General features: G+C 63.3%; 119 protein-coding genes (1 of these 119 cut by a window edge). 44 read left to right on the top strand and 75 right to left on the bottom strand.

The features are described 5' to 3' along the window. The 5 genes from NKI73_RS15105 to NKI73_RS15085 all read left to right on the top strand — a co-directional run. Positions 1-22, top strand: partial view of a glycosyltransferase gene (locus tag NKI73_RS15105; protein ID WP_352630951.1) — the 3' portion only. It extends 1,253 nt beyond the left edge of the window; only the last 22 of its 1,275 coding nucleotides appear in the window; its start codon lies off the left edge, out of view; the stop codon is at positions 20-22. A gap of 223 nt (positions 23-245) precedes the next feature. Further along, entirely contained in the window at positions 246-596 is a 351-nt protein-coding gene (locus NKI73_RS15100) for a cupin domain-containing protein (protein WP_352630949.1), read from the top strand. Positions 597-613: 17 nt separating this feature from the next. Then, entirely contained in the window at positions 614-955 is a 342-nt protein-coding gene (locus NKI73_RS15095; RefSeq protein WP_352630946.1) for a cupin domain-containing protein, read from the top strand. A 17-nt stretch (positions 956-972) separates the two neighbouring features. Beyond that, positions 973-1,317 (top strand): cupin domain-containing protein, encoded by a 345-nt coding sequence (locus NKI73_RS15090; protein ID WP_352630944.1) that lies wholly within the window; start codon positions 973-975, stop codon positions 1,315-1,317. A gap of 21 nt (positions 1,318-1,338) precedes the next feature. Then, the gene (locus NKI73_RS15085) at positions 1,339-2,847 is read left to right on the top strand and encodes an aldehyde dehydrogenase family protein (RefSeq protein ID WP_352630942.1); all 1,509 of its coding nucleotides are present in this window, start codon (positions 1,339-1,341) and stop codon (positions 2,845-2,847) included. Between the two features lie 117 nt (positions 2,848-2,964). On the opposite strand, the gene NKI73_RS15080 is transcribed toward NKI73_RS15085, so the two are convergent. From NKI73_RS15080 to NKI73_RS15055, 6 genes are all read right to left on the bottom strand, one after another. Then, entirely contained in the window at positions 2,965-3,717 is a 753-nt protein-coding gene (locus NKI73_RS15080) for a hypothetical protein (protein WP_352630940.1), read from the bottom strand. Between the two features lie 312 nt (positions 3,718-4,029). After that, entirely contained in the window at positions 4,030-4,791 is a 762-nt protein-coding gene (locus NKI73_RS15075; protein WP_352630937.1) for an SDR family NAD(P)-dependent oxidoreductase, read from the bottom strand. A gap of 10 nt (positions 4,792-4,801) precedes the next feature. After that, the gene (locus NKI73_RS15070) at positions 4,802-5,614 is read right to left on the bottom strand and encodes an ABC transporter permease (RefSeq protein WP_352630934.1); all 813 of its coding nucleotides are present in this window, start codon (positions 5,612-5,614) and stop codon (positions 4,802-4,804) included. Beyond that, on the bottom strand, positions 5,614-6,477 hold the full coding sequence (locus tag NKI73_RS15065) for an ABC transporter permease (RefSeq protein ID WP_352630931.1): 864 nt from the start codon (positions 6,475-6,477) through the stop codon (positions 5,614-5,616). The genes NKI73_RS15070 and NKI73_RS15065 overlap by 1 nt, the downstream gene beginning before the upstream one ends. Before the next feature lie 75 nt (positions 6,478-6,552). Continuing rightward, the gene (locus tag NKI73_RS15060; protein ID WP_352630928.1) at positions 6,553-7,716 is read right to left on the bottom strand and encodes an ABC transporter substrate-binding protein; all 1,164 of its coding nucleotides are present in this window, start codon (positions 7,714-7,716) and stop codon (positions 6,553-6,555) included. Next, positions 7,697-8,833, bottom strand: a complete 1,137-nt coding sequence (locus NKI73_RS15055) for an ABC transporter ATP-binding protein (RefSeq protein ID WP_352630926.1) — start codon at positions 8,831-8,833, stop codon at positions 7,697-7,699. Before NKI73_RS15055 ends, NKI73_RS15060 begins: the two co-directional genes overlap by 20 nt. A 110-nt stretch (positions 8,834-8,943) precedes the next feature. Between NKI73_RS15055 and NKI73_RS15050 the strand changes: the two genes are divergently transcribed. After that, the gene (locus NKI73_RS15050; protein ID WP_352630923.1) at positions 8,944-9,750 is read left to right on the top strand and encodes a helix-turn-helix transcriptional regulator; all 807 of its coding nucleotides are present in this window, start codon (positions 8,944-8,946) and stop codon (positions 9,748-9,750) included. Positions 9,751-9,777: 27 nt separating this feature from the next. Here NKI73_RS15050 and NKI73_RS15045 read toward each other — a convergent pair whose 3' ends face one another. From NKI73_RS15045 to NKI73_RS15010, 8 genes are all read right to left on the bottom strand, one after another. Continuing rightward, the gene (locus NKI73_RS15045; RefSeq protein ID WP_352630920.1) at positions 9,778-11,850 is read right to left on the bottom strand and encodes a 3-hydroxyacyl-CoA dehydrogenase NAD-binding domain-containing protein; all 2,073 of its coding nucleotides are present in this window, start codon (positions 11,848-11,850) and stop codon (positions 9,778-9,780) included. Positions 11,851-12,165: 315 nt separating this feature from the next. Then, entirely contained in the window at positions 12,166-13,113 is a 948-nt protein-coding gene (locus NKI73_RS15040) for an ABC transporter permease (RefSeq protein WP_352630917.1), read from the bottom strand. A 3-nt stretch (positions 13,114-13,116) separates the two neighbouring features. Then, positions 13,117-14,097 (bottom strand): ABC transporter permease, encoded by a 981-nt coding sequence (locus tag NKI73_RS15035; RefSeq protein WP_352630915.1) that lies wholly within the window; start codon positions 14,095-14,097, stop codon positions 13,117-13,119. Between the two features lies 1 nt (position 14,098). Then, a complete protein-coding gene (locus NKI73_RS15030) occupies positions 14,099-15,568 on the bottom strand; it encodes a sugar ABC transporter ATP-binding protein (protein WP_352630914.1) in 1,470 nt (489 codons plus the stop codon). 49 nt (positions 15,569-15,617) lie between these two features. Continuing rightward, positions 15,618-16,631 (bottom strand): ABC transporter substrate-binding protein, encoded by a 1,014-nt coding sequence (locus NKI73_RS15025; protein ID WP_352630912.1) that lies wholly within the window; start codon positions 16,629-16,631, stop codon positions 15,618-15,620. A gap of 97 nt (positions 16,632-16,728) precedes the next feature. Continuing rightward, positions 16,729-17,619 (bottom strand): SMP-30/gluconolactonase/LRE family protein, encoded by an 891-nt coding sequence (locus NKI73_RS15020; protein ID WP_352630910.1) that lies wholly within the window; start codon positions 17,617-17,619, stop codon positions 16,729-16,731. Between the two features lie 175 nt (positions 17,620-17,794). After that, positions 17,795-18,529, bottom strand: a complete 735-nt coding sequence (locus NKI73_RS15015; RefSeq protein ID WP_352630909.1) for a response regulator — start codon at positions 18,527-18,529, stop codon at positions 17,795-17,797. Continuing rightward, positions 18,529-19,830, bottom strand: a complete 1,302-nt coding sequence (locus tag NKI73_RS15010) for a sensor histidine kinase (RefSeq protein ID WP_352630907.1) — start codon at positions 19,828-19,830, stop codon at positions 18,529-18,531. Before NKI73_RS15010 ends, NKI73_RS15015 begins: the two co-directional genes overlap by 1 nt. Positions 19,831-20,231: 401 nt before the next feature. Here NKI73_RS15010 and NKI73_RS15005 point away from each other — a divergent pair, with 401 nt between their 5' ends. The 8 genes from NKI73_RS15005 (at position 20,232) to NKI73_RS14970 (ending at position 29,495) form a co-directional block, all read left to right on the top strand. Then, positions 20,232-22,664 carry a glucan 1,4-alpha-glucosidase gene (locus NKI73_RS15005; RefSeq protein WP_352630905.1) on the top strand — a complete coding sequence of 811 codons (2,433 nt, stop codon included), beginning with the start codon at positions 20,232-20,234 and terminating at the stop codon, positions 22,662-22,664. 35 nt (positions 22,665-22,699) lie between these two features. After that, complete coding sequence (gene gnd / locus NKI73_RS15000; protein ID WP_352630903.1) at positions 22,700-23,707, top strand: phosphogluconate dehydrogenase (NAD(+)-dependent, decarboxylating); 1,008 nt, start codon at positions 22,700-22,702, stop codon at positions 23,705-23,707. A 20-nt stretch (positions 23,708-23,727) separates the two neighbouring features. After that, on the top strand, positions 23,728-25,104 hold the full coding sequence (zwf, locus tag NKI73_RS14995) for a glucose-6-phosphate dehydrogenase (protein ID WP_352630902.1): 1,377 nt from the start codon (positions 23,728-23,730) through the stop codon (positions 25,102-25,104). Between the two features lie 12 nt (positions 25,105-25,116). Further along, positions 25,117-25,833, top strand: coding sequence for an ROK family protein (locus tag NKI73_RS14990; RefSeq protein WP_352630900.1), 717 nt, complete (start codon positions 25,117-25,119; stop codon positions 25,831-25,833). 215 nt (positions 25,834-26,048) lie between these two features. Then, positions 26,049-26,510, top strand: a complete 462-nt coding sequence (locus NKI73_RS14985) for a Ros/MucR family transcriptional regulator (protein WP_352630898.1) — start codon at positions 26,049-26,051, stop codon at positions 26,508-26,510. A gap of 121 nt (positions 26,511-26,631) precedes the next feature. Next, positions 26,632-27,732 carry an aminotransferase class I/II-fold pyridoxal phosphate-dependent enzyme gene (locus NKI73_RS14980; RefSeq protein WP_352630897.1) on the top strand — a complete coding sequence of 367 codons (1,101 nt, stop codon included), beginning with the start codon at positions 26,632-26,634 and terminating at the stop codon, positions 27,730-27,732. A gap of 164 nt (positions 27,733-27,896) precedes the next feature. Further along, on the top strand, positions 27,897-29,135 hold the full coding sequence (locus NKI73_RS14975) for an MFS transporter (RefSeq protein ID WP_352630895.1): 1,239 nt from the start codon (positions 27,897-27,899) through the stop codon (positions 29,133-29,135). Between the two features lie 51 nt (positions 29,136-29,186). Beyond that, entirely contained in the window at positions 29,187-29,495 is a 309-nt protein-coding gene (locus tag NKI73_RS14970) for an NIPSNAP family protein (protein ID WP_352630890.1), read from the top strand. On the opposite strand, the gene NKI73_RS14965 is transcribed toward NKI73_RS14970, so the two are convergent. From NKI73_RS14965 to hemC, 6 genes are all read right to left on the bottom strand, one after another. Then, a complete protein-coding gene (locus tag NKI73_RS14965) occupies positions 29,492-30,208 on the bottom strand; it encodes a glutamine amidotransferase (protein ID WP_352630876.1) in 717 nt (238 codons plus the stop codon). The genes NKI73_RS14970 and NKI73_RS14965 overlap by 4 nt on opposite strands. Positions 30,209-30,223: 15 nt before the next feature. Continuing rightward, positions 30,224-30,703: a tellurite resistance TerB family protein gene (locus NKI73_RS14960; RefSeq protein ID WP_352630874.1), complete on the bottom strand. Its 480-nt coding sequence runs from the start codon at positions 30,701-30,703 to the stop codon at positions 30,224-30,226. A gap of 35 nt (positions 30,704-30,738) precedes the next feature. Continuing rightward, on the bottom strand, positions 30,739-32,340 hold the full coding sequence (locus NKI73_RS14955; RefSeq protein WP_352630872.1) for a heme biosynthesis protein HemY: 1,602 nt from the start codon (positions 32,338-32,340) through the stop codon (positions 30,739-30,741). A 10-nt stretch (positions 32,341-32,350) separates the two neighbouring features. Further along, a complete protein-coding gene (locus NKI73_RS14950; RefSeq protein WP_352630871.1) occupies positions 32,351-33,841 on the bottom strand; it encodes a COG4223 family protein in 1,491 nt (496 codons plus the stop codon). Between the two features lie 109 nt (positions 33,842-33,950). Beyond that, positions 33,951-34,667 (bottom strand): uroporphyrinogen-III synthase, encoded by a 717-nt coding sequence (locus tag NKI73_RS14945; RefSeq protein WP_352630870.1) that lies wholly within the window; start codon positions 34,665-34,667, stop codon positions 33,951-33,953. 1 nt (position 34,668) lies between these two features. Further along, entirely contained in the window at positions 34,669-35,595 is a 927-nt protein-coding gene (gene hemC, locus NKI73_RS14940) for a hydroxymethylbilane synthase (RefSeq protein WP_352630867.1), read from the bottom strand. Positions 35,596-35,752: 157 nt separating this feature from the next. Between hemC and tsaD the strand changes: the two genes are divergently transcribed. Genes tsaD through NKI73_RS14910 form a run of 6 tightly spaced genes read left to right on the top strand, consistent with a single transcriptional unit; the run spans position 35,753 to position 39,768 of the window. Then, positions 35,753-36,838: a tRNA (adenosine(37)-N6)-threonylcarbamoyltransferase complex transferase subunit TsaD gene (tsaD, locus tag NKI73_RS14935; RefSeq protein WP_352630988.1), complete on the top strand. Its 1,086-nt coding sequence runs from the start codon at positions 35,753-35,755 to the stop codon at positions 36,836-36,838. Beyond that, a complete protein-coding gene (locus tag NKI73_RS14930; RefSeq protein WP_352630865.1) occupies positions 36,835-37,857 on the top strand; it encodes an NAD(P)H-dependent glycerol-3-phosphate dehydrogenase in 1,023 nt (340 codons plus the stop codon). The genes tsaD and NKI73_RS14930 overlap by 4 nt, the downstream gene beginning before the upstream one ends. 25 nt (positions 37,858-37,882) lie before the next feature. Then, positions 37,883-38,179, top strand: a complete 297-nt coding sequence (locus NKI73_RS14925; protein WP_352630862.1) for a YciI-like protein — start codon at positions 37,883-37,885, stop codon at positions 38,177-38,179. A 41-nt stretch (positions 38,180-38,220) separates the two neighbouring features. Beyond that, entirely contained in the window at positions 38,221-38,646 is a 426-nt protein-coding gene (locus tag NKI73_RS14920) for an EVE domain-containing protein (RefSeq protein ID WP_352630861.1), read from the top strand. A 53-nt stretch (positions 38,647-38,699) separates the two neighbouring features. After that, the gene (locus NKI73_RS14915) at positions 38,700-39,299 is read left to right on the top strand and encodes a class I SAM-dependent methyltransferase (protein ID WP_352630986.1); all 600 of its coding nucleotides are present in this window, start codon (positions 38,700-38,702) and stop codon (positions 39,297-39,299) included. Positions 39,300-39,351: 52 nt separating this feature from the next. Further along, complete coding sequence (locus NKI73_RS14910; protein ID WP_352630859.1) at positions 39,352-39,768, top strand: DUF1761 domain-containing protein; 417 nt, start codon at positions 39,352-39,354, stop codon at positions 39,766-39,768. A 130-nt stretch (positions 39,769-39,898) separates the two neighbouring features. On the opposite strand, the gene NKI73_RS14905 is transcribed toward NKI73_RS14910, so the two are convergent. Beyond that, the gene (locus tag NKI73_RS14905; protein WP_352630858.1) at positions 39,899-40,822 is read right to left on the bottom strand and encodes a hypothetical protein; all 924 of its coding nucleotides are present in this window, start codon (positions 40,820-40,822) and stop codon (positions 39,899-39,901) included. 131 nt (positions 40,823-40,953) lie between these two features. Here NKI73_RS14905 and NKI73_RS14900 point away from each other — a divergent pair, with 131 nt between their 5' ends. Continuing rightward, positions 40,954-41,691, top strand: a complete 738-nt coding sequence (locus NKI73_RS14900; RefSeq protein ID WP_352630856.1) for a hypothetical protein — start codon at positions 40,954-40,956, stop codon at positions 41,689-41,691. Here NKI73_RS14900 and NKI73_RS14895 read toward each other — a convergent pair. Next, the gene (locus NKI73_RS14895) at positions 41,624-41,887 is read right to left on the bottom strand and encodes a DUF6471 domain-containing protein (protein WP_352630983.1); all 264 of its coding nucleotides are present in this window, start codon (positions 41,885-41,887) and stop codon (positions 41,624-41,626) included. The genes NKI73_RS14900 and NKI73_RS14895 overlap by 68 nt on opposite strands. On the opposite strand from NKI73_RS14895, the gene NKI73_RS14890 reads away from it, so the two are divergent. Further along, the gene (locus tag NKI73_RS14890; protein WP_352630997.1) at positions 41,832-41,984 is read left to right on the top strand and encodes a hypothetical protein; all 153 of its coding nucleotides are present in this window, start codon (positions 41,832-41,834) and stop codon (positions 41,982-41,984) included. The genes NKI73_RS14895 and NKI73_RS14890 overlap by 56 nt on opposite strands. Positions 41,985-42,175: 191 nt before the next feature. On the opposite strand, the gene gcvA is transcribed toward NKI73_RS14890, so the two are convergent. Beyond that, entirely contained in the window at positions 42,176-43,111 is a 936-nt protein-coding gene (gcvA, locus tag NKI73_RS14885; RefSeq protein ID WP_352630855.1) for a transcriptional regulator GcvA, read from the bottom strand. 130 nt (positions 43,112-43,241) lie between these two features. Here gcvA and NKI73_RS14880 point away from each other — a divergent pair, with 130 nt between their 5' ends. Then, on the top strand, positions 43,242-43,493 hold the full coding sequence (locus NKI73_RS14880) for a hypothetical protein (RefSeq protein WP_352630853.1): 252 nt from the start codon (positions 43,242-43,244) through the stop codon (positions 43,491-43,493). Positions 43,494-43,614: 121 nt separating this feature from the next. Here NKI73_RS14880 and NKI73_RS14875 read toward each other — a convergent pair whose 3' ends face one another. Next, the gene (locus tag NKI73_RS14875; protein ID WP_352630851.1) at positions 43,615-44,130 is read right to left on the bottom strand and encodes a L,D-transpeptidase family protein; all 516 of its coding nucleotides are present in this window, start codon (positions 44,128-44,130) and stop codon (positions 43,615-43,617) included. A 165-nt stretch (positions 44,131-44,295) separates the two neighbouring features. On the opposite strand from NKI73_RS14875, the gene NKI73_RS14870 reads away from it, so the two are divergent. The 4 genes from NKI73_RS14870 (at position 44,296) to NKI73_RS14855 (ending at position 47,254) form a co-directional block, all read left to right on the top strand. Continuing rightward, a complete protein-coding gene (locus NKI73_RS14870) occupies positions 44,296-44,979 on the top strand; it encodes a response regulator transcription factor (RefSeq protein WP_352630848.1) in 684 nt (227 codons plus the stop codon). A gap of 121 nt (positions 44,980-45,100) precedes the next feature. Further along, positions 45,101-45,556 carry a Crp/Fnr family transcriptional regulator gene (locus NKI73_RS14865; protein ID WP_352630846.1) on the top strand — a complete coding sequence of 152 codons (456 nt, stop codon included), beginning with the start codon at positions 45,101-45,103 and terminating at the stop codon, positions 45,554-45,556. 1 nt (position 45,557) lies between these two features. Next, entirely contained in the window at positions 45,558-46,058 is a 501-nt protein-coding gene (locus NKI73_RS14860; RefSeq protein WP_352630844.1) for a GNAT family N-acetyltransferase, read from the top strand. A 185-nt stretch (positions 46,059-46,243) separates the two neighbouring features. After that, on the top strand, positions 46,244-47,254 hold the full coding sequence (locus NKI73_RS14855) for a glycosyltransferase family 9 protein (protein ID WP_352630841.1): 1,011 nt from the start codon (positions 46,244-46,246) through the stop codon (positions 47,252-47,254). A 167-nt stretch (positions 47,255-47,421) separates the two neighbouring features. Here the strand turns inward: NKI73_RS14855 and NKI73_RS14850 are convergent, their stop codons facing one another. The 3 genes from NKI73_RS14850 to NKI73_RS14840 all read right to left on the bottom strand — a co-directional run bounded on the left by NKI73_RS14850 (position 47,422) and on the right by NKI73_RS14840 (position 51,990). Further along, entirely contained in the window at positions 47,422-48,228 is an 807-nt protein-coding gene (locus tag NKI73_RS14850) for an exodeoxyribonuclease III (RefSeq protein ID WP_352630839.1), read from the bottom strand. A gap of 272 nt (positions 48,229-48,500) precedes the next feature. Continuing rightward, on the bottom strand, positions 48,501-49,184 hold the full coding sequence (locus NKI73_RS14845) for an outer-membrane lipoprotein carrier protein LolA (protein ID WP_352630981.1): 684 nt from the start codon (positions 49,182-49,184) through the stop codon (positions 48,501-48,503). A gap of 151 nt (positions 49,185-49,335) precedes the next feature. Next, positions 49,336-51,990, bottom strand: a complete 2,655-nt coding sequence (locus NKI73_RS14840) for a DNA translocase FtsK (protein ID WP_352630837.1) — start codon at positions 51,988-51,990, stop codon at positions 49,336-49,338. Between the two features lie 212 nt (positions 51,991-52,202). On the opposite strand from NKI73_RS14840, the gene NKI73_RS14835 reads away from it, so the two are divergent. Next, positions 52,203-52,574 (top strand): hypothetical protein, encoded by a 372-nt coding sequence (locus tag NKI73_RS14835; protein WP_352630835.1) that lies wholly within the window; start codon positions 52,203-52,205, stop codon positions 52,572-52,574. A 93-nt stretch (positions 52,575-52,667) separates the two neighbouring features. Here the strand turns inward: NKI73_RS14835 and NKI73_RS14830 are convergent, their stop codons facing one another. From NKI73_RS14830 to tesB, 4 genes are all read right to left on the bottom strand, one after another. After that, positions 52,668-52,943: a hypothetical protein gene (locus NKI73_RS14830; protein ID WP_352630832.1), complete on the bottom strand. Its 276-nt coding sequence runs from the start codon at positions 52,941-52,943 to the stop codon at positions 52,668-52,670. Between the two features lie 254 nt (positions 52,944-53,197). After that, positions 53,198-54,628 (bottom strand): ammonium transporter, encoded by a 1,431-nt coding sequence (locus tag NKI73_RS14825; RefSeq protein WP_352630830.1) that lies wholly within the window; start codon positions 54,626-54,628, stop codon positions 53,198-53,200. Positions 54,629-54,659: 31 nt separating this feature from the next. After that, the gene (locus NKI73_RS14820; RefSeq protein ID WP_013528889.1) at positions 54,660-54,998 is read right to left on the bottom strand and encodes a P-II family nitrogen regulator; all 339 of its coding nucleotides are present in this window, start codon (positions 54,996-54,998) and stop codon (positions 54,660-54,662) included. A 217-nt stretch (positions 54,999-55,215) separates the two neighbouring features. Next, positions 55,216-56,091: an acyl-CoA thioesterase II gene (gene tesB, locus NKI73_RS14815; RefSeq protein WP_352630828.1), complete on the bottom strand. Its 876-nt coding sequence runs from the start codon at positions 56,089-56,091 to the stop codon at positions 55,216-55,218. 99 nt (positions 56,092-56,190) lie between these two features. Between tesB and NKI73_RS14810 the strand changes: the two genes are divergently transcribed. Beyond that, a complete protein-coding gene (locus tag NKI73_RS14810) occupies positions 56,191-57,468 on the top strand; it encodes a ubiquinone biosynthesis hydroxylase (RefSeq protein WP_352630826.1) in 1,278 nt (425 codons plus the stop codon). A 10-nt stretch (positions 57,469-57,478) separates the two neighbouring features. Here the strand turns inward: NKI73_RS14810 and NKI73_RS14805 are convergent, their stop codons facing one another. The 3 genes from NKI73_RS14805 to NKI73_RS14795 all read right to left on the bottom strand — a co-directional run bounded on the left by NKI73_RS14805 (position 57,479) and on the right by NKI73_RS14795 (position 58,735). Then, complete coding sequence (locus tag NKI73_RS14805) at positions 57,479-58,006, bottom strand: hypothetical protein (protein WP_352630824.1); 528 nt, start codon at positions 58,004-58,006, stop codon at positions 57,479-57,481. Positions 58,007-58,154: 148 nt separating this feature from the next. Beyond that, positions 58,155-58,511, bottom strand: a complete 357-nt coding sequence (locus NKI73_RS14800; RefSeq protein WP_023760948.1) for a YciI family protein — start codon at positions 58,509-58,511, stop codon at positions 58,155-58,157. Then, on the bottom strand, positions 58,508-58,735 hold the full coding sequence (locus NKI73_RS14795) for a hypothetical protein (RefSeq protein WP_352630822.1): 228 nt from the start codon (positions 58,733-58,735) through the stop codon (positions 58,508-58,510). The genes NKI73_RS14800 and NKI73_RS14795 overlap by 4 nt, the downstream gene beginning before the upstream one ends. A 227-nt stretch (positions 58,736-58,962) precedes the next feature. On the opposite strand from NKI73_RS14795, the gene NKI73_RS14790 reads away from it, so the two are divergent. After that, entirely contained in the window at positions 58,963-59,388 is a 426-nt protein-coding gene (locus NKI73_RS14790) for an OsmC family protein (protein WP_023760950.1), read from the top strand. A gap of 55 nt (positions 59,389-59,443) precedes the next feature. Here NKI73_RS14790 and NKI73_RS14785 read toward each other — a convergent pair whose 3' ends face one another. The 7 genes from NKI73_RS14785 to NKI73_RS14755 form a co-directional block, all read right to left on the bottom strand. Beyond that, complete coding sequence (locus tag NKI73_RS14785) at positions 59,444-60,073, bottom strand: YceH family protein (protein WP_352630820.1); 630 nt, start codon at positions 60,071-60,073, stop codon at positions 59,444-59,446. 33 nt (positions 60,074-60,106) lie between these two features. Beyond that, positions 60,107-60,886, bottom strand: a complete 780-nt coding sequence (locus tag NKI73_RS14780) for a succinate dehydrogenase iron-sulfur subunit (protein ID WP_352630818.1) — start codon at positions 60,884-60,886, stop codon at positions 60,107-60,109. Continuing rightward, positions 60,886-61,323 carry a DUF3052 family protein gene (locus tag NKI73_RS14775; RefSeq protein ID WP_352630817.1) on the bottom strand — a complete coding sequence of 146 codons (438 nt, stop codon included), beginning with the start codon at positions 61,321-61,323 and terminating at the stop codon, positions 60,886-60,888. Before NKI73_RS14775 ends, NKI73_RS14780 begins: the two co-directional genes overlap by 1 nt. 2 nt (positions 61,324-61,325) lie before the next feature. Beyond that, entirely contained in the window at positions 61,326-63,161 is a 1,836-nt protein-coding gene (gene sdhA / locus NKI73_RS14770; protein WP_352630815.1) for a succinate dehydrogenase flavoprotein subunit, read from the bottom strand. Position 63,162: 1 nt separating this feature from the next. Beyond that, positions 63,163-63,558: a succinate dehydrogenase, hydrophobic membrane anchor protein gene (gene sdhD, locus NKI73_RS14765; RefSeq protein ID WP_352630813.1), complete on the bottom strand. Its 396-nt coding sequence runs from the start codon at positions 63,556-63,558 to the stop codon at positions 63,163-63,165. Positions 63,559-63,560: 2 nt separating this feature from the next. Next, positions 63,561-63,965: a succinate dehydrogenase, cytochrome b556 subunit gene (gene sdhC / locus NKI73_RS14760; RefSeq protein ID WP_352630811.1), complete on the bottom strand. Its 405-nt coding sequence runs from the start codon at positions 63,963-63,965 to the stop codon at positions 63,561-63,563. Positions 63,966-64,220: 255 nt separating this feature from the next. Then, complete coding sequence (locus tag NKI73_RS14755) at positions 64,221-64,643, bottom strand: hypothetical protein (RefSeq protein ID WP_352630810.1); 423 nt, start codon at positions 64,641-64,643, stop codon at positions 64,221-64,223. Positions 64,644-64,906: 263 nt separating this feature from the next. On the opposite strand from NKI73_RS14755, the gene NKI73_RS14750 reads away from it, so the two are divergent. Continuing rightward, positions 64,907-65,269 (top strand): hypothetical protein, encoded by a 363-nt coding sequence (locus tag NKI73_RS14750; protein WP_352630808.1) that lies wholly within the window; start codon positions 64,907-64,909, stop codon positions 65,267-65,269. Here NKI73_RS14750 and NKI73_RS14745 read toward each other — a convergent pair. The 10 genes from NKI73_RS14745 to rplS all read right to left on the bottom strand — a co-directional run bounded on the left by NKI73_RS14745 (position 65,253) and on the right by rplS (position 74,498). Continuing rightward, complete coding sequence (locus NKI73_RS14745; RefSeq protein WP_352630807.1) at positions 65,253-66,461, bottom strand: GGDEF domain-containing protein; 1,209 nt, start codon at positions 66,459-66,461, stop codon at positions 65,253-65,255. The genes NKI73_RS14750 and NKI73_RS14745 overlap by 17 nt on opposite strands. A gap of 77 nt (positions 66,462-66,538) precedes the next feature. Further along, positions 66,539-67,735 carry a GGDEF domain-containing protein gene (locus NKI73_RS14740; protein WP_352630806.1) on the bottom strand — a complete coding sequence of 399 codons (1,197 nt, stop codon included), beginning with the start codon at positions 67,733-67,735 and terminating at the stop codon, positions 66,539-66,541. 160 nt (positions 67,736-67,895) lie between these two features. Further along, complete coding sequence (gene leuC / locus NKI73_RS14735) at positions 67,896-69,305, bottom strand: 3-isopropylmalate dehydratase large subunit (RefSeq protein WP_352630805.1); 1,410 nt, start codon at positions 69,303-69,305, stop codon at positions 67,896-67,898. Between the two features lie 284 nt (positions 69,306-69,589). After that, positions 69,590-69,961, bottom strand: a complete 372-nt coding sequence (locus NKI73_RS14730; protein ID WP_352630803.1) for a VOC family protein — start codon at positions 69,959-69,961, stop codon at positions 69,590-69,592. A 149-nt stretch (positions 69,962-70,110) separates the two neighbouring features. Next, the gene (locus tag NKI73_RS14725; RefSeq protein WP_352630801.1) at positions 70,111-70,746 is read right to left on the bottom strand and encodes a class I SAM-dependent DNA methyltransferase; all 636 of its coding nucleotides are present in this window, start codon (positions 70,744-70,746) and stop codon (positions 70,111-70,113) included. A 53-nt stretch (positions 70,747-70,799) separates the two neighbouring features. Beyond that, positions 70,800-71,609 (bottom strand): amino acid ABC transporter permease, encoded by an 810-nt coding sequence (locus tag NKI73_RS14720; RefSeq protein WP_352630799.1) that lies wholly within the window; start codon positions 71,607-71,609, stop codon positions 70,800-70,802. Between the two features lie 290 nt (positions 71,610-71,899). Then, entirely contained in the window at positions 71,900-72,697 is a 798-nt protein-coding gene (locus tag NKI73_RS14715; RefSeq protein WP_352630796.1) for a transporter substrate-binding domain-containing protein, read from the bottom strand. A 175-nt stretch (positions 72,698-72,872) separates the two neighbouring features. Continuing rightward, positions 72,873-73,373, bottom strand: coding sequence for a MarR family winged helix-turn-helix transcriptional regulator (locus tag NKI73_RS14710; protein ID WP_502905656.1), 501 nt, complete (start codon positions 73,371-73,373; stop codon positions 72,873-72,875). Further along, complete coding sequence (locus tag NKI73_RS14705) at positions 73,370-73,804, bottom strand: organic hydroperoxide resistance protein (RefSeq protein WP_352630792.1); 435 nt, start codon at positions 73,802-73,804, stop codon at positions 73,370-73,372. The genes NKI73_RS14710 and NKI73_RS14705 overlap by 4 nt, the downstream gene beginning before the upstream one ends. Before the next feature lie 145 nt (positions 73,805-73,949). Continuing rightward, positions 73,950-74,498, bottom strand: a complete 549-nt coding sequence (gene rplS, locus NKI73_RS14700) for a 50S ribosomal protein L19 (protein WP_023760967.1) — start codon at positions 74,496-74,498, stop codon at positions 73,950-73,952. A 327-nt stretch (positions 74,499-74,825) separates the two neighbouring features. Between rplS and NKI73_RS14695 the strand changes: the two genes are divergently transcribed. Further along, on the top strand, positions 74,826-75,578 hold the full coding sequence (locus NKI73_RS14695; RefSeq protein ID WP_352630790.1) for a sulfite exporter TauE/SafE family protein: 753 nt from the start codon (positions 74,826-74,828) through the stop codon (positions 75,576-75,578). 88 nt (positions 75,579-75,666) lie between these two features. Here the strand turns inward: NKI73_RS14695 and NKI73_RS14690 are convergent, their stop codons facing one another. The 4 genes from NKI73_RS14690 to rimM all read right to left on the bottom strand — a co-directional run bounded on the left by NKI73_RS14690 (position 75,667) and on the right by rimM (position 77,767). Further along, entirely contained in the window at positions 75,667-76,119 is a 453-nt protein-coding gene (locus NKI73_RS14690; RefSeq protein WP_352630788.1) for a DUF2442 domain-containing protein, read from the bottom strand. Further along, positions 76,112-76,336, bottom strand: a complete 225-nt coding sequence (locus tag NKI73_RS14685) for a DUF4160 domain-containing protein (protein ID WP_352630787.1) — start codon at positions 76,334-76,336, stop codon at positions 76,112-76,114. Before NKI73_RS14685 ends, NKI73_RS14690 begins: the two co-directional genes overlap by 8 nt. A gap of 133 nt (positions 76,337-76,469) precedes the next feature. Next, positions 76,470-77,171 (bottom strand): tRNA (guanosine(37)-N1)-methyltransferase TrmD, encoded by a 702-nt coding sequence (gene trmD, locus NKI73_RS14680; RefSeq protein WP_352630785.1) that lies wholly within the window; start codon positions 77,169-77,171, stop codon positions 76,470-76,472. After that, positions 77,168-77,767 (bottom strand): ribosome maturation factor RimM, encoded by a 600-nt coding sequence (gene rimM, locus NKI73_RS14675; protein ID WP_352630783.1) that lies wholly within the window; start codon positions 77,765-77,767, stop codon positions 77,168-77,170. The genes trmD and rimM overlap by 4 nt, the downstream gene beginning before the upstream one ends. Positions 77,768-78,172: 405 nt before the next feature. Here rimM and NKI73_RS14670 point away from each other — a divergent pair, with 405 nt between their 5' ends. Both NKI73_RS14670 and NKI73_RS14665 read left to right on the top strand, forming a co-directional pair. After that, complete coding sequence (locus tag NKI73_RS14670) at positions 78,173-79,111, top strand: tyrosine recombinase XerC (RefSeq protein ID WP_352630780.1); 939 nt, start codon at positions 78,173-78,175, stop codon at positions 79,109-79,111. Between the two features lie 61 nt (positions 79,112-79,172). Beyond that, positions 79,173-80,243 carry a TraB/GumN family protein gene (locus tag NKI73_RS14665; protein WP_352630778.1) on the top strand — a complete coding sequence of 357 codons (1,071 nt, stop codon included), beginning with the start codon at positions 79,173-79,175 and terminating at the stop codon, positions 80,241-80,243. Positions 80,244-80,245: 2 nt separating this feature from the next. On the opposite strand, the gene NKI73_RS14660 is transcribed toward NKI73_RS14665, so the two are convergent. The 14 genes from NKI73_RS14660 to NKI73_RS14595 form a co-directional block, all read right to left on the bottom strand. Next, complete coding sequence (locus NKI73_RS14660) at positions 80,246-80,722, bottom strand: DUF2867 domain-containing protein (protein ID WP_352630777.1); 477 nt, start codon at positions 80,720-80,722, stop codon at positions 80,246-80,248. 737 nt (positions 80,723-81,459) lie between these two features. Then, positions 81,460-82,866 (bottom strand): dihydrolipoyl dehydrogenase, encoded by a 1,407-nt coding sequence (lpdA, locus tag NKI73_RS14655; protein WP_352630775.1) that lies wholly within the window; start codon positions 82,864-82,866, stop codon positions 81,460-81,462. Positions 82,867-82,890: 24 nt separating this feature from the next. Further along, positions 82,891-83,646, bottom strand: coding sequence for an SDR family oxidoreductase (locus NKI73_RS14650; RefSeq protein WP_352630773.1), 756 nt, complete (start codon positions 83,644-83,646; stop codon positions 82,891-82,893). Further along, positions 83,643-84,161, bottom strand: coding sequence for a hypothetical protein (locus tag NKI73_RS14645; RefSeq protein ID WP_352630771.1), 519 nt, complete (start codon positions 84,159-84,161; stop codon positions 83,643-83,645). The genes NKI73_RS14650 and NKI73_RS14645 overlap by 4 nt, the downstream gene beginning before the upstream one ends. 58 nt (positions 84,162-84,219) lie before the next feature. Further along, on the bottom strand, positions 84,220-85,500 hold the full coding sequence (gene odhB / locus NKI73_RS14640; protein ID WP_352630770.1) for a 2-oxoglutarate dehydrogenase complex dihydrolipoyllysine-residue succinyltransferase: 1,281 nt from the start codon (positions 85,498-85,500) through the stop codon (positions 84,220-84,222). 63 nt (positions 85,501-85,563) lie between these two features. Further along, the gene (locus NKI73_RS14635) at positions 85,564-88,551 is read right to left on the bottom strand and encodes a 2-oxoglutarate dehydrogenase E1 component (protein WP_352630768.1); all 2,988 of its coding nucleotides are present in this window, start codon (positions 88,549-88,551) and stop codon (positions 85,564-85,566) included. Between the two features lie 128 nt (positions 88,552-88,679). After that, entirely contained in the window at positions 88,680-89,582 is a 903-nt protein-coding gene (gene sucD, locus NKI73_RS14630) for a succinate--CoA ligase subunit alpha (protein ID WP_352630767.1), read from the bottom strand. A 14-nt stretch (positions 89,583-89,596) separates the two neighbouring features. Continuing rightward, complete coding sequence (locus tag NKI73_RS14625) at positions 89,597-89,788, bottom strand: hypothetical protein (protein ID WP_352630766.1); 192 nt, start codon at positions 89,786-89,788, stop codon at positions 89,597-89,599. After that, a complete protein-coding gene (locus tag NKI73_RS14620) occupies positions 89,778-90,005 on the bottom strand; it encodes a hypothetical protein (protein ID WP_352630764.1) in 228 nt (75 codons plus the stop codon). Before NKI73_RS14620 ends, NKI73_RS14625 begins: the two co-directional genes overlap by 11 nt. 53 nt (positions 90,006-90,058) lie before the next feature. After that, positions 90,059-90,430: a cupin domain-containing protein gene (locus tag NKI73_RS14615; protein ID WP_352630762.1), complete on the bottom strand. Its 372-nt coding sequence runs from the start codon at positions 90,428-90,430 to the stop codon at positions 90,059-90,061. A 4-nt stretch (positions 90,431-90,434) separates the two neighbouring features. Next, positions 90,435-91,628: an ADP-forming succinate--CoA ligase subunit beta gene (sucC, locus tag NKI73_RS14610; RefSeq protein WP_352630759.1), complete on the bottom strand. Its 1,194-nt coding sequence runs from the start codon at positions 91,626-91,628 to the stop codon at positions 90,435-90,437. A gap of 16 nt (positions 91,629-91,644) precedes the next feature. After that, positions 91,645-92,613: a malate dehydrogenase gene (mdh, locus tag NKI73_RS14605; RefSeq protein ID WP_352630757.1), complete on the bottom strand. Its 969-nt coding sequence runs from the start codon at positions 92,611-92,613 to the stop codon at positions 91,645-91,647. Positions 92,614-93,115: 502 nt separating this feature from the next. After that, positions 93,116-94,315 carry a cell division protein ZapE gene (zapE, locus tag NKI73_RS14600; RefSeq protein WP_352630756.1) on the bottom strand — a complete coding sequence of 400 codons (1,200 nt, stop codon included), beginning with the start codon at positions 94,313-94,315 and terminating at the stop codon, positions 93,116-93,118. Positions 94,316-94,406: 91 nt separating this feature from the next. Continuing rightward, positions 94,407-94,946: a protease inhibitor Inh/omp19 family protein gene (locus NKI73_RS14595; RefSeq protein WP_352630754.1), complete on the bottom strand. Its 540-nt coding sequence runs from the start codon at positions 94,944-94,946 to the stop codon at positions 94,407-94,409. Positions 94,947-95,227: 281 nt separating this feature from the next. On the opposite strand from NKI73_RS14595, the gene NKI73_RS14590 reads away from it, so the two are divergent. The 8 genes from NKI73_RS14590 (at position 95,228) to NKI73_RS14555 (ending at position 102,704) form a co-directional block, all read left to right on the top strand. After that, entirely contained in the window at positions 95,228-96,232 is a 1,005-nt protein-coding gene (locus NKI73_RS14590) for an MBL fold metallo-hydrolase (RefSeq protein ID WP_352630752.1), read from the top strand. A gap of 201 nt (positions 96,233-96,433) precedes the next feature. Then, positions 96,434-96,595: a DUF1328 domain-containing protein gene (locus tag NKI73_RS14585; protein ID WP_352630749.1), complete on the top strand. Its 162-nt coding sequence runs from the start codon at positions 96,434-96,436 to the stop codon at positions 96,593-96,595. Between the two features lie 72 nt (positions 96,596-96,667). Continuing rightward, complete coding sequence (dapF, locus tag NKI73_RS14580; RefSeq protein ID WP_352630747.1) at positions 96,668-97,552, top strand: diaminopimelate epimerase; 885 nt, start codon at positions 96,668-96,670, stop codon at positions 97,550-97,552. After that, positions 97,552-98,865: a tRNA (N(6)-L-threonylcarbamoyladenosine(37)-C(2))-methylthiotransferase MtaB gene (mtaB, locus tag NKI73_RS14575; protein WP_352630745.1), complete on the top strand. Its 1,314-nt coding sequence runs from the start codon at positions 97,552-97,554 to the stop codon at positions 98,863-98,865. The genes dapF and mtaB overlap by 1 nt, the downstream gene beginning before the upstream one ends. A gap of 12 nt (positions 98,866-98,877) precedes the next feature. Then, positions 98,878-100,788, top strand: coding sequence for a signal recognition particle-docking protein FtsY (gene ftsY / locus NKI73_RS14570; protein WP_352630743.1), 1,911 nt, complete (start codon positions 98,878-98,880; stop codon positions 100,786-100,788). A gap of 61 nt (positions 100,789-100,849) precedes the next feature. After that, complete coding sequence (locus NKI73_RS14565) at positions 100,850-101,506, top strand: septation protein A (RefSeq protein WP_352630741.1); 657 nt, start codon at positions 100,850-100,852, stop codon at positions 101,504-101,506. A 10-nt stretch (positions 101,507-101,516) separates the two neighbouring features. After that, entirely contained in the window at positions 101,517-102,137 is a 621-nt protein-coding gene (locus NKI73_RS14560) for a pyridoxamine 5'-phosphate oxidase family protein (protein WP_352630739.1), read from the top strand. A gap of 36 nt (positions 102,138-102,173) precedes the next feature. Beyond that, a complete protein-coding gene (locus tag NKI73_RS14555) occupies positions 102,174-102,704 on the top strand; it encodes an NADPH-dependent FMN reductase (RefSeq protein WP_352630737.1) in 531 nt (176 codons plus the stop codon). A gap of 242 nt (positions 102,705-102,946) precedes the next feature. Here NKI73_RS14555 and NKI73_RS14550 read toward each other — a convergent pair whose 3' ends face one another. Next, on the bottom strand, positions 102,947-103,153 hold the full coding sequence (locus NKI73_RS14550; RefSeq protein ID WP_010912352.1) for a tautomerase family protein: 207 nt from the start codon (positions 103,151-103,153) through the stop codon (positions 102,947-102,949). 73 nt (positions 103,154-103,226) lie between these two features. Beyond that, positions 103,227-104,147, bottom strand: coding sequence for an SMP-30/gluconolactonase/LRE family protein (locus NKI73_RS14545; RefSeq protein WP_352630734.1), 921 nt, complete (start codon positions 104,145-104,147; stop codon positions 103,227-103,229). A 274-nt stretch (positions 104,148-104,421) separates the two neighbouring features. Here NKI73_RS14545 and NKI73_RS14540 point away from each other — a divergent pair, with 274 nt between their 5' ends. Further along, positions 104,422-104,589 carry a hypothetical protein gene (locus NKI73_RS14540; protein WP_081738754.1) on the top strand — a complete coding sequence of 56 codons (168 nt, stop codon included), beginning with the start codon at positions 104,422-104,424 and terminating at the stop codon, positions 104,587-104,589. A gap of 258 nt (positions 104,590-104,847) precedes the next feature. Here NKI73_RS14540 and NKI73_RS14535 read toward each other — a convergent pair whose 3' ends face one another. The 4 genes from NKI73_RS14535 to ccmA all read right to left on the bottom strand — a co-directional run bounded on the left by NKI73_RS14535 (position 104,848) and on the right by ccmA (position 107,206). After that, entirely contained in the window at positions 104,848-105,426 is a 579-nt protein-coding gene (locus NKI73_RS14535; protein WP_352630732.1) for a DsbE family thiol:disulfide interchange protein, read from the bottom strand. After that, positions 105,423-105,590, bottom strand: a complete 168-nt coding sequence (gene ccmD / locus NKI73_RS14530) for a heme exporter protein CcmD (RefSeq protein ID WP_352630729.1) — start codon at positions 105,588-105,590, stop codon at positions 105,423-105,425. The genes NKI73_RS14535 and ccmD overlap by 4 nt, the downstream gene beginning before the upstream one ends. Positions 105,591-105,723: 133 nt before the next feature. Next, positions 105,724-106,389, bottom strand: a complete 666-nt coding sequence (gene ccmB, locus NKI73_RS14525) for a heme exporter protein CcmB (protein ID WP_352630726.1) — start codon at positions 106,387-106,389, stop codon at positions 105,724-105,726. A 193-nt stretch (positions 106,390-106,582) separates the two neighbouring features. Continuing rightward, the gene (gene ccmA / locus NKI73_RS14520) at positions 106,583-107,206 is read right to left on the bottom strand and encodes a heme ABC exporter ATP-binding protein CcmA (RefSeq protein WP_352630723.1); all 624 of its coding nucleotides are present in this window, start codon (positions 107,204-107,206) and stop codon (positions 106,583-106,585) included. Between the two features lie 281 nt (positions 107,207-107,487). Here ccmA and acnA point away from each other — a divergent pair, with 281 nt between their 5' ends. Next, positions 107,488-110,178 carry an aconitate hydratase AcnA gene (acnA, locus tag NKI73_RS14515; protein ID WP_352630720.1) on the top strand — a complete coding sequence of 897 codons (2,691 nt, stop codon included), beginning with the start codon at positions 107,488-107,490 and terminating at the stop codon, positions 110,176-110,178. Positions 110,179-110,269 lie beyond the last annotated feature (91 nt).

The following is a 110,269-nucleotide window of genomic DNA, read 5'->3' as shown; positions in this document are numbered from 1 at the left end:
GTCGTTGGAGGGATTGCTGTGAGCGATATGTCGAGCCTGAGCACCCCCCTCTGGCCTGCCGGCCATCTCCCCCGCAAGGAGGGAGATTGGCAGCTTCGCCACAGGGTCTCACTCTGCAATCCTGGTGATTGGCGAAAGCCGAAACGACATCTGATCTCCCCCCTTGCGGGGGAGATGGCCGGCAGGCCAGAGGGGGGTGTCCTGGCGCAACATGTTATTAGGCATCGCGCCACCGGAGCATCCACATGACCTCCTCCGCCCCACACCTCCATCAGGCCACCACCCGCACCGACCTCGTCGACTGGGGCGCCCAGCCGGATGCGCTGGACGGCGCTTCGCACTCCACCGGCAAGTTGCTTCACAAAGGGCCGAACAACCAGCCGGAATCCGGCATATGGGTCTGCACGCCGGGCCGCTGGCGGCTCTCGATCCCGCGCGACGAGTTGTGCCATTTCGTTGCCGGCCGTGCGACCTACCGATCGGATGTCGGCGAAGTGGTAGAGGTCACCACCGGGACCGTGGTCATGTTCCCTGCTGGCTGGACAGGCGAATGCACCGTGCATGAGACCATGCGCAACGTCTATATGCTGGCCTGATCCACGGAGTTGAAGACATGCCGACACCGCACTGGCCGAAGGCCTCGAGCGTGGAACTGGAGGATTGGGGCGCGGGCAGCAATACGCTTGCCGGCGCGCCGCGCGCCTCGGGCAGGATCCTGTCGCAAAACCCGGACGGATCGAGTGAATGCGGCCTGTGGTCGTGCACGCCGGGCACGCGCAAGGTCACCTTTGGCGCTGACGAATTCTGCCACTTCCTCTCAGGGCACGGCAGCTACGTCCATGACGACGGCGAACGGATTGCTGTCGAGGCCGGCACGCTGGTGTTCTTTCCCGCCGGGTGGACCGGCATCTCCATCATCACGCAAACGCTGACCAAGGCCTTCATGTGCCGGTGAGCTTCAAGGAAATCGATATGACAACGCCGATCATGAAATCCCCCCTCGCCATGTCAGACCTCGTCGACTGGGGTGTCATCCCGACGATGATCGAGGGCGAATCCCGCACCTCGGGCAAGTTGCTGCACAAGGGGCCGGAAGGCCGCTCCGAATGCGGGCTTTGGGTCTGCACGCCAGGCAAATGGCACTGCCACGTCACCCGCGATGAGTTCTGCCACTTCCTCGAAGGCCGCTGCACCTATGTCCATGAATCCGGCGAAGTCATCGAGATCGAGCCGGACACGGCGGCCTTCTTCCCGCAGGACTGGAAAGGCGTCTGCACCGTCCATGAGACCATCAAGAAGGTCTATATGATCCGCTGAGCGGATCTGAGAGGGATGCCCATGGATTTCTCCCCTGACCGGCCGGTTTTCTTCGTCAATCCGGACTACCGGCCGATGACCGGCGTGAACAAACCGGTGATCGATCCGGCGACGCTCGAAACCGTCGGCACTATCTCGGCCGCCACAGACGGTGAGATCGATGCCGTGCTCACCGCCGCAACCAATGCGCAGGCCGCATGGAAAAAGCTCGACGCCAAGAGCCGCGCCAAGCGCCTGCATGCCGTCGCCAACGCCATCGAAGCGGCGGACTTCACGCGCTGCGCCGAGCTGATGGTGCGCGAGATGGGCAAGCCCTATCCCGAAGCGATCGGCGAAATCGCCAATTGCGCGCCGATCTTCCGCTACTATGCCGAGATGGCGCGTGACGATGCCGGCAAGATCGCCGGCACGACGCAGGCCGGGTCGTTCCAGTATGCGCGCTACGAGCCCTATGGCGTGTCGGTCCACATCATGCCCTACAACTTCCCGATCCTCTTGATGTGCTGGACCGTCGCGGCATCGCTTGCATCAGGCAATGCCTGCATCATCAAGCCGGCCGAGGCGACGACGCTATCGACGCTGGACTACATGACCGTGTTCCGCTCGCTGCCGGAAGGGCTGGTCTCCTGCCTGCCTGGCGGAGCGGCCACGGCGCAGGCGCTGATCGCTTCCGACCGCACCCACGCGGTTGCCTTCACCGGTTCGGTCGCCGCCGGCAAGGCGGTTGCCGTGGCCTGTGCCGAACGCATGAAACCATGCGTCATCGAGGCCGGCGGCAGCGATCCGCTGATTATCAGCCAGCACGCCCCGCTCGACGTGGCGGCGGCCGGCAGCGTCACCGCCGCCTTCCATCTCACCGGCCAGGTCTGCACCTCGGCCGAGCGCTTCTTCGTGGTCGATTCGGTTCATGATCGTTTCGTCGAGCTGTTCGCCGAAAAGACGCGTGCCCTGCGTATCGGCAATGGCTTGGACAAGACCGAGATCGGCCCGATGGTCAGCGAAGCCGCGCGGGCCAAGGTTATGCGCCTCGTTGACGATGCCATCCACAGCGGCGCCAAGGTGGTGACCGGCGGGCGCATCCCGCCGGCGCACAACACCGGCTGGTTCTACGAACCGACGATCCTGACGGGCGTCACCCCAGACATGGCCATCGTGCGCGAGGAGTGCTTCGGCCCGGTCGCCGCCATCTGCCGGGTGAAAAATTTCGACGAGGCGATCCGGCTTGCCAATGACAGCCCGTTTGGGCTCGGCGCCTCCGTCTTCACCACCGATCTGGCGGAGGCGCATGAGGCAGCCGAGCGGCTGGAGGCCGGCATGGTCTGGGTCAACAACCCGCTGATCGACAATGACGCCCTGCCCTTCGGCGGTTGGAAGGCCTCGGGCCTCGGCCGCGAGCTTGGCCGCCAGGGGCTGGATGCCTTCCGCCGCTCCAAAATGGTGATCATCGACCACAAACCGGCGATCCAGGAATGGTGGTATCCCTATCCCGACAGCTGGTTCCGCGCGACCGGCGGCCGCAAGCACGTATGAGTGTCTCGAAACTCGCTATCTTGGGATAGATAGCCCGATCATGACCGGGAAAAGCAATGCCGCCGGGCGAGACCGGCGGCATCTTTGACTGCCTACTGCTGTTTCGGCTGCAAGTCGCTACGGTGTCGTTTCCGCTTCAATCTGGGCCGCCGTCTGGTCGATCTTGCCGGCAAGGACGCCCTGGGCCCAGGCGGTGACCTCGGCATCGACGGGCTTGTTGGCCATGTCCGTCAGCGCCGCGTCGAGCGAGGCGTCATCGGTGCCCTCCGTTGCCGCGGCAGCCGCCTCATTGGCGGCGGTCACCTCTGCCTCCTGGGCGGTGATTTCGGCCTGCAGATCCGCTATCTTCCCCGGCAAGGCCGCCTGATCTTCGGGCGTCATGGCCGCAATCTGATCGGCCGTCAGCGACGTCAAGGCGTTCAACTGCGAATTCAGCGCATCCAGCTTATCCTGGGCCGCCTCGGCGGCGGCCTCGGCTACCTTGGCTTTCGCGGACTGCGTCACGAAAGCCTGAATGGCAGCGAACTTCTTGCTCTTGGAGTTCATGTAGGCGTTGATGTTGCGCTGCAGCGAGTTCAGCCGGCCAAGCTTGGCGTGGATGTTCTTCTCCTTCGGCACGGCCGAGACCTTTGTGGTCGTGTCGACCGTGGTGTCGTCCGCCTTGGCCACCTGCCCCCGAGCCGACGCGGACTTGCCGTGCGAAGTGCTGCTCTTGCCGCCACCGTTGCCATTGCCGCCACCGTTCCCGCCGGCATTGCCACCGCCGCTACCGTGCCCGTTGCCACCGCCGTGCCCGTTGCCGGCCATTGCCGGAGACGCCAGAAGCGCCAATGCGGCAAGCGCCGCGAACAGAGTTTTTCGGTTTGTCATGGTAACCTCCTCGGGGAATCGCCACCCTTCGCCCAACCGCTAGGCGACCGTCGTATGAGGAATTCCTAATTGTACAGAGTAAACTTTAGACAAATGCGGTCTCAATACGCGATCTGACAACCGTCAAGACTCGTAACCGTTTGATATTATAGGAAAATCGACGCTCGCGGACCGCCGTGGCACTGAAGTCCCATGCCGGTCAGACCATAGTCCTAGCTGCTGACCGGCGGCACGGAGAAAGTCGTGGAGCAGTGTATCGGAAAGGCGTTGAAATAGAGGAAAACAAAGGACGTTGATGACCGAAACATAGTCTCAGCCGATGCTCTCGCCGCCATCGATCACCAGCGCCTGACCGGTCATGAAGGAGGAGCGGTCGGAGACGAGGAACAGGATCGCCTCGGCGATCTCTTCAGCGCTGGCCCAGCGCCCCATCGGGATCTTGCTGCGGACATAGGTTTCGATCGCCTCGCGCCCGCCCATCTGGGCGATGAACGGTTCGTTGAACGGCGTATCGACCCAGCCCGGGCAGAGCGCGTTGACGCGGACATTGTGCCGGGCATAGTCGAGCGACATCTGCCTGGTCATCGCCACCACCGCATGTTTGGAGGTGGCGTAGGCGATCATCTCGCGGTCGTAGAACACGCCCGAATTGGAGGCTGTGTTGAGGATAACGCCGCCGCCTCGTGCGACCATCGATGGCATGACCATCCTGGCCGCCAGGAACTGCGCCCGCACATTGACCCGCCACGAGGCATCCATGCCTTCGGTCTCGACTTCGGTCAGCGTGCCGCCGACCTGTATACCGGCATGATTGTGCAGGATGTCGATGCGCCCATGCCTGTCGAGCGTGCTGGCAATGAGTTGCTCGACCGCCGCGTCCTCCGCGACATCGGTCGCGATCGCCTCGGCCTGCCCGCCCACTGCCCGGATGTCCGAAGCCGTTGCTTCGCCAGCGACCTGGTCCCTGTCGGCGATGACGACCACCGCGCCCTCCCTGGCCATGATCATGGCGCCGGCGCGCCCGATGCCGGAGCCGGCGCCTGTCACCACCGCGATGCGGTCTTTGAGGATCATGATGCGGCTTTCAGTTCGATGGTTTGCGCTGGCGCAGCTGCCATTGGGCAAGCACCACAATCAGCACGGAGGCGACGAGCACGATCGTCGCGATGGCATTGATTTCAGGCGTCACCCCACGCCGGATCGACGCAAAGACATAGATCGGCAGCGTCGTCTGCGCACCGGCGACGAAGAAGGCGACGATGAAATCGTCGAAGGAGAACGTGAAGGCGAGCAGGAAGCCGGCGACCACCGCCGGCATGATCTGCGGAAACACGATGCTGCGGAACGTCGTCAGCGGCGTGGCGTAGAGATCGCTCGACGCCTCGACCAGATTGCGGTCGAGGCTGCCGAGACGCGTGCCGACGATCATCGTCACCAGCGCCATCGAGAACAGCCCGTGCGCCGCGATGATCGAACCGTAGCCGAGCGCCAGGCGCGGCGGTTGGTCGTCGGGCCAGATCGAGGCGAGGAACGGGTTGACGACCGTGAACAGCTGGACGAGCGCGACCAGCGTCGAAATGCCGATGACGACCCCCGGAACGACGATCGCGGCACCCAGCAGGGCATCGAAGATAGCGCGGGTTCGGACGCTGACGCGCGCCAGGCCGAGTGCGGCCGCAGTGCCGCACAACGCCGCCAGCGAAGCGCTGGTGGTCGCGATGAACAGGCTGTTCTTCAGCGCTTCGACCAGGAACGGGTTGTCCAGCGCCTTGCCGTACCATTGCACCGAAAAGCCGGTGAACTCGCTGGCATGATGGCCAGCATTGAAGGAAAACAACACAACCAGCGCGATCGGCAAATAGAGGAAGGCGAAGACGGCAATGACGAAGGCGCGCATCAGATCAGATCCACCCGACGCGCGCCCGAAACGCGGGTCGAGATGCGGTTGGCGGCAATCAGCACCACCACCGAGACCAGCACCAGCGTGATGGCGATGGCCGATCCGAACGGCCAGTGGCGCGACTGCAGGAACAGATCGACCAGCGCGTTGCCGATGAAGAACACCTTGCCGCCGCCGAGCAGCGTCGGGATCAGATATTCGCCGAGCAGCAGGATCATCACCAGCGAGAAGCCGGTCATCACGCCCGGCAGCGACAGTTTCAATGTCACGCCGAGGAAGGTCGAGAGCGGCGTTGCGCCGAGGTCTGCGGAAGCTTCCAACAGCCTGCGGTCGAGCCGCTCGAGGCTGACATAGATCGGCAAGATCATCAGCGGCAGATAGCCATAGACGATGCCGAGCAGCACCGCGCCCGGCGTATTGATCAGCCTGACATCCTCGAACCCGATATAAGCAAGCAATGCCGGGATGCCGCGCCCGCCCAGCACATACATCCAGGCATAGGTCCGCATCAGAAGGCTGGTCCAGAACGGGATAACGACCAGTGCTAGCAGGATCAGTCGCCAGCGCTGCGGCGCCTGCAAGGCAAGGTAATAGGCGACCGGATAGGCGACGAACAGACAGGCAAGCGCCCCCACCGGCGCCAGCAGCATCGTGTTCCAGAACGCGGTCGCCCGCGCCGGAAGATTGGCATATTGTGCCAGCGTAAAGGCGGCCTGATAGCCGCCTTCCGGTGCCCGCTCGCCAACGCTGAACACGGCGATGGCGATGAACGGCAGCACCAGGAACACCACCAGCCACGCGGTCGCCGGACCGAGCAGCATGGCGGTCAGAAGATTCTTGCGAAGACGGCTGCCGTGCATGGAAGGATTGCCCCGGTGCCGGCGGGCATGAACCCGCCGGTCAAGTTATCTGAGTCGAATTTGAGGCGGCTTGGCTTAGGCCGACTTGAAGCGCGCCATCAGTTCGGCGCGGCCGGGATCGGTCAGCGTCGCCGCCGCGCCGAATTCCAGCGGCGTCAACAAGTCCGCCGCCGGATAGAGGATCGGATTGTCGAGCACCTCCTTCGGCAGCAGCTTGTTGACCCGCGCATCGGTCGACGGCGCGCCATTGGCCAGGTGCTCCTTCACCGCGACCTGCGGGTTCATCAGATAGTTGAGCAGGGCATAGCCGGCCGGCTTGTTCGGCGCATCCTTTGGAATGGCGTAGAAATCGGTCCAGATCTCGCCGCCTTCCTTGCCCAGAACATAGGCGATCTCGGGAATGTCGCGATGCAGCTGCGCGCCGTCGTTCGTCCAGCACATGGTCATCCAGGCATCGCCCGCGCGCATTCCCGGCTGATAGTCTGACGAAACCGCGAACAGATGCGGCTTGACCTTCAGCAGCAGTTCCTCCGCCTTGGCGAGTTCGTCTGATTTGAGCGAGTTGAACGAATAGCCGTAATATTTCAGCGCATTGCCGATCGTGGTCAACTGGTAGTCATGCACCATGGTGCGGCTGTCGCCCTCCGCCATGGCGGTGTCCCAGAACTCCTTCCAGCTCGTCATCGGCTTGGTCAGCTTCTTGGTGTTGACGGCAAAGCCGGTGGTGCCCCAGTTCTTCGGCACGGCGTAGGCCACCCCGTCGATCGTGCCTTCCCCAGTGAAGCGCGGATCCTCCTGCGAGCCGTCGAAATTCGGCAGCTTCGCCATCTCCAGCGGCTCGATGATGCCGAGCTTCTTGTAGGTGGAAATCGTGTAGTTGGTCGGCACGAAAAGGCTCCAGCCCGAGGCGCCGGCCTGCAGCTTGGCCAGCATCTCCTCATTGGAGCCGAACACGTTGACCTCGACGGCAACGCCGGTGTCCTTCTTGAAATTTTCGAATGTCGCCGGGTCATGATAATTCGGCCAGGTGGCGATCGACATGCGATCGCCAAGACTTTCCGCGGCAAAGGCTGGCGTCGGCATGATGCCGATCTCGCGCGCCATCACCGCCGTCGCAATGCCAAGGCCGGTGAGGCCAAGGAAGTCGCGGCGGCCGATCGAGCCGCGCTTCAGGCGCATGAGCTGGTCGACAAAATTCTCAGGGCTTATCGGCAGTCCATCACGATATGATTTCGACATGTTTATCTACCCTCTGGTTGGTCCCGTTGTTTTTGGTTTCCGGAAACGCCAGCGGCGTTCCGGAGGCAAAGCCGATGGCGACGGGTTCACCCGGCTTGAAGAGATTGCCGTGGCCGATCAGATGATCGGCCTTGGCCAGCAGCGTTCCGATGCCCTGGACCTCGATCGCGTATTCCGCCGTCGAGCCCAGGAAGATCCGGTTGCGGACGATGCCTTTGAAGCGGCTGCTTTCGGAAGTGCCGAGACTGAGCGATTCAGGACGCAGGCTGACCGACACGGCCTCGCCTTGCTGTAAGGCGGTGCGCTTGCGCGCCGCAATCACGGTGCCGTCGGCAAGCGCCACCTCCACCAGATCGCCCATATGCCCGGCGACGGTGCCGCTCAAGAGATTGGTCTTGCCGACGAAATCGGCGACGAACAGGTCGGCCGGTTCGTCATAGATCTCGCTCGGCTGTCCGAGCTGGACGATGCGGCCGCCATTCATCACGCAGACGAAATCGCTCATCGACAGCGCTTCCTCCTGGTCGTGGGTGACCAGCACAAAGGTGATGCCGATCTCGCGCTGCAGGTTCTGCAACTCGATCTGCATGTCGGTGCGCAGCTTCTTGTCGAGCGCCGCCAGCGGCTCGTCGAGCAGCAGCACCGCCGGCTTGTTGACCAGCGCGCGCGCCAGCGCGACACGCTGCTGCTGGCCACCGGACAGTTCGTGGATCTTGCGGCGGCCGTAGCCGGCGAGCCGCACCATTTCGAGCGCTTCGCCTGCTCTTGAGGTGACCTCGCGCGACGACAGCCGCGGCCTGGACTGGCGCAGCCCGTAGGCGACATTGTCCTCGACATCGAGATGCGGAAACAGCGCGTATTGCTGGAACACCATGTTGACTGGGCGCCGGTAGGGCGGCGTGCCGGCCATGTCCTGGCCGCGAATGAACACCTTGCCTTCGCTCGGCTGTTCGAAACCGCCGATCATGCGCAGGCAGGTCGTCTTGCCACAGCCGGACGGCCCGAGCAGGGCGACGAAAGCGGATGGCGGGACAGCGAGATCGATGCCGCTCACGGCCGTCACGCTGCCATAGCGCTTGGTGACGCCGCGAAACTCGATGTCGGGCACTGCGGTCAAGGCTGCGGACTCCCCAGGGCGATATCAGAACGCTACCAGAGCCAATGGCGGCTGGTATATACCTCGCTGGTGGTATATCTGATCTATTTTCTTGTTTAAGGGGGTATGGATTGTCCCGCAGCGACGAATACAGCCAGCTCGCCACGCTTATCGCGGCGACGCGGGAGACGAGCGGCGACCTGTTCGGCAAGGCGCTGGTCGATTGGCTGCGGCAGCATGTCAGCTTCGACCACTGCGTGATCTTCGGCTATCGCGGCGCCTCGCGCCCGCCGCTGCTGTTCGAGACGTTCTCGCCCACCGAAAGCCACGTCTTCGTCGCGCTCTACCAGGAAGGGCCGTATCTGCTCGACCCGTTCCATCACGCAGCGGTCGAGCGCAAGGAAGGTTTCTGGCGCATGCGTGAGCTGGCGCCGGACCGCTTCTACGCCAGCGAATATTTTCGCTCCTACTACAGCCAGACCAGGCTGGCCGAAGAGGTCGGCTTCTTCGTGCCGCTGCCGGGCAAGGATGCGCTGGTGCTGTCGCTGATGCGGCTGCGCGCTTCGGGTCCTTTCGGCACCGCCGATGCCAGGTTGTTGCGCGACATGGCACCGGCGGTGATCAGCTTCATCAGGTTGCGTTGGCCAGCTCTTCCGGCCGACGAGCCGGCAGCAGTGAAGCAGGACGAGACGATAGCGCCGGTCAACGAATTCGACCGTGCTCATATCTGGCAGAGCCTGTCGCTGACGCCGCGCGAAAAGCATGTCGTCGACCTGGTGCTGCAGGGGCACTCCACCGAGTCGATCGCCCGGGCCATGCGCATCGTGCCGGGAACCGTGAAAGTCCATCGCCGTAACATCTATCGCAAGCTCAAGATCAAGTCGCAGGCCGGCCTCTTCGCCCGCTTCGTCGAGATCATCGACGCGCGGATCCGGTAATTCCTCCGGCCTTGAACCACCGCTCGATCAGGCTGTTGCGCCGGCTTCCCAGGAACCCGTCTCGGCCATTGTCTTGAGCAGTGGCGCCGGCTTGAAAATGTCCTTGCCGGTGCGCTGATGCCAGTACTCGAGCCGCTTGATAATCTTGCCCGCCCCTTCGAGACCGGCCCAGAACATCGGGCCGCCCTTGCCGATGGGAAAGCCGTAGCCATTGACCCAGACGACATCGATGTCGGACGCGCGGGCCGCGATCCCTTCTTCCAGGATCTTCGCGCCCTCATTGATCAGGGGATAGAGCGTGCGCTCGATGATTTCTTCTGCACTGATCGCGCGCGGAGCGATGCCCTTTTCGTCCGCCTTGGCGCGGATCAGCGCCTCGACTTGCGGGTCCGGAACCGGTGTGCGCGAACCGTTCTCATAGAGATAAAACCCCTTGCCGGTCTTCTGGCCGAACCGTCCCTGCTCGCACAGTGTGTCGGCGATGACGGCCGTCTGCCCGTGCGCCTTGCGGTTGCGCCAGCCGATGTCGAGGCCGGCCAGATCGCCCATCTGGAACGGCCCCATCGACCAGCCGAAATCGGTGAACACCTGGTCGATCTGACGTGGCGTAGCGCCTTCCAAAAGAAGCGCTTCGGATTCCGAACCACGCGCCGCCAGCATGCGATTGCCGACGAAGCCATGGCACACACCGACGACGACGGCCACCTTGCCGATCCGCCGCGCCAAGTCGACGACGGTTGCCAGCGCGTCGGGCGCGGTCCTCTGCGCCCGCACGATCTCCAGCAGCTTCATGACATTGGCCGGCGAGAAGAAGTGCAGGCCGACCACATCCTGCGGGCGCGAGGTCGAGGCGGCGATTTCGTTAACGTCGAGATAGGATGTGTTGGTAGCGAGGATCGCACCGGGCTTCGCCACCGCTTCGAGCTTGCCGAAGACTTCCTTCTTGACCGCCATGTCCTCGAACACCGCCTCGACAATCAGGTCGCAATCGGCGAGATCGGCATAGTCGGTGGAGCCCTTGAACTGGGCGAGCCGCTGGCGCGTGGCATCTTCGCTCAACGAACCGCGCGTGACGGAAACGGCATAGTTCTTCTCGATCGTGCCGAAACCGCGCTGCAACGCTTCCTGGCTTGTTTCCATCAAGGTCACGGGATAGCCGCCATTGGCGAAGGCCATGGCGATGCCGCCGCCCATCGTGCCGGCGCCGATGACGCCGACGCGGGCAATCCTGCGCTTGACGATGTCCTTGGCCGAAATCTTTGCCGCCTCGCGTTCGGCGAAGAAAAGATGGCGCTGCGCCCGCGACTGATCGCTGCCGACCAGTTTCACGAACAGCGCACGCTCCGCCGCCAGCGCCGCGTCGAAGGGCAGCGTGACGGCATTGCGCACCGACAGCGCGCAGGCGACCGACGCCTCGAGGCCGCGCGCCTTCCTGGCAAGATCCGCGGCCTCGGCGTCGAGAGCCGCGAGGTCGGTCTCCTTGAGCCCGTCATCGCGATCGCGCACCGGGGTGAAGGGACCACCCTTGCGGGCTATTTCCCTGGCGAAATTCACGGCATGCGTGGTCAGATCGCCTTTGAAGACGGCATCGACGAGGCCCGCTCCATGCGCCTCGGCCGCGCCGATCGGCGCGCCTGAAACGATCATCTTCAACGCCTTCATCGCGCCTACCAGGCGCGGCAGCCGCGCCGTGCCGCCGCCGCCCGGCAAGAGGCCAAGCTTCACCTCGGGCAAGCCGAGCTTGGCGCCCGCATCGGCGACGCGGAAGTGACAGCCGAGTGCCAGCTCCAGCCCGCCGCCAAGCGCGGTGCCATGAATGGCCGCGATCGTCGGCTTGGCGATGGCTTCCAGCACAGCCACGATGGCGCGCAGTTCGGGTTGCTGCATCGGCTTGCCGAATTCAGTGATGTCGGCCCCGGCAACAAAGGTCCGGCCGGCGCAAGCAATGACGATGGCGGCAACCGAAGCGTCATCCCGCAAGCCAACCAGCGCCTGCATCAGCGGCTCGCGGACATGAAAGCTCAGCGCGTTGACCGGCGGATTGTCGATGGTGACGATGGCGACATCGCCATCACGACTGACCTTGAGGAAATCGGACACACAAACCTCCCAGCAATGGTCGTGATTTACAGCGTCACGACGCGGATGGGAACCGGTTGCCTGGCTGGCATAATGATTGCCGGTCGAGATGCCTGGCCGTCATGATCTCCGAAGTAGCGATCCTTCACACCCCCCTCTGCCCTGCCGGGCATCTCCCCCGCAAGGGGGGAGATTGACAGCTTCTGCGCCTCGCTCACTTTGCAACGTTGCAGATTGGCGAAGGCCACGACAACTGCCGATCTCCCTCCTTGCGGGGGAGATGGCCGGCAGGCCAGAGGGGGGTGCTGTCCCGCCAGCGTCGGCGTCTTGCTCCCGCTACCGCAGCGCCTTCTGCCCGCCCGCGGCCGTAATCACCCCAACGATGATCAGCCCCGTCAGCAGCAATCGCACACCAGCACTGACGCCAAAGGTGTTGAGCATGGTCAGCAAAAGCACCAGGAACAGCGCCGCGCCCCACACCCCGGGCACGTTGGCCTTGCCGCCGGCGACCGACGTGCCGCCGATGACGACGACGGCGATCGATGCCAGCAGATACTCATTGCCGATATCGACATTGGCGCCGCGGAAATAGCCGGCGAGCAGCGCGCCATCGATGCCGCCGAGCGCTCCCGACAGCGTATAGGTGAGGAAGCGGATGCGGCCGACATTGACGCCGGCCAGCCACGCGGCGCGGATGTTCTGGCCGATCGCCAGCACCGAGCGGCCATAGATCATACGTTGCAGCGCGATGGCAGCCCCGACGGTGAACAGCACGGTGAGGATCGCCAGCACCGGAATGCCCAGCACCTGCCAGTTGGCGAAATCGGCGAAGCCCGGCGGCGGCTTGATCTGCAAGCCGCGCCCATAGCTGATGTCGATCGACTGGATGATGAAACTGGCCGACAGCGTGGCGATGATCGGCGGGATGCGCAGCGCCCAGATCAGCAAATAGTTGGCGACGCCGATCGCAGCCCCGCAGGCCAGCGCCGCCAGAAGGCCGACTGCGATCATGGCGTCGTTGCCGTCCATCACCTTCATGGCGACGGCGCTGGCAAGGCCGATATTGGCCGGCAGCGACAGATCGACATTGCCAGGGCCAAGCGTGATGACGAACATCTGGCCGACACCGACGATGACCGTGAACACCGCCAGCGACAGCGCGGCGGTCACCATTCCGCCGGCGCCATAACCGCCGGTGAAGACGATCGTCGCCAGCCACACCAAAAGCGCGCCGAGAAATGACCAGATCCAGGGTTTGGTCAGCAGCGATTTCACCGAGGTCATCGCTCACCTCTCCTTGCGGCTGATCAGCACCCGCGCCGCCAGCACGATAATGAGGATCGCGCCGTTGGCGGCCACCTGCCAGTCGGGCGGAATGTGCATGAAGGTGAGCAGCGGCGAGGCGGCCAGCGCCAGCGTCAGCGCACCGATCACCGCGCCGATCGGCGACACCCGGCCGCCGACGAATTCACCGCCGCCGAGGATGACACCAGCGATCGCCAGCAGCGTATAGCCATTGCCGATATTGGCATCGGCCGAAGTGGTGATGCCGATCAGCGCCATGCCCGACAGCACGCCGAACAGGCCGGCCAGCGAAAACAGCACGATCTTGGTCTTGAGCAGCGACCAGCCTGCGCGCCCGAGCGCCGCCGGATTGCCGCCCGAGCCGCGCAGGATCACGCCATAGGAGGTGCGCATCAGGCCGAAATGGACGATGAAACCGATCAGCAGCGCGGCAATGATCGGGAACGGCACGAAAGGCGGCTTGAATGCCATCAGCCCAAGCAGCCAGTCCGGTGCCTTGCCGCCGGGTTTGGGCAGCACGAGAATGGCGAGCCCCTGCCATACGAAACTCATGCCGAGCGTCACCACGATCGACGGCAAATTGCGCAGATGAATCAGCGCGCCGAGCAGCGCGTAGACGCCGATCGATCCGAGCAGGATCACGACGCCGATGAGCGGCGCATCCTTCAGCCAGGTCGCGGTGACACATCCGACAAAGCCGACGAAGGTGCCGATCGACAGGTCGAGCTCGTTGCCTGATATGACGAACATCTGCGCGATCGTCGCCAGCGCGATCGGGATGGCCAAATTGAGCATCAGGCTGAAGCCGAAATAGCTGATGGCGCGCGGGTTGAGCCAGGCGATGGCAAGCAGCACCAGCACCAGCGACAGTGCCGGCAGCAGCCCGCGCAGCAGGCGTGCGCGGGCCAGCGCACCACGCTCGGCGGAAGTCTTGGCAGCGGTTTCGAGGCTGGCGGCGGTCATCTCAGGCCGCATCGCCGAACGAGGATTGGATGATCTTCTCTTCGGTCAACTCGTCGCGGCGCAGATTGGCGACGATGCGGCCGTTCTTGAAGACATAGACGTGGTCGCAATTGTCGAGTTCTTCGGTTTCCGTGGTGTACCAGAGGAAGGTGCGGCCGCGGCCTGCTTCCTCGCGCACGAGGTCGTAGACCTCCAGCTTGGTGCCGATGTCGACGCCGCGCATCGGATCGTCCATCAGCACGATCTGTGCATCGGAGCCGAAGGCGCGGGCAAACAGCGCTTTCTGCTGGTTGCCGCCCGACAGCGAAAAGATGTTGTTGTTCATATCAGGCGTACGGATGCCGATTTTCTTCTGCCAAAATGCTGCAAGCTCGGCCTCGCGCTGCGGCGAGATCAGCAGCCCTTTGCGCAGGCGCGTAAGCGAGCGGATGCCGATGTTCTCAGTGATCGACCATTGCGGAAAAATGCCGTCCGCCTGGCGGTCGCCGGCCACCAGCGCCACCGGCGCGGTCACCTCGATGCCGGCCCGGGCGCGCGATGCCGCGGCGAAGATCGCCAGCAGCAGGTCGGTCTGGCCGTGGCCTGCCAGCCCGGCAAGGCCGATGATCTCGCCGGCGCAAGCGACAAGGTCGGTGCCGTCCTTCTGCGCGGCCGGCCGCGCCCGGACCCGCAGCGGACTGGCCCCGGGCTTGGCGGCAGCGATTTCGGCGGCGATCTTCTGGCGCGCTTCCGCACCGCCCATCGCCGTCACCAGCCGGTCGCGGTCGAAGACACTCGCGGCGTCTGCGACAACCACCTTGCCGTCACGCATCACCACGATGCGGTCGGCGTTGCGCAGCACCTCGCCCAGGACATGCGAGATCAGGATGCAGCTTTTGCCGCCGGCGACGAAGCGGCGCACGAAGGCCAGCAACTGTCCGGCCGTATGCGCGTCTAGCGACGATGTCGGCTCGTCGAGGATGACAAGGTCGAGACGATCCTGGGTCACCGTGAACGCGCGCGCCACCTCCACCATCTGGCGCCGGCCGATCGACAGGTCGCCGACAATATCCGAGGGCGAGATGCTGTGGCCCGGAAAGATCTCGTCGAGCTTGGCGGCGATCAGCTCGGCCGCCTTGCGCCGCCAGCCGAGCCCGCGCAGCGACGCGTGGTTGATACGCGTGTTCTCGGCAACGCTGAGATTGGGACACAGCGATAATTCCTGAAACACGCAGCGTATGCCGAGCTGCTGCGCCCGCGACACCGAGTAGTTGTCCTCAGTGCCGCCATGCACGCCGATCTGCCCGCTGTCGGGCACCAGCGTGCCCGCCACCATGTGCATCAGCGTCGATTTGCCGGCGCCATTGTGGCCGACGAGACCGACGCATTCGCCGGGCCCGACGTGAAAATCGACGCCGCCCAGTGCGCGAACGGCGCCGAAATGCTTTTCGGCGCCGTTCAGTCTGATGATGTCAGCGTTCCCTTCAGGCATGCTCAACGATATCCGTTCGGCGATACGGACGGCAACGCTGCCGTGATGCTCACTTGATGTTGGCTTTGATGGCCGCGATTGCATCTTCCTGCGTGTATTCGTGGCTGGCAACGCCACCCTTGGGGATCTTCGGCAACTCGGCCTCGAAATCGTCTTGGGTGAAGGCCAGATACGGCACCAGCAGATCGTGCGGAATGTCCGTGCGGCCGTCGAGCACCTGCTGCGCCACCCAGAAGGCGAGCGACGACACGCCGGGCGCGATCGATGCCGACCAGGTCTGGTAGCCGTCCTTGTCCTTCTGTTCCTTCCACCACTGCAACTCGTCCTGGCGGTTGCCCATGATGATGGTCGGGCGCGGCTTGCCGGCGGCGGCGAAGGCCTGTGCCGCGCCATAGCCGTCACCGCCCTGGTCGACGATGCCGACGACCTCGGGCAGCGACGGCAGGATGGTCGCCACCGCCTTCTGCGCCGTCGTCTGGTCCCAGTCGCCGGTCACCGAACCGACGATCTTGAACTCGGGATGGGCGGCAACGCCTTCGAGGATGCCGGCATGAATGGCATCGTCGATCGAGGTACCGGCAAGGCCACGGATTTCCAGCAGGTTCCCACCCTTGGGCTGGAACTTGGCCATCTGCTCGACTTCCTGCTTGCCCATGTCCTTGAAGTCCACGACGACGCGATAGGCGCAAGGTTCGGTTACGGTGCCGTCGAAAGAGACAACGACAATACCGGCATCGCAGGCCTGCTTGATGGCGCCGTTGAGCGCATCCGGCGAGGCGGCGTTGATGACGATCGCGTCATAGCCCTGCAGGATCAGGTTCTGCACCTGCGCCGCCTGCGTCGGCACTTCCTTGTCGGCGGTGGTGAAGATATCGGCCGCGCCGACGATCTTGTCGGCGACCGCCTTCTTGGTGACGATGCCATAGCTGTCGAGCATCGCCTGCCGCCACGAATTGCCGGCATAGTTGTTGGAAAAGGCGATCTTCTTGCCACTGGTATCGGCCAGCGCCGTGCCCGAGGCGAGCATTGCGGCCAGAGCGCCCAGAACGAACAGTTTCTTCATGTCGTAATCCTCCCAGATGTGTTGACTGCTGCAATTCCCGCCGGCTTTGACCCCGGCCTCACTCCCAACTCTGATTTGAGCACGGATTGTCGCGCACTCAAAACAGTCTCAATCCCGGCACCCGTACCCGGAGCCGGTACAATGACGTCGACGCGGTTATGTAGAGGCTTTGTAGGTCGTCGTCGCCGAACGTGAAATTCGCGCAATCTTCGGGCGTCCGGATGACGCCAAGAATGGCGCCCGACGCATCAAAGACATGGATGCCGCCGGGGCCGGTGCAGTAAAGATTTCCGCGGCTGTCGATCTTCATGCCGTCCGGCGCGCCCGGCCCCTCGCCCTCGGTCACGGCCCAGACGGCTCCGCCGTTCAGGTCGCCATTCGCCTCGACACCAAACACCCTGATGTGTCCTTGTTCGGTGTCGTTGATGAACAGCCGCGACTCGTCCAGCGAAAAGCAAAGTCCGTTCGGCTGCACGAAATCGTCGGCCAGCAACGTCAGTTGTGCGCCGTCGCCATCGATGCGGTAGACACCCTGGAACGGCAGCTCCTGAGGACGTGGCACGCCATAGAATTCCACCCTGCCATAGCCCGGATCGGTGAAGTAAACCGACCCGCCGGTGGCGATAACGATGTCGTTCGGGCTATTGAGCTGTTTGCCCTGATGGTGCGTGGCAAGCACGGTCACGCTGCCGTTGGGCTCGGCGCGGGTCACACGGCTCATCGCGTGCTCGCAGGTGACCAGCCGCCCCTGGCGGTCCAGCGTGTTGCCATTGGCCTTGTGGCTCGGTTCGCGGAACAGCACGATCTCGCCCGCGCTGCCGCGGCGGTACATACGGCTTTCCGGAATGTCGGAGAAGACCAGCCACTTTTCGTAGGGGTGCCAGACCGGCCCTTCGAGGAAGCCGAAGCCGCTCGCCAGCGTTTCGATCGTCGCATCGCCGACGACGTCGTCCAGGCCGGAATGGCGGGCGCGCGCCGACACCGACATCACCGGCTCCCGGCGGCGCGACCAGCCGTGCGTATCCGCATGGTGACGAATGGCATGAGCGCTTCCCCGATATGATCTTCTCGTTGGGGATCGAGCGTAGTTGCGGCGCCGACGTGGCGATACCGGTCAAAGCGCACGGCCGACTGTGCGTTTGCACAGTCGCAAAGAACTGCAATCAGTGGCCCGGCGGCGCCTGTGTCAGCCAGGCATCGAGCCGGTCCTGCTCGCGGCGTAGCGCGTCGATGTTGATCAGGCCGCGCGCCATGGCGAGATAGATCGCCCGCGTCCGCGAGTTGAACACGGAAGCATCGCCGGCGCCGTCTTCCGCCGGCACGATGCCGAGCTTGTCGTAGACATGCTTGATGCGGCTTTGTGCGCCACGGATCGACAGGCCCCGGCGTGCGGCGATGGCGCGGTCGGTCAGGCCGAGCGCGATGTCGATCAGGCTTTCATATTCGCCGTCGGTGATGCCCTCGAACTTGTCCTGCACGCGGTGCTGGATGCCGCGGATCTCGCGGTCGATAATGCAATGGCCATCGCGGAAAACGCCGCGCAAGGCGGACCGCATGCCCTCCTCCGTCGCTGACTTCAGCACATAGCCGTAGACCGAGCCGGGCGGCACGATGCGCGCCACGCCGCGCACATAGGCCTCGTCGGCGAAATTGGACCAGAACAGGATGTGCGTGCCGGCGCGGCGGTTCCAGATCGCCTTAGCGACCTCGATCCCTGTCGCCTTCGGCATCTGCAGGTCGAGCACGACATGCGGCGGCTCGCGCTCGGCCGCCAGGCTGATGGCGTCCTCGCCATCGCTTGCTTCGATCACCTCGACGTCGCCGGGCCACAATTGCTCGACGGTGCGCCGCGCGAAGGTGCGGTGCAGCCCGTCATTCTCGGCGATCATCACAAGCATCACATGGCCTCCGACACGGCGAGCTCGCCGGATGCTGTTGCAGCCGCCGCAGTCGGCAATTCCCGCGACGGCTGGCGGTCGATCTCGACGACGACACGCGTGCCGCCGCTTTTCGTGCCACCGCTCTTGCGTCCGGCCTGGCCGATGCGCAGCCGTGCCCCGATAAGGGCGGCCCGCGTGTGCATATGGCCGATGCCGCCATGAGCCGCCGGATCGACAACGCCGCATCCCTGGCCGTCATCGGTGACGATCACCCGCAGCACGCTCGCGGTCGACGCCAGCAGCACATCGATGCGGTGCGGTGCGGCGTGGCGAACGGCATTGTTGATGGCTTCCTGCACGATCCGGTAGAGCGCGGTGCGGACAGGCTCGGGCAGGCTGTCGGCGGCGCCGTCGCTGGTGTCGGCGATGCGCACGGCGATCGGTGGCTTGGCCCTGGCGACGCTGCGATTGAGATGCGCCTCGACGGCGTCGCGCAGGCCGAACAGTTCGAGCACGCTCGGCCGCATGTCATCGACGATGTGGCGCAGTTCCGTCAGGCAGCCGGCGACCTCCTGCTCGAGATCGGCAAGCTGCGCCGCCCGCGCCACGCCCTGGCCACGAAGGGCCGAAAGCTGGCGCGCAATGCGGGCGAGGTCGGCGAGCGTCTGGTCGTGCAGGTCCATGGCCATGCGCCGGCGTTCGCGCTCCATGCCTTCGGTCAGCTGCGAGGCACCGACCCGCAGCAGTTCGACGCGGTTGCGCGCCTCGCTCTCGGCCAGCATGGCGCGGCGCGCCTCCTCGGTCTGGATCAGCGCGAAGATATAGGGCGCGATCAGGTCCGCGCATTGCTGGGCGACCGCGACATCGGCAAGCGTGTAGCAATCGACCTCGTGCCGGCTGATGTTGAGCGCGCCGATAATGCCGCCACGTGCCCTGAGCGGCACGACGATGCGGCTGCGCAGTCGGGCGGCGAAGATCGGCCCATCGATGGCGGTGGCGAAATGGAAGCGCTCGTCGCTCAACGCGTCATCGGCGAGCAGATAGGGTACCTCGCCCCACAGCACCGAGCGGATCGGGCTGACTTCGGTCGGCAGCGGGTGTTGGGCAAGTTCGCTCCAGCTGGTGTGGAAGCCGGCTTCATAACAGGCGTGCCGGCGGCCGTCATGCGACAGCACCGCCAGATCCATATGGTCGTGCGGAATGAGCGAGCCGATCTCGATGGCTGTCGCGCGGAACGCCGTGCCGGGATCGATATGGCCGGCAAGCGCCCGCGATATCGCCAGCAGCCGGTCGATCAGGACCAGGGACACTTCCGCCATTGCTTTCACGATCCTCCCGTGCCGGGAAATAGTGGACGCATGCCGCCGCCGCTGTCAACGACGGCTCGGTTGGCCATAGGGCTCCGCACTCAGGTTGACAAAAGACCTGACGACAGTTCGGCGGTGTCGGCTTTTGTGCCGGTAATAGGAATTTTTTCTTGACTCCGTGCCCTCAGCTATGGTACATATTCGTCCATGGTGCTGATTTGCGCCAATGACCCGCCGCACAGGCGGGTTTTTCGTTTGATGCTCCGTCAGCCAATGCGCAGGCGAAGGCTCCGAAGGAACCCGCTAACCCGAGTTCGTTGCCCTGCCGTTGGCCCGCCCGATCAACTTGCGGTGCAGTGATTGTAAAGGGTTCGCGTCCTGGTCTAGGGAAGAAGCCAGGAGACCGAAACAGAATGCCAGTGACGCATAACGTTGCTCCGGGCGCCCCGGGAATTCCGGCCCGTTGGACGTCTAGCGCCAAGAGTGGCGTCGGAACTTCGCTTTCGCCGGCCGGCCGGATCTGGTTCACGATCAGCCACGGCATCCTCAACGAGATCTACTATCCGCGCCTCGACAGCGCCTGCACGCGCGACCTTGGCCTGATCGTCACCGGCCCCGGCTGCTATTTCTCGGAAGAGAAGCGCGATGCCGCGCACATCATCGAACCGTTCGAGGACGGCGTGCCCGCCTACAGGCTGGTCAACACCGCGAGCGACGGCGCCTACCGGATCGAAAAGCGCATCCTTGCCGATCCGGCGCGGCCCGCTTTGCTGCAAGAAATCACCTTCACGCCGCTCACAGGTGCCGCCGGCGACTACCGTGTCTACGCCCTGCTGGCGCCGCATCTGGTCAATGCCGGCATGGGCAACACCGCCTGGGTCGGCGAGCACAAAGGCAAGCCCGTGCTGTTTGCCTCGGGGCGTGGCACCTGCCTGGCGCTGGCCTCCTCGTTGCCCTGGCGGAGCGGCTCGGCCGGCTATGTCGGTGTCTCCGACGGCTGGCAGCAACTGCACAACACCGGCGTGCTCGATCCGGCATGCCAGCGGGCCGAGGACGGCAATGTCGCGCTGACCGGCGAGATCGGCTTTTCCGAGACCAAGACCAAGGCCGTGCTGGCTCTGGGGTTTGGAGCGACACCCGACGAAGCGGCGGAGACTGCTCTTGCCAGCTTGAAGCAAGGCTTTGAACCAGCGGCGAAGTCATATGTCGAAGAATGGCGTAAATGGCAAAAGAGCCTGCTGCCGCTGGACCGTCATGGCGAATCGGGGATCAACAGCTACCGCATCAGCACCGCGGTTCTGGCGACGCACCGGTCGATCGCCATGCCGGGCGGCGCGGTCGCCAGCCTGTCTATCCCGTGGGGCTTCAACAAGGGCGACGACGATCTCGGCGGCTACCATCTGGTCTGGCCGCGCGATCTGGTCGAGACGGCTGGCGGCTTCCTCGCTGCCGGCGACGCCGCCTCGGCGCTGCAAATCCTCGACTATCTCAGCTCCATCCAGCAGCCCGACGGCCACTGGCCGCAGAACGCCTGGCTCGACGGATCGGCCTATTGGCCCGGTATCCAGATGGACGAATGCGCCTTCCCGCTGCTGCTGGCCGACGCCTTGCATCGCGCGGGCCATTTGCCGCGCGCCAGGCTCGCAGCCTTGCTGCCGATGATCGAGCGCGCCGCCGGCTATGTCGTGCGCAACGGACCGGTCACCGGCGAGGACCGCTGGGAAGAGGATGCAGGCTACAGCCCGTTCACGCTCGCCGTCGAGATCGCCGCACTGCTGGCCGCGGCCGACCTGGTCGACGCCTGCGGCAAGCCTGAGCCGGCGGCCTATCTGCGCGAGACCGCCGATGTCTGGAACGACCAGGTCGAACGCTGGACCTATGTCACCGGCACGGCGACCTGCAAGGCGGTAGGCGTCGAAGGCTACTACGTCCGCATCGCGCCGCCCGACGGCGCCGAGGCCGGCTCGCCGAAGGATGGCTACGTTCCGATCAAGAACCGGCCGCCCGGCGATAGCGACCGGCCCGACGAGGAAATCGTCAGCCCGGACGCGCTGGCGCTGGTGCGTTTCGGCCTGCGGGCGGCCGATGATCCGCGCATCGTCGATACAGCTAGGGTTATCGATGCGCAATTGCGCTGCGACCTGCCGCAAGGCCCGCTCTGGTATCGCTACACCAGCGACGGCTATGGCGAGCACGAAGATGGCGCGCCATTCGACGGTACCGGCCAGGGCCGTCCGTGGCCGTTGCTGGCCGGCGAGCGCGCCCACTACGAGCTGGCGGCAGGGCGCAAGGACAAGGCGGCCAGCCTGCTGGCAGCACTGGAAGGCTCGGCCGGACCGGGCGGTCTGTTGCCGGAGCAAGTCTGGGACGGCGCTGATATGCCAGAGCGCGAACTGCTGCATGGCCGCCCCTCGGGCAGCGCCATGCCCCTGGTCTGGGCGCATTCGGAGCATATCAAGCTGTTGCGCTCGCTGCGCGACGGCGCGGTCTTCGACATGCCACCGCAAGGCGTCAAGCGCTACATCGAGGACAAGACGGTATCGCCGTTCAGGACATGGCGGTTCAACAACAAGATCCGCACCATGCCCGCCGGCAAGATGCTGCGCGTCGAGCTGCTGGCCCCAGCCACGATTCACTGGAGCACCGACAACTGGACGACCGCCCATGACAGCCAAACGGCGGAGAACGCGTTCGGCATCCATCTTGCCGATCTGTCCGTCGCCGGCCTCCCCGAGGGAAGCACGCTGATCTTCACTTTTTTCTGGCCCGGGACCGGCGATTGGGAGAATGTCGACTTCTCCGTCACATCAGGCGCCTGGGATAACCAGGTGATCCTTCCTCGATAAACCCCGTAAATCTTTCAGCAAACAGGGACGAAACCATGCAGATCGGAATGATGGGACTGGGCCGGATGGGCGCCAACATGGTCCGGCGCCTGATGCGCGACGGCCACGAATGCGTCGTCTACGACATCAACCCCGCCAGCGTCGCGGCCCTGGTGACCGACGGCGCGCTAGGGGCGGCATCAATGGAAGAATTCGTCGGCAAGCTCGCCAAGCCGCGTTGTGTGTGGCTGATGCTGCCGGCAGCCATCACCGGCAGGATCATCGATCAGGTCGCGACCCTGATGGAGCCGGGCGACATCGTCATCGACGGCGGTAATTCCTACTATCACGACGCCGTCGACCAGGCCGCGAAACTGGCCACCAAGGGTATCCATCTTGTCGATGTCGGCACCAGCGGCGGTGTCTGGGGTCTGGAGCGTGGCTATTGCCTGATGATCGGCGGTCCCGATGTGGCGGTGCAACACCTCGATTCGGTCTTTGCCACGCTGGCGCCGGGCGCCGACGCCGGCTCCAATCCGCCCGGGGATGCCGGGACCGCCCCCTTTGGCTATCTGCATTGCGGACCGAGCGGCGCCGGCCACTTCGTCAAGATGGTGCACAATGGCATCGAATATGGCGTCATGGCCGCCTATGCCGAGGGCATGAACATCCTGAAGTCGGCCAATGCCGGCAAGCGGCAACGAACGGCGGACGCCGAGACCAGCCCGCTGGAAAACCCGCAATACTACCAGTTCGACATCGATCTTCCCCAGGTGGCCGAGGTCTGGCGGCATGGCAGCGTCATCGGCTCCTGGCTGCTCGACCTGACGGCCGGCGCGCTGAAGAGCGATCCGGGCCTGGCGAATTTCGGCGGCCGCGTCTCGGATTCCGGCGAAGGCCGCTGGACGCTGAAGGCGGCGATCGACACCGGCGTGCCGGCGCCGGTGCTGTCCTCGGCGCTGTTCGACCGCTTCTCCTCACAAGGCGAATCCGAATTCGCCGACAAGCTGTTGTCCGCCATGCGCTATGCCTTTGGCGGCCATGTCGAAAAGGCCGGCAAGTGACGGCGGCAGGGGAGACGCTCATGAGGCAGGAACGGTCCGATACGCTGGTGCTCTTCGGGGCGACCGGCGACCTCGCCCACAAGAAGATATTTCCAGCGCTTTACCAGATGGTCGCCAAGGGCACGCTCACCGAACCGGTGATCGGTGTCGCCTTCGACGCCTGGGACCTCAAGCAATTGCAGGCGCGCGCCCGCGACGGCATCGTCAATGCGCTCGGCAAGATCGACGAAGAGGCGTTTGCCAAATTCGCCTCCCTGCTGCGCTATGTCAGCGGCGACTACCGCGATGGGGCGACGTTCGAGAAACTGAAAAGCGCGCTCGGCACCGCGCAGCGGCCGCTGCATTACATGGCAGTGCCGCCGACCATGTTCGAAACCGTCGTCCAGGGCTTGGAGCAATCGGGCACGGCCCAGGGCGCGCGGCTGATGGTGGAAAAGCCTTTCGGCCACGATCTGCAATCGGCACGCTGGCTGAACCGGGTTCTGCACCTGGTATTCGACGAACAGTCGATCTTCCGCATCGACCACTATCTCGGCAAGGAAGCGATCCAGAACCTGCTCTATTTCCGCTTCGCCAATTCCCTCCTCGAGCCGATCTGGAACCGCAATTTCGTCGAGAGCGTGCAGATCACCATGGCCGAGGATTTCGGCGTCGAGGGTCGTGGCCGCTTCTATGACGATGTCGGCTGCATCAGGGACGTCATCGAGAACCATCTGCTCAACATCCTGTTGCTGCTTGCCATGGAGCCGCCCGTCGGCCGTTCCGCCGACGACCTGATCGACGAGAAGGTGCAGGTGCTGCGCGCCATCCGCACGCTGACCAGGGACGATGTCGTGCGCGGCCAGTTCACCGGCTATCTCACTGAACCGGGCGTGGCGCCGAACTCGCCCGTCGAGACCTTCGCGGCGGTGCGCTTCTTCGTCGACACCTGGCGCTGGCAGGACGTGCCGTTCTTCATCCGCGCCGGCAAGAACATGCCGGTGCATGTCACCGAAGTGGTGGTGCGGCTGAAGCGGCCGCCGCTCGACGTCTTCGACCCGATCAAGCCCGCCGACCAGAACTACGTCCGCTTCCGCATCGATCCACAGGTGGTGATCGCCATCGGCGCCCAGCGCAAGGCGCCGGGCGACGACATGATCGGCGAGCAGGTCGAACTGACGGCGCTCGACGACAGCAAGGGCGACATGCCGCCCTATGAGCGGTTGATCGGCGATGCCATGAACGGTAACGGTCAGCTGTTCACCCGCCAGGATGCAAGCGAACTGGCCTGGCGCATCGTCGGCCCGGTGCTTGGCGACACGACGCCGCCGCATCTCTACGAGCCGGGAACATGGGGGCCCGTGGACGTCATGGCCGGTTTCGGGCCGCCCAACGGCTGGATTGATCCGGTGAAATGAGAGGCTGACACGATGGCCAAGGCGGTGAAACAACAGGCATCGGGCCCTGAGAAGTCAGCTGAAAAGATCGTGCTTTCGATCGATATTGGCGGCTCGCACGTCAAGATCCTGACCAGCGCCGGCGGCGAGGAGCGCCGCGTCGACTCCGGGCCGGACCTGACGCCGCAGCAGATGATCGACGCGGTCAAGAAGCTCGCCGAGGGCCTGCCCTATGACGTCATCTCGATGGGCTATCCCGGCCCGGTCAACCACAACAGGCCGCTCACCGACCCTGCCAATCTTGGCAAGGGTTGGGCTGGATTCGACTTCGCGGGTGCGTTCGGCAAACCGGTGAAAGTGGTCAACGATGCGCTGATGCAGGCCATCGGCAGCTACGAGGGCGGGCGCATGCTGTTCCTCGGGCTCGGCACCGGCCTGGGTGCGGCGATGATTGCCGACAACGTCGCCCAGCCGATGGAACTCGCCCACCTTCCCTACAAGAACGGCAAGAGCTTCGAGGATTATGTCGGCGAACGCGGCCTGGTAAAGCGCGGCAAGAAGAAATGGCGCAGATATGTCTTCGACGTCGTCGACCGGCTGCGTGCCGCCATGCAGCCGGACTATGTCGTCATTGGCGGCGGCAATGTCGACAAGCTCGATGAATTGCCCGCGGACTCCAGGCGTGGCGACAACACACGCGCCTTCGAAGGCGGATTTCGTTTGTGGCGCGACAAGGCATTGATAGTCTGATATTGTTATTGTTTAATATAGTTGTTCAAAATAACGTGTGCCGCGGCATCAAGTCATTGCGCTACGCAGATTTGCCGACTAGGAATTCCGCGCCACAACAACGCCACCCGTCCCGTGGATGCACAGAGGACGCCGTAGCATTTTGATTTTGCGCATGATCCTTTCCGGGAATCGAATCCGATTTTCAGGTCATTCGCTTTAGACGGAGAAATAGAGTGACCGACGATAGCAACAGCGCCCGTAAAGACATCGACCTGCTCGAGCTGACCGCCCACATCGTGTCCGCTTACGTCGAGAAGAACCGCTTGCCCGCCTCCGGCTTGCCCGACCTCATCGCCAGCGTCAGCGCGTCGATAAGCGGGCTCGGCAAGCCGGTGGCCCCGGTGGCTGCCCCCCTGGTCCCCGCCGTCAACCCCAAGAAGTCGGTGACACCGGATTTCATCATCTGCCTCGAAGACGGCAAGAAGTTCAAATCGCTGAAGCGTCATCTCGGCGTGCATTTCGGCCTGACGCCGGACGCCTACCGCGCCAAATGGGGCTTGCCGTCGGACTATCCGATGGTCGCCCCCAACTATGCCGCCTCGCGTTCGCTGCTGGCGAAGTCGATCGGCCTCGGCCGCAAGGCCGCTCCCGTGAAGGCACCTGCCAAGGGCAGGAAGGCCAAGATTTCAGCCTGAGGCAAAGACTCAAATTTGGCTCTGAGCCAATAGATCGATTGGAGCCTGCCGGCGAATCTGCCTTGGCAGGCTTCATGTTTTCATGGCTTGGATAGATCGGACAAGGTCTCTGGGGGAAGCCATGAACTACACCAGGATGGTGATCGAGAAAGAGGCGCCGGAGGAGTACGGCTACGACCGCATCCGTTACAATCTCTCCGAAAGTTCGATCGCCGACCAGAAACTCTCCGACATCGGCCTGTCACTGCCTGATCTGACGCTGTTCTATGGCGAGCATCGCGGCGACAAGGCGTTGCGCGCGCTGATTGCAGCGCACGACGCCGGCATTTCATCAGATGATGTCCTGGTCACCGCCGGTGCCGCCGGCGCGCTGTTCATCATCTCAACCTCGCTTTTGTCGGCGAACGACCATCTCGTCGTCATCAGGCCCAACTACGCCACCAACATCGAAACCCCAAGGGCGATCGGCTGCGCCATCAGCTTTGTCGACCTGGCCTTCGAGGAGGGCTTCGCCATCGATGTCGAACGCGTCAAGGCGGCGATGCAGCCGAACACCAGGCTGATCAGCGTCACCTGCCCGCACAACCCGACCGGCACGATGATGAGCCGAACCGAACTCGATGCGCTGGTGGCGCTCGCCGAAAGCACGAACTGTCATCTGCTGGTCGACGAGACCTACCGCGACCTTTCCTACGGCCGTCGCCTGCCGTCGGCGGCATCGCTGAGCCCGAAGGCGATCAGCGTCTCGTCGCTGTCCAAGGCCTTCGGCATTCCCGGCATCCGCATCGGCTGGCTGATCACCAGGGATGCGGAGCTTCAGGAAAAGTTCCTGGCCGCCAAGGAACAGATCGGCATTTGCGGCAGCGTCATCGACGAAGGCATTGCGCGCGGCATGCTTGAGCGCCGGGACGCCTTCCTGGCGACGCTGCTGCCCGAAATGGCGAAGCGACGCGACATCGTCCAGGCCTGGATCGACCGCGAGCCGCTGGTCGACTGGGTGCGGCCGGAAGGTGGCGTCGTCGGCTTCCCACGCCTGAATGTCGATCCCGGTTTCGACCTCGACCGGTTCTATGTGAACCTGCTGGAGAACCACGGCACCTATGTCGGACCCGGCCACTGGTTCGAGATGGAGAAGCGCTTCTTCCGCATCGGCTTCGGCTGGCCGACGGAAGCCGAATTGAAGGGTGGCCTCGACGCTATCTCCGTCGCGCTGCGGCAGTAAATTTCCTATGCGGCCGATCGACTAGGCCGAAATTTTCTTGATCCGGAACCGTTTTTGGCGCACATGCCGCTGCGAACTGAGCTAAAAGTTCCGCCAGCCGGACCAGCGCCCAACGTGGAAGTGCCCCGCCAGCTGATGCCATTCGAACGGGGCCTCTTAAATCCATGACAGCCGAACAGATATCATCTGACCAGCGCTACGCCGCGTTCCGCCATCGCTCCTTCCTGAGCTATTGGGCGGCGCGTTTCCTCACCACATTCGCCACCATGATCGTGTCCGTGGCGGTCGGCTGGCAGATGTACGATTTGACCCGCGACCCGCTCGATCTGGGCCTGGTCGGCATCGTCCAGTTCCTGCCGTCGTTGTTGCTGGTGCTGGTCACCGGCGTCGTCGCCGACCGCTTTGGCCGCCGCCTGATCATGGCGCTGGCGGTGGTGGTGGAGGCGGGCTGCGCGCTGACGCTGCTGCTTCTGACGTTGCGCGGCATCAGCGGGCCACTGCCGATCTTCGTCGTGCTCGCCATGTTCGGCGTCGCCCGCGCCTTCTTCGGCCCGGCCTCGGCCTCGCTGTTCGCCAATCTGGTGCCGCCTGAGGATTTCGCCAACGCCATCGCCTGGAATTCGTCGGCTTGGCAGACGGCGACCATCGTCGGTCCGGTCGCCGGCGGCCTGCTCTACGGCGTGTCGCCGGAAGTGGCCTACGGCACCGCCGCTGTCCTGATGCTTGTGTCCGGGCTGCTGATCTTCACCATCCCGAAGCCGTCGCAGCGCACCGAGACGGAAAAGCCGACGATGGAGCACCTGTTCGGCGGGTTTAGCTATATCTGGAGCGAGAAGATCGTGCTGGGCGCCATCTCGCTCGATCTGTTCGCCGTGCTCCTGTCCGGCGCCTCGGCGCTGCTGCCGGTCTACGCGCGCGACATCCTCCAGCTCGGTCCTTGGGGGCTCGGCCTGCTGCGCTCGGCGCCAAGCGTCGGCGCCATCTGCGTCGCTATCTGGCTGGCCGGGCATCCGCTCCGCAACCACGCCGGAATGATCATGCTGGCTTCCGCCGCGTCATTCGGCGCCTTCACCGTGCTGTTCGGCCTGTCGACCATCACCTGGCTGTCGATCGTCGCCCTTGCCTTCCTTGGCGCCACCGACATGTTCAGCGTCTACATCAGGGAAACCCTGATCCAGCTGTGGACGCCCGACCACGTGCGCGGCCGTGTCAACGCTGTCAACCAGGTCTTCGTCGGAGCTTCCAACGAGGTCGGCGAATTCCGCGCCGGTACGATGGCGGCGTTGATCGGCACGGTGCCGGCCGTCGTGGTCGGCGGCGTCGGCGCGATCGCGGTCGCCGGATTGTGGATGGTGCTGTTTCCGCAACTGCGCAAGGTCCGCCACCTCAACGGACGAAACTGATCCTCTTCCGGTTGACAGCCGACATGCCTCGCCCATGCCACAGGAGTTCTCATGGTCACTTGCTACTTGAAATATATCATTGACCCCTACAAGCTTGCCGAGTTTGAAGATTATGGCCGTCGCTGGATAGGTCTGGTCAACCACCTCGGCGGAAACCATCACGGCTATTTCCTTCCAAGCGAGGGGGCCAACAATATCGCTTATGCGATGTTCAGTTTCCCGAGCCTTGCCGACTACGAGGACTATCGCAAACGGATGGCTGCCGACCCGGAATGCCAGGAAGTGTTTGAAATGGAAAAACGCAATCGCAGCATTCTCAGCTATGAGCGCAGCTTCCTGCGGCCGGTGCTCGAACCTTAGCTATTGCTCGGCTTGCCGAAAATCCCCCGCAGGAACTCGTCCAGCCAGCGCTTGAGATGCATGTCCCAGATCAGCCGGCCGCCGAGATGATCACGGCCGGGCTGCGCGCCCGGCAGTTCGAAGCGATGCGCGCCGCGCACCACCCAGCGCTGCATCATCGCCCTGGTCAACTCGCCATGGAACTGGATGCCCCAGGCATTGTCGCCATAGCGGAAGGCTTGGTTGGGATAGGTCTCGGCCGTGGCCAGCAGCGTCGCGTCCCTGGGCAGCGAAAAGCCCTCGCGGTGGAACTGATAGACCATCTCCGGCCAGTGCATCAGTTGCTTGCCGGCCTCGGTCGCCTTCAGCGGATACCAGCCGATCTCGACCAGCCCGTCGCCGTGGCCCTCGACCTTGCCGCCGAGATGGTTGACCAGCATCTGCGCGCCAAGGCAGATGCCGAGACATGGCCGGTTCTCCCTCAGCGGGATTTCCAGCCAGTTGGTCTCGCGGCGGACGAACTCGTCCTCGTCATTGGCGCTCATCGGCCCGCCGAACACCACCGTGCCGGCGTGGCCGTCCAGCGTGTCCGGCAAGGCATCACCCAGCGGTGGACGGCGGATGTCGAGATCGAAACCTTCTTCCAGCAGCATGTGGCCGACGCGTCCGGGGCTCGAATTCTCCTGATGCAGCACGATCAGGATCTTTGGCTTCGAACTCGTCTGGCGCGGCATGGGAAGGCGAAAATCCTATTCGTCGCTCGATGTTCCGGTGGCGCCAGGTGCAAGTGCGGCCGCCTTGCGGCGCGCCTCGACGCGGTCGCGGCGTTCCACGCCGATCAGCTCGGCGACGCGCCAGACCGTATTGTCTTCCAGCTCGTGCAGCTCGCCATCGGCATAGACGATCTCCCACATCAGGCCGATAAAAGCCTTGCGCGCATCGGCATCGAGGTGACGCTTCAAGACACTGGTGAAGGCATAGAGATCGATCGCCTCATTGTCGGCCCGCTCGCCGGCGGCGGCAAGCGCTTCGAGTTCTGCGCCGCCAATCGAGTAGCTCTGCGCCAGCACCGCCTTGAACCGCTCCCACTCGACATCCTGACGCACGCCATCGGCGTTCATCACATGGTAGAGGAGCGCCGAAGCCGCAACGCGCGGATCGTCGATGCTGGACTGCGTGCCGGCGCCGGCCGGCAAATCCCTGAGAAATGACAGAACGCGTTCAAACATAGCTCATTCCCCAACGGCCTGACGGCCGGCCCAACTCAAAACAACCGAAACCGGCGCGGCGATTTTTCCGCTTCCTCGTCCGGATCGACGCCGGGATCGTCCGGCAGCCGTGCAAGCTCCTCGGCCGGCTCGACGCCCTCGGCATCGGTCGGCACCGCAGCGAAGGCCGCCGCCGTGATCGGCCTGACATGATCCTCGTGGTTCCCGGCGTCCTTGCTCGCCGTCTCGGCCGGGCGGGTTTCGTCGATCACCTCGACCGGCCTTTTTTCGCTCGTCGGCTTTGCCAGCGCTTCGATGACCGGCGCCGCGCTGGCTGGTGCATCGTCATGGCTGTCGATCAACTGGCCGAGACGCTCCATTGGCGCGCGCCACTCGAAGGCGTCGAGCCGGCCGGTGATCGGCGATGCCGGCGCCCAGCGCTCGGACACCACGCCGTCGGCGACCCAGGCCGGATCGCGCGGCGCCCGTACCGCCCTGGACAAAAGTTGCCGCACCTTGCCCTGATCGCCGGTCTCGGCCTCCTCGATGTCGGCGAGCAGCAGATAGGCGCCCTCGCGACGATCCATCCGGATCGCGGCCTCGGCCTCGCGGCGGGCGGTCGAGAAATCCTGCGCGTCGAGCGCCGCGCGTGCCACCGTCATCGACGACTCGGCGTGGTTCTTCTTCATCTCCTGCAGCTTCTTCGCCCGGTTGAGGCGGTCGAGCACCGCATCGCCAGGCCTTGCATGGGTGTAGAGTTCGGCGACCTCCGGGTGCGGCTCGGCCTTCCACGCTGCCTCGAGGATCTTTGAGCCCTTGCGCACGTCGTTCTGCTTGAACAGCGCGGCGGCGGCGGCAACGGCGGCGGGCGCGAAGTTGGGGGCGAGCCGGTTGGCCTCGATCGCCGCGGTTCTGGCGGCGGCGGGATCGCTGTCGGCAAGCGCCTGCGCCTTGGCAGTCAACAGCACGGCGCGGCGGCGGTTGGCGGCGTCGCGTTCGATCTGCCGTGTCGATTTCTGCGCGTCAACCAGTTTCAAGGCGCCGTCCCAGTCACCGCGCGCGGTCAACTCTTCCAGCGTCGATTCGGCGGCCCAGGCCAATTGCGGCGCCATCACCGCGGCGCGGCCGGCATAGTGCCTGGCTGCGTTGCGGTCGCCGAGCCGTTCGGCTTCGAGATAGAGCCCGCGCAGGCCCAGCAGCCGCATTTCGGGATCGTCGAGCATGCTCTCGAATTTCTGCCGCGCCCCTTCATGATCGCCTTCGAGCAGCGACGCCTGCGCCTCTAGCAGATGGATCAGCGGCTCCTGGTCGGAACGGATCAGCTTGGCCGCTTCCTTGGTTTTCTTGCGGGCCAGCGCGCCGTCACCAGCGCCGGCGGCGATCATGCCGGTCGACAGCGCCTGATAGCCACGGTCGCGGCGGCGGACGCGGAAATAGCGCGAGATTGTGTAGGGGCTGTTCCACAACGACTTAAGCAGCCACCACAGGATCATCACCGCGGCCACAACAGCGACGACGGCCACCGCCGCCACCATCAGACTGACCTGGTATTGATAGCCGCTGAAGGTGACGACCATGTCGCCCGGACGGTCGGCCAGCCAAGCAAAGCCCAGTCCGAGCGCGAAAACGACGATGAGGAACGCCAGCAGGCGGATCATTGTGTTGCCCTCATGCCTTCATCGCGCCGGAGATCAGGGCGTCGACCTGGGTTTCGACCTCGATGCGTGCCTTCAGTTTGCCGGCAAAGTCGGCGCCGGCAGCCTTGGCGGCTTGCGGCAGCGTGTCGTATTCACTGAGCGCCTTGGCGTAGTCGCCCTGGTTGACCGCCGCCTCCATGCGCGCGACGATTTCGGGCGCACCGGCACCTTCGACGGCGCCGATCGGCCTGACCTTGACCAGCGATTCGGCGCTCGACAAAAGGTTCTGCAGGAAGCCGGCATTCTCATCGACCGGCGCCGCGGCAGCGACCATGGCACTGGCGGCGGCATCCGCTTGCGATGCGATCTCGGCGCGGGTCGGAACGCCCTTTTCGGCATAGGGGCGCAGTGCCGCAAGCTGCGGCGCGTCCGGCGAAATCGCGGCAAAGGTTTCAAGTTCGGCCGAGAACGGCGCGCCACGATCGAGCGCTGCCTTGAGCGCCGACGCGGCGATGGCGAGCGCAATCTTCGGCTGTCCGGCCGCCGCCTCGACCTTGCCGGAAAGCTGCGACACCGACTGCTCCAGTGCGGTCAGCCGACCATCCTGCGCCGTCGTCGCCTCGCCGGCCGACTTCACCTGCGCGTCGAGACCAGCCAGTTTTTCGTTGAGCGGGCCGAGATCGACCGGTGCCGTGCCGCCGGCCTTGCCGAGGGCTGCGACCGCCGTTTCGATCTGCTTGATCTTATCGCCCAGTGCGGCAAGCCCGGCAGTGTCGCCTGCTCCACCGGATTCGACCGCCGATTTCAGCGCCGCGACATCGGCCTTGACCTGCTCCAGGCCCGAAGACAGCCCGACCACCTTGGCTGCTGCATCGCTGTTGCCGCCAGCTTCCTTCAAACCGGCGATTTCGCTCTTCAACGAAGCAATCTCGCCGTTGACGCCGTCGAGCGAGACAGCGGCGCCGGAGCCCGGCGCGCCGAGCAGGCCGGCAACTTGCAGCCCGCCGGCGCCGACCAGCGCGATGACACCACCGATGATGCCGGCAGCGATGCCGTTGAGGCCGCCACGCTTTGCTGGGGGCGAAATTTTCTCGTCCCGTGTCTCGGTTTTGGCTTCGTTGCCGTCGGTTTGCGTGGGCTTCGCCGATGCGTCCTCGAAATTGTAGTCGTAGGCTTTGGTTTTGCCGGCCGGCGCGTCGGGCGATCCGGGATCATCGGACGATCCGGGATAGGGGAACTCAGCCTCACCGCCGCCCTTGCCCGCCGCCGCCGGCTGCTCCGATTCGGCCTGGGCGTCGGCATGCTCCCAGGGCTCGAGGTCGGTCTGGTCGGCATGAACCGGCTCTTCGGGAACCTCGGGCTGCGAAGCATCCGCTGCTTCCTCGGCCCGCGCCTCGTCTGTCTGGGTTTGCGTCTCGGCGGCATCCTCGTCGGCAACGCGTGAAACGGCGCCCGGCTCCAGATCGATGGTCACCGGCTCGCGGCGGCTTTTCGAGTGTCGCATCTTCGGCGTCTTGACCATTCCTGGCTCCGCACAATTCGCTTCGTCTCAACGCCTGGCGGCGCATGATGGTTCAGAAAGGGTCTAGCACATCACCAAGCGGTGAAAAGGGGCGGTGTGATGACGCGGGTCAGAGCCGCGCCTGCAAAAGCGCCAGCAGTGCTTCCTCGTCAGGCTGCGCGGCGATGCGGGTTCTTTCGCCGGCGACATCGTCGAGCGCTGCGGCGATGCGGGCGGAAAGAGCGAAAAACCATGTTTTTTCAAAGAGCCCTTGCAGAGCTGGCCGCCTGGCCAGCACTTGCATCGCGGCGGCCGCCTTGGCTGAATAAAGCAGCACCGCATCGACAGGTTGGCCAGACAGACGCTCGAGGATCGTTTCGTCCGAATAACCCACCGCTGACGTGTTATATGTCTCGACAGCGTGCACCTGAACGCCCGCCGTCTCCAGCCTCTGTTCGAATGCCGGAAACCGCACGCACCCACAGAGATAGACGATGGTCTTGCCCGAGAGATCACCAGCAAGTCTGTCGGCGAGACCTTCGGCATTGCCCGGGCCCTCGCTGACCGACAAAAACCCTGCTTCGCGCGCCGCTTGCGCCGTCCTTTCGCCGACGGCATGGCAAGGCAAGGCGGCGAGCGCCGCGATGATTTCCTTCGGCGCATGGCGCAGGGCATTGGCGCTGGTGACGGCCACGGCGACGGCATCGTCTGGAACCGCTCCGCCATCGACCGCCAAAGCCACCGTTTCGGTCAAGGGCAAAAGGATCGGCTGGAAGCCTGTCGCCTCAAGTTGCCGCGCGGTGCGCGAGGCGCCCGGTTCCGGTCTCGTCACCAGGACGCGACGCATTTCAGAGCCAGCCGTCGAAGAACTTTTCGCCGGCCTTGGCCCGCACCGTCCGCGCGGCTTCATCGCCGATGCGGGCGGCATCCTGCGCCGGTCCCTGCAGCTCGACCGTGTGCGACTGCGTGCCGTCGGGCGAGATGATCAGTCCGGCGAACGACAGTTTTCCGGCCTCGATCGTCGCATAACCAGCGATCGGCGTGCGGCAGGAACCGTCGAGCGCCGCCAGGAAAGCGCGCTCGCAGGCCAGCGCCTGACCGGTCGGCACATCATGGATAGCCGCCAGCATCTTTTCGACGTCGCGGTCGCCGATACGCGTTTCGATGCAGATCGCGCCTTGCCCCGGCGCCGGCGGGAAGATGTCGAGCGGCATCAAGTCGGTGACGACATGCTCGAGCCCGAGCCGCTTCAGTCCGGCATAGGCGAGGATGGTGCCCGCAGCGACGCCTTCGTCAAGCTTGCGCAGCCGCGTTTGCACATTGCCGCGGAACATCACCACGTCGAGATCCGGCCGCATGCGGCGGATCAGCGCCTGCCGCCGCAGCGACGACGAGCCGACTTTCGCCCCGCGCGGCAGGTCGGCGATGGTCTTCGCCGCCTTGCCGACAAAGGCATCGCGCGCGTCCTCGCGCGGCAGGAAAGCCGAGAGTTCGAGACCGTCGGGCAGTTGCGTCGGCATGTCCTTCGACGAATGCACCGCGATGTCGATCCTGCCCGCCAGCAGCGCCTCCTCGATCTCCTTGGTGAACAGGCCCTTGCCGCCTGCTTCCGACAGCGGCCGGTCCTGGATGCGGTCGCCGCTGGTCGAAATGACGACCACCTCGAACGCCTCCGCCGGCATGCCGTGCGCGGCCATCAGCCGCGCCTGCGTTTCATGCGCCTGTGCCAGCGCCAGCGGGCTGCCGCGTGTTCCGATTCTCAAGATTGTTTGCATGGCGCGCGGTCCGTGATAACCCCCGGCCTGAGCATTTTGCAGCCAAGTGGAACCACTTGGTGTCGCAGAAATGCGGCTAAAATAACCGAGGCCTTTCCGGGCTTTCTCCTAACGGGGAAAGCCCCATGATACAATCTTTAGGGACAGCGACGAATTGATCCGCGTTCTGGGCATCGAGACGAGTTGTGACGAGACCGCCGCCAGCGTCGTGGCGGTGGACGGCGATGCCGCGCCAAGAATCCTGTCCAACATCGTGCTCAGCCAGATCGAGGAACATGCCGCATTCGGCGGTGTCGTGCCGGAGATCGCGGCACGCGCCCATGTCGAGGCGCTGGACGGCATCGTCGAGGCGGCGCTTGCCGAATCGGGCGTGGCGCTGGCCGATATCGACGCGATCGCCGCTACCGCCGGTCCCGGCCTCGTCGGCGGGCTGATCGTCGGGCTGATGACGGCCAAGGCGATCGCCGCTGCCGCAAACAAGCCGCTGATCGCCATCAACCACCTCGAAGGCCATGCCTTGACGGCACGGCTGACCGACGGGCTCGATTTTCCCTATCTGCTGCTGCTCGTCTCCGGCGGCCATACGCAGATCCTCGCCGTGCGTGGCATCGGTGACTATCAGCGCTGGGCAACGACCATCGACGACGCGCTCGGCGAGGCCTTCGACAAGACGGCCAAGATGCTCGGCCTGCCCTATCCCGGCGGACCGAACGTCGAGAAGGCGGCACAGACCGGCAATGCCTCACGCTTTGCTTTTCCGCGTCCGATGAAGGGCTCGGCCCAGCCCGACTTCTCCTTCTCCGGCCTCAAGACCGCCGTGCGCCAGGCGGCGAGCGCGATTGCGCCCTTGAGCGACCAGGATGTCGCCGACATCTGCGCCTCGTTCCAGGCGGCCGTGGCCGATGCGCTGGCCGACCGCGTTTCTCGCGCGCTGGCCCGCTTTCGCGAAACATTTCCCGGCACCAAGAAACCGGCGCTGGTGGTTGCCGGCGGCGTTGCCGCCAACCACACGATCAAGGCGATGCTGGAGCGGCTCTGCGCCGAGTCCGGCTTCACATTCATTGCGCCGCCGCTGAAACTTTGCACCGACAATGCCGCGATGATCGCCTGGGCCGGCATAGAACGGCTGCGGATCGGCATGGCGCAAGAGAACGGCTTCGATTTCGTACCGCGCTCGCGCTGGCCGCTGGACAGCATCTCGGCGCCGATGGTCGGCTCCGGCCGGCGCGGAGCAAAGGCATGAACGAGGGGGCAATGAGCGGCAACGACACAGCGCCAACCGGCTGGCGCGTTGCCGTGCTCGGCGGCGGGGCCTGGGGCACTGCCTTGGCGCTGGCCATGCTTCGCGCTGGTCATTTCGTCCGCCTTTACGCGCGCGACCCGGAGACCGTCGCCGCGATCGACCGCGGCGAAAATCCACGCTATCTGCCGGGCATTACGCTCCAGGCCGGCATCGTGGCGACGAGCAACATCCAAGCCGCGCTCGACGGCGCCGATTGCGTGCTGGCGGTGACACCGGCGCAGTCGCTGCGGGCTACGCTGGCGGCAGCGAAGGACCATATGCCGGCCGGTATCCCGTTGGTTCTGTGTGCCAAGGGCATCGAAAGCGAGACCGGCGCCTTGCTGTCGGCAATCGTCGAAGAGATCCTGCCGCTAAATCCGGTTGCCGCTTTGTCGGGTCCGAGCTTCGCCGCCGATGTCGCTCGCGGCCTGCCGACGGCCGTTGTGGTCGCCGCCCGCGACGAGGTTTTGGCCGCCGAACTCGCCGCCCGCTTTTCCGCCGAGAATCTGCGCTGCTATTCGAACGACGACCTGATCGGCGTCGAGATCGGCGGCGCCTTGAAGAACGTCTTCGCCATCGCCGCAGGTGCCGTCACCGGTGCGGGGCTCGGCGCCAGCGCCCAGGCCGCCATGGTGACGCGCGGCTTTGTCGAACTGCGCCGCATCGGTGCCGCCTTCGGCGCCAGGCCCGAGACCTTGATGGGGCTTTCCGGCCTTGGTGACCTGTTGCTGACCTGCTCGTCGACCCAGTCGCGCAATTTCGCCTATGGGCTGGCGCTCGGGCAAGGCAAGGAGCTTGCCGGATTGCCGCTGGCCGAGGGCGTGCCGACGGCGGCGATCGCTGCCCGCATCGCCACCGAGCGCAACATCGACGCGCCGATCATTGCCGCCGTCGCCGCCATACTGGACGGCACCATCACCATCCGGCAGGCTGTGACGACCCTGATGACCCGGCCGCTGAAGACCGAAACCAACGATTGATGATCCCAAGACCAGGAGAGAGACCATGCTGTTTGCTGTGATTTGCAAGGACAAGCCGGGAAGCCTGCAGGTGCGCCTCGACACGCGGCCCGAGCATATCGCCTTTCTCGAAGGGTTGAACGGCGACAAGAAGCTGGCCTTCGCCGGTCCGTTCCTCGATGCCGAAGGCAAGCCCAATGGCAGCCTCGTCGTCGTCGAAGCGCCCGACATGGCGGGCGCGCAGGCCCTGTCGGCCGCCGACCCTTACGCCAAGGCCGGCCTGTTCGAGAGCGTCGAAATCCGCCCGTGGAACTGGACGTTCAACAAGCCGGCGGGTAGTTAAATCCGATCGTCGGCCGACGGACCCTCAGGAGGAGCAAAGACATGAACTATTGGCTGTTCAAATCCGAACCCTCGGTCTTCTCCTTCGAGGCGCTGAAGGCCAAGGGCAAGGCCGGTACGCAATGGGATGGCGTGCGCAACTACGCCGCACGCAACAACATGAAGGCCATGCAGATCGGCGACCTCGGCTTCTTCTATCATTCCAACGAGGGGCTGAACGTGGTCGGCATCGCCGAGGTCTGCGCGTTGGCGCATCCCGACACCACGACCGACGATCCGCGCTGGGAATGCGTCGACATCCGCGCCGTCAGGGATGTGCCGAACCCGCCGACGCTGGAAGAGGTCAAGGCCAATCCGAAGCTTGCCGACATGGCGCTGGTGCGGCTCGGACGGCTTTCCGTGCAGCCGGTGACGCCGGCCGAATGGAAGGAAGTCTGCCGCATGGGCGGCTTGACGCCGGCTCCGTGACGGCGCTGACGCCGAACAGCGCGAAACAGTTCATTCTCGACAATACGGCGCTGATGGCGCCGCCGCACGTGTCGGAAATCCTGCTTCATCTTGCCGATGAAGCGCATGATTTATGGCAGCGGACAGAGGATGAGCTGATCGAGATCGGCCTGCCGCCGCCCTTCTGGGCCTTTGCCTGGGCCGGCGGCCAGGGCCTTGCCCGCTATGTCCTGGACAATCCCGGCACGGTGCGGGGCAAGCGCGTGCTCGACTTCGCTTCCGGCTCCGGCCTTGTCGCTATCGCCGCGGCCAAGGCAGGTGCCGCCGAGGTGATCGCCACCGACATCGATCCGTTCTGCGCAACCGCGATCCGGCTCAATGCGCAAGCCAATGATGTCGGGATCGAATTCCTCGGCACGGATTGTATCGGCACCGATGCGGGTTGGGACGTGATCCTGGCCGGCGATGTTTTCTACGACAAATCCTTCGCCGACCGGCTGATGCCGTGGTTCGCAACGCTGAAGGCGCGCGGCGCCGAGATTCTCGTCGGCGACCCCGGCCGGTCGTATATGCCGAAGGCAGGGCTGGAGCCGCTCGCGGTCTATGAGGTGGCCGTCACGCGGGCACTGGAGGATGCGCTCGTCAAGCGCACGACTGTCTGGCGGTTTGCTTGACGCCAACGCCGAACAGGCGTTCCATCAAGTTCGCATCTGGAGGGGGAAGCTCATGGATTTTTCAGCAGTGAACTGGCTGGCGGTGATCGCCGCCGCAATTCTGGCATGGCTGTTCGGCGCCGCCTGGTACATGGGCCTGAGCAAGCCGTGGCTGAAAGCCGCCAAGCTCAATCCGGCGACGATGAAGAAATCGCCGCTGCCCTTCGTCATCAGCTTCATCGCCGAACTGGTCATGGCCTACATATTGGCGCTGGTCGTCGGCGCGATAACCGGCGGCGAGCCGACACTGCTTGCCGGCCTGGTCTTCGGCTTCGTGCTTTGGCTGGGCTTCGTCGCCACGACGCTCTCGGTCAACCATCGCTACGAGAATTTCGGCTGGGACCTGACCTTCATCGACGGCGGCCACTGGCTCGGCGTGCTGTTGATCATCGGCGCGGTAATCGGCTGGTTCGGCGCCGCGGCAAGCTGATCAAAAGGCAGTAGGGGAATAGGGGACCGAAGGCGGCACCGACGCCCATCCCTACTGCCCTACTGCGGTCTTATGTAGCAAACGCACCAAAGGTGGCGCGGTGATCGCGCGGGCGGCGTGGGCCACCTGATTACTCTACTATCCTCTCCCCTCCGAAGCTAAGCAAGTCATGCTGATGGGGGAGAGCTTTGGGGTTTTGGCTAGCGTTTATCCCCAGCAGATTAGCGTCGAGACCGACGCCCCCCGCGTGTTGATAAGTGACACAAACGAACAGCGCGTATTCGTTGCCTGGCGCCTCGAAAAAGCCCGCGCACATGCAGTCTGTGTCAGGTTTAGCGTCGTTGTTTGGGAAAACAACCGTGCCACCTCTGTTGAGAGCATTGCGGCGCGCCTCATCAACAAAGGCACGGAAGGCATCTTCCAACGGGTGGGTAATCCCCCCACGAACCAACTTTTGGTTGATACGGACCCTTTGAGCGGGGAGCTTTCCCCGATTGAGAATGCCGTACTTCCAGTTGCACATTCCAGTGTTGCCAGAGGCGCTGAATTGACACGGAATTTCCCGTTCGAGTGTTACCCATGGCCGCTGTTCTGCCTGGATGATCCTGTTGTTCTCGATTGCGGCTTCCGCTGCATCAACGGCGGCACTAGTCCCGAGCCGGGTCGCCTCCAGCGTATTGCGGACAAAGATAACGCCGACGATAGTTACGATAAGCGTAAGCACCCCCAAAACGCCACTTACCACCAAGAGCGCGAGAGCCCAGCGGGCCATCTCCTTTTGCGCGCCTACATCTTCCTCGGAGCGGCTGGGCTCGCGGGCGGTCTCTATCTGCTCTTTAAGGCAGTCGAAGATTTCTTTGCCTTCAAGACCCGCGCATCGCTGCTCAAATTGTCGGCGGGTTTCATCATATGCGCGACCGGTCTGGTAATCCTGGGTAGCGCGATCATAGGCGCGGGTTGACATGAAACCCAGCGCCGTGACGAAAAGTAGGAATGAACAAATTGCGATCGTAGCCCAGAGCGAAACGGTTCCGTCCCAAACACGCTTCAGCATTGCAATCCCCCCAGAATGCACAAGCATTCATCTTGCGGGAGAAGTGAAGACTCCACAACCGGAAGGATTCCGGTCATTGTTCCCCTATGGGCTATTTGGGGAAATGCATACGGCGCGCGTTCGCTGGCTCCGTGCTGTTCACGGACAAACTTTCAATCGTCGGCGGTGTATTAGTGCCGGCCTTATTTTCGGTTCTAGGTGACGCCGTGAACGCGGCGGTACAGGCCTATGCGGCGTGGACGATTATTATGATCGTTGGTGGTGGCGTCGGCCTTCGGCTTTTGACTGCGCCGTATTTCATTTGGAGGGACGATCAAAGGGAATTGGTGGAGCTTCGTGGGATCATCGCCGACACCTCCGTAAAGAGACGACAGTTCTTTGAGGAATCGTTTCTGGCAGAGCGGGCAAACCTGGCGAAGGCGCTGGCCAAATTCGCTGTACTCGACCTCCCTATCGTCCAGATGGCCACGATCAATCCCGATGCCGAATTGAAACCGGTAACAGAAACCGCTGCGTTGTTTTTTTCCGACGTTCACTTCAAGCGATATTGGGGGAATTTCTGTTCCGGTTTTCGGTGGACCGTGGACGGCTCAAAGTTCTTCGTTGGGGATGGCGACAAGATTCCGGAACCGCAAAAGCTTGAAATTGTGGACCGGATTATCTTCGATATAGCCAACATGCGAGCGGCCGCGATGGCTATGGTTGCCATCCTAACCGAAGACCTCAAGCACTCCGAAGATTATCAGCAGCGTGTCACGGAGCTTCAGGATCGATACTCCCATCTAGACAGGGACCTTATGCCTAACGAGCGATGGAAACTGCCGCCGTCCCTATCGCCTCCAGACACTGGAGAAGAAAGGCAGCCGTGAACTTGCCCCTCGCGAGTTTGTTGCGAATGTTCACCTCCTTCTCGTCCACACCAATCGCATTCAGCTTTTCAACGAGCTGGGCATAGGTTGGCTGGCTATCTTGGCCAGCCGCTATTCGTCTCCTACGAGGAACAATCAAAATGATCACTGTATCTGGACGAAAGAGCGGTCCGTTTATCCAAGTCTGCAAGGACATTGAGCAAGCGGAATCTGTCAAGGCGGCTTTGATTGCCGCAGGATACAAGAACGCTCTTATATCTGATGGCTCGAAGAAGGCTTCGGCCGCCGCCTAGTCCAATTCTTCGCGCCCTTGACGCTTTCCGTCACCTTGGCGACTTTGCCGCTATCGCTGGCATCCCAGCCCTTCGCGACCGGCTTGGAGATTAATGCGTAGATGACGAGCGGCTGTCCCATGCCCGAATTTTATGGGAACCCACTCTTTAGGTCGTGCGGGAGGTTGGTGCTTTTGCTACATAAGGCCGCTCTACTGCCCCTTGTCCGTGGTCCGCGTCTTGGCCACCTCCTCGAGAATCCATTCGCGAAACGCGACGATACGCGGATCGTCGGCGGTACTCTCGGGATAGACCAGGAAATAGGCGAACTCGGGCGCCACCCGCAGGCCGAGTTCAAAAGGCTGCACCAGCCTTCCTTGGGAAAGGTCGTTCGCCACCATGGCGAAATCGGCGAGCGCGACGGCATTGCCGTCGAGCGCTGCCTGGACGGCATCGGTTGAGTTTTTGAACACCACGGTCCGGCTGTCGTCGAAGTCGTTGACGCCTGCCGCCGCCATCCACATCCGCCAGTTCGGCCATGTCACGCCTTGTCGCGACCATTCGATATGGGCAAGCGTGTGATTGAAAAGATCGCGCGGCTCGCGCAACGGCGGACCGGACGTCAACAGGCTCGGGCTGCACACCGGAATGAGGATGTTGTCGAACAGCCGGTGGGCGCGAAGGCCCGGATATTTGCCGGCGCCAAAACGGATGCCGACATCGACGTCGTCGAGTTCGAAATCCCGCACTTCGTAGGCAATGTCGAATCTCAGCTCGATATGGGGCTGATGCTTGCGAAAATCGTCGACGCGCCGCATCAGCCATTTTGACGCGAACTGCGCATCAAGAGTCACTTTCAGCAGCGCGGCGCCGCGCGTCAGCTTTTGCGCCCGCGAGACGGCCCGGCCAAGCAGGTCGAGCGCGTCGGTCGAGGCCTCGAACAGCACCGTTCCCGCCTCGGTCAGGCGGATGGTGCGGCTGGTGCGCGTGAACAGCACCAGTCCGAGCTGATCCTCGATTTCCTTGACCTGATGGCTGACGGCGGCCGGCGTTAGCCCCAACTCATCGGCGGCGCGGGTGAAATTGAGGTGCCGGGCCGCCGCCTCCAGCGTCCTCAAGGCGCGAGTTCCTGGCAGCAGGCGAGCCATCCTATCCTCAAAGAAAACTTGATGATCCAGAGAAAACTACTCGTTTCTCACAGGGATTTCAATCTGGCATAATCCAACCATCGAAACATCATCAAGCCGGATTTGATATCCGGAGAGAACGGATCAAGCCATGTCCATCATCGTTTTGAACCCATCGACACGCCGTCCGGCCTGGCTGACCGAGACCCTCGACTGGTTGCGTCACGCCCGGGTCGCCATCAATCTCCCGCACCAGAATGTCGAAGACCTGTCGGATCGGCAACTGCGCGACGTAGGCGCCAGGCGCAAGGACATCGCACGCGCCATGGACCGCGAGATGGGCCGCCTCGGCCTTCTCGACATCGGCTGGCAGCAGCCGCGAAGGTTAGGGAATAGGCAGTAGGAAATAGGGAGTAGGGATAATTAGGTCGGCGCCGACAGGTAGCCCTACTGCCTACTGCCTACTGCCTACTGCCTACTGCCTACTGCCTACTGCCTACTGCCTACTGCCTACTGCCTACTGCCTACCTTACCACCCTCACCACCGTCCGATCCGACAGCAGCGGCAGCAGCCGTGCCATTGTTTTCGCCGTGACCGCCACACAGCCTTGCGTCGGTGTGAAGCCGGGACGCGCCAGGTGAAAGAAGATGGCGCTGCCGCGCCCGCGCCGGCGCGGCGCCAGGTTCCAGTCGAGCACCAGGCAGGCGTCATAGAGCCGGTCGTCGCGCCGCATGCGTTCGTGGCTGGCGCCATAGGGAATCTTGACCGGCCTGTTATAGTTGCGGTCGTCAGGCACTTCGCACCAGCCCAGATCAGGCCCGATCGGCGTCATCGCCAGACGAGTCTTGCGGCCGCTGGAGAACTGATCTCCCCGGAAATATCCCGACAGGATCCGCATCGAGGCCAGCGGCGTCGCGCCGTCGCCTTCGCGCTTGTCGGCCGAGATGCCACCCCGCCCCAGCGCGCAGGCAAACACCGTTTTGCCGGCCTGCAGCAGGCCCTGGCTTGGATGGCCGGGCCTGGCGCGAACGGTCAGCAAGTGCAGCCCTTTTCGCAAAATTGCGCCGGCTGCATTGCGATCGTGTTTTTTCTTGTATGATCGTGCCACGGAACAAATCACTGTGATCGGCTGTTGTGCCGGTCAGCTTCCGCATAAACAGGCAGCGGTCAACTGAATTTTCTTTTCAAAACAACGGATTGATCCATGACTTCACGCACCATTCTGATCGTCGACGACGATGACGACCTGCGCGGCACCCTGGTCGAGCAATTGTCCCTTTACGAGGAATTCGACGTGCTGCAGGAATCGACTGCGGCAAAAGGTGTCGCCGCAGCGCGCGGCGGCCTCATCGATCTGCTTATCATGGATGTCGGGCTGCCCGACATGGATGGCCGCGAAGCGGTGAAAATCCTGCGCAAGGGCGGCTACAAGGCGCCCATTATCATGCTCACCGGCCACGACACCGATTCGGATACGATTCTTGGTCTCGAAGCCGGCGCCAACGACTATGTGACGAAACCGTTCCGCTTCGCCGTGCTGCTCGCCCGCATTCGGGCGCAATTGCGCCAGCATGAGCAGAGCGAGGACGCGACCTTTTCGGTTGGGCCCTACACCTTCAAGCCCAGCCAGAAACTGCTGATCGACCCGCGCGGCGGCAAGGTGCGGCTGACGGAGAAAGAGGCCTCGATCATCAAATATCTCTATCGTGCCGACCAGAAGGTGGTAACGCGCGATGTGCTGCTCGAGGAAGTGTGGGGCTACAATTCCGGCGTCACCACGCACACGCTGGAGACCCATGTCTACCGGCTACGCCAGAAGATCGAGCGCGATCCTTCCAATGCGGAAATTCTTGTGACAGAAAGCGGCGGCTACAAGCTGGTTCCTTAAACATTTCATTATCCAATGAGCGGTCGGGCGGGGCCGCTTTCGGGTACGATCCGGTTGGAGGGGGTTTCTGGGATCGACCCGTAGAGGAGGGATTGGACTGACCGTTCGGGGACACAGCTAGATGGCGCTGGATGACGACATCCGCATCCTGTCCGCCGTGAGGCTCTTCGAGGGCTTCACGCAGGAACAATTGCGCCTGCTCGCCTTTGGTGCCGAGAACACCACGCTGCTTGCCAACCACAAGCTTTACCGCGAGGAGGACGAGGCCGATTCGGCCTACATCGTGGTCAGCGGGCGTATCGTGCTCTATCGGGAGCAGGATGGCGAACGCATCCCGATCGGCACGGCGGGCCCCGGCACGATCCTAAGCGAACTGGCATTGATCGCCGACACCAACCGGCTGACCAGCGCGTCGGCCGAGATCGACTCGGAAGTCATACGGCTCAGTCGCAAGATGTTCCGCCGCATTCTGGAGGAATACCCCGAGGTCGCGGTGCAGTTGCACCAGCGCATCCTGGAGGATTTCCAGGCGATGATCCGCCGCATCGAAAAGCTGGCGCCGCGCTTCTCCGGCTGAGATGAACTTCCAGCTTCTACGCGCTACCGAAAATGACCTGCCCTTCATCATGGCGACCGAACGGCGCGAGGGTTATGACGCCTTGGTCGGGCGCTGGGACGAGGCGCGTCATCGCGAGGCCCTTCTCGACGTCAGCCATGCCTATTTCGTCGGTGTCGACGGTTCCATGCCAATCGGCTTCGTGATCCTTCGCCAATGGGCCTCGGTCGAACGCGTGACGCTGGTCAAGCGCATCGCCGTCGTCGCACCAGGGCAGGGCCACGGCAGAATGCTTCTGGCGGCGGCGGTCGATCGCGTTTTCATCGAGACCGACGCCTATCGGCTCTGCATCGGCCTTTTCCCGGACAATCATCGCGCCCGTCGCGCCTACGAAGCTGTCGGCTTCAAGGCTGAGGGCATTGCGCGCGGCAGCGCGTTTTTCAAGGGCGTGCACCGCGACGAGCTGGTCATGGCGCAACTGCGGCCGGAGTGGGAGAGAAGCCAGCCCGCTGCCCGGACCTGAGGACCGGGGTTCGTTGACAGGCAACAGGTGAAATCCTACAGAACCCCTCGAAGGCGGGCGGCTTAACAGGCACCGCCACCATCAGGCTCCTGGGGGAGCGAGGCATGCTGCCAGCTCGGTTCGAGACGATCATCCTGTATGCCCGCAACGACGCGTTCGGCGACGGATTGATCCGGATTCCGGCTTTGCGCGCCGCCAGAACCGCGTTCCCCGATAGTTTTATCGTCTACGGAACCACCGGCTCGTCGTCCCTTGAACATGTCCTCGATCGCCATGCCGGCCACCTCGTCGATGCGATCAATGTACGAACGCCTCTGGCGCGTCTGGTGGCCAGCCACCACAAAGGCAAGGGGCAATTGGCAGTTGTCGATTTCCGCATCTCGGCGCGTTGGCTGCTTCAGACCTGGGGCTCGCTGCTCGGCCGCGGCATCGCCTATGAAGCAAACTTTCCGGCTTTCGCTCTTTCCTGGCGCCCTGGCCAAAGGTCCGAAGCACGACCCGAGCGCAACGCATGGCGCTACCACCGCCTCATCGAGCGACTTGCGGGGAAACGGTTGCCTTTCGACCATCGGCTGGAGCCCACCCCGGCCGCGCGGGCAGCGGCCAGCGGCCTGGCGGAGGGCAAGCATGCGCCCTTGATCGTTATCGCGGCGCATGGCGATGGCGGCAAACGCATGACGGCGGATCAGGTTGTCGCGATCTCCGACAGCATGATCGCCGACGGGGCAAATCTTCTCTATGTGAAAACCCCGGGTGACGGCCCGGACATGGCTGAACTGGCTCAACGCGTGCCAAGGCTGCAGCTTGTCGATTCCAGCACGGTCGGGGGTGTCGATGTCAGCGATGTTCTGCTGGCGCTCGGAGAGTTTGCCGATCTTTACATTGGCGCCGAAGGCGGTGCCGCACATCTCATGGCGACCGTGATGACGCCGATGGTTATTGTCAGTGGCGGCGCCAACATGGCCCGTTGGAGGCCGCTTTCCAACTGCGTGGACGTGATCGAGTCCCGCCACGTAAGTCCAACCGGCCTGGTCGCCAATGTCCCGGCGCCGAAAATCATCGAAGCGGCCCAGCGGATGCTGGCGACGCGCCACCGCGACCATCCCTATCTGCTGGGTCACGCGGCAGGCCTGTCACCGCAGCAATTTCGAGACAACGACACGCGCAAAGACAAGGACTTGAAGCGCGCCGTTTGAATCCGTCTGGCGGAGGCGCGCTGTAAGGTGTGTTGAGATTCCAGGTCAGGCCGAGTCGAAAATGACGGGTTCCGAGAACCGGAGCGGAGCGGACATTCGAGTCCGTGAGCACCGGAAGCGCAGGAAACCATCATTTGCAGGCCGGCCTCACCTGAATATCGACATACCTAATCCAGATTGAACCGAGCGATGACAGGCACGTGGTCCGACGGGCGCTCCCAGCCGCGCGCCAGGCGCAGGATCTCGTAACCGGAAAAGCTGGGCACCAGATTTGGCGACGACCAGACATGGTCGAGCCGCCGGCCACGGTTCGACGCTTCCCAATCCTGCGCGCGGTAACTCCACCAGGTGTAGAGCTTCTGCTCATGCGGCACGTTGAGCCGCATGAGGTCGACCCAATTGCCGGCGAGGCGCATGGCCTCGAAATTTTCCGTCTCGACCGGTGTGTGGCTGACCACGTTGAGCAATTGCTTGTGCGACCAGACGTCGTGTTCGAGCGGGGCGATGTTGAGGTCGCCGACCAGCACCGAGCCGGACACCTCGTCATGCTCGGCCCGGATGGCATTCATCTCGGCGACGAAATCGAGCTTGTGCTTGAACTTCCTGTTGATGACGGGATCCGGTTCGTCGCCGCCCGCCGGAACGTAGAAATTGTGCAGCAGGATCGTCTTGCCGCCGGCCCGCACCGTCACCGAGAGGTGCCGGCTGTCCTCGATCTCGCAAAAGCGTCGCTTCTCGACCACTTCGATCGGCCGCCGCGCCACCGTCGCGACGCCGTGATAGCCCTTCTGGCCATGGAAGGCGATGTGCTCGTAGCCGAGCTTGCGAAAGGCTTTTTCGGGAAACAGCTCGTCTGGAACTTTCGTCTCCTGCAGGCAGAGCACGTCAGGCGCATGCTCGACGAGCAGGCGTTCGACGATCGGCATGCGCAGCCGAACGGAGTTGATGTTCCAGGTGGCGATGGAAAATGGCATTCGGCAATCCAGGACAGCGTACGGCCGGCCAGAACCGATGGGCCCTGACGGGGAAGACGCCTTTTGACGGAGTCAGTCTGGGAAACTGCCAGCCACTAGCCGCAAAGACAAGTCGGGCAACGCCCAACAAGGCGCCGCCCGGTGCTTTCCACAGCTATTGGAGCGATTGGTCCTAAAAGCGTGTCGCGTCCGAACGGATTCAGGCGACCCGCTTTAGCTCATTGTTTTTATGCATGTCGTTCGCCCAAAAGGTCACTTTTGGGCGACATGCATTAGCGCGACTTGTTGGTGTTGAGTTCGCGGTTCGCCGTGTAGTCGATGGCAAAAGTGTCCGGCGCGAAGCTGACGCCTTCCTTGGTGTTGAAGATCATCACCGTTGTATCCTTGCCCTGCGCGTCGGTGATCGTCCACTGTCGCAAATCGAAGGTTTTCGGATCGAACATCATCGTGATCTTCGAATTGCCGAACACCGATTTGTCGGCGAGCTGTATGGTGGTGAGGTCATCCTCCTGCTTGACGCTTTTGACACGATCGCCGGAGAGGTCGATCCTGTTGTCGAGCAGCAGCTTCAAAGGCGTCTTCGACAGCGGATAGAGATCGGACGTGTTGAGCCTCTTGTTCAGGATGACCACCGACTTGCCGTCTGAAATCACCCGGAAGTTTGAAGAGCCGTCATAGTTGAAGCGGATCTTGCCCGGCCGTTCGAGGAAGAACTTGCCGCCGGTCTGCTCGCCCTTGGGGCCGAACTGAACGAATTCGCCGCTCATCGATTTGACCGAGGAAAAATGGTCGGCGATCTTCTGTGCCGCGGCCGGCACGGCCGCCTGCGCCGAAGCCAGCACCTGGAAGCCGGGCACCGCGTTGAAGGCTGCCGCCCCTGCAAACGCCAGGCCGAGGCCCAGCAACTGACGCCGGGAAGGAGCAAATTTGCTGAGCGCTGAAGGATCATTTTTCATGTCGGTCACTCTCATCTGATTCCTGAGTTGTTGCGGTGCTTGGACCCCCAGTTAGGCTGAAGTTTGGCGGATCAGGCGTCCCTCAGTCGCTTCAACGCCTTGAAAGGTCAAGGTTGCGGGACCGGGATGTCACAAGGGTCAGGCTTTCGCGTCAGAACTTGTCCTCTTCGGTCGGCACCAGGATCTCGCGCTTGCCGGCATGGTTGGCCGGGCCGACGATACCTTCCTTCTCCATCTTCTCGATGATCGACGCGGCGCGGTTGTAGCCGATGCCCAGCCGGCGCTGGATATAGCTGGTAGACGCCTTGCCGTCGCGCAGCACCACGGAAACCGCCTGATCGTAGGGATCGTCGGAATCCTCGAAATTGCTGTTGCCGCCACCGCCGCCGGAACCGCCCTTGCCGGACGGCTCGTCGTCGTCCTCGCCATCGTCCTCGGTGATGGCATCGAGATATTCCGGCACGCCCTGCAGCTTCAGATGCGCGACGATCTTCTCGACCTCTTCATCGGCGACGAACGGGCCGTGCACGCGCTGGATACGGCCGCCGCCGGCCATGTAGAGCATGTCGCCCATGCCGAGCAGCTGCTCGGCGCCCTGCTCGCCCAGAATGGTGCGGCTGTCGATCTTCGACGTCACCTGGAAGGAGATACGGGTCGGGAAATTGGCCTTGATAGTACCGGTGATGACGTCGACCGACGGGCGCTGCGTGGCCATGATGACATGGATTCCGGCGGCGCGCGCCATCTGCGCCAGGCGCTGCACGGCACCCTCGATGTCCTTGCCGGCGACCATCATCAGGTCGGCCATCTCGTCGATGATGACCACGATATAGGGCATCGGCTCGAGATCGAGGTTCTCGGTCTCGTAGATCGCCTCGCCGGTCTGGCGGTCGAAGCCGGTCTGCACGGTGCGTGAGATCTTTTCGCCCTTCTTGTCGGCCTGGCTGACGCGGGCGTTGAAACCATCGATGTTGCGCACGCCGACCTTGGACATCTTGCGGTATCGGTCCTCCATCTCGCGCACGGTCCATTTCAGCGCCACCACCGCCTTCTTCGGATCGGTGACAACGGGCGTGAGCAGATGCGGGATGCCGTCATAGACCGAGAGTTCCAGCATCTTCGGATCGATCATGATCAGCCGGCAATCCTGCGGCGTCAGCCGGTAGAGCAGGGACAGGATCATGGTGTTGATGGCGACCGACTTGCCCGAGCCGGTGGTACCGGCGACCAGCACGTGCGGCATCTTGGCGATGTCGACGATGACCGCCTCGCCATTGATGGTTTTGCCCAGCGCCAGCGCCAGCTTGGCCTTCGTCGTCTCGAAGTCGCGGCTGGCCAGAATCTCTCTGAGATAGACGGTCTCGCGCTTGGCGTTCGGCAGTTCGATACCGATGGCGTTGCGGCCTGGCACCACGGCGACGCGGCAGGCGATGGCGCTCATCGAGCGGGCGATGTCGTCGGACAGGCCGATGACGCGCGACGATTTGATGCCGGGCGCCGGCTCGAGTTCATAGAGCGTGACGACCGGGCCGGGACGGACGGCGATGATCTCGCCCTTGACGCCGAAATCCTCCAGCACGCCTTCGAGCAGGCGGGCATTCTGCTCCAGCGCATCCTTGGACAGGCTGGCGTCGCGCACCACGTTCTTCGGCTCGGAGAGGAAGTGCAGCGACGGCATTTCGAATTTTTCCGAGCCGATCAGCGATGTCTGCGCCTCGCGCTGGACACGGGCGCCGGGAGCAGGACGCGGCGCCGGCGCCTCGACGCGGGTGGCGGCATCGGAGCGGAACGGTTGGACCTTGGCGGTGTTGCGCCTGACGGGCTCCTGTTCCGGCTCGAAATCCATGTCGTCATCGGCTTCGAAGATATCGGCATCGTCGGGATCGAGCGAGGCGCCGCGGTCATTGACCATGGCGGCGAAGAATTCGGGTTCGACGCGGGCGCGGCCATCCTGGCTCATCCGCTGCTCGGCGAACTCAGCCGATTCGACCCGTTCCGCGGCGCGCCGCCAGGCGGTGGAGCGCTGTTCCATCTCCGGCTCGTACTCGTCGCGCTCCTGCCTGCGGCGCACGGCGCGGCGGTGCATCCACGCGCGGAACGAGAGCCACCAATGAGTAATTGCCCCGAGCGCCAGAATGCCCTCGTCGCCTTCGTCCTCATCATTGTCGAACAGAAGGTCGTCCTCACGCGGATCGGCGGCGGGCTCGTCCTCGATGACGGCAAAGCCGTTCTTGCGCCCGATCAGCGCCGAGCCATGGGCGAAGAGCCACAGCGCGGGCGCGGCCAGCAGGATGGCGATGATGCTGGCGATCAGCCCGGTCGGATAGCCGCCGATGACGACGCTGGGGATCTTCAGCACCATGTCGCCGAACACGCCGCCGAGGCCGGTGGGCAGCGGCCAGGTCTTGGGCGGCACCACGCAGCCGACCATTGCCGCGGCCAGAAGGGCGAAGCCAAACCAGGACAGCCCGCGCTTGGGCAGCCTGTCGACGCCGCGCGCGGAAAACAGCAGGAAGCCCCAGATCACCGTCGGAACCAGGGCCGCGACGGCGGCGAGGCCGAAGAACTGCATGGCGAGGTCGGAGAACACGGCACCCGCATAGCCCATGGCGTTGGTGACGGTGTTGTTCGTCGCGTGGGAAAAGCTCGGATCGGCGACGTTCCAGGTGGCAAGGCTGGCGACGCCGAAGGCCGCCAGCACGAATAGCCCGGCGCCGACCAGCCGCCCGACCTGACGCCGCGCGAACGCCTGGATGCCGTGCCCCGTATCGGCCAGCGCGAGCGGTGCTGAAGCCCCTGAACGCATGCTCTTCCCCGTCTGTCATGGACTCGCCGGGGTGCATGGCGCACTCCGGCAGATTCGGGTCTCAGACTATCGGCGGGAAGGTTAAGGGCGCATTAACTATAAGAGGTTGAGATGATCAAACCTCGTTACCGCCGGTTGAGCCGCTTGCTACCGAGGAGAGCGACCCGAGAACGCGCCGTGACGTCGCCGCAAGGGCCAATTTGGATAGAAGCATGCAATCCGTCTTCCTTCGCGTGGCGGCTCTGGCCTGGGCAGGGCTCAGTCTCCTGCTCGCCCTGCACTGGTTTGTCGATCTCGGCATGGTGGGCTTCCCGGATGGCTATGTCACGCCCTTTGCCAGAGCGACCGGGCCGCTCCTGCATATCCTCGTCACAGCCTGTCTGGCACAAACCCTGTATTTTCTGTGCAGAGGCCTTTTCGGCAAGAGATTTGGAGTGACTGGTCTCGGCCTGCAGATCTTGATCGCCGCGGTCCTGACGATGGCGCCCGTGCTGATTGTCAGGAATTGCCCCCATTCCGCGACGTGCAGCAGCGCCTATGAGGCGCTGACAGGCACCATGATGGACGACGGCGCCGGCGGATAGGCCTGCCGCCCTAACGAAACAATGGCGGGCCTGCGTACTCGCCATTGTTTGTTTGACAACAAAAGATCGGGCCTCGGCCCGATCGCGGCAAAATCAGTTGGCGCCGCCGAGCGCCTGCACATTGGCGCAGAATTCCGCATGCGGCTTGCTCATCGCCGCATCGTTGCATTCCTTCTTCATCGCTTCCTGCTTTTCCATCGGCATGGCCATGAAGGCGGCCTTGAAATCGGCCTTGGGCTTCATGGTTTTCATGCCGGTATCGGTGAAGAACGGCGCCATGTTGTCGGGCTCGTCGAGAGCACCCGCAAATGCCGCGCCGCTGACCATGACAAGAGCGAGCGCTCCGAGGCCGATAATCTTGAGGTTCATGAGTGGTTTCCTTCCCTGTTGTTCGGCACGAGCGTCAGAGCGACGATCGTCCCCACAGTTCGGAACCGATGCGGTCGATGTTTCCTCAAAAATCTTGATCACACGAACGTGATTGCGCCAAGCCCATCCTTGCCGGAACAGTTTGCCAAAAAAAGAGGCCCGGAGGTGATCCGGGCCTCAATGCGTGAACTCCTTTCGAGAGCGTCACGACGGGATGGGAGAATACGGGCGGCCGAGGCCGCCCCGGACAGACCTTACGAGTGATAGGCCGCTTCGCCATGCGAGGTGAGGTCGAGGCCTTCGCGCTCCGCGTCGGCCGTCGGACGCAAACCGACGATCATATCGACGATCTTGTAGAGGATGGCGCTGCCGATGCCAGACCACAGGAGGGTCACCAGGACGCCCTTGGCCTGCGCCAGGAGCTGGGTGGCCGTGCCGGCATAGCTGGCCGCGAAGTCGGCCGTCGAATAATCGACGATGCCGGCGCCGCCTAGGGCGGGATTGACCAGGATGCCTGTGCCGAGCGCGCCGATGATGCCGCCGATGCAGTGGACACCGAAGACATCGAGGCTATCGTCATAGTCGAACGTGTTCTTCACCACCGAGACGAAGAAGTAGCAGACGAAGGTGGCGACTATACCAAGCACGATGGCGCCCATCGGGCCGGCAAAACCGGCAGCCGGCGTAATGGCGACGAGGCCGGTCACCGCGCCCGAAACAGCGCCGAGCATGGAGGCTTTGCCGCGCAGCAGCGATTCAAGCACGATCCAGGTCACTGCCGCCGCTGCCGTGGCGACGAAGGTGTTGATCATCGCCAGCACCGCATAGGCGTTCGCTTCGAGGTTCGAACCGGCGTTGAAGCCGAACCAGCCGACCCACAGCAATGAAGCGCCGACCATGGTCAGCGTCATCGAGTGCGGCGCCATGACGTCCTTCTTGTAGCCAATGCGCTTGCCGATCATCAGCGCGCCGACGAGGCCGGCAATGCCCGCATTGATGTGAACGACCGTGCCGCCGGCGAAGTCGATGGCGCCGAAGCTGAAGATGAGGCCGGTCGGGTCGGAATAAGCGCTCGGGCCGCCCCAGAACCAGACCATGTGGGCGATCGGGAAGTAGATGAAGGTGACCCACAGGATAACGAAAAGGATCAAAGCGGAGAATTTGACGCGTTCGGCGAAGGCGCCGACGATCAGAGCGGGCGTGATGCAGGCGAAGGTCATCTGGAAGACAACGAACACCAGTTCAGGAATGGCGACGCCCTTGGTGAAGGTTTCCGACAGCGTCGTCACATCGACGCCAGCGAGAAACATCTTGGAAAGGCCGCCGACGAAAGCGTTGCCGGGGGTGAAGGCGAGGCTGTAGCCGTAGAAAACCCAGATGATCATGACTACGCTGGTGATGGTGAAGACCTGCATCAGCACCGACAGCATGTTCTTGGTGCGAACCAGGCCGCCATAGAAAAGGGCAAGGCCGGGAACGGTCATCAACAGCACCAGCACGGTGGAAATCATCATCCAGGTGGTGTCGCCCTTGTCGACGGTGAAAGCCGGCGCTGCTGGCGCTGCCGCAGCGACGGCGGGGGCCGCTTCCTGCGCGAATGCGGCAACCGTGCCCAATGCTCCGAGCGCGAACGAGCCAAGCAGCGCGGAGCGCGCCACTGACTTCAAGGTGGAAGGTATGTTCATTGAACTCTCCATTGGAATACGTTTTCGCCGCTCAGAGCGCGTCGGTGTCTGTTTCGCCGGTGCGAATGCGCACGGCCTGGTCAATGCCGAAAACGAAGATCTTGCCGTCCCCGATCTGGCCGGTCTTGGCCGCGGCCGTGATGGCCTCGACGGCCTTGTCGACCATGTCGGCACTGACCGCGACTTCGATCTTGATCTTCGGCAGGAAGCTGACCGCGTATTCCGCCCCGCGATAGATTTCCGTATGCCCTTTCTGACGCCCGTAGCCTTTGACTTCGGTGACGGTCAGGCCCTGGATGCCGACGGCGGTAAGCGCTTCGCGTACCTCGTCGAGCTTGAACGGCTTGATGATTGCCATCACGATTTTCATAAGGTTTCACCCTTTGCTGTTGCGGTCCCCCGCGTTTGCACACCTTCACCGATCCCAAAGAGCCGGAGAGTGCCCACGGGGATTCAAGCTCCGTGCCAAGTGCCGAAGCAGAGTGTTAACCCATTGTAAACAAAGAGTTTGTGGAGTGCCCCGATGCAACATGCTCACAGCTGCGGCGCTGCAGCTGCTTAAAAGATAGGCAATTTTCGCAAAATGCCTACTCTGTAGGCGACCGCTTGAGGCGGATCAGCCCTTCCTGTGCAACCGATGCGATCAGCGTGCCGTCGCGGGCAAACAGCGACCCGCGTGTAAAGCCGCGCGACCCCTGCGTCGACGGGCTGTCCTGCGTGTAGAGCATCCAGTCGTCGAGTGCATGGCTGCGGTGGAACCACATGGCATGGTCGAGGCTCGCCGCCTGGATGTCGCGGTCGAAAATGGCGCGGCCATGGGCGAAGGTCGAGGTGTCGAGCAGCGTCATGTCCGAGAGATAGGCGAGCACCGCCGACTGGATGGCGCGATCCGCCCGCACCGGACCGGTGGTGCGGATCCAGATATTCTGCTTCGGCTCCAGCTTTTCGCGGCTGGTGTAATGCTTCAGCATTACCGGCTTCATCTCGATCGGCCGGTCGCGCTCCCAGTAACGTTTGATGCCTTCGGGCACCGCCTCGCTGAACTTGCCCAGCAACTCGCGCTGCGACAGCAAAGTGTCCGGCCCCGGAACATCCTGCGGCATCGGCACCTGATGCTCGAGACCGACCTCGTCCTGCTGGAACGAGGCTTCCAGCGAAAAGATCGCTTGGCCGTGCTGGATCGCCACCACGCGCCGCGTGGTGAAGGAGCCGCCGTCGCGGATCCGGTCGACCTCGTAGACGATCGGCACCTTGGTATCGCCGGGCCGCATGAAGTAGCCGTGCAGCGAATGCACGTGGCGATCGGGGTCGACGGTCCGCTGCGCGGCGACCAGCGCCTGCGCGATGGTCTGGCCGCCGAAGACGCGCTGCCAGTCGAGCATGGGGCTGCGACCACGATACAGATTGTGTTCCAGCTTCTCGAGGTCGAGAATGCCGAGAAGCTCGTCCATGGCTGCCGTCATATTTCGCGCCCTCGCCGCAGAAGTGTTATGGCGGTTTCCGACAGGATGGACAGGCAGTCAAGGGTTGAAGACCCGGCCGGCGTGCAAGGAGCGAAGACGATGGAACGCAAGGCGGACGCGAAAATCAGGGCAAGCGCGAAAACAAAGTCTGGACTCGATGTTCTGGTCGCCGGCGCCGGCTATGTCGGCCTGGCCAGCGCCGTATCGCTGAAGCAAGCGCGCCCCGGTCTCGCCATCGCTCTCGTCGATGCGGCGCCCGCTGGCGTCTGGCAAAGGGATGGCCGCGCTTCGGCCATTGCCGCCGCCGCCTGCCGCATGCTCGCCCAGCTCGGCGTATGGGCCGAGATCGCGCCGCAGGCCCAGGCGATCACCGAGATGATCATCACCGATTCGCGCACCTCCGATCCGGTGCGCCCGGTGTTCCTGACCTTCGACGGCGAAGTGGCGCCGGGCGAGCCGTTTGCGCATATGGTCGCCAACAAAGCGTTGAACGGCGCCTTGCGGGCTCGCGCGGAGAAACTCGGCATCGACATCATCGAAGGTGTCGCGGTGCAGGGTTTCGAGACCAACGGCAGCGGCATCACCGTGCATCTCGCCGACGGTGCGACGCTGAAGACCCGGTTGCTGGTCGCCGCCGACGGCGTCAACTCCAAGCTGCGCGACATGGCCGGCATCAAGACGGTGAAGTGGGAATATGGCCAGTCCGGCATCGTCTGCACCGTGGCGCATGAACGCCCGCACAATGGCCGCGCCGAAGAACATTTCCTTCCCGCCGGCCCTTTCGCCACACTGCCGCTCAAGCCGGACGAAGACGGCACCAACCGCTCGTCGATCGTCTGGGTCGAGCGCACGCAAGATGCCGAGAAGCTGGTGGCCGGCGACGACCTCGTCTTCGAGCACGAGCTCGAACAGCGTTTTAGCCTGAGGCTCGGCGAAATCCGCGTTGCCGACAAGCCGCGCGCCTGGCCGCTCGGCCTCACCATCGCGCGTGCCTTCGTCGCGCCGCGCATCGCGCTCGCCGGCGACGCCGCGCACGGCATCCACCCGATCGCCGGCCAGGGTCTCAATCTCGGCTTCAAGGATGTCGCCGCACTTGCCGAGGTGATCGTCGAGGCCGACCGGCTCGGCCAAGACATCGGCGCGCTCGACGTGCTCGAACGTTACCAGCAGTGGCGCCGCTTCGACACGGTGCAGATGGGCATCACGACGGACGTGCTGAACCGGCTGTTTTCCAACGACATCGGCCCGCTGCGCACCGTCCGCGACATTGGCCTCGGCCTGGTCGAACGCATGCCGCGCCTGAAGGAGTTTTTTATCCGCCAGGCATCGGGCCTGTCCGCCGGCACGCCAAGACTGTTGAAGGGCGAGGCGATCTGAACGCTGTCGCTCAATTGACTTCGAAGCCGAGCTTCTGCCGCAGCCGCAGTATGCGCTGATCGGATATCTCGAGGCGTTTCTCGCCGCCTTGGGCGGCGCGGTTGACCATCTGCAGCAGGTCGTTGCGCTCGGCGACATCGAGGCGTTCGCGCAGGAACGGCGCCAGCTTGTCGATAACGATCGTGGTGTCGTCGATCTGTGCCGCGGCCCATTTGGCATAGACCACCGCTTCGTCCGTTTTCTTCTTGTCGGCAATCTCGGAAATCACCGCGCGAATGACAGCCTCGCGCTGCGGCAGGATCGGCCCATTCTCGGAGACGATGGCGGTAATGAGCGTCGCGGCGGCCACCACCGGATCATCGATCGCCGTCAGCGGCGACAAAGCCGCCTGCTTGCGCAGCTTCTTGCGGCGCACCGAACCCTGGACCCGGCCGATGACATCGGCAACGTCGCGCGCGGCCTCGTTCATGGCCTTCATCCGGTACCACCAGAACGCCGCCGCGCCCAACACGCCAAGGACAGCAATCACGAACGGCATGCCGACATCCCCCAAAAATCCCATCAACGATAGGAGAACTCTTGCGTTGCTTCAACACGCAAGAGTTACGCCCGGCGAAGAACCTCGGCCCCTCCATCAGGCGCTTCCCACGAAGCCGCCGCTCCAGACGACGGGCGACGAAGGAACTCTATGACCCCGGCACATCGTAGATCGCGCGCACCTCGATAGTGCCGATTTCAGCCAGCGGAATCTCGGCCGCGATCTCCAGCGCCTGGTCAAGATTGTCAGCCTCGATCATGACGAAGCCGAGCAATTGCTCCTTGGTTTCGGCGAACGGGCCGTCGGTGATCAGGCTCTTGCCCTTGCGCCTGCGAAGGGTCTTCGACGTTTTCACCGATTGCAGCGCTTGGGCGATGATCAGTATCCCACGCTGATCCAACGAACGGTCATGAGCCATCGAATCGGCATCGAGCTTGGCCAGACGCTCCGGCGTCATGGCATGGAGGTCCTTTTCCTCACCATAGACCAGACAGACATATTTCATTTCCATCTCCCTTGTAGCGTCGAACCATAGGATGCGGCGACGAAGGTGTCAGCGTTGCGCTTGACCGCCGCCGCATGGTCGAGAAGACATGCCGCGATGCCGATGATGGCAACCGCCGCCAGAAGCCGGCCAAAGCCGGACGCCGGCGGATGCAGCCAGAAGTCTTCTCGTCGCCCGGCCTTGCGGCCTGCGCCTTTCCACGGTGCGAAAAACAGATTGTCCATGTGAACCTCCATCCGGCCACAAATCCGTTGGCCGCCCGCAGGACGGGCGAGGCAGACCGAAGTCGACATTTTTGCACGCGTTTTTTTCAAAAAGAATTTGGCTCTGCCCGCAATGGTTCAAAGAGCCCAGTGGCCTTCGCGTCGGCGCGCGCTATAGTTGACCGGACGCCGGGGCCCCCCAGCAACCAGCCGCGGCAACCCCAGTCACGACAACCAAGGAGGAATTCATGGACCGCACCGCAAACGCCGTCTGGAAAGGCGATCTGAAGGGGGGCACGGGCACGCTCGACACCCAGAGCGGAACCCTGAAGGGCACGCCCTATTCGTTCAAGGCACGCTTCGAGGACGAAAGCGGCAAATCCGGCACCAACCCGGAAGAGCTGATCGCGGCGGCGCACGCCGGCTGCTTTGCCATGCAGTTCTCGCATTTCCTGGCCGAGAACGGCACGCCCGCCACCGAACTCGACGCCAAGGCGGTGGTGACGCTGGTTCCCGGCACGGGGATCACCGGCAGCGCCCTCACGGTGGTCGGCAAGGTGCCGGGCATCGATGCCGCGAAATTTGGCGAACTGGCCGAAAAGGCCAAGGCCGGATGTCCGGTCTCGAAAGCGCTCGGCGCCATAAACGTATCGCTCGACGCCAGGCTCGGCTGAGAACGCTGCATCTGGCGTGAAGACCCGGCGAACGCTCAGGTGTGCGCCGGGGGGCCTACGCGCCCAGCACGTCTAGCCGGGCGCGAAGTGCGGCGACTTCCTGCTCCAGCGCCTCCAACCGCGCCTCCAGATCGGAAGCAGGCAGGGCCGATGCACTCCGCTGCGCCGAAAGGGCTGCAACGTCCACCGGGCCGCTGAGGAGATGCACGTAGCGGTCCTCGCGTTGGCCTGGTCCGCGCGGGATTTCCTGGATGAGTGGCGGTCGGCGGCCGATCAGCATATCGAGTTCGGCGCGCAGATCTTCGATCGATGAGAACCGCGCCATACGCTCGCTCCGCGCCAGCAGTTCATGTGCCGTCTGCGGCCCGCGCAGCAACAGCAGGCCGATCAAAGCGGTCTGCGGCGTGGTCAGCGAGAAGCGCTGCGCCATCTGGTGCTCGTAGCGCTCGACGCGCGAACCGAACATCTGCCGCACCAGTCCCTTTTGTTCGAGCAGCTTCAGGCCCCGGTGCACCTCGGCCTGTTCCAGCGCCATCACCGGTTCCCGCGCCGTCTTCTGGTTGGCGGCGGCCAGTGCTGCATTGAGCGTCAGCGGATAGACATCCGGCGTCAGCTCCTTCTTCTCGATCAGGCAGCCGAGGATGCGCGCCTCGACGGGGGAAAGAATTGGAAGATCATCGCTCATTGGATTTGCTCGCGCCGGCAACCAACCTGCCGCCTAGACCCTTCTCTCAACCATCATCTTCTTGATCTCGGCGATCGCCTTGGCCGGGTTGAGCCCCTTGGGGCAGGTCTGCGCGCAGTTCATGATGGTGTGGCAGCGATAGAGCCGGAACGGGTCTTCGAGATTGTCGAGCCGCTCGCCCGTGGCCTCGTCACGGCTATCGATCAGCCAGCGATAGGCCTGCAAAAGCGTTGCCGGGCCGAGATAGCGGTCGCCATTCCACCAATAGCTTGGGCATGACGTCGAGCAGCAGGCGCACAGGATGCACTCGTAGAGCCCGTCAAGTTTCTCGCGGTCCTCATGGCTTTGCAGCCACTCTTTGGCCGGCTCCGGCGACACCGTCTTCAGCCACGGCTGGATCGAGGCGTGCTGGGCGTAGAAATTGGTGAGGTCGGGCACCAAATCCTTGACCACTTGCATATGCGGCAGCGGGTAGACCTTGACGGCGCCGGAAATGTCGTCGCAGCCCTTGGTGCAGGCCAGCGTGTTGGAGCCGTCGATGTTCATGGCGCAGGAGCCGCAAATGCCTTCGCGGCAGGAGCGGCGCAAGGTCAGCGTCGGGTCGATCTTGTTCTTGATCCAGAGCAGCGCGTCGAGCACCATCGGCCCGCAATCGTCCATGTCGACGAAATAGGTGTCGATACGCGGGTTCTCGTCATCGTCCGGCGACCAGCGGTAGATGCGATATTCGCGCAGATTGGTGGCGCCTTCCGGCTTCGGCCAGGTTTTTCCCGCCTTGATCTGAGAGTTCTTGGGGAGTGTCAGTTCGACCATTACCTCAGGTCCTTTCGGATGACGAGCTTCAGCCCGGACCAGATTTCATTGACGGCGGCCACCTTGACGTCGACGAGGTCGCGCTTCAGCGCCTCGGCGCGGACGACGCCCTCGGTGACGTCGGTGGCCACCTTCGAAGCTTTCTTCGGCCAGGAGACCCAGACCATGCCGTCGCGCTTGATCGCCGCCTCGACATCGCCGAGGCGATCCTCGATCTCGGCGCGTTGCCGGGTGAAGGCATGGACCGCATCGTATTTCAGGATCGTTCCCGAAATATCAGACCAATCGGCCAGCCGGTCGACTTGAGCGAAGTCAACGGCCTCAGTGAGATCGCTGAGGTCATCGGGGAGCGCAATGAAGGCGGCCATCATGCCGTCCTTCAGGCCGAGCTTGGCCGGAAGGGGCGTGCCGGAATATCCCGAAGCCGCCGGCGCCATCGTCAATACACCCTGGCCTTGGGCGCGATCTTGGCCGGGTTGATACCGCCCTCGGCTTCCTTGAGCTGCAGTTCGGTGTGCACCGGCCGATAGCTGAGCGTCACCTTGCCGGCCGCGTTGAGCCGGGCCAGCGTATGCTTGCGCCAGGTCTTGTCGTCGCGCGCCGAAAAGTCCTCGCGTGCGTGCGCGCCACGGCTTTCCTTGCGCGCCGCGGCGCCATGGACCGTGGTGATGGCGTTGGCCATCAGGTTTTCCAGCTCCAGCGTTTCGACAAGGTCGGAGTTCCAGATCATCGAGCGGTCGACCACTTTTATGTCGTTGAGCTCGCCCCAGATCTGCGAAATGCGCTTGCAGCCATTGTCCAGCGATTCCTGCGTGCGGAACACCGCCGCGTCGTCCTGCATCGCCTTCTGCATCTTTTCGCGCAACACCGCCGTCGGCGTCGAGCCATTGGCGTGGCGCAGCCGGTCGAAGCGATCCATGATCTTTTCGACCGAGGCTTCATTGGGCGAAGGGATTGCCGACTTGCGGTCGATCACCTGGCCGGCCCGGATCGCCGCCGCGCGGCCGAACACCACAAGATCGATCAGCGAGTTCGAGCCCAACCGGTTGGCACCATGCACCGAGGCGCAGCCGGCCTCGCCGACAGCCATCAGTCCGGGCGACACCTGGTCCGGGTTTTTGGCGGTAGGATTGAGCACTTCGCCCCAATAGTTGGTCGGCACGCCGCCCATATTGTAGTGCACCGTCGGCAGCACGGGGATCGGCTCCTTGGTCAGATCGACGCCGGCGAAGATTTTTGCCGATTCCGAAATGCCAGGCAGCCGCTCATGCAGCACGGCCGGATCAAGATGGTCGAGATGGAGAAAAATATGGTCCTTCTTCGGGCCGACGCCGCGGCCTTCGCGGATTTCCAGTGTCATGCATCGCGAGACGACGTCGCGTGAGGCAAGATCCTTGGCCGACGGCGCATAGCGCTCCATGAAGCGCTCGCCCTCGGAATTGACGAGATAGCCGCCCTCGCCGCGCGCGCCCTCGGTGATCAGGCAGCCGGCGCCGTAGATGCCGGTCGGATGGAACTGCACGAACTCCATATCCTGCAACGGCAGGCCGGCGCGTGCGGCCATGCCGCCGCCGTCGCCGGTGCAGGTATGCGCCGAAGTGGCCGAGAAATAGGCGCGGCCATAGCCGCCCGTCGCCAGCACCACCATCTTGGCCGAAAAGCGGTGGATGGTGCCGTCATCGAGGTTCCAGGCGACGACACCGGTGCAGGTGCCGTCCGGCTCCATGATCAGGTCGAGCGCGAAATACTCGATGAAGAACTGCGCGTTGTGCTTCAGCGATTGGCCGTAAAGCGTGTGCAACATGGCATGGCCGGTGCGGTCGGCGGCGGCGCAGGTGCGCTGCACCGGCGGGCCTTCGCCGAAATTCATCATCATACCGCCGAACGGCCGCTGATAGATCTTGCCCTCTTCGGTGCGCGAGAACGGCACGCCGTAATGTTCGAGCTCGTAGACAGCGGCGGGCGCCTGCTGGACCATGTATTCCTGTGCGTCGATGTCGCCCAGCCAGTCCGACCCCTTGACGGTGTCGAAGAGATGCCATTGCCAATTGTCGGGGCCCATATTGGCAAGCGAAGCGGCAATGCCGCCTTGCGCCGCCACCGTGTGCGAGCGGGTCGGGAAGACCTTGGTGATGCAGGCGGTGCGCAGGCCCTGTTCGGCCATGCCGAGCGTGGCGCGCAGGCCGGCACCGCCGGCGCCGACGACGACAACGTCGAACTTGTGGTCGACATAAGTGTAGCCAGCGCTGTTGGCTTGTTTTGCGTCCTTGGCCAACTCAGCCTCCGAATGTCAGCTTGAGCAGGGCGAAGATCGAGGCGACGCCGACCGCTATGGTGAAAAATGTGCTGAGCGCGATCAGCGCCAGCTTCATGCCCTCGCCATGCACGTAATCCTCGATGATCACCTGCATGCCGAGGCGCATATGGGTGAGCCCGGAGATAAGCACCAGGGCCATCACCAGCGCCACGAAAGGATTGGCAAGGGCTGCCCGCACATGCTCATAGTCGGCGCCGTTGAGTGCGATCAGGAAACCAACGAAGAACAGCATCAGCGGGATGTTGGCGATTGCGGTCAGGCGCTGGCGCCAAAAATGTTCGGTGCCCTCGCGAGCGGAACCGAGGCCGCGAACCTTCGCCATCGGCGTGCGCATATCCGTGTTGTTGCCACTCATGATCAGGCTCCCCGCGCCATGTAGCCGGCGATCCAGATCAGCAGCGTGAGCAGGATCGAGCCAGCCAGCGTCGCCCAGGCGATTTTCGAGGCCGTGTGCTTCTCGAGGCCGGCGCCGGTGTCCCAGACCAGATGGCGCACGCCACCCAGCATGTGATGCATCAGCGCCCAGGTGTAGCCGAATAGGATAAGCCGGCCGAGCCAGGTGCCGAACGCCCAGTTGACCCAGTCGAAGGTCGCCTGCGAGCTTGCCGCCGCCATCAGCCACAGCGCGACCAGCAGCGTGCCGAAATACAGCGCCCCACCGGTGATGCGATGGATGATCGACATCGTCATGGTGATCGGCGGCCGGTACACCGTAAGGTGCGGCGAAAGAGGTCTGGCGCGGGTGGCTGGTGATTTGCTCATGGCTCCCCCAGTTCGGCGTCTCCTGTCTCATGTGGAAATGCGGCATTGCCGCTTCCGGTTGCGACTTCGGACAGCCGGTTTCTAATGCTCTTTTTGCACCGCGTCAAAGCCGGAAAACTGTTTCGAAAACGTAATTTAGTCTGACTAAAAGGCAGGCTGCGGCTTCAATCGATTAGGCGCCCATGACCCGAAGCCGGTTCGATATCCTGCAGTGCAGCATGTCTGGCCTAGGGCCCAGCTATGTTGAGATTAGCGTTAGCGTTTGCAGGTCTGCGGCGTCGACCCCTTCTTCATCACCAGCGCCTCGCGTCCGTCGATCACGATTGCGTCATGCGTGGCCGCCTGGTAGCGGCTGCTCTGGTTGGCAGGCGACGCCGCAAACTCCTCGGTCGCGCCGTCGGACCCGACCACACGCAACGACGTGCCGAGATTTTGGATGGCAATCATGCCGTTATTGCCGCATCTGTAGGTGGCCGTGCCTATGCCGGAGCGCGGCGCAGTAAGGTCGGTGGTGATCTTGGTTGCAGCGCCCGGGGGCGCCCCGGCAGCGATGGACTGCTGAGCTGGCGCAGGCGGGACGGTATTGGCCGCCTTCGGCGCGCCATCCTGCGGCACACAGGCAGCAACGATAACAAGCAACGGGAAAACGGACACCCGAAACGTCCGGCGTAGCGCCATATGCTGTCCTCCCGCGCGGCACATCAGCCACGATGCTTTGCCAAGATCAAGGTCATCCCGACGCAGAGACGAACGCCGGCCGCGATGGTGCGGCCAAGCATGGCCGAATGATGGCCACCGGGTTTTCCATCCAGTCGGATATTAACGGATATTAACCATGTTCACCGAGACATCGCAGCGAGGCTGCGTCTGCCTCTTAACAAAGGTTAAGAAAGCGTTAATTTCTGAGTCGAGGAGGCCTTCCTCAAGACACGGAGGACGCCATGCGTTCGAATTCGGGCAGATCGCGCCTTGCGGCGCTCATAGTGGCGGCCTCGGTCGCCGGTCTGGCAGCGCCAGCGCTTGCCGGAGCACGTCATCAGGATCGCGTCTACGCCGATTCTTTCGGCAATCTCGTCATCGACAGCGCCGCCGGCTACAAGCGCATCCTCGTCGGCGAAGGCAGGCTGGCCAAGCAACTGTCCGACTACACCAGCGCCGGCCAGCCCAAGGTGATCTACGAGAACGAGGCCGACGAGATATCAGGCTACAGCGATTGCTACCGGCCGCCGGTGTTCGTGAAGGGCCGCTCCTATATGTACGGCCTCTCCGACGGCGAGATGCCCGAGCTCAGCCCCTGCCGCTAGCTTCCATTGCGGCTGACGACCAGGTGCCGGCCGGCCCGGCCGAGACGCGTACGCAATCGCGCCCGGCATTCTTCGCCTGATAGAGCGCCTGGTCGGCGCGCCGCATCAGATCGGCAAAGTCTTCGCTCGGATGAAGTTCGGCGACGCCGAAGCTCGCGGTGCAGCGGTTGTCCGTCGGCAATCCGTCGATGGGCAGCGCACCGAAAGCGCTGCGCGTGCCCTCGGCGAACAGCCGGGCGGCGGCAAGATTGGTCCCCGGCAGCATGATGGCGAATTCCTCGCCACCGATGCGGCCGGCGACATGGTGGCCAGCGGCGGCCCCGCGCAGGAAGCCCGCGAACGTCTCGATCACCCGATCGCCGGATGCATGGCCGAAACTGTCGTTGACGCTCTTGAAGTGATCGAGGTCGGCGATGACCAGGGCGACCGGCGCGCCTTGCCGCGCCGCGCCCAGCACCGCCAACTCTGCCTGACGAGTGAAGCCGCCGCGGTTGAGCAGGCGCGAAAGCGTGTCCGTCTCCGACTTCGATGTCACCTCGGCGAGCACGTCGCGAACCAGGATGGCCAGTATCAACAGCGCCAGCGCCAGGCCGAAGACGGTGCCGAGCGATTGCGACACCAGCGCATAGCTGCTTTGCAGATAGGCCTGCGGGTTGGCGCCCCAGCCGCCAAGCGCATGCGCGATGAAGGGCTTCGAGGCGAACTGAAGGCCGCTGGCCGCCAGCACTGCCATCAGGATGCGGTCGAGACGGGCGTGCCTTTGCCTCGACGACCAGACGATGGTCAGCCCGACGAACTGCATGACCGCATAAGGAAGCTGGTAGGCCATCGTGCGGATCAGCGACTGGCGCGGCAAATCCTGCACGAAATACACAGCTGTGGTCGTGGCGCCCAGGAAGAACAGGATCGGCGTCCAGGGTGGCGCCACGCCGTATTTGTGCGCCAGCCCGCCATTGAAGGCGATGGTGGCGCCCATGAACACCGCGAAAGCGGCAACGACCACTGGGCGCGCATTGTCGAAGGCGGGGATGCTGAATTCGATGGCGAAATAGGCCATGCCCAACAGGTAGCCGAACGCCAGCCAGCGCGCTGGCGCGCGGCCGACATCGTGAACCGCGACCGCCATGAAGGATGCCGCCAGCAGGCCGGCAACCGACAAATTGATCAACAGGATGAAGTTGGCGCCGCTCATGTTCTTCCCGCACCCGCGCCGACAGCTAAGCATCGACGGGCGAAGAAGACGTTAACGCCAACTCGGCCGGACAGGATTCAGCCGGTCTTGAGCGGTTCCGGCACGAACGCCGTTTCCGGCCGCTCATAGGACATGCGCACGCTGTCGCGGCCGTTTTTCTTGGCCTTGTAGAGCGCGTCGTCGGCACGGCGCATCAGCGGCTCCAGCGCCTCGTCGCCGCTGCGTGCCGCCACGCCGAAGCTGGCTGTCACCTTCGTGCCAGGGGGAAGCCCATCGACGTGGCCAGCCGAATAGAGCGTGCGCACCGCCTCGGCGAACAGCCGCGCGGCGCCGAGGTCGCTGAGCGGCAGCAGCACGGCGAATTCCTCGCCGCCGATACGCCCGGCCACGCCGCGCGCGCCCGCCGCCGACCGAAGCTTGGCGGCGAAGTCGGCGATCACGCGATCGCCCGCCGCATGCCCGTGCACATCGTTGAGCGCCTTGAAATGATCGAGGTCGGCCAGCACCAGCGCGACCGGGAAGCGGGCCGTGGCGCATTGCCGCAGAAGCAGCATGCCTCGCTCCTCGAAACCACGCCGGTTCAGCAGGCCCGACAGCGGGTCGGTATAGGTCTCGGTCTTCAGCGCTTTCATCACGTCGAGTGCCGCGGCGGAGAACAGGCACAATGCGATGAGCAGCGACAGCAGCGCGTGCGACAGCAGCGCCGTCGTCCAGTATGACGAGCCATAGAACCCGTCATAGCTGGTGAAGGGCCCGTGCGCGACGACGACGATAAGGGTGCGCACGAAGAAGTTGACGCTCGACAGCAGCGACAGCACGAACAGGATTTTCTCGGTCGGGCCGTTGTTGCGCACCGGGCGCAGTTCGGCTGCGACCAGAAGGCTGATCCCGCCGAAAGCGAAATTCATCGCCAGGATGCGCCAGGTGAGATCCGGCGCGACGAACAGGAACCAGCTCAATGAGGCCAGGCCGCCGCCCGCCAGCAGGCCGATCCCCACATAGGGCACCTTGCGGCCATAGCGGTGGACGATGGCGCTGGACAGACAGCAGCCGGCGATGGTGAAGCAGATGTTCGACGCCAGCTTGGTTAGCGGCATGCCGATGGGCAAGGTGAAATACTGCAGCAGGAAGCCGACTGCCGAGAGACTGTAGCTGATCGCCAGCACGGCCAGATAGGGACGATGGCGTTGATAGGACCATAGCACGAGGAACGCGGCGCCGAGCGCCAACGCTATCGTCGGGTTGAGCAGTGCTATGAGCAGACCCGTGTCCAAACGACTGTGATTTCCCCGCTTACGTCGGGGAAGACCTTAGAGAGCAAGCGCAAACAAGCGGTTAAGCGACGACGAATATGTGGGCGAACTGGGTGAAAAAGACCCCGGAACCGCAAAGCGGTCCGGGGTCTGGTTTGCATTCGAAGCTGGAGCTTTAGCGCTATTTCCACTCGCGGATGTCGACGAAGTGGCCGGCGATCGCCGCCGCCGCCGCCATCGCCGGCGACACCAGATGGGTGCGGCCCTTGAAACCCTGGCGTCCCTCGAAATTGCGGTTCGAGGTCGAGGCGCAGCGCTCATGCGGCTTCAGCCGGTCGTCGTTCATGGCGAGGCACATCGAGCAGCCCGGCTCGCGCCAGTCGAAGCCGGCGGCGATGAAGATCTTGTCGAGGCCTTCGGCTTCCGCCTGTTCCTTGACCAGGCCGGAGCCCGGCACGATCATCGCATCGACATGCGGGCTGACCGTCTTGCCTTCGACCACCTTGGCGACGGCGCGCAGATCCTCGATACGGCCATTGGTGCAGGAGCCGATGAAAACGCGGTCGAGCGAGATATCGGTGATCTTGGTGCCCGGCGTCAGGCCCATATAGTCGAGCGCGCGCTGCTTGGAGGTGCGCTTGTTTTCATCGGTGATGTCTTCCGGGTTCGGCACGATGCCCTGCACCGACACGACATCCTCGGGCGACGAGCCCCAGGAAACGATCGGCGGCAGCTTGGCCGCGTCGAGCACGATCACCTTGTCGAAATGTGCGCCCTCGTCGGACTGCAGCGTCTTCCAGTATTCGAGTGCCGCATCCCAGGCCGCCCCCTTCGGGGCGCGCGGCTTGTCCTTGACGTAGGCGAAGGTGGTCTCGTCGGCGGCGATCAGGCCGGCGCGCGCACCGCCTTCGATCGACATGTTGCAGATCGTCATGCGGCCTTCCATCGACAGCGCTCGGATCGCCTCGCCGGCATATTCGATGACGTAGCCGGTGCCGCCGGCAGTGCCGATCTCGCCGATGATCGCCAGGATGATGTCCTTGGCGGTGACGCCTTCCGGCAGCTGGCCATCGACGCGCACCAGCATGTTCTTGGCCTTGCGCTGGATCAGCGTCTGCGTCGCCAGCACATGCTCGACCTCGGACGTGCCGATGCCGTGCGCCAGCGCGCCGAAAGCACCGTGCGTCGAGGTGTGGCTGTCGCCGCAGACGATGGTCATGCCGGGCAAGGTGAAACCCTGCTCGGGGCCGATGATGTGGACGATGCCTTGGCGGATATCGTTCTCGGAATAATATTCGACGCCGAAATCCTTGGCGTTCTTGGCCAGCGCCTCGACCTGGATGCGGCTTTCCTCGTTCTTGATGCCGAACTTGCGCTCGGGCGAGGTCGAGACGTTGTGGTCAACCACGGCCAGCGTCTTTTCCGGATGCCGGACTTTTCTGCCGGTCATGCGCAAGCCTTCGAACGCCTGCGGGCTGGTCACCTCATGGACGAGATGGCGGTCGATGTAGAGCAGGCAGGTGCCGTCGTCCTGGCGGTCGACGACATGGTCGTCGAAAATCTTGTCGTAGAGGGTGCGCGGTGCGCTCATGTGCGTAAATCCGTCGATATGAGAATGGGAAAGAGCAGACGCCCGACTTTCGGCCCGGCGAAACGACCTGGACAGGCCGGCCTAGGGTAGTCGGCTGGTCAGCGCCCCGGACACGCGCGCGGAGAAGCGCGACGGCAGGCGTTTTCTATCCTGCAGCACGAATCCCTTGTAGGCCGGATCGCCAAAAAGCTCTTCCATGGCGTGGCTCATATCAATGTTTTGGCTTTTCGGCAATTGCGTGCCTTTGCGGAACCTAGGTTCCTCGGTCCCACGAAATGGGGAGATCACTGTCTGTCCTTCTTGAATTCGAACAGCTCGATAACGTTGCCCGATGGATCTTCAAGCAGAATAGCCCGGCCCGCACCGCCATCGCTGATGTTCCCGCGGAACGTCGCGTCGGCCGCGCGCAACCGGTTGATCAGGTCATCCAGCCCCTTGGTTACGACCATGAACCTGTTCCACCCGCCTGGCTCCGGATCACCTCCGGCCTGACCACCGCTTCCCGCACCTGGAGCGCTGAGATACAGGGTAAGATCATCGAGAAGCAGCGCTGCGAACTTGCCGGGATTGTGCATTTCGATCTTGAATTCGAGATTGTCTCGGTAAAATTGTACCGCCTTGTCTACGTCTGCAACGATATAACGGACGGACGCCATTCAACCCTCCTCCTGCGCGGAATGACTGGCCGCGCCATAGCCCGCTTTCGCAATGAGGCCGGGCGCAACCCCACGCTTTCGCAACGCTCTTACTTGCACATAGTTCCAGCCGCTAGGTGCTTGGATGTCTAAGACCAGGCTTCACTCCGCTACAGGATTTCGAACACAAACGTCTTCACCAACGCATCCGGCTCGGCGATCGCATAGCAGCGGAACCATGGGCTTTGCTCGACCGGCCGCCATTTTTTCATCTGTTCCAGTTCGTCGAACACGACCTGAAAGCCGCCGTTCTCAAACACCTGGTCGCGCACGGTGAAGATCGCATGCCCGCCCTTTCGGGTGATGCGCACCAACTCATGCAGACCAGACGCCGGCGCATGGCTGATGGTGAACACGCCGGTCGAGAAGAAGGCGCGGAAATGGCCATCCGGCCACGGCAGCGGACCGCCGAGCATCGCCTGCTTCAACTCGCTATAGGCATTGAGGCTGCCGGCGATCTTCAGCATGTCGTCGGAAAGGTCGAGCCCGGCAATGTCGTGGTAGCCCAGCGCCTTCAGCGACGGACCCGACAGGCCGGTGCCGCAGCCGGCATCGAGCAACGATCCATCGCCCGCCGGCACATGGCGCGCCACCCAGGCGGTGATCAGAAACGGCAGGAGATAGCCGAGCGACGCGGTTTCGCTGTCATAGGTCGCGGCCCATGCGGCATACGCCTCAGCCAATGCTTCCGGCGTATCGGCCGTGTAGACGGAATCCAGCGCCGCATTGGCTTTGTCGACGATCATGGGACCTCCTCAACGAGAACACCGGGGATCGTAACGCTGTCTTCGCCGAAAAACTATTCCTCGTGCTGACGGCGCAGTCGCCGTTCCAGCGCCCGCAGCGCCAGCGACAGGCCGACGGTGAGGATGAGATAGATATAGGCTGTTATCGAATAGGTCTCGAAGAAGCGGAACGAGCCGGCAGCGTAGACCTTGCCCATCTGGGTGATGTCGGCCACGCCGAGCACCGAGACCAGCGAGGAATCCTTGACCAGAGCAACGAAATCATTGCCGAGCGGCGGCAGGATGGTGCGGATCGCTTGCGGAAACACGATCAGCCGGAAGCGTTGCGCGCGGCTCAGCCCGAGTGCCTTCGCCGCCTCGATCTGGCCTTTCTCTACCGACTGGATGCCGGCCCGGAAGACCTCCGAGATGAAGGCCGAATAGCCGATGGTCAGCGCCATGATGGCGCGCCACAACAGCGACACGTCGCGCACCAGCAGCTCGCCGAACAGGCCGGCACTCTGCAGCGGCGCGGTCAGCGCGTTCCAGCCCGCGACGAAAGCCGGAGCACCGGCAAAGGCGATCCAGAACAACAGCACCAGGATCGGCACGCCGCGGATGATCTCGACATAGAAGCGCGCGATCTGGCGCATCAAACGTGAACCCGACATTCCCATCAGTGCAACGCCGAGGCCAATGACTGACGCCAGCACGAAGGCGATCACGGTGACGAAGATGGTGATGCCGATGCCCTTGGCGACGGTGGCGAAAACCTGGGTATAGAGTTTGCTGGTGGCGACGAAGACGGCCACCGCGATCGCGATGGTTACGGCAACGACGAGCCACCAAGGGAAGTCGGCTTTGGAGGTTGAGGCAGGGGGCATCAATTCCCAACGCTGGTGAACGGCTGCCTTCGCAAGAGCAGCCAATCTCCCCCCTTGCGGGGGAGATGTCCGGCAGGACAGAGGGGGGTGCTGTCCCTCCAGCCTGTCAACCGATCACAGCCACGGCCTCTGCCTGGATTCTCTTTGGAAAAGCTCGAGATCGAAACGTCGCGATCCTTCACACCCCCCTCTGCCCTGCCGGGCATCTCCCCCGCAAGGGGGGAGATTGGCAGCTTTGCCAACCACGCCTGTTTATCGGCGTTTGCGACTGACGAAAGCGACAACAGGGCCTACTGCCCCATCTTGTAGTCAAGGAACCATTTCTTGTTCAGCGCATCGAGCGTCCCGTCCGCCTTGAGCGCCGCGATGGCCGCGTTGACTGGCTTCACCAAATCCGAACCCTTCGGGAAGATAAAGCCAAAATCCTCGGTGCCGAGCGGTCCGCCGATCAACTTCAGCTTGCCTTCGGAAGCATCGACATAGCCTTTGCCTGCGGTGCCGTCGGTCAGCACGACATCGACGTCGCCGGACTTCAGCGCCTGCACCGTCGCACCAAACGTCTCGAACAGCTTGATGCGCGGGTTCTGCTCATTGCCGTCGAGCACACTGTAGACGGCGGTGTAGAAGGGCGTGGTGCCGGCCTGCGCGCCGACCAGCCCGTCCTTGAAGGCGCCGAAGGTCTTGGCGTCGGTGAAGCGGCTTTCGTCGCCGCGCACCAGCATGAACTGTTCCGAGCGCATATAGGGGTCGGAGAAATCCACCTTTTCCTTGCGGTCGTCCTTGATGGTGATGCCGGTCATGCCGATGTTGTACTGGTTGTCGGAAACCGCCTGGATCATCGCGTCCCAAGAGGTGTTCTGGTACTCGACCGTGAAATTGAGCCGCTTGGCGATCTCGTTCATCGCGTCATATTCCCAGCCGATCTGCTTGCCGGTTTTGGCGTCGATGAACTGCAGCGGCGGATAGGCGTTTTCGGTGACCACCACCACCTTCTTGCCGCCGAGATCGGGAAGCGCCTGCGCGATGGCGGCAACGGGCGCCAGGGCGAGGGCAAGCAGGCCCGCCAGCAGCAGTTTCGATTTGGTCATGACACACTCCCCGGGAATTGATGACCCGGGCATGGCCGGGCTTGCAGGAAAATCCGGCGCCGACTTTAGCTTTCCGCAAGCGTCATGCAAGACGCTCCGCTGCGTCAGTGCACACGAAAGCGGATCCAATACCTTCAATCCCGCAATTCCAGAAGGAACAGTGCCGCGACGGCGATCAGCTCTGGTTCGCGGTGCCGGGGTCCGCCTTGCGCAAGCCGGAGACGAACCGCGTCAGGGTGTGGTGCAGGGATTTCAACTCGTCGGCGTCCAGCGGCAGGTTGCACAGCATCGCCGCCGGCACGCTTACGGCCTGCTCGCGCAGTGCCTGGCCCTTCGCCGTCGGCTCGACCAGAACCCGGCGCTCATCGGCTGGGTCGCGACGGCGCGTGACCAGGCCGCCTGCCTCCAGCCGCTTGAGCAGCGGCGTCAGTGTCGCCGAATCCAGCCCGAGTGCTTCGCCAAGCTCGCCCACCGTGCTCGGCGCGCGCTCCCACAGCGCCAGCATGGCCAGATATTGCGGATAGGTAAGGCCGAGTGGATCGAGCAACGGCCGATACAGCCGCGTCATCAGCCCACTTGCCGAATAGAGCGCGAAGCAGAGCTGCTGGTCGAGTTTTGCCACCCCGGCGAATTGCGCCGGGGTATGTGTGGACATGGTTATCGTTTCCGCGGTCATGCTGCCTTTGCCGGAAGCGCCTTTGCCGAAAGCGCCACTTCGATGTTGCCCTTGATGGCGTTGGAATAGGGGCAAACCTGATGCGCCGCCGATACAAGCGCTTCCGCCGCCGTTTGATCAAGACCTTTCGTTTCCGCCGCGAGGGAAACGCCAAGCACAAATCCGCCCTGCGCATTCGTGTGCAGGCTGACATTGGCCGTCACCGAGGCGTCCTGCAGCGGCAGTTTCTGCTTGCCGGCGATGAAGCGCATGGCGCTTTCGAAGCAGGCGGCATAGCCGGCGGCGAAAAGCTGCTCGGGATTGGTGGCGCCGCCCTTGCCGCCTAGCTCCTTGGGCATGGCAAGGTCGAGGCTGAGCAAGCCATCATCGCTCTGGACATGGCCGGCGCGGCCGCCGACGGCACGGGCTTGGGTGGAATACAGTGCAGGCATTTCGCTTCTCCATTTAAATCGTGCACGATTGCTTAGTACACGATATAAATGGAGTCAACCGCGAATTTCCTGCCAAGCCCAACCGTTCTCCGGAAACGAAAAAAGGCGGCCGAAGCCGCCTTTTTGAACATGCTTGACGAAAATCTTATTCGGCGGTGGCTGCTTCTGCTGCCTTGGCGGCTTCAGCGGCCTCGGCGGCGGCCTTCTTCTCGGCGGCGTCCTGAGCGGCCTTCTCGGCGGCCAGAGCCTCGGCGGCTGCCACCTTCTCAGCCTCGATGCGAGCCTTCTCAGCGTTCAGCGCATCGCGCTCCTCATCGTTCAGCTTGCGGGCGCGCACGCCGGTGTTTTCCGAGATACGGGCCGACTTGCCGCGACGATCGCGCAGGTAGTAGAGCTTGGCGCGACGCACTTTGCCGCGACGAACGATCTCGACGCCCTCGACCATCGGCGAATAGACCGGGAACACGCGCTCGACGCCTTCGCCGTAGGAAATCTTGCGGACGGTGAAGTTCTCCTGGAAACCGGCGCCGGCGCGGGCGATGACGACGCCCTCATAAGCCTGGACGCGGGTGCGGGTGCCTTCGGTCACGCGGACCTGGACGCGCACGGTGTCGCCGGGCTGGAATTCGGGAAGCTTGCGCTTGGCTTCGATCTTGGCGGCCTGTTCGGCCTCGAGCTGACGGAGAATATCCATCTCAATAGTCCACTTCTTGTTCTTCCGACAGTCAGAGCGTCCGACACTCGCCTTGCAGTTCCATTGACCGCTCGGCTATGCCCTTTGTTCGAGACATCTGTCTTTGAAACATCGGGCAGGGGCGACTACACCGTCATTGTTGACGGGTCCGGCAGAGTTTTCTTGCCAGTACGGGCGGGCACATACAGCTATTTCAGCGCTTTGTCACGCCTGCGCCTGAGTCTTTTTTGCGCGGATGGCCTCATCGCAATCTTGCCGTGCCGGGTTGCGCCGGTCCTTCAGGCTTTCTAAGCCTGAAACAACACAGTCTTTGAGCGGCCGCATTCCATGTCTGTCTTCGATGCCATCCTGCTGTTCCTGGCGGGCTTTCTGTCAGGCGCCGCCAATGCGGTCGCCGGTGGCGGCACCTTCATAACCTTCGGCGCCATGACATTGGTCGGCCTGCCGCCGATCGTCGCCAACGCCACCTCCTCGGTGACGCAGTTTCCAGGCTACATCACCTCGACGCTCGCCTACTCAGCCGACATCAGGCATTTCTGGCGCGGTGCGCTGCTGCTCTGCCTGATCTCGGCCGCAGGCGCGCTGGCCGGTGCGCTAATTCTGCTGGCGCTCGACAATCCGTCGTTTCGCGCCCTGGTGCCGTGGCTGCTGTTAGGCGCAACCGCATTGTTCGCCGCGGGACCGTGGCTGAAGCCGGCGCCGAAACCGGAGCATGAAGCGGCCGTGGGCTCGCTGATGGGTTCGCTGGCGCAGTTTCTCACCGCCATCTATGGCGGCTTCTTCGGCGCCGGCATGGGCGTGATGATGCTGGCGACGCTCGGCCTGACGCAAGCCGGTGACTATCACCGGCTGAACGCGCTGAAGAACATGCTGGCCATGGTCATTGCTGCGGTGGCGATCGTCGTCTTCGTCTCGGGCGGTGTTATCGCCTGGCCGCAGGCGATCATCATGATACCGGGCGGCGCGCTGGGCGGTTATGCCGGCGTCTGGATCGCCAAGCGTGTGCCACGGAACGCGGTGCGCGGCTTCGTCGTCGCCGTCGGTCTCTTTTTGGCCTTCTATTATTTCACAAAAGGCTGAGCCGAATCATTCCGATTTCGAAACGCCGCAGGAATCGACTTGCTCGATGGTAAATATCGATCGAGACAGTCTAACAGGGCGGATAACTTCATCGTTTATCTGCCTTTTCAGCCAGATATCGAGCAGCCAAAGCTATAGAATTCGGGATTGGAGTTGACCCCCTGTACATTGCGATCAGGCGTCGAGAAACGTCGAGTTGCAGCGCCATCCCGTCGAGCGAGTACGATAGCTTGTCCATGATTTGGCGGAACTCTCCGTTCTCCATTCCCACGGGGGGAAGAGTGGCAATCCAAACTGCGGAAAGCTCTATCCCGCCATCCCATTCGAGCGCCGTGCCTTCGTCATTTACTCTCATCGTGGCAAAATTTTCTTCGTCTGTTCGAAGGGGAATAAAGTGGCGGTGACTATTAAGGACCGGGGCCAAATCCACAGTTACTGAATTGCCGTTTCGCCAGGTCACGCGGACTCGACGATTGTCAATAATGGTGGCGGCCGCAATCCGAGGAAGCGGACGGCCCTTCGTGACGATCCCGTTATCCATTGATACGTCTCCACTCATTGCGAAGCTCCGTTTCATGCGTCTTTGCCCAGTCCATGACAGCATCGAGATCACTCCGGCGCATCGAGCCCTGAAGTATCTCCCACGATCCGATGCTTATCAGGACTTCAAATTCTGCCTTGACCGCATGGAAATGCGGCGGGTTATGGTCTGCAAAGACCTGGATCTTTATCCCGTCGAATGTGGCGATTGTCGGCATTTGGCCCACCTGATAAGAAATTTAGTGCAATTCACGCACTAAATCAATCATAAAGTGCATACAATGCACTTTATTAGGCTAATTTGGCGGATAGTCGGAGACGGGAGAGCACTTGCCCACACACAGGCTCTCCTTAGCCATTGCTGTTTTTGCCGGTTTCAAACAGGTCCGGCCGCCGCTCTTTCGTCAACAATTCCGACGCAGCCCGCCGCCATGCGGCGATCTTCTTGTGATTGCCCGAAATCAGCACCTCGGGAATCTCGCGGCCCTCAAACTCCTGCGGCCGCGTGTAGTGCGGATGTTCGAGCAGGCCGTTTTCGAAACTCTCTTCCTCGCCTGACACCGCATTGCCCATCACGCCGGGCAACAGCCGCACCACGGCATCGAGTAGCACCAGCGCCGCCGGTTCGCCGCCCGAGAGGATGAAATCGCCGATGGAGACTTCCTCCAATCCCCGCGCGTCGATCACCCGCTGGTCGACGCCTTCGAAACGCCCGCACAGGATGACGGCGCCCGGCCCGGCGGCCAGTTCTCGCACGCGCTCTTGGGTCAGCGGTTTGCCGCGCGGGCTCATCAACAGCCGTGGCCGTGCGTCGCCCGGCGGCGACGTATGGTCGATGGCTTTCGCCAAAACATCGGCACGCATCACCATGCCGGCGCCGCCGCCGGCCGGCGTGTCATCGACGGTGCGATGGCGGTCGGTGGCGAAGTCGCGGATCTGGATCGCCTCCAGCGACCATGTGCCGGCCTCGAGCGCCCGCCCAGCCAGCGACAGGCCGAGCGCGCCCGGGAACATTTCGGGATAGAGTGTCAGCACGGAGGCGAAAAAACTCACCGGTTGCCCCCGGCGTCGCTCGGTCCGCGCGGCCTGCCCTTCGGGTCGAAGTCTTCTTCGCGCGGGCCATCACCATCCTCGTCGTCGACAAGCCCGGCGGATGCTGGATCGACGCGGACAAAACCCTCGGCGACCGACACCTGCGGCACGGCGGCCTGCGTGAACGGGATCAGCACGCCCTTGCGCCCGCCCAGCGTCACATCGAGAATGTCGCCGCCGCCGAAATTATGCACCGCGACTACCTTGCCGAGCGCGGCACCCGTGTCGTCCCGGACTTCCAGGCCGACGAGATCGGCATGATAGAATTCGTCTGCTTCGCCGTCATCCGGGAGCATCGAACGATCGACAAACAGCTCGGTGCCGGCCAGCGCCTCGGCCGCGTTGCGGTCGGCAATGCCCTTGAAGCGGACCACGACGACCGTGTTGGCGGGCCTGATGTCGATGATCTGGAAGACGCGACCGTCCCTGGCATAGAGCGGGCCGTAGTCGGCCAGCGCCAGCGGCTCACCGGTAAAGGTCTTCACCCGCAATTCGCCCTTGATGCCGTGGGCGGCGCCGATCACGGCCATCTGGACAGGGTTCTGGGGCTTGCTCATGGCGCTTTTACCTTCGTCATCCACGGGCGGAGCAGGCGCGAAGCGGCTGCGCAGACCCGAGGATCCATTCCGTTACGGCGACCAAAAAACACGGCAGTTCAGAAAGGGCCTCATTCCTGCCAACTCTGTATTTGCAGGCACTTCGCGTGGTCTCCATCGCAAAGTTATCAGACTTGTAACGCAGCGGCGCACACAGGTCACGGCATGGATCCCGGAGTCTCCGCGACGTCGCTTCGCTCCTGCTCCGCCCCAGGATGACGAAGGGACCTGGCGTTTCAGCCAATCACCAAGGTTTGTGTCACCAATCGACGATCTCCTAGCCCCCGCCGGGCATCTTTTCAATGACACCTCTTCACCGCTTCCTAACCCGGCTGTCGGAAAATGGTAGGGAATTGGAAGCACGCCATGCAGGAATTCCTCATCCCGGCTAAACCCGATCTCCAGGCGGCGCGCGAAAGCTGGCTGAAGATGCTCGCGCGAGAACGTCGGCTGTCACCTGAGACGGTGGAAGCCTATGAGCGCGACGTCAGGCAATTCCTGCATTTCCTCACCGGCCACTGCGGCGGCTCGCCTGGCATTTCGGACATCGCCAATCTGCGCCCGGCCGATCTGCGCGGCTTCCTCGCGGCGCGGCGCAATGCCGGTGCCGGCGCCCGCACGCTCGGCCGCGGGCTGGCCGGCATCCGCTCGCTGCTGCGTTTCCTCGAGCGGCGCGGCCTTGCCAATGCGGCAGGTGCGGCAGCCCTTCGCGCGCCGCGACAGCCCAAATCGCTGCCCAAGCCGCTGACGGCGAGCGACGCCAGGCATATCGTCTCCGTCGAGGGCCAATTGGCGGAAGAACCCTGGATCGCTGCCCGCAACGCCGCCGTGCTGACGCTGCTCTACGGCTCCGGCCTGCGCATTTCCGAGGCCCTCGGTCTGGCCGGCGCCGATCTGGCGTCGGCGACCGACACCGTGCTGCGCGTCACCGGCAAGGGCGGCAAGACGCGGCTGGTGCCGGTGCTGCCGGTAGCGCTGCGGGCGATTGCCGAATACCGCCGGCTCTGCCCCTATCACCTCGACCCGAAGGGCCTGTTGTTTCGCGGCGCGCGCGGCGGCCCGCTCAACCCGGCCATCGTTCAGCGCGACATGGCCAGGCTGCGCTCGGCGCTGAACCTGCCCGACACAGCGACGCCGCATGCACTGCGCCATTCCTTCGCCACCCATCTGCTCGGCCGCGGCGGCGACCTGCGCACCATCCAGGAACTCTTGGGCCACGCCAGCCTGTCGACGACGCAGATCTACACCGGCGTCGACACGGCGCGGCTACTTGAAATCTACGAATCGGCGCATCCACGGGCATAAACCCTTCAATTTCGCCGTGCAGGTTAACCGTTTTGCCGCTTTTCAGTCCTAGAACGGAACCATGAAACGCGTCATCGCCATCGCCGACCGTGCAGCTCACGTCTCGCTGAAGCTGCTTGTTGCGCTCAACGTCCTGTTTTTCCTGTCGTTCCTTGCCGTCTTGCTGTTCGCGGCCGGCAGGGCGCATGCGGAAATCCCGACCTGCAGCGGCGCCGACATGCTGTCGGCGTTGCAGAAGAACGATCCGGCGACCTACCGCAAGATCGAGGCCGAAGCGGCCGCGACGCCGAACGGCAAGGGCCTGTTGTGGAAGCTGGAAAAGCCGGGCGAAAAACCATCCTTCCTGTTCGGCACCATGCACATGACCGACCCGCGCGTCACCACGCTGCCAGCGGACGCGCAGAAGGCTTATGACGCCGCCGGCACCATCGTCATCGAAACCACCGACGTGCTCGACAAGCAGAAGATGATGGTCGCGATGCTCAAGGAGCCGGACCTGATGATGTTCACCGATAGCACGACGCTGGCGTCGCTGCTGTCGCCCGACGATGCGGCGGCCATGAACACCGCGCTCGACGCACGCGGCATCCCGCCGGCGACGGTTGCCAAGATGAAGCCGTGGATGCTCTCGGCCATGATGGCACTGCCGGCCTGCGAACTCGCCCGCCAGTCCGGCGGCGCGCCGGTGCTCGACGTCAAGCTGGCGGAGGGTGCAAAGGCTGCCGGCAAGCCAGTGGAAGGATTGGAGACGGCTGAAAGCCAGCTGCGCGCCATGGCCTCGCTGCCGCTTGCCTTTCACATGAAGGGCCTGGTCGACACGCTGAAACTCGGCGACAAGGTCAACGACATCAACGAAACCATGATCGTGCTCTACCAGCGCGGCGACACCGGCATGTTCTGGCCGCTGTTTCGTGCCGCTACGCCAGAAGGGCAGGACGACCCCGCAGGCTATGCGGCGTTCGAGGAAACCATGATCACCAGCCGCAACAAGGTGATGGTCGAGCATGCCGGGCCGATCCTTGCCAGGGGCAATGCCTTCATGGCGGTCGGCGCTCTCCATCTTCCCGGCCCCGAAGGCCTGGTCGAGGATTTCCGCAAGGCCGGCTATACCGTCACGCCTGTCGGACTTTAGCTTTACTTGACCAGGAGCTGAGCCAGCATCGCCGGAACGATGATCCGGTGAAACGGCATGATGATCGCGAGATAGGCGCGCCCGAGCCAATTGTGCGTCTTGACGACCGTCGTTGCGGCCACCTCCTGACGACCCATGCCGAGATCCCTGACTTCGACCAGGACCCGGAAATCGAGATGCCGGTCGTCGAGGCCAAGCACGACCTTGCCGGGAAACTGGCTGAGGAGCGGAAATATTCCGATCCGGCCGAACGGCAACACGGCAGGTTCGAGGCCCGTTTTCAGCCGGAACGGCCTGACGACAAGATTGCGCAGCGCCGTGAGCCAGCCGACCCATCGCGGCGTTCGCCCCAAAGCCCGTTCGGCGGCACCGAGTGCGGTCAACGAAAGACCTTCGGTGATCAGCACATAGCGGTCGGCGAACTGGGCCCCAGCAAGAGCCTCGTAGTGATTCGGGACAACCTGCGCTGTGCGATTCATCACGGCAAAATCCTCTGATTCGACCATAGCAGGCACAAACTTGGTGCGCTGCGTGGCGAAACGACGCCATTCAGGCTCCGGAAAGGCAGGATTGTCCTTGTTTTTGGCGTTTTCCAACCCTAGCGTGAAACCAGTTCGATGATTGCGCGTTGATTGGTGTTGATTGATATCTTTCATCCACGGAGGACACTTTTATGGCGAACGCACCGAATCCAAACGACCCGTTCAATTCGTCCACCAACGCTCCGAGGCCAAGTGGCGGCGGCGGCGGTAGTGGTTGGCTGATTGCGCTGGTCGTCGTTATTCTTGCGGTTGTCGCGTATTATGTTTTCGGAAGAAGTGGTGGTGAGCATCCGACACCCGCCGAGCCGCCGGCGGCCAGCACACCGGCCCCAGCGCCCGCTCCGGCAGAACCAATGAAGCCGGCCGAACCTGCGCCAGCACCTGCCCCGGCACCCGCAGAACCGGCCCCGGCACCAGCACCAGCACCAGCGCCCGCTCCGGCACCAGCTCCAGCCCCAGCGCCGGCTCCAGCCCCGGCCCAATAAATCGGCCCGATATTAAATACAAACGGCCCGCTGAAAGGCGGGCCGTTTTGTTTTGGGCGATGTCGGCCGAAAGGCCTTTCCAGAAACTCGCTCCGGTGAGTCAGCCGGTGTGGTTTTCGAAAACCGGAGCGCTGTGAAAGCGGAGAAACCTCGCCGGGTGGCGGCCAGAGTGGAGTTTATGAGAGGGCTTTAGATGTGGATCGGCTTGAAGAACGTCGCGAGCGCCGCCTCCTTGACCGCCTCCGACATCGTCGGATGCGCGTGGCAGGTGCGGGCGAGATCCTCGGACGAGCCACCGAACTCCATCAGCACCGCCGCCTCGTGGATCATCTCGCCGGCGCCGAAGCCGACGATATGGACGCCGAGAACGCGATCGCTCGTCTTGTCGGCGAGGATCTTCACAAAACCGTCGGTGTGCAGCATGGCGCGCGCCCGGCCATTAGCGCTGAACGGGAACTTTCCGACCTTGTAGCCGATACCGGCGTTCTTCAGCTCTTCCTCGGTCTTGCCGACCGAGGCGATTTCCGGGCTGGTGTAGACGACGCTCGGAATGACATCATAATTCACATGGCCAGCCTGGCCGGCAATGGTTTCCGCCACCGCCACGCCTTCGTCCTCGGCCTTGTGCGCCAGCATCGGCCCGGCAATGACATCACCTATGGCATAGATGCCGGGAACATTGGTCCGCAGATGGCCATCGGTCTTCACCCGGCCGCGATCGTCGACCTCGACGCCGGCTTCCTTCAGCCCGAGGCTGTCGGAAAAGGCGCGGCGTCCCGTCGAAATCAGCACCGCGTCGGCCTCGATGGTCTCGGCGGCACCGCCCTTGACCGGCTCGAAAGTGACGGTCGCCCCCTTCTTGGCCTTGGCGACGCCGGTTACCTTGGCACCGAGCTTGAACTCGAAACCCTGCTTTGAAAGCAAGCGCTGGAACTGCTTGGAGACCTCGCCGTCCATGCCGCCCAGGATGGTGTCGAGGAATTCGACCACGGTGACCTTGGCGCCGAGCCGCGCCCACACCGAGCCGAGTTCGAGCCCGATGACACCGCCGCCGACCACCACCAGATGGCCGGGAACCTTGTCCAATGACAGCGCCCCGGTCGACGACACGACCACCTTCTCGTCGATGTCGACCTTGACGCCGGGAATGCCGGCGACATCCGAGCCGGTGGCGATGACGATGTTCTTCGTCTCGATCTCCTCGACCTTGCCGTCCTCGCCGGTCACCGAGACCTTGCCGGCCGCGACCACCTTGCCGGTGCCGCGAAAACTATCGATCTTGTTCTTCTTGAACAGGAAGGCGACGCCGTTGACGTTCGAAGAAACCGTCGCGTCTTTGTGCGCCATCATCTTCTTCAGGTTCAATTTCGGCGCTGAGATCTCGACGCCGAGCGTGTCGAAGGAATGGCCGGCCTCGGCGAACATCTCGGAGGCATGGAGTAGCGCCTTGGACGGGATGCAACCGATGTTGAGGCAAGTGCCGCCGAAGGTCGCGTTCTTCTCGATCACAGCCGTCTTCAAGCCGAGTTGCGCCGCCTTGATGGCGCAGACATAGCCGCCTGGTCCCGATCCGATGATAACGACGTCATAAGCCATGATACTGTCCTTCTTGATTGGGGCTCAGCGGCCGCCGCTGACATTCAGGATCGCGCCTGTCGTATAGGACGCGGCATCGGATAGGAGATAGAGAACCGCACCCGCGACTTCATTCGCGGTGCCCGCTCTTTTCATCGGCAGTATATCGCGGAACCGTTCTATCCTGTCCGGCTGCCCGCCGGAGGCATGGATCTCGGTATCGATGAGTCCCGGCCGCACCGCATTGACACGGATGCCTTCCAGCGCGACCTCACGGGCAAGCCCGATGGTAAAAGTGTCGATGGCACCCTTGGAGGCGGCATAGTCGACAAATTCGCCCGGCGAGCCCAATGTCGCTGCCGCCGACGAGATGTTGACGATGGATCCGCCCGACCCGCCGTGGCGGGTCGACATGCGCTTGACCGCCTCGCGGGCGCAGAGGAACGAGCCGACGACATTGATGCGCATCATGCGCTCCAGCCGCGCGACATCCATTTCGTCGACGCGCGCCTTGACGTCAACGATGCCGGCATTGTTGACGAAGGCATCGAGCCGGCCATAGGCGCGATCTACGGTCTCGAACATGGCCACGATTTCGGCCTCGCTGCCGACATCGGCCCTGACAGCGATCGCGTCGCCGCCGGCGGCCTCGATCTCGGCGACCAGGGCATTGGCGGCATCCTGATTCGCAGCATAGTTGATCCCCAGTCGGTAACCGGCCTTCGATGCGAGCCGGCAGATCGCGGCGCCAATGCCGCGGCTGCCGCCGGTGACCAGCAACACCTTTTGCGACCCGCTCATTCCTGGCATCCCTTCAAGGCAAACACATCCCACGGCACTTTCGAAAACCCGCTGCCGCCATAGGCGCTGGATTGGCGCAACGACGGCCCGAGATCCGGCAGGATCAGCATCTTCGGCGCCCCGACGCCTTCGGCCGGCAGCAGTCCGATGCTGCCCCTGTCATCCGACGTGTAGATGACGCCATGCCAGGGCGTACAGGCGGCAAGCTCCTCGCCGGTAACGTCGCCCTCGGGGCATTTGTACATCAGCGCGCCATTCGGCCGCGACACGCCCTCGTTCCACATGACGATGCCGTTCAGCACCACATTGTTGTCGAGGATCATGCGGAACGTGTTGGTGACGGTCGCCGAAGTGCCGGTCGGGGTAAAATCGATCTCGCTGCCGCTTTGGGCATCGCCATAGACGGCGAGCTCGATCGGGCAGGCGGCATGGGCGCCGACGGCCGCCAGCAGCATGCCGACCGCGATCGATGCGATCGAAGGCACCTTGGAAAGGCTAAGGGAACGGGTCGTCATTCTGCCGCGCAGATCCCTTCCTCGGCACGCATTCAAACAGCCGGATCAGCACCAGACTTCACAGATCCAGCACCAGCCGTTCCGGATCCTCCAGGCTTTCCTTGACGCGCACGAGGAACGTCACCGCTTCCTTGCCGTCGACGATACGGTGATCGTAGCTGAGCGCCAGGTACATCATCGGCCTGATGACGATCTGGCCACCGACCACGACAGGCCGGTCCTGGATCTTGTGCATGCCGAGGATGCCCGACTGCGGCGCGTTGAGGATCGGCGTCGACATCAGCGACCCGTAAACGCCACCATTGGAAATCGTAAACGTGCCGCCCTGCATATCCGCGACCGACAGCTTGCCGTCGCGCGCGGCGATGCCCAGCCTGCCGATGTCCTTCTCGATCTCGGCGATGGACATCTGGTCGGCATCGCGCACCACCGGCACGACCAAGCCCTTTTCCGTGCCGACCGCGACGCCGATATGGGCGTAGTTCTTGAAGATGATGTCGGTGCCGTCGATCTCGGCGTTGACGGAGGGGATTTCCTTCAGCGCGTGGGTGACGGCCTTGGTGAAGAAGCCCATGAAGCCGAGCTTCACGCCATGCTTCTTCTCGAACACGTCCTTGTATTTGGTGCGCAGCGCCATCACCGCTGACATGTCGACCTCGTTGAAGGTGGTCAGCATGGCGGCGGTCGACTGCGCTTCCTTGAGGCGGCGCGCGATGGTCTGGCGCAGCTTGGTCATGCGCACGCGTTCCTCGCGCGATGCGTCGTCACCCGAGGACGGCGCCCGCACGGCAACCGGGGCCGGTGCGGCCTTGGGCGTCTCGGCCGGCTGCGACGGCGCACCCTTGGAGATCGCGTCGAGCACGTCGCCCTTCAGCACCTGGCCGCGCTTGCCGGAACCGGAGATCTGGTCGACCGAGAGATTGCTTTCGGCGATCAGTTTCGCGGCCGCTGGCGCCGGCGGCATGCTGCGCGGCTCGACCGGGCCGGCATCGCCGGCGATCTTGGCGGTCTCGGCCGCGGCCTGCTTGCCGGTCGATGCCGCATCCGGCGACGAGGCCTGCGACACCGCTTGCGGCTTGGTAGCCGGAGCAGCGGTCGCGCTACCTGCCGAAATCGAACCCAGCAGCGCGCCGACGCCGACGGTCTCGCCTTCTTTGACGGTGATCTCGCTTAGCGTCCCGGCGGCGGCGGCGGGCACTTCCACCGTCACTTTGTCGGTCTCGAGCTCGACCAGCGGCTCGTCGGCGGCAATCGCATCGCCGACCTTCTTGAACCATTTGCCGATGGTCGCTTCGGTGACGGATTCGCCGAGAGTGGGAACGCGGATTTCGGTAGCCATTGTGCCTGTCCGTTTCTTGTCGGGTTCTGTTTTGTCAGCCCAATTCTATTGGGGCGCTCTGTTCTATTCACCAAGCGCGTCTTCGAGCAAGGCGGCGAGCTGGGCGAGATGCTTCGACATCAGTCCGGTCGCCGGCGAGGCGGCGGCCGGACGGCCGGTGTAGCGCACCCGCTGATGCTTGGCATCGATATGCGCCAGCACCCATTCCAGATACGGGTCGATGAACGACCAGGCGCCCATGTTCTTGGGCTCCTCCTGGCACCAGACCATCTCGGCATTGCGGAAGCGCGATAGTTCGGTGATCAGCGCCTTGGCCGGGAACGGATAGAGCTGTTCGACGCGCAGCAGATAGATGTCGTTGATGCCGCGCTTCTCGCGCTCCTCATAGAGGTCGTAATAGACCTTGCCCGAGCACAGCACGACGCGGCGGATCTTGGAATCCTTGGTGAGCTTGATCGCCTGGTTGGACAGCAGCTGGGCATCATCCCACAGCAGCCGGTGGAACGAGCTTTCGCCCGAAATTTCCGGCAGCGTCGACACCGCCCGCTTGTGGCGCAGCAGCGACTTCGGCGTCATCAGGATCAGCGGCTTGCGGAAATCGCGCTTCAGCTGCCGGCGCAGGATGTGGAAGTAGTTGGCAGGCGTCGTGCAGTTGGCGACTTGCATATTGTCTTCGGCGCAAAGCTGCAGGAAGCGCTCGAGCCGGGCCGAGGAGTGTTCCGGACCCTGGCCTTCATAGCCATGCGGCAACAGGCAGACGAGGCCCGACATTCTGAGCCACTTGCGTTCGCCCGACGAGATGAACTGGTCGAACACCACCTGGGCACCGTTGGCGAAGTCGCCGAACTGCGCTTCCCACAATGTCAGAGCCTTCGGCTCGGCCAGGCTGTAGCCATATTCGAAGCCGAGCACCGCCTCTTCCGACAGCATCGAGTTGATGACTTCGTAGCCGGCCTGTGCGGCCGACAGATTGTTGAGCGGGATGTAGCGGGTCTCGTCGCGCTGGTCGTAGAGCACGGAATGACGCTGCGAGAAGGTGCCGCGTTCGGAATCCTGTCCCGACAGCCGGATCGGATTGCCGTCGAGCAGGATGGCGCCGAAGGCCAGCGCCTCGGCCGTCGACCAGTCGATGCCTTCGCCGGATTCGATCGCCTGGCGGCGATTCTCGAGGAAGCGGATGATCGTCTTGTGCGCTTCGAAATCCTTCGGCACCTCGGTCAGCTTCTTGCCGATTTCCTTCAGCGTCTTGACCGGCACGGCGGTCTTGCCGCGCCGCTGTTCGTCCTGGTTGTCGGCCGTGCGCAGGCCCGACCAGGCGCCGTCGAGCCAGTCGGCCTTGTTGGGCTTGTAATGCTGGCCGACTTCCCACTCGGATTCCAGATGCGCGCGCCAGTCGGCCTTGAGCTGGTCGAGTTCGGCCTGGGTGATGTGGCCCTCGGCGATCAGCCGGTCGCCATAGATCTGCACCGTCGTCTTGTGGGTGCGGATGTTGCGGTACATGATCGGCTGGGTGAAGGCCGGTTCGTCGCCCTCATTGTGGCCGAAGCGGCGGTAGCAGAACATGTCCACCACAACAGGCTTGTGGAACTTCATGCGGAATTCGATCGCCACCTTGGTGGCGTGCACCACGGCTTCCGGGTCGTCGCCATTGACGTGGAAGATCGGTGCCTCGATCATCTTGGCCACATCGGACGGATAGGGTGACGAGCGCGAGAAGCGCGGATTGGTGGTGAAGCCGATCTGGTTGTTGATGATGAAATGCAGCGTGCCGGCGACGCGGTGGCCGCGCAGGCCGGACAGGCCGAGGATTTCGGCGATCACGCCCTGGCCGGCGAAGGCGGCGTCGCCATGCAGCAAGAGCGGTAGCACCTTGGCGCGCTCTTCCAGCGGCACGATTTCTTCGCGGCTGCGGCCGAACAGATAATCCTGCTTGGCGCGCGCCTTGCCCATCACCACCGGATCGACGATTTCCAGATGCGAGGGATTGGCAGTCAAGGACAGATGCACCTTGTTGCCATCGAACTCGCGGTCCGACGAGGCGCCGAGATGGTACTTGACGTCGCCCGAACCCTCGACTTCGTCGGGCGCAGCCGAGCCGCCCTTGAACTCGTGGAAGATGGCGCGGTGCGGCTTGGCCATCACCTGGGAGAGCACGTTCAGCCGGCCGCGATGCGCCATGCCGAGCACGATTTCCTTCATGCCGAGCTGGCCGCCGCGCTTGATGATCTGCTCCAGCGCCGGGATCAGTGCTTCACTGCCGTCGAGGCCGAAACGCTTGGTGCCCTTGTACTTGACGTCGATGAACTGTTCGAAACCTTCGGATTCGACCAGCTTCTGCAGGATCGCCTTCTTGCCGGTGGCGGTGAAGGAGATCTCCTTGTCGGCGCCCTCGATGCGCGCCTGAATCCAGGCCTTTTCCTCGGGATCGGAAATATGCATGAACTCGACGCCGAGCGTCGAGCAATAGGTGCGGGTGAGGATTTCCAGCATCTGCCGGATGCTGCCGAATTCGAGCCCGAGCACATTGTCGAGGAAGATCGGTCGGTCATAATCGGCTTCGGTGAAACCGTAATTTTCCGGCGACAGTTCGTTGTAGTCCTCGAGCGGCTTGGCGATGCCGAGCGGGTCGAGATTGGCATGCAGATGGCCGCGCATGCGGTAGGCGCGGATCATCATGATGGCGCGCACGGAATCGCGCGTCGCCTGGTGCACATCGGCGTCGGAAAGGACGACACCGTTGGTGACCGCCTTGTCCTTGACCTTCTTTTCGATCGTCTTCTCGACGATACCCCAATTGCCGTCGAGCGCCGACACCAGTTCGCCATTGGCCTGCAGCGGCCAGGAGGGCTTCGCCCATGAGGCGCCCTTGGCATTCTTGCGCACATCGCCGGCATCGTCCTTCAGCCCGGCGAAGAATTCCTGCCATTCGGGATTGACCGAGGCTGGATCGTCCTCATAGGCGGCATAAAGCGCGTCGATATAATCGGCATTGCCGCCATAGAGGAAAGAGGTGAGCGAAAACTGGTCGTTGGCCTGATCTTGTCTTGCCATGTCACTGTCGGAGCCTTTGCTCCGTCTCCTTAGTTGGAGGGGAGTAGGGGAATAAGGCAGTAAGGGAGTAGGGCATTTTTGCCGCCGATCTTTTCCCTACTGCCCTACTCCCTTACTCCCCTATTCCCTTACCCCTTGATCGCCTCGACCAGGGTCGTACCCAGCCTTGCCGGCGAGGGCGATACCTTTATTCCGGCCGATTCCATCGCCGCGATCTTGTCCTCGGCGCCGCCCTTGCCGCCGGAGATGACCGCGCCCGCATGACCCATGGTGCGGCCGGCCGGCGCCGTGCGCCCGGCGATGAAGCCGGCCATCGGCTTCTTGCGGCCACGCTTGGCTTCGTCCTTGAGGAACTGCGCGGCGTCTTCCTCTGCCGAACCGCCGATCTCGCCGATCATGATGATCGACTTGGTCTCGTCGTCGGCGAGGAACATCTCGAGTACGTCGATGAACTCGGTGCCCTTGACGGGGTCGCCGCCAATGCCGACGGCGGTGGTCTGGCCGAGGCCGACATTGGTGGTCTGGAACACTGCCTCATAGGTAAGCGTTCCCGAGCGCGAAACAACGCCGACCGAGCCCTTGCGGAAGATGTTTCCGGGCATGATGCCGATCTTGCATTCGTTGGGCGTGAGCACACCCGGGCAGTTCGGGCCGATCAGCCGCGAGGTCGAGCGGTCGAGCCGGGCTTTGACCCTGATCATGTCCATCACCGGTATGCCTTCGGTGATGCAGATGATCAGCGGGATCTCGGCCTCGATCGCCTCCAGGATCGCCTCAGCCGCACCCGCCGGCGGCACATAGACAACGGAGGCATTGGCGCCGGTCTTTTCCTTGCCCTCGGCGACGGTGGCGAAGATCGGCAGGCTCTCGCCCTTGGAGCCGGTCCAAGTCTCGCCGCCTTTTTTGGGATGGATGCCGCCGATCATTTTGGTGCCGTGATAGGCCAGCGCCTGGTCGGTGTGGAACGTGCCGGTCTTGCCGGTCAGGCCCTGCACCAGCACCTTGGTGTTCTTGTCGACGAGAATGGACATTTTTTGCGACCTGATCAGTGAGTGCGGAAGGGGTTGATGGCGACCACTGAGCCGTAAGCCTGCCCGTGGTTGAGGTCTTCGGTGTAAAGTGTCTTGACGCCAAGGCGCTCGGCGGCGGCAATGATTGCGCCGTCCACGCGCTCGGATTTGTGTCCGATTGCGGTATAGACGAGAACTTTCGTTTCGAGGAAGCCTTCAGCGATCATAGAGAGCTTCCCGGTTCCAATTCTTGCCGTCCACGTCGCCTGCCGCCTCGCGGGCAAGCTTCAACAAGGCCAGCCTGGCCTCGTCCTTGGCGCGCCGCTCGGCCACCGTCGCGAAAAACTCCTGCACCATGGCGTTGACGGTCGTTCGCTGTTCAACAGCGGCCAGTTTGACCTGCTCCAAAACATGGTCTTCGACCGCCAGAGTGATGTTCTTCATTTCTCTTTCTCCTGTGGATGCCACATAGCAATTGTGTGACATCCACAAATTCCCTACAGCCGCTTCAGATCGGCGACTGTGAGGTCGCTCTTGGCGTTGCCGGTGTTGAGCGTGGTCGCCGGCTCGAACATCAGCACGACAGGTTCTTCGCTGAGCGAGCGCGGCCGATGCTCGACGGCGCGCGGCACGACGATGAACTCGCCGCTGGAGAGTTCCACCGTGCCGTCGCGAAAATCGATAGCGATGCGCCCGCGCAGCACGAGGAAGGCTTCGTCCTCATTGTCATGCGCGTGCCAGTCGAAGACATCGCCGAACTTGGCGATCTTGACCTGGGCATCGTTGACGTCGCCGGCGATATGCGGATCGAAGACCTTTTTGATCTTTTGATCCGCCGCCTCGACCAGGTTTATCTTGTGCGGAGGCACCAGATCAGCCCTTCACCGCCGCCACGATCTTCTTGGCTGCGTCGTCGAGGTCATCGGCCGACACTACGTTGAGGCCGCTGTCGTTGATGATCTTTTTGCCGAGTTCGGCATTGGTGCCTTCCAGGCGTACCACCAGCGGCACTTCCAGGCCGACTTCCTTGACCGCGGCAATGACGCCCTCGGCAATGATGTCGCACTTCATGATGCCGCCGAAGATGTTGATCAGGATACCCTTGACCGCCGGATCCTTGGTGATGATCTTAAACGCCGCCGTCACCTTCTCCTTCGACGCGCCGCCGCCGACATCGAGGAAGTTGGCTGGCTCGGCACCATAGAGCTTGATGATGTCCATCGTCGCCATGGCAAGGCCGGCGCCGTTGACCATGCAGCCGATATTGCCGTCGAGCGCGACATAGGCGAGGTCGTATTTCGACGCCTCGATCTCCTTCTCGTCCTCTTCGGTGGTATCGCGCAGTTCGAGAACGTCCGGGTGGCGGAACAGCGCGTTGTTGTCGAACGACACCTTGGCGTCGAGCACGCGCAGCCGGCCGTTCTTCATGACGATCAGCGGGTTGACCTCGAGCAGGCTCATGTCCTTCTCGACGAAGGCCTTGTAGAGGATCGGGAACAGCGTATCGCCATCCTTGGCCGCGTCGCCGTCGAGCTTCAGCGCGCCGTTGAGCGCCTTCAGATCGGCCGATGTGACGCCCTTTTCCGGATCGATGGCGACAGTGATGATCTTTTCCGGCGTGTCGTGGGCGACCGCCTCGATGTCCATGCCGCCTTCGGTCGAGACGACGAAGGCGACGCGGCCGACCGAGCGGTCGACCAGGATCGACAGATAAAGCTCGCGTTCGATGTCGGCGCCGTCCTCGATGTAGAGGCGGTTGACCTGCTTGCCAGCCGGGCCGGTCTGCTTGGTCACCAGCGTGTGCCCGAGCATCTCATTGGCGTTGGCGACGACGTCGGCCACCGACTTGGCCAGCCGCACACCGCCCTTGGCGTCCGGGCCAAGCTCCTTGAATTTGCCCTTGCCGCGGCCGCCGGCATGGATCTGGCTCTTCACCACATAGAGGGGACCCGGCAGTGCCTTGGCTGCGGCTTCCGCCTCGCTCGCCTTGAACACCGGCACGCCTTCGGCCACCGGCGCCCCGAAAGACTTCAGCAGCGCCTTGCCCTGATACTCATGGATGTTCATCTGGATTCTCTCCGGGTTACTTGGCGGCGAGTTGCGGGGCGATCTTGACGCAGGCCTCGGTCAGGCCCTGCACCGTCGCCACCGAACTGTCGAACATCTTCTGCTCGCTCTTGTTGAGCTCGATCTCGATGATGCGCTCGACGCCGCCGGCGCCGATCACAACGGGAACGCCGACATAGGTGTTCTTGACGCCATACTGGCCGGACAGATACGCGGCGCACGGCAGCACACGCTTCTTGTCCTTGAGATAGGCTTCGGCCATCGAGATCGCCGAGGCCGCCGGTGCGTAATAGGCCGAGCCGGTCTTGAGCAGGCCGACGATCTCGGCGCCGCCGTCGCGGGTGCGCTGCACGATCTGATCGAGCTTTTCCTTCGAGGTCCAGCCCATCTTGACGAGGTCGGGCAGCGGAATGCCGGAAACCGTTGAATAGCGGATCATCGGCACCATGGAATCGCCGTGGCCGCCAAGCACGAAGGCGGTGACGTCCTCGACCGAGACCTTGAATTCCTCGGCCAGGAAATAGCGGAAGCGCGCGCTGTCGAGCACGCCGGCCATGCCGACGACATGGCTCTTCGGCAGGCCCGAAAACTTCTGCAGCGCCCAGACCATGGCGTCGAGCGGGTTGGTGATGCAGATGACGAAGGCCTTCGGTGCGTATTTCTTCAGCCCGGCGCCGACCTGTTCCATGACCTTGAGGTTGATGCCCAAAAGATCGTCGCGGCTCATGCCGGGCTTGCGCGGTACGCCGGCGGTGACGATGCAGACATCGGCACCCTCGATGCCGGCATAGTCGTTGACGCCGGTGAGCCGGCTGTCGAAGCCATCGACCGGCGACGACTGCGCGATATCGAGCCCCTTGCCTTGCGGGATACCCTCGGCAATATCGAACAGCACCACGTCGCCGAGGTCCTTGAGGCCGATCATGTGGGCGAGCGTGCCGCCGATCATGCCGGAGCCGATGAGCGCTATCTTGTTGCGTGCCATGTGAGGAGATTTTCCCTTTGTCTGTGACGACGCCCAAATCTCAGACGACTTGGTTGACGAAGTCGAGGAAGAGGCCGGAATGCTGCGGGGACCCGCGAGATTTCGCCGCATCCAATAGCCTTGGCGCGATATAAATTCAAACGATTATTTCGGAGTGAGCATTTTCAATCGGTTAGAGTATTTGGGATTTACGTAAACGTCAAAATTTATAAGCCGACTTAGGAGAATTTACACAATGAGGATGGAGATCGTAAGGCCACACCCGGGTGATGACGCCCTTGTGATGCTGGCACCAAATCTCCCCCCTTGAGGGGGAGATGTCGCCAATGGCGACAGAGGGGGTCGTCGCGCGTGGAGCGCTGGCGCCATCTGTACCGCGCCCGGTCGAACCAACCCCCTCTGGCCTGCCGGCCATCTCCCCCTCGAGGAGGGATCAATCGTCGCGCCGGTTTCGCCAACCGTCAACGATGCAAGAGGGGAACCTACGTCTCTGAGCCTACGCCTACGCCTGCGCCTGCTGCGCTTCTGGCGTCGTCTTCACCTTCCGCCGCTCCGCCCAATCCTCCAGCCAGTCGCGGCTTTGCATCTCGATCAGGCGCGATGCCGTGCGCTCGAATTCGAAGACCTCAACGCCGCGTTTGGCCACATAAAGCTGCGGCGGCGGTGCTTCGGCGCTCACCACCAGCCGCACATGATGGTCGTAGAGCGTGTCGATCAGAAGGATAAAACGCTTAGCCTCGTTGCGTTTGCCTTCGCCGAGCACCGGGACGTGGTCGATGAAGATGGTCGAAAAGCGACCGGCGATCGCCAGGAAATCGCGCGCGCCGAGCGGCTTTTCACAGAGATCGCTGAAGGAGAACCGCGCCGCATCGCCGGCCGCACGCGGCACCGCCACTTGTCGGCCTTTGAGGGTCAACGAGGCCTGGGCCTCCGGCACGCCACGCGTCATGGCTTGCCAGGCTTCGTCGAGTATCTGGTCGGCTGCCGCATCGACCGGCGTGACATAGACCGGCGTGCGGACGAGCTTTTCCAGCCGATAGTCCTTGTCAGCGTCGAGCGAGAGCACCTGTGCATGCCGCTGCAGAATGCCGATGAACGGCAGGAAAAGCTGGCGGTTCAGCCCATCTCTATAAAGATCTTCCGGCGCCACGTTCGAGGTGGCGACCAGCACCACGCCGCTGGCAAACAGCGCCGAAAACAGCCGCGACAGGATCATAGCATCGGCAATGTCGGTAACCGAGAACTCATCGAAGCACAGCACCCAGGCCTGATCGGCAAGCGCCTTGGCCACGGGCGGGATCGGATCGCCTTCCCTGACGTCCCCATTCTTGCGCGCCTGCCGGTGCTTCTGGATACGGTCCTGCACGTCGGCCATGAAGTCGTTGAAATGGACGCGGCGCTTGCGCCGCACCGGCAGCAGGTCGAAGAACATGTCCATCAGCATGGTCTTGCCGCGGCCGACGCCGCCATGGATGTAGAGGCCTTTGACGGCCTCATGCGTCTCGCGCCTGCGGGCAAACAGCCAGCCCAGGGCACTGGACTTTTGTGCCAGCCGCTTGGCCGAAATCTCGTCGGTCAGCCGGTCGAGCGCAGCAGCGATCCGCTCCTGCGCCGGATCGCGGCCGATCGCACCGGTTTCCACCAGATGGTCGTAGCGCTGCCTGACGGTCGCATGGGTCTGGAGGCCGTCACGCAGATGCATCGGTCACGTCGTTCCGAAGCAATTCCAGGAAATGTGTGTAGCGGTTTCCATCCGGAATTGCGTAAAACCAAAAAATAAAAGGATACCAAGCCTATCTTGTAAGCGAAATCGGCTGGCCGTTGGACGTCTGGCCGTCGAATTTCGAGCCGCCCGAGGAATAGAGCCGCGCCAGCGCGCCGCCATTCTCGTCATAAAGCGTCAGTTGCTTGCCGGCGACGTTCCACGACTTGATGCCGTCGATCGGTGCCGGGCAATGCAGCGGCCCGGCGCGGAAGCCGGCGCCGAACTTGGTCTGCGGCGTCGCCACCTTGCAGCTCTGGCCCGAAACGCTGGCGTTCCAGACACCAGCGACGCTGGCGGCGTTGAGGTCCGAGGCTCCGGCGGGCGCCGTACCGTCCGGCGGCAGCGAGGCAACTTGCGTATTCGCCGGCGCGGTCGGGAATTGCGACGGGTCCGTGGTTCCGGGCGACGCCGGCGGCGGCAGCTGGTTCGCGGTCACCTTGCCGGCGGGCGCGGCCTCCAGCGGTGCCGGCTGCTGGTCATCCATCGACGAGAAGCGCGAGGTCGAACAGCCGCTCGCAACGAGCGCGGCCAGCGATACGGCCACCAGACCGGTTTTCGAAAAAGTCATTCCAACCTCCGTCGGATCCGGCTTGGGGGAAGCCGTCCGCACAATCTCACCCCCACCAAGATGGAGAAGGTGGCGAAATTTCAACCCGATATGGTTAAAATACGGTTTGCGGCAAGATTTGTTGCAAATTTATCGCAATCGCGATGAGCAATGGGCGGCCTGTCGCGCGTCGCCCTGAGATCCAGTCGACACCGTCCCGTCCTGGCATTCGGCGGTCAAATGCTTGCGCAAGCAGGCATAGCGCCTATGTCAGGAAGACGAAACCTGCTGGAGCCGCAAAATTGGCCGCGAGAAAGAGAGCCGCCAATCGCTATTACAGCGGCCCGCCCAGCGATCATTTCGACGGCACATTGTTCTTCAATCCCGGCGGCCAGCCGCCCGGCCGTTTCGCCGACCTGCTGAAATGGCAGTTGAATGGCAAGCGCTCGAAATGGCCGGCGGCGAATCCAAGCCCCTTTCCACAGGCAAAGCCGTCCGCGAAGGTCGAAGGCGCCGCGCTTGATGTGACGATGGTCGGCCATTCCACCTTGCTGGTCCAGACGGCCGGCCTGAACATCCTCACCGACCCGGTCTGGTCGCAGCGCGCGTCACCGCTTTCCTTCGCCGGACCAAAACGCATCAATCCGCCAGGCATCGCCTTCGCCGACCTGCCACCGATCGACCTCGTCCTGATCAGCCACAACCATTATGACCATCTCGACCTCGCCACGCTGAAGCGGCTGAAAGCCGGTCACGACCCGCTGGTGCTCACCCCGCTCGGCAACGATGCCGTCATCGGCAATGCTATCCCCGGCATGCGGCTGTCGGCGCATGATTGGGGCGATAGGGTCGAGGTCGGCAACGGCGTCGCGGTCCATGTCGAGCCGGTGCACCACTGGTCGGCGCGTGGCGCCCGCGACCAGCGCATGGCGCTGTGGGCCGGCTTCGTCATCGAAACGCCTGACAGCAAGCTCTATTTCGCCGGGGACACCGGCTTCCATGATGGCATCAACTACCGGCTGATGGCTGAGAAACATGGTGGCTTCCGCTTCGCCATCCTGCCGATCGGCGCCTATGAGCCGCGCTGGTTCATGGCGCCGCAGCACCAAAACCCTGGGGAGGCTGCGCAAGGCATGACACTGTGCAACGCCGCCTATGCCGCCGGCTGCCATTGGGGCACCTTCCAACTCACCGACGAACCGATCGACGAGCCGGCACGAAAATTGACCGAGGCGCTCGAGGATCAAGGCATCCCACAAGAGCGCTTTCGCGCCTTGCGGCCCGGCGAAGTCTGGGCCGTGCCTTGAGCGGCAATGCTGCTCGCTACGGCCAACTCAACGTCGGCGGTTTCGCCCGAAGGAGGTCGAACAAGACGGCATCCTTCATCACCGATATCGAGATCGCCGGCTGTTTCGCCGTGAATCTGGCCTCACAAGCCGACGGGAACCCAAGCGCGGCAGTCGCGTTTTCATACGGTTTTAAAACGTGTCGGTTTGCGAGGCATTCCCATGCTCAAATGGATCATCATTTTGCTGATCATCGCCGCGGCGGCGAGCTTGCTCGGCATGCCGGCGCTGGCCGGTGCTGCTGCCACCGGTGCGCGCATCCTCATCGGCATCGTTCTGATCATCTTCCTGCTGATGGTACTGGGCATTTTCGCGGTGACGTAAAGCGGCTCTGCACTGGTAATTCCTGACCGTTTCCGCCATATAGCGCCAATCGGACACGGAATTTTCGGAGCAATGGCCAGCACTGCCCCTTTCGCCAAGATGAACGGCATTGGCAACGAGATCATCGTTGCCGACATGCGTAGCCGTGCCGATCGGGTGACAGCGGCTGCGGCAATCGCGCTGAACGCCGATGCCGCGACAAGGTTTGACCAGATCATGGCGATCCACGACGCCAGGACGCCGGGTACCGCCTTTTTCATCGACATATTGAATTCCGACGGAACCAGTGCGCAGGCCTGCGGCAATGGCATGCGCTGCGTCGTCCAGGCGCTCGCCGCCGAGACCGGCCAGAAGACCTTCACCTTCGAGACCGTCGCCGGCATCCTCAATGCGCGCGAACATGCCGACGGGTCGATCTCGGTCGACATGGGCACGCCGCGTTTCGGCTGGCAGGACATTCCGCTGGCCGAGGAATTCCACGACACCCGCATGATCGAGCTGCAGATCGGCCCGATCGACGCGCCGGTGCTGCATTCGCCCTCGGTCGTCTCGATGGGCAACCCGCACGCCATCTTCTGGGTCGACCGCGACGTCTGGTCCTATGAGCTCGACCGCTTCGGCCCGCTGCTCGAGAACCACCCAATGTTCCCCGAACGCGCCAACATCACCATCGCTCAGGTCACCTCGCCCGAGACCATGGTCATCCGCACCTGGGAGCGTGGCGCAGGCCTGACCAAGGCCTGCGGCTCGGCCTCCTGCGCCGCCGTGGTCGCAGCCGCCCGCACCAACCGGACCGGTCGCAGCGTCAGCCTGCTGACCCCCGGCGGCGGCACGCTGCACGTCGAATGGCGCGACGATGACCACGTCATCCTCACCGGCGCCGCCGAATGGGAATTTTCCGGCAGCTTCGATCCGTCGACCGGAACGTGGGCCCGCGACACCGAAAGCGCGGCCTGATGTCCGCTCTGTCCAAGAGCCCGGTGTCCAAGGGCATCGATGTGGTGACTTTTGGCTGCCGGCTGAACACCTATGAGTCCGAGGTGATGCGACGCGAGGCTGAAACCGCCGGCCTCGGCGCGCTGGAAGGCGGCGCCGTGATCTTCAACACCTGCGCTGTCACCGGCGAAGCGGTGCGCCAGGCCAAACAGGCGATCCGCAAGACGCGCCGCGACAACCCGCAAGCCCGTATCATCGTCACCGGCTGCGCCGCGCAGACCGAGCCTGAAAAATTCGCGACCATGGACGAGGTCGATCTCGTGCTTGGCAATGAGGAGAAGCTGAAGGCGAACTCCTATCGCGCGCTGCCGGATTTCGGCGTCAACGACACCGAAAAGGCGCGCGTCAACGACATCTTTTCGGTGCGCGAAACCGCGGGCCACATGGTCGACGCCATCGAGGGCCGGGCACGCGCCTTCGTGCAGGTGCAGAACGGCTGCGACCACCGCTGCACCTTCTGTATCATCCCTTACGGCCGCGGCAATTCACGCTCGGTGCCGATGGGCGCCGTGGTCGAGCAGGTCAAGCGGCTCGCCGGAAACGGCTATGCCGAGATCGTGCTGACCGGTGTCGACATGACCAGTTTTGGCGCCGACCTGCCGGGCGCCCCGAAGCTCGGCAGGCTGGTAAAAACCATCCTCAAGCAAGTGCCCGACATGAAGCGCCTGCGGCTGTCCTCGATCGATTCGATCGAAGCCGACGAAGATCTGCTCGACGCCATCGCCACCGAGCCCAGGCTGATGCCGCATCTGCATCTGTCGCTGCAGTCGGGTGACGACATGATCCTGAAGCGCATGAAGCGCCGCCATCTGCGCGATCAGTCGATCCGCTTCTGCGAGGATGTGCGCAGGCTTCGCCCCGGCATCGTCTTCGGCGCCGACATCATCGCTGGCTTCCCGACCGAAACCGACGAGATGTTCGAGAACTCGGAAAAAATCGTCGAGGAGTGTGGTCTGACCCATCTCCACGTCTTCCCGTTCAGTCCCCGCGAAGGCACGCCTGCCGCGCGCATGCCGCAGCTCCGCCGCGAATTGGTCAAGCAGCGCGCCGCCCGGCTGCGCATCGCCGGTGAAGCCGCGTATATCAGGCATCTGTCGTCGCTCACTGGAACCCGTCAGTCGATCCTGATCGAGCGCGACGGCCTCGGCCGCACCGAAGGGTTTACGCTTGCCGCACTCGGCACGGGCGCGCCGGGCGAGATCGTCGAGGCTGACATCACCGGCCATGACGGCGCCCGGCTGATCGCGACCCCCCTTGCCGCTCGCGCGGCCTGAGAAACGCAAAGCATGGCTGGTTTTTTCAAGAAGATATTTTCGTTCGGCAAGAAAGAGGTGGTCGAGGAGCGGATCGACGAGACCGCCCCGCTGCCGCCGATCAAATGGGAAGCGCTCGATACCCTGAAGCCGGCGGCCGAGCAGGTCGTTCCGGAGTTTCTGAAGCGCGACGAGCTGGAGCCCGAGGCGGAAACCGCACCGACGCCGACAGTCGAGCCGGAGGTGGTTCCTGCGCCGGAACCGGCGCCGGAACAGCCAAAGCCCGAGCCGGCACCGACGATTCCGCCAGCACCGGAGCCGATAGTTCCGCCCGCGCCGGAACCCCTGCCGGAGCCCGAGCCGGAAGAGCAACCCGCGCCTGAGACGCCTGCTGAGCCGCCGGCGCCCGAGGAAATACCAACGCCTCCCGCCGTTCCGGAGCCCGCTCCCAAACCGCAGCCGCAAGAGGTGCCGCCACCCGCGCCGACCGAGCCGGAGATCGTTCCGTCGCGCCCGGAAAGGCAACCGGAACCGGCCCCGGTCGAAGTGCCGGTCCCGCCGGTCGAGGTTCCACCAGCAAAGCCGGAGCCCGAGATTCCATCGGCGGAAATCCCAGCCCCTATTCGCCAGCCTCCGGCGGTCGAAACCCAGCCGATCCTCGCCGAGATTGCACCAGAGCTTGAGGCCGCGCCGACGCCCCACCCTCACCTCGATGGGGAGGGTCGACGCGAGGCGGCGGGGTGGGATGACAGCGCCGAGGTCGCGCACCGCCGAACTGCGCTCGGGACCTCCCCCATCGAGGGGGAGGTAGAGGGCACGCCGCCCGAAGCCCCACCGGCCGAAATCGCGCCTCCCATTCGCCAGCCTGCGCCGATCGAATCGCAGCCGGTCATAGCCGAGATCGCGCCCGAACCGCAGGCCGTCCCGCAACCTGCGCCAAAACCCGTTCCCGCCCCCGGCAAGGTGACCGTCAGCAAGAAGGTCGAGCAGAAGGCCGAGCCGCAGAAAGCGCCGGAACCGGCACCGAGGCGTTCATGGTTCCAGCGCATGAAGGACGGGCTTGCCCGTTCGTCCAAGGAACTGACCGGCAACATTGCCGGCGTCTTCACCAAGCGCAAGCTGGACGAAGAGACGCTGCAGGATCTGGAGGATGTGCTGATCCGTGCCGATCTCGGCATGGAGACCGCCTTGCGCGTCACCGATGCACTGGCCGCCAGCCGCTACGGCAAGGATGTCTCCGACACCGAAGTGCGCGCCATCATGGCGGCTGAAGTGGAAAAGGTGCTGACCCATGTCGCCATGCCGCTGGAGCTGGACCTGTCCCACAAGCCGCATGTCATCCTGGTCGTTGGCGTCAACGGCACCGGCAAGACCACGACCATCGGCAAGCTCGCAGCCAAGCTCACCGATGGCGGCCTGTCGGTGATGCTCGCCGCCGGCGACACGTTCCGCGCCGCCGCGATTGAGCAGCTCAAGATCTGGGGCGAGCGGACGAAATCGCCGGTCATCGCCTCCAAGATCGGCGCCGATGCCGCAGGGTTGGCCTACGACGCTTTCGAACGAGCAAAAGAAGCCGGCTCCGACGTGCTGATCATCGATACCGCCGGCCGCCTGCAAAACAAGACCGAACTGATGGCGGAACTCGAAAAGATCGTCCGCGTGCTCGGCAAGCTCGATCCGGAAGCACCGCATACCGTTTTGCAGACGGTCGACGCCACCACCGGCCAGAACGCGCTCAACCAGGTCGAGATCTTCCGCAATGTCGCCGGCGTCAACGGCCTAGTGATGACCAAGCTGGACGGCACGGCACGCGGCGGTATTCTGGTGGCGATCGCGGCAAAGCACAAACTGCCGGTCTATTTCATCGGCGTCGGCGAGCAGGTCGACGATCTCGAACCTTTTTCAGCAAGCGAATTCGCCAGGGCGATCGCTGGAGTAGCGTAGCAAGCATGTCCCAAAAAGTTGCAGACTTTTTGGATCAGATCATGCGTAAGAAAGAGATTCCATGAACCCACCCATTCTCGAACGCGACCCCTCCGACCCGCAAAAACAAAAGAAGGAAGGCGTCAATCCGCTGCTCAAGCTGGTGCTGGAACTGGGGCCGTTGATGGTGTTCTTCTTCGCCAATGCGCGCGGCCAATGGCTGGTGCAGAAATTCCCTGCTCTGGCCGAGTTCGGCGGGCCGATCTTCGTCGCCACGGGCCTGTTCATGGCCGCCACGGCCATCGCACTGATCGCCTCATGGCTGCTGATGCGCACCTTGCCGATCATGCCGATGGTGTCTGGCGTCGTCGTCTTCATCTTCGGCGCGCTGACGCTCTATCTGCAGGACGACATCTTCATCAAGATGAAGCCGACCATCGTGAACACGCTGTTCGGCGGCGTGCTGCTCGGCGGCCTTTATTTCGGCAAGTCGCTGCTTGGCTATGTCTTCGATTCGGCCTTCAGCCTCGATGCCGAAGGCTGGCGCAAGCTGACCTTCCGCTGGGGCCTGTTCTTCCTGTTCCTGGCCCTTGCCAATGAAGTGGTGTGGCGGAATTTTTCCACCGACGCCTGGGTAACCTTCAAGGTCTGGGGCATCATGCCGATCACGCTTCTGTTCACCTTCAGCCAGATGCCGCTGATCCTGCGCCATTCGCTCGAGGACAAGACCAGCAAATAGGGAGAGGGCGATGGAATTCGTCACCACGCGCGACGAACTGAGAACGATCTACAAGACGCCGCGGCCGACCGACGGCTCGATCCGCAAGGAATTGAAGGCGCTCGACGGCCATTGCCGCTCCTTCATCGGCAAGAGCCCATTCGTGCTGATCGGTTCGTCCGACGGCGCCGGCAATGCCGACGTGACGCCCAAGGGCGACAAGCCTGGCTTCGCCGCCGTGCTCGACGACACCACCATCGCCATCCCCGACCGGCCCGGCAACAACCGGCTCGACACGCTGGAGAACATCCTCCTCAATCCTTCGGTCGGGCTGCTTTTCCTCATTCCCGGCATGAACGAGACACTGCGCGTCAACGGCGACGCCCGCATCACCGTCGACGGGGGCCTTCGCGAGCGCCTTGCCATCGACGGGAAGGAACCGCAAAGTGTCGTCGTGGTCAGCGTCAAGGCCGCCTACATGCACTGCGCAAAAGCCTTCATGCGCTCGGATTTGTGGAAGCCGGAAACCTGGTACGACCGCGCGACGCTGCCGACGCTCGGCCAGATCATGCGCGATCAGCTGGCAGTTGCCGATTCGGCCGAGGCGACCGACCGCTGGCTCGACGAGGAATACAAGAAGACGATGTGGTAGGTTTTCGGACGACGATTCGTCCACCCGGTTCCTGCCTTGCTGAACATCCTCGCCATCTCCGGCAGCCTGCGGGCGGCCTCGACCAATTCGGCCCTGATCGCGGCACTTGCGCGCAATGCGCCGACCGGCTGTCGCATCGCCATCTATGACGGGCTTGGCCATCTGCCGATCTTCAATCCCGACGATGAGGGCGAGCGGACGCCGCTCGAAGCCACCGAACTGATCGACGCCGTCACCCGTGCCGACGGCGTTATCATCTCCTGTCCCGAATATGCTCACGGCGTACCCGGCGGGCTGAAGAACGGGCTCGACTGGCTGGTATCGCGCGACGCCGCCGTCGCCAAGCCCGCCATGCTGGTGCACGCCTCGCCACGCTCGCAGTTTGCCCGCGCCGCCCTGGCCGAGATCATGCGCACCATGTCGTTCGCGCTTTGCGACGATATGCTGGAGATTGCCCTGCTCGGCAAGAAGCCGGCGGAGGTGGAGGCTGTCTTGGCCGAGCCGGAAAACCGGCTGGCGATGCATGATGCCGTCGCGGCCTTCGCGGAGTTCATCCGCGCGCGTTGACGCTGAGCGGCGGCGGCCTATCAGAGCGAACGCGAAATGGGGCGCCGGCGATCCTTCGCGCCCCCCTCTGTCCTGCCGGACATCTCCCCCACGAGGGGGGAGATCGGCAGCTTCACCGCCCCGCCTGTCCTTCAACGTTGGAGATTGGCGAAAAGAGGAGATGACGGCTAATCTCCCTCCTTGTGGGGGAGATGCCCGGCAGGGCAGAGGGGGGCGCTGTCCCGCTAACCTATCACGAGGAACTACCCCTTTCGCAGCGTCTCGACATCCGTCTTCCCGACATACCAATCGCGCGCGTTGACCTCCTCGAAGACCACCCAGACATCGTCATTGCCGAGGCCAGTGGCCTCCATGATGGCCGCCGTGACCTTTTTGGCGATATCCGCCTTCTTGCCCGCCGGATCGGCGGCGATCACTTCCTTGACGATGCGGATGTTGACGAATGGCATGACGTCCTCCCGGGGATGTTCGTGCTCGCGAGCCGCTTCGACGAAACTGTCGAACGGTCGCCAGTGCTCGAGCTCAATAAGTCTTGGCGCCGTTGACCATCAGCCGCACCATGTAGAGCGAGGTGGTGCCGGCGATGTAGAGGCAATTCAGCTTGTTGCCGCCGAACACGCAATTGGCGGTCACCTCCGGCACCTTGACCTTGCCGATCAGCGTGCCGTCGGGATGGTAGCAATGGATGCCGTCGGCAGCACTGGTCCAGATGCGTCCGTCCTCATCGAGCCGGAAGCCGTCGAACAGGCCGGCAGTGCAGTCGGCGAAGATTTTTTCGCCCGACACCTTCTTGCCGCCCTTGCCGACATTGAACACCCGCATATGCGCCGGGTGCTGCGCGCCATGCGTGCGGCCGGTGTCGACGACATAGAGCTTGCTCTCATCGAGCGAGAAGGCCAGCCCATTGGGCCTGACCATGTCGGTGATGACGGCTTCGACCTCGCCGGTGCCGGGATCGACCCGGTAGACATGGCAGGCGCCGATTTCGCTCTCGGCCTTGTCGCCTTCATAGTCGGTATCGATGCCGTAGCTCGGATCGGTGAACCAGATCGAGCCGTCCGACTTCACCACCGCGTCGTTGGGCGAATTCAGCCGCTTGCCCTTCCATTTGGTGGCGATGGTGGTGACCGAGCCGTCAAACTCGGTGCGGCTTACGCGGCGGCCGGAATGCTCGCAGGTGATCAGCCGGCCCTGCCGGTCGACAGTGTTGCCGTTGGAATTGCCGGATGGCTGCCGGAAGACGCTGACATTGCCGTCGGTCTCGTCGTAGCGCAGCATGCGGTTGTTGGGGATATCGGACCAGACGACATAGCGGCCGGCAGCAAACCAGGCCGGCCCCTCCGCCCACTGGCATCCGGTGAACAGCCTCTCGACCTGCGCGTTGCCGTTGAACAGGCGCGCGAAGCGCGGATCGAGAATTTCATAATAGTCTGCGGCCGCCATGCTTCTCCTCCCGGCATCAATGACACCAGATCAAGCCAGCCGGCGGGACAGAAGGCAATGTGGGTACGCACAGTGTTATACAAAAAGCGCAGCCAAGACAGATCGCTTGCCGGCTCTGCGCATGACGTCAACGCCGCATTAACCGGCTATGCGCTGGGCGCAATGGTGCATTGCAACATCTTCTTTTTGCAATGCACCATTACTATGTCATGCTTCGTATCGATCAAGGGAGGAATAACAGCCGCCGAAATGCGGCGCCAAAAGGAACCTTGCTATGATCCTCGACAGTCTCATGACCCGCGCTCGCAACAGCATTGCCAAGCGCAAGCACTACAACCGCCTTGTCGCCGAAATCGACAGCTTTTCCAGCCGCGATCTGGCCGACATGCGCGCCGACCGCTCGGAAATGCTCTACCAGGTCCACAAGCAGATCTACGGCTGAGTATTCGGTCGACCTATCACGTTCGTCATCCTTGGGCGTAGCGACGCGAAGCGGAGCGAAGACCCAAGGATCCATGCCGTGATTTTCGAGCACCACAGCGGTGCAGAATTTGTTTTGCGATGACCCGTGATTTCGCGCCAAAAAGCGCGCATTTCGGACCGCCGCATTTCCGGGCGAATGTCGCGGCATGGATCCTAGGGTCTTCGCCGCGTCGCTCCGCTCCTTGCTTCGCCCTAGGATGACGAAAGCGAGTGACCGTCAGCCCGGCACCGCCAGCGCCTTTTCAATCTGTGGCAGCAAGAGATCCCTCGCCGTCTCGGGCGTCAGCGGGCCGACATGCTTGTAGGCGATCTTGCCGTCCTTGCCGATGACAAAGGTCTCCGGCACGCCGTAGACACCCCAGTCGATCGCCGTGCGACCGGCTTCGTCGACCCCGATCGCCTGGAACGGATTGCCGAGATCGCCGAGGAACCGGCGGGCGTTTTCCGGCTGGTCCTTGTAATTCAGTGCCGCCAAGGCGAAACGCTTGTCCTGCGACAGCGCCAAAAGCACTGGGTGCTCTTCGCGGCACGGCGCGCACCACGATGCGAAGACATTGACCAATGTGACCTTGCCGGCGAAGGCTTTCGAATCGAGGCCCGGCAGGTTCAAGCCCTCAAGCGCCGGCAGATTGGTCTGCGGCGCCGGCAGGCCGATCAGAGCCGACGGCACTTCCGAAACATCGCGCCCCGACAATAGCTGCGACAGGAACAGTCCGGCCAGGCCGAGGAAGATCAGCAGCGGCAAAAGCACGAACAGGCGACGGCGCGGCGGCGGCGTTTCCGTTTCGGTGCTCATGGCTTGGCGGCCTTGTCGGAGCGACGTCGCACGCCGGCGGCTTCCAGCTCCGCGAGTTCCCGCTTGCGCGCCCGCTGGTCAATCAGAATCCAGCCGATCAGCCCGATCAGCACCACGGCGGTGATGCCATAGGCGGCGGTCACGTAAAGTGCGTGCACACTCATACGGCAGGTCCTGCCAAGGTGCGGCCTTCCAAACCGATCATTTCGCCCCGTCTAGACATGCCTTTCCTTAGCCTCGCCTTGTCGGCTTCGCAATTGGTCGCCGCGCCGCAGCCTTCGCGCTCATGCGGCCGCTTCAATCCGTTCCGTGGCGCAGCGCCAGTGCAGCCGAGACCGGGCCTAGCACGCTAAGAAACAGGGTCAGCGCGGCAAGAATGAGGAAGGGCTGCAGAAACGGATCGGGATAGGCCGTCGCGCCATAACTCGCCGAAACGCCGAAGATCAGCACCGGGATGGTCAACGGCAGCACCAGCACCGAGATCAGCAGCCCGCCACGCGGCAGCGCCACCGCCACCGCCGCACCGGCAGCGCCGATGAAGGTGATTGCCGGCGTGCCGACCAGCAGGGTCAGCGCCGTGGCGCCGATGGCGAGCGGCTCCATGTTCATGAAAAGGCCGAGCAAGGGCGCAGCGATGACCAGCGGCAACACGCTGCCCGCCCAATGCGCCAGGCATTTGATCAGCACCGTCAAGGCCAGCATATGGCGGTCGTTGCCGAGCACCAGCAGATCAAGCGAGCCATCCTCGCGGTCGGCCTGGAACAGCCGGTCGAGGCCGAGCAGGCAAGACAGCAGCGCACCGATCCACAGGATCGCCGGGCCGATGCGGGCAAGCAGCTTGAGATCCGGCCCGACCCCGAACGGAATGGTGGCGATGACGGCGAGGAAGAAGATGACTCCGGTCAGCGCACCGCCGCCGGCACGGATGTTGAGACGGATGTCGCGGAGGAAGAGGGCTAGCATGATTTGAGATGCCTTCGCCCAGGCACCCCCCTCTGTCCTGCCGGACATCTCCCCCGCAAGGGGGGAGATTGGCAGCTCATGCCTCCCACCAGCCCTCCAACATTAGAGATTGGCGAAGGTCGTGGCGGCGTCCAATCTCCCCCCTTGCGGGGGAGATGTCCGGCAGGACAGAGGGCGGTGCCTCGCGCCATCATCAACCCGTTTCCCCCATCCTCAACTCTACCCCCTCGATCCCCAGCGGCAGATGCGTCGCCGCTACAATCATCCCACCCTCTCCGCAATGCCTCGTCATCAACCCCGCAAGCCGCGCCTCCGAAGCCTTGTCCAGTCCCGCCGTCGGCTCATCCAGCAACCACAGCGGCCGATGACTGACCAACAACTTGGCGATCGCCGCGCGGCGCCGCTGCCCGGTCGACAGATAGCCGAACGGCAGGTGGCCGATGCCGCCCAGTCCGACCGTTTCCAGCGCCTCTTCGACGCCGGCATCTCCACCGCCGTTGAAATCGCGCCAGAAGCGTAGGTTCTCCGCGACGCTGAGCGCCGGCTTCATTGCGTTCTGGTGGCCAAGATAATGACAGGCCGAGGCAACAGACGGAAACGCTTCGCCCCCGTCTTCAATCTTCATAGCGCCTTCGATCTTCACGCTGCCTTCCGCCACCGGAAGCAACCCGGCGATGACCCGCAGCAAGGTCGATTTGCCCGATCCGTTCGGCCCTGTGACGACAAGCGCCTGACCATCCTCCAGGGCAAAGCCGATGCCGGAAAACACCGTGTCGCCGCCGCGTTCGCCGCCCAGATTTTCGGCGATCAGCCGCATCCCTCGCCTGCCCTGAAAACCATGTGTCGCGGCAGCTGCCGCATCGCACAAATTTGCTTTGCAACTGTCTAGAACTATTCCAGAAAATTCTCTATATGCGGTGCATCCGTGCCAGCGGTCGGCGCGGGAACAGAATTAGCGCCGAACCAGCGCACGCGCCGCCTTGAACGGCTCGGGTTGCTTGGGAACGGACAGCGGAAATGGCCGTACCCGCACCTTTGCGCGTGATTGCATGCCATCGGAGTCCGTTCCCTTTCAGGCTGAACAGACAAGGATCGCACGTGTCAAAATCCCTCGACAGTTTCAATTGCCGCCGCACGCTGACCGCAAGCGGCGCGGAATATGCTTATTTCGACCTCATCGAGGCCGAGAAGAACGGCCTCACCGGCATCTCCCAGCTGCCCTATTCGATGAAGGTGCTGCTGGAGAACCTCTTGCGCAACGAGGACGGCCGCTCCGTCACCAAGGAATCGATCCAGGCGGTTGCCGGCTGGCTGACCGACAAGGGCACCGCCGGCGTCGAGATCGCCTATCGCCCGGCCCGCGTGCTGATGCAGGATTTCACCGGCGTTCCGGCCGTGGTCGACCTTGCCGCCATGCGCGACGCCATGGCCTCGCTCGGCGGCGATCCGCAGAAGATCAACCCGCTGGTGCCGGTCGACCTCGTCATCGACCATTCCGTCATCGTCGATGAATTCGGCACGCCGATGGCCTTCGCCCGCAATGTCGAGCTCGAATACGAGCGCAACGAGGAACGCTACAAGTTCCTGAAATGGGGCCAGCAGGCGTTCCGGAACTTCCGCGTCGTGCCGCCCGGCACCGGCATCTGCCACCAGGTCAACCTCGAATATCTCGGCCAGGTGGTGTGGACCAACACCGAGGACGGCGAAACCACCGCCTATCCCGACACCTGCGTCGGCACCGATTCGCACACCACCATGATCAACGGCCTTGGCGTGCTGGGCTGGGGCGTCGGCGGCATCGAGGCTGAAGCCGCCATGCTCGGCCAGCCCGTCTCCATGCTTTTGCCCGAAGTCATTGGCTTCCGCCTCACCGGCAAGCTGAAAGAAGGCGTCACCGCCACCGACCTCGTGCTCACCGTCACGCAGATGCTGCGCAAGAAGGGCGTCGTCGGCAAGTTCGTCGAGTTCTTCGGACCGGGCCTCTCCAACATGACGCTGGCCGATCGCGCCACCATCGGCAACATGGCGCCCGAATACGGCGCCACCTGCGGCTTCTTCCCGGTCGATTCGGAAACCATCCGCTACCTCACAATGTCCGGACGCAGCGAGGACCGCATCGCGCTGGTCGAAGCCTATTCCAAGGCGCAAGGGATGTGGCGCGACACCGGCTCGGCCGACCCGGTGTTCACCGACCTGCTCGAGCTGGAACTCGGCAGCGTCGTGCCGTCGATGGCCGGGCCCAAGCGGCCTGAAGGCCGCGTCGCCCTGGAGGGCATCCCCGAAGGCTTCGCCAAGGCGATGGAGACCGAATACAAGAAGGCGGCGGAAATCTCGAAGCGCTATGCGGTCGAAGGCACCGACCATGATCTCGGTCATGGCGATGTCGTCATCGCCGCCATCACCTCCTGCACCAACACCTCGAACCCGAGCGTGCTGATCGGCGCCGGCTTGCTGGCGCGCAACGCCAATCGGCTCGGCTTGAAGCAGAAACCCTGGGTGAAGACCTCGCTGGCACCCGGCAGCCAGGTGGTCGCCGAATATCTGGAGAAATCCGGCCTGCAGAAGGAACTCGACCAGATCGGCTTCAACCTGGTCGGCTTCGGCTGCACCACCTGCATCGGCAATTCCGGCCCGCTGCCGGCGCCGATCTCGAAAACCATCAACGACAAGGGCCTGATTGCCGCCGCGGTCTTGTCCGGCAACCGCAACTTCGAAGGCCGCGTTTCGCCCGACGTGCAGGCGAACTATCTGGCGTCGCCGCCGCTGGTCGTCGCCCACGCGCTGGCTGGAACCGTCACCAAGGACCTGACCACAGAGCCGCTCGGCGAGGACAAGAACGGCAACCCGGTCTATCTCAAGGACATCTGGCCGAGTTCGGCCGAGATCCAGGAGTTCATCGAGAAGAACGTCACCCGTGAGCTGTTCGCCCGCAAATATGCCGACGTCTTCAAGGGCGATGAGTACTGGCAGAACGTCAAGGCGCCGGAAGGCCAGACCTATGCCTGGGACGACAACTCTACCTATGTACAGAACCCGCCCTATTTCGCCGGCATGACATCAGGATTCGGCAAGATCGGCGACATCAAGGGCGCGCGCGTGCTCGGCCTGTTCGGCGACAAGATCACCACCGACCACATCTCTCCGGCGGGTTCGATCAAGGCGGCTTCACCGGCAGGCAAATACCTCACCGATCACGGTGTCGGCGTCGCCGACTTCAACCAGTACGGCACAAGGCGCGGCAACCACGAGGTGATGATGCGCGGCACCTTCGCCAACATCCGCATCCGCAATCACATGCTGGGCGAGAGCGGCCGCGAGGGCGGCTACACCATCCATTATCCGTCGAAGGAAGAGGAATCGATCTACGACGCGGCGATGGAGTACAAGAAAGAAGGCGTGCCGCTGGTCATCTTCGCCGGCGTCGAATACGGCAACGGCTCGTCGCGCGACTGGGCGGCCAAGGGAACGAACCTCCTTGGTGTCCGCGCGGTCATCGCCCAGTCCTTCGAGCGCATCCATCGCTCGAACCTCGTCGGCATGGGCGTCATCCCCTTCGTCTTCGAGGACGGCACGTCCTGGGCCTCGCTCAATCTCAGAGGTGACGAGCTGGTCGAGATCGACGGCTTGAGCACCATCAAGCCGCGCCAGACGATGATCGCCAAGGTCACCTATGGCGACGGCACGGTGAAGAACGTGCCGATCATCTGCCGCATCGATACGCTGGACGAGCTCGACTACTTCAAGAACGGCGGCATCCTGCAATACGTGCTGCGCGATCTGGCGGCTTAGGGAAGAGTCGACCGTGAACTATCCGCAAGCCGTTGATCTGGCATGTTGATTGAGGCGGATAGCGGCTTTTGGATTGCAGGATTAGCGGTTT

It is taken from the genome of Mesorhizobium sp. M0496 (assembly GCF_040321205.1).
GTDB lineage: Bacteria > Pseudomonadota > Alphaproteobacteria > Rhizobiales > Rhizobiaceae > Mesorhizobium.
The sequence above is the reverse complement of the archived record's forward strand: the minus strand, read 5'-3'. Positions and strand labels throughout refer to the sequence as shown.

Bases quoted from the DNA above. Each gene is read 5' to 3' on its own strand.
- NKI73_RS14560 (WP_352630739.1), top strand. From the start codon at position 101,517: ATGGAATTCGTCACCACGCGCGACGAACTGAGAACGATCTACAAGACG.
- ccmA (WP_352630723.1), bottom strand. From the start codon at position 107,206: ATGCGGCTGATCGCCGAAAATCTGGGCGGCGAACGCGGCGGCGACACG.
- NKI73_RS15010 (WP_352630907.1), bottom strand. From the start codon at position 19,830: ATGGCGGAAGTGTCCCTGGTCCTGATCGACCGGCTGCTGGCGATATCG.
- NKI73_RS14800 (WP_023760948.1), bottom strand. From the start codon at position 58,511: ATGAAATATGTCTGTCTGGTCTATGGTGAGGAAAAGGACCTCCATGCC.
- NKI73_RS14965 (WP_352630876.1), bottom strand. From the start codon at position 30,208: ATGCCGCGCCAGACGAGTTCGAAGCCAAAGATCCTGATCGTGCTGCAT.
- NKI73_RS14805 (WP_352630824.1), bottom strand. From the start codon at position 58,006: ATGCCGTTCGTGATTGCTGTCCTTGGCGTGTTGGGCGCGGCGGCGTTC.
- NKI73_RS14865 (WP_352630846.1), top strand. From the start codon at position 45,101: ATGGCGCTGGATGACGACATCCGCATCCTGTCCGCCGTGAGGCTCTTC.
- sucC (WP_352630759.1), bottom strand. From the start codon at position 91,628: ATGAACATCCATGAGTATCAGGGCAAGGCGCTGCTGAAGTCTTTCGGG.
- NKI73_RS14695 (WP_352630790.1), top strand. From the start codon at position 74,826: ATGTCTGTCTTCGATGCCATCCTGCTGTTCCTGGCGGGCTTTCTGTCA.
- NKI73_RS14665 (WP_352630778.1), top strand. From the start codon at position 79,173: ATGAAACGCGTCATCGCCATCGCCGACCGTGCAGCTCACGTCTCGCTG.
- NKI73_RS15100 (WP_352630949.1), top strand. From the start codon at position 246: ATGACCTCCTCCGCCCCACACCTCCATCAGGCCACCACCCGCACCGAC.
- NKI73_RS14645 (WP_352630771.1), bottom strand. From the start codon at position 84,161: ATGACGACCCGTTCCCTTAGCCTTTCCAAGGTGCCTTCGATCGCATCG.
- NKI73_RS14660 (WP_352630777.1), bottom strand. From the start codon at position 80,722: ATGAATCGCACAGCGCAGGTTGTCCCGAATCACTACGAGGCTCTTGCT.
- NKI73_RS14890 (WP_352630997.1), top strand. From the start codon at position 41,832: ATGATCACTGTATCTGGACGAAAGAGCGGTCCGTTTATCCAAGTCTGC.
- NKI73_RS14705 (WP_352630792.1), bottom strand. From the start codon at position 73,804: ATGCCTGCACTGTATTCCACCCAAGCCCGTGCCGTCGGCGGCCGCGCC.
- gnd (WP_352630903.1), top strand. From the start codon at position 22,700: ATGCAGATCGGAATGATGGGACTGGGCCGGATGGGCGCCAACATGGTC.
- NKI73_RS15025 (WP_352630912.1), bottom strand. From the start codon at position 16,631: ATGAAGAAACTGTTCGTTCTGGGCGCTCTGGCCGCAATGCTCGCCTCG.
- NKI73_RS14545 (WP_352630734.1), bottom strand. From the start codon at position 104,147: ATGGCGGCCGCAGACTATTATGAAATTCTCGATCCGCGCTTCGCGCGC.
- NKI73_RS14925 (WP_352630862.1), top strand. From the start codon at position 37,883: ATGCTGTTTGCTGTGATTTGCAAGGACAAGCCGGGAAGCCTGCAGGTG.
- NKI73_RS14920 (WP_352630861.1), top strand. From the start codon at position 38,221: ATGAACTATTGGCTGTTCAAATCCGAACCCTCGGTCTTCTCCTTCGAG.
- ftsY (WP_352630743.1), top strand. From the start codon at position 98,878: ATGGCTGGTTTTTTCAAGAAGATATTTTCGTTCGGCAAGAAAGAGGTG.
- NKI73_RS15065 (WP_352630931.1), bottom strand. From the start codon at position 6,477: ATGCACGGCAGCCGTCTTCGCAAGAATCTTCTGACCGCCATGCTGCTC.
- sucD (WP_352630767.1), bottom strand. From the start codon at position 89,582: ATGTCCATTCTCGTCGACAAGAACACCAAGGTGCTGGTGCAGGGCCTG.
- NKI73_RS14970 (WP_352630890.1), top strand. From the start codon at position 29,187: ATGGTCACTTGCTACTTGAAATATATCATTGACCCCTACAAGCTTGCC.
- NKI73_RS15040 (WP_352630917.1), bottom strand. From the start codon at position 13,113: ATGACCTCGGTGAAATCGCTGCTGACCAAACCCTGGATCTGGTCATTT.
- gcvA (WP_352630855.1), bottom strand. From the start codon at position 43,111: ATGGCTCGCCTGCTGCCAGGAACTCGCGCCTTGAGGACGCTGGAGGCG.
- NKI73_RS14585 (WP_352630749.1), top strand. From the start codon at position 96,434: ATGCTCAAATGGATCATCATTTTGCTGATCATCGCCGCGGCGGCGAGC.
- zwf (WP_352630902.1), top strand. From the start codon at position 23,728: ATGAGGCAGGAACGGTCCGATACGCTGGTGCTCTTCGGGGCGACCGGC.
- NKI73_RS14685 (WP_352630787.1), bottom strand. From the start codon at position 76,336: ATGCCGACAATCGCCACATTCGACGGGATAAAGATCCAGGTCTTTGCA.
- NKI73_RS14785 (WP_352630820.1), bottom strand. From the start codon at position 60,073: ATGAGCGATGATCTTCCAATTCTTTCCCCCGTCGAGGCGCGCATCCTC.
- NKI73_RS14595 (WP_352630754.1), bottom strand. From the start codon at position 94,946: ATGACTTTTTCGAAAACCGGTCTGGTGGCCGTATCGCTGGCCGCGCTC.
- NKI73_RS15035 (WP_352630915.1), bottom strand. From the start codon at position 14,097: ATGACCGCCGCCAGCCTCGAAACCGCTGCCAAGACTTCCGCCGAGCGT.
- NKI73_RS14565 (WP_352630741.1), top strand. From the start codon at position 100,850: ATGAACCCACCCATTCTCGAACGCGACCCCTCCGACCCGCAAAAACAA.
- NKI73_RS14755 (WP_352630810.1), bottom strand. From the start codon at position 64,643: ATGGCGCTACGCCGGACGTTTCGGGTGTCCGTTTTCCCGTTGCTTGTT.
- NKI73_RS14720 (WP_352630799.1), bottom strand. From the start codon at position 71,609: ATGCCCCCTGCCTCAACCTCCAAAGCCGACTTCCCTTGGTGGCTCGTC.
- NKI73_RS14750 (WP_352630808.1), top strand. From the start codon at position 64,907: ATGCGTTCGAATTCGGGCAGATCGCGCCTTGCGGCGCTCATAGTGGCG.
- sdhD (WP_352630813.1), bottom strand. From the start codon at position 63,558: ATGAGTGGCAACAACACGGATATGCGCACGCCGATGGCGAAGGTTCGC.
- NKI73_RS14780 (WP_352630818.1), bottom strand. From the start codon at position 60,886: ATGGTCGAACTGACACTCCCCAAGAACTCTCAGATCAAGGCGGGAAAA.
- NKI73_RS14870 (WP_352630848.1), top strand. From the start codon at position 44,296: ATGACTTCACGCACCATTCTGATCGTCGACGACGATGACGACCTGCGC.
- NKI73_RS14535 (WP_352630732.1), bottom strand. From the start codon at position 105,426: ATGAGCACCGAAACGGAAACGCCGCCGCCGCGCCGTCGCCTGTTCGTG.
- NKI73_RS14860 (WP_352630844.1), top strand. From the start codon at position 45,558: ATGAACTTCCAGCTTCTACGCGCTACCGAAAATGACCTGCCCTTCATC.
- NKI73_RS14795 (WP_352630822.1), bottom strand. From the start codon at position 58,735: ATGGACAATCTGTTTTTCGCACCGTGGAAAGGCGCAGGCCGCAAGGCC.
- NKI73_RS14830 (WP_352630832.1), bottom strand. From the start codon at position 52,943: ATGAACCTCAAGATTATCGGCCTCGGAGCGCTCGCTCTTGTCATGGTC.
- NKI73_RS14540 (WP_081738754.1), top strand. From the start codon at position 104,422: ATGATCCTCGACAGTCTCATGACCCGCGCTCGCAACAGCATTGCCAAG.
- NKI73_RS14745 (WP_352630807.1), bottom strand. From the start codon at position 66,461: ATGAGCGGCGCCAACTTCATCCTGTTGATCAATTTGTCGGTTGCCGGC.
- NKI73_RS14650 (WP_352630773.1), bottom strand. From the start codon at position 83,646: ATGAGCGGGTCGCAAAAGGTGTTGCTGGTCACCGGCGGCAGCCGCGGC.
- NKI73_RS14980 (WP_352630897.1), top strand. From the start codon at position 26,632: ATGAACTACACCAGGATGGTGATCGAGAAAGAGGCGCCGGAGGAGTAC.
- NKI73_RS14880 (WP_352630853.1), top strand. From the start codon at position 43,242: ATGTCCATCATCGTTTTGAACCCATCGACACGCCGTCCGGCCTGGCTG.
- lpdA (WP_352630775.1), bottom strand. From the start codon at position 82,866: ATGGCTTATGACGTCGTTATCATCGGATCGGGACCAGGCGGCTATGTC.
- rplS (WP_023760967.1), bottom strand. From the start codon at position 74,498: ATGGATATTCTCCGTCAGCTCGAGGCCGAACAGGCCGCCAAGATCGAA.
- NKI73_RS15095 (WP_352630946.1), top strand. From the start codon at position 614: ATGCCGACACCGCACTGGCCGAAGGCCTCGAGCGTGGAACTGGAGGAT.
- NKI73_RS14835 (WP_352630835.1), top strand. From the start codon at position 52,203: ATGCAATCCGTCTTCCTTCGCGTGGCGGCTCTGGCCTGGGCAGGGCTC.
- odhB (WP_352630770.1), bottom strand. From the start codon at position 85,500: ATGGCTACCGAAATCCGCGTTCCCACTCTCGGCGAATCCGTCACCGAA.
- NKI73_RS14620 (WP_352630764.1), bottom strand. From the start codon at position 90,005: ATGAAGAACATCACTCTGGCGGTCGAAGACCATGTTTTGGAGCAGGTC.
- NKI73_RS14825 (WP_352630830.1), bottom strand. From the start codon at position 54,628: ATGAACATACCTTCCACCTTGAAGTCAGTGGCGCGCTCCGCGCTGCTT.
- NKI73_RS15060 (WP_352630928.1), bottom strand. From the start codon at position 7,716: ATGTCGAAATCATATCGTGATGGACTGCCGATAAGCCCTGAGAATTTT.
- NKI73_RS15080 (WP_352630940.1), bottom strand. From the start codon at position 3,717: ATGACAAACCGAAAAACTCTGTTCGCGGCGCTTGCCGCATTGGCGCTT.
- NKI73_RS14725 (WP_352630801.1), bottom strand. From the start codon at position 70,746: ATGATCGTCGACAAAGCCAATGCGGCGCTGGATTCCGTCTACACGGCC.
- mtaB (WP_352630745.1), top strand. From the start codon at position 97,552: ATGTCCGCTCTGTCCAAGAGCCCGGTGTCCAAGGGCATCGATGTGGTG.
- NKI73_RS15015 (WP_352630909.1), bottom strand. From the start codon at position 18,529: ATGCTTGTGATGATCGCCGAGAATGACGGGCTGCACCGCACCTTCGCG.
- NKI73_RS14690 (WP_352630788.1), bottom strand. From the start codon at position 76,119: ATGGATAACGGGATCGTCACGAAGGGCCGTCCGCTTCCTCGGATTGCG.
- tesB (WP_352630828.1), bottom strand. From the start codon at position 56,091: ATGACGGCAGCCATGGACGAGCTTCTCGGCATTCTCGACCTCGAGAAG.
- NKI73_RS14910 (WP_352630859.1), top strand. From the start codon at position 39,352: ATGGATTTTTCAGCAGTGAACTGGCTGGCGGTGATCGCCGCCGCAATT.
- NKI73_RS15075 (WP_352630937.1), bottom strand. From the start codon at position 4,791: ATGATCCTCAAAGACCGCATCGCGGTGGTGACAGGCGCCGGCTCCGGC.
- NKI73_RS14810 (WP_352630826.1), top strand. From the start codon at position 56,191: ATGGAACGCAAGGCGGACGCGAAAATCAGGGCAAGCGCGAAAACAAAG.
- mdh (WP_352630757.1), bottom strand. From the start codon at position 92,613: ATGGCACGCAACAAGATAGCGCTCATCGGCTCCGGCATGATCGGCGGC.
- NKI73_RS14990 (WP_352630900.1), top strand. From the start codon at position 25,117: ATGGCCAAGGCGGTGAAACAACAGGCATCGGGCCCTGAGAAGTCAGCT.
- NKI73_RS14945 (WP_352630870.1), bottom strand. From the start codon at position 34,667: ATGCGTCGCGTCCTGGTGACGAGACCGGAACCGGGCGCCTCGCGCACC.
- NKI73_RS14960 (WP_352630874.1), bottom strand. From the start codon at position 30,703: ATGTTTGAACGCGTTCTGTCATTTCTCAGGGATTTGCCGGCCGGCGCC.
- NKI73_RS14715 (WP_352630796.1), bottom strand. From the start codon at position 72,697: ATGACCAAATCGAAACTGCTGCTGGCGGGCCTGCTTGCCCTCGCCCTG.
- NKI73_RS14670 (WP_352630780.1), top strand. From the start codon at position 78,173: ATGCAGGAATTCCTCATCCCGGCTAAACCCGATCTCCAGGCGGCGCGC.
- rimM (WP_352630783.1), bottom strand. From the start codon at position 77,767: ATGAGCAAGCCCCAGAACCCTGTCCAGATGGCCGTGATCGGCGCCGCC.
- NKI73_RS14895 (WP_352630983.1), bottom strand. From the start codon at position 41,887: ATGTCCTTGCAGACTTGGATAAACGGACCGCTCTTTCGTCCAGATACA.
- NKI73_RS14635 (WP_352630768.1), bottom strand. From the start codon at position 88,551: ATGGCAAGACAAGATCAGGCCAACGACCAGTTTTCGCTCACCTCTTTC.
- zapE (WP_352630756.1), bottom strand. From the start codon at position 94,315: ATGCATCTGCGTGACGGCCTCCAGACCCATGCGACCGTCAGGCAGCGC.
- NKI73_RS15005 (WP_352630905.1), top strand. From the start codon at position 20,232: ATGCCAGTGACGCATAACGTTGCTCCGGGCGCCCCGGGAATTCCGGCC.
- NKI73_RS14550 (WP_010912352.1), bottom strand. From the start codon at position 103,153: ATGCCATTCGTCAACATCCGCATCGTCAAGGAAGTGATCGCCGCCGAT.
- NKI73_RS14915 (WP_352630986.1), top strand. From the start codon at position 38,700: ATGGCGCCGCCGCACGTGTCGGAAATCCTGCTTCATCTTGCCGATGAA.
- ccmB (WP_352630726.1), bottom strand. From the start codon at position 106,389: ATGCTAGCCCTCTTCCTCCGCGACATCCGTCTCAACATCCGTGCCGGC.
- NKI73_RS14730 (WP_352630803.1), bottom strand. From the start codon at position 69,961: ATGGCGTCCGTCCGTTATATCGTTGCAGACGTAGACAAGGCGGTACAA.
- dapF (WP_352630747.1), top strand. From the start codon at position 96,668: ATGGCCAGCACTGCCCCTTTCGCCAAGATGAACGGCATTGGCAACGAG.
- NKI73_RS15020 (WP_352630910.1), bottom strand. From the start codon at position 17,619: ATGTCGGTGTCGGCGCGCGCCCGCCATTCCGGCCTGGACGACGTCGTC.
- NKI73_RS14850 (WP_352630839.1), bottom strand. From the start codon at position 48,228: ATGCCATTTTCCATCGCCACCTGGAACATCAACTCCGTTCGGCTGCGC.
- NKI73_RS14625 (WP_352630766.1), bottom strand. From the start codon at position 89,788: ATGATCGCTGAAGGCTTCCTCGAAACGAAAGTTCTCGTCTATACCGCA.
- NKI73_RS14710 (WP_502905656.1), bottom strand. From the start codon at position 73,373: ATGACCGCGGAAACGATAACCATGTCCACACATACCCCGGCGCAATTC.
- NKI73_RS14775 (WP_352630817.1), bottom strand. From the start codon at position 61,323: ATGGCGCCGGCGGCTTCGGGATATTCCGGCACGCCCCTTCCGGCCAAG.
- NKI73_RS15085 (WP_352630942.1), top strand. From the start codon at position 1,339: ATGGATTTCTCCCCTGACCGGCCGGTTTTCTTCGTCAATCCGGACTAC.
- hemC (WP_352630867.1), bottom strand. From the start codon at position 35,595: ATGCAAACAATCTTGAGAATCGGAACACGCGGCAGCCCGCTGGCGCTG.
- NKI73_RS14820 (WP_013528889.1), bottom strand. From the start codon at position 54,998: ATGAAAATCGTGATGGCAATCATCAAGCCGTTCAAGCTCGACGAGGTA.
- NKI73_RS15070 (WP_352630934.1), bottom strand. From the start codon at position 5,614: ATGCGCGCCTTCGTCATTGCCGTCTTCGCCTTCCTCTATTTGCCGATC.
- NKI73_RS14840 (WP_352630837.1), bottom strand. From the start codon at position 51,990: ATGCGTTCAGGGGCTTCAGCACCGCTCGCGCTGGCCGATACGGGGCAC.
- NKI73_RS14790 (WP_023760950.1), top strand. From the start codon at position 58,963: ATGGACCGCACCGCAAACGCCGTCTGGAAAGGCGATCTGAAGGGGGGC.
- NKI73_RS14845 (WP_352630981.1), bottom strand. From the start codon at position 49,184: ATGAAAAATGATCCTTCAGCGCTCAGCAAATTTGCTCCTTCCCGGCGT.
- NKI73_RS15030 (WP_352630914.1), bottom strand. From the start codon at position 15,568: ATGCCTGAAGGGAACGCTGACATCATCAGACTGAACGGCGCCGAAAAG.
- NKI73_RS14930 (WP_352630865.1), top strand. From the start codon at position 36,835: ATGAACGAGGGGGCAATGAGCGGCAACGACACAGCGCCAACCGGCTGG.
- NKI73_RS15090 (WP_352630944.1), top strand. From the start codon at position 973: ATGACAACGCCGATCATGAAATCCCCCCTCGCCATGTCAGACCTCGTC.
- NKI73_RS14955 (WP_352630872.1), bottom strand. From the start codon at position 32,340: ATGATCCGCCTGCTGGCGTTCCTCATCGTCGTTTTCGCGCTCGGACTG.
- NKI73_RS14950 (WP_352630871.1), bottom strand. From the start codon at position 33,841: ATGGTCAAGACGCCGAAGATGCGACACTCGAAAAGCCGCCGCGAGCCG.
- leuC (WP_352630805.1), bottom strand. From the start codon at position 69,305: ATGAGCGCACCGCGCACCCTCTACGACAAGATTTTCGACGACCATGTC.
- NKI73_RS14975 (WP_352630895.1), top strand. From the start codon at position 27,897: ATGACAGCCGAACAGATATCATCTGACCAGCGCTACGCCGCGTTCCGC.
- sdhC (WP_352630811.1), bottom strand. From the start codon at position 63,965: ATGAGCAAATCACCAGCCACCCGCGCCAGACCTCTTTCGCCGCACCTT.
- NKI73_RS14905 (WP_352630858.1), bottom strand. From the start codon at position 40,822: ATGCTGAAGCGTGTTTGGGACGGAACCGTTTCGCTCTGGGCTACGATC.
- ccmD (WP_352630729.1), bottom strand. From the start codon at position 105,590: ATGAGTGTGCACGCACTTTACGTGACCGCCGCCTATGGCATCACCGCC.